This window comes from Solwaraspora sp. WMMB762, assembly GCF_049179115.1.
Classification (GTDB): Bacteria; Actinomycetota; Actinomycetes; order Mycobacteriales; family Micromonosporaceae; genus Micromonospora_E.
Genome location: NZ_JBMHMD010000001.1, coordinates 6490135 through 6604265, shown reverse-complemented (window position 1 = coordinate 6604265; position 114131 = coordinate 6490135). Strand labels below are relative to the sequence as shown.

The following is a 114131-nucleotide window of genomic DNA, read 5'->3' as shown; positions in this document are numbered from 1 at the left end:
GCAGTTGCGCGTCGGCGAGCAATTCGGTGGTCGGACCGTCCGCCACCACCCGGCCGCCGTCCAGGATCACCGACCGGTCGCACAGCTCCAACGCGTACGGCAGGTCGTGGGTGACCATCAGGATCGTCACCGGCAGCCGGTGCAGGATCTCGGCCAGCTCACGGCGGGCCGCCGGGTCGAGGTTCGACGACGGCTCGTCCAGCACCAGGATCTCCGGACGCATCGACAGCACCGTCGCCACCGCCACCCGCCGCCGCTGACCGAACGACAGGTGCTGCGGGGACCGGTCCCGGTGCTGCGCCATCCCGACGGCGTCGAGCGCCTCGTCGACCCGCGCCGCCAGCTCGGCGCCACGCAGCCCCAGGTTCGCCGGGCCGAACGCCACGTCCTCGGCGACCGTCGGCAGGAACAGCTGGTCGTCCGGATCCTGGAAGACGATGCCGACCCGGCGGCGCACCTCGGCGAGCGTCGACCGCCGCTGGTCCACCGGCAGCCCGCCGACCTCGACCTGGCCGGACCCGCCCCGCAGTACGCCGTTGAGGTGCAGCACCAGGGTGGTCTTGCCGGCGCCGTTGGGCCCCAGCAACGCCACCCGGGCCCCGGCCGGCACGGTCAGATCCACCCCGTGCAGCGCCGGATGCCCGTCCGGATAGCTGAACCGCAGGTCACGCACCCGCAGCGACGGCGGCACCGGACCGGCAGGCTGCACCGGACCGGCAGGCCGTGTCGAACCGGCGTCGATCGGACCGCTCACCGCGACAACACCGCCACGGCGGCGATGGTAGCCGCCGTCACCGGCACCGACGCGGCCAGCGTCCACTGGCCGACCGTGGCACCGCCGGTGGCCTGCCAGGCCACCGGCATCCGACCGGTGTAGCCGCGGGAGATCATCGCCAGGTACACCCGCTCGCCGCGCTCGAACGCCCGCAGGAACAACGCACCGACGCCGGCTGCGAAACCGCGTACCTGCCAGAGGAAACGCGGGTCGTCACCCCGGGAGATCCGGGCGATCCGCATCCGCCGGGCCTCGTCGACCAGCACGTCGACGTAGCGCAGCATGAACGTGGCGATCTGGGTGACGATCGACGGGCAGCGCAGCCGGTCCAGCCCGACCAGCAGGTCACGGCTGGTGGTGGTGGCCGCCAGCAGCAGCGACGCGAGCACCCCGAGGGTGGCCTTGGCCAGGATGTTCCAGCCGCCGTAGAGGCCTTCGACGGACAGGCTCAGACCGGCGACCGGGATCCGTTCACCGCCGGCCAGCAACGGCAACGCGAACGCGAAGGCCACGAACGGGACCTCGATCAGCGACCGCCGGGCCAGCCAGCCGGCCGGCACCCGGGCGACGACGGCGACCGCCACGACCAGCAGCAGATAGCCGCCGAAGGCCCACAACCGCTCGCGCGGGGTGGCCACCACCACCAGGGTGAACGCCAGCATCGCGGCGATCTTCGTCTCCGGCGGGAGCCGGTGCACCGGGCTGTCCCGCTCCAGGTGCAGCAGCTGTGTGTGCCCGGCTCCCACCGCTGGTCAGCTCTTCGGTCCGCCGGCCGGCGCCTCGATGGCCGCTGCCTCGGCGGCCGGTGTCCCGGCAGCCGGCCGGCGGCTGCGGGTCAGCCAGAACAGCCCACCGGCGACCGCGAAGGTGAGTAGCACCCCGACCGCGCCGGCGACCGCCGTACCGACGAAACCGTTGTCCACGGCGGTCAGGCCGTAGTCGGCGAACGGGCTGTCGGCCAGCTCGTGGTCCTGCGCGCCGGAGCCCATGCAGGCCCCGCCGACGATCTCCTCGCCGTCGAGTTCGCAGCCCCGGGTCGACGCCGAGTCCAGCCCGTCGGGCGAGCCGGAGGCGAAGTTGCTGACCACGCCGGCCAGCAGCAGCGAGACGAACAGGCCGGCCAGGACGAAACCGGTGTTGCGCTTCATACGGCACCTCCGGTGGACGCGGGCTGGGTGGTGGCGGGAGCGGCCGGTGTGCTCGGCGTGCTCGGGCGGCGCAGTCCGCGCAGGGCGTACACCAGGTCCGGACGCGTCCGGGCGACGGTCAGCACGGTGACCGCGGCGATCAACCCCTCACCCACGCCGATCAGGACGTGGGTGCCGGTCATCAGGGCCAGCACCTGACCGAGGCCGAACTCCTGCAGCTGCGTGGTGCCGCCGATGGCGTACTGCAGCACGAAGCTCAACGCGGCGGCGACCACACTGACCACCGACGCGACGAACGCGGTGACCGCCAGTCCGGTCGGGGTACGCGGCAGTAGCCGCAGCAGGACGAAGATCAGCCCGTACGCCGCGGCGGTGCCGACCAGCGCCATGTTGGTGACGTTCGGGCCGATCGCGGTGACCCCGCCATCGGCGAACAGCAGTGCCTGCACGATAAGCACGATCGACACGCAGAGCGCGCCGACCCACGGGCCGACCAGCAGCGCGGCCAACGCGCCGCCGAGCAGGTGGCCGCTGACCCCGGGCAGCACCGGGAAGTTGAGCATCTGGACGGCGAAGATGAATGCGGCGACCAGGCCGGCCATCGGGGCGAGCCGGTCGTCGAGGTCCCGGCGGCCGCGGACCATGCAGTACCCGAAGGCCACCGCGGCAAGCACGGCGTAGCTGATCGCTACGGGGCCGTTGAGCACCCCGTTCTGGATGTGGAGTGCGAGGGGGTCCACCTGGTTCCTCCCGGCTGGGCAATCCGTTGGTCGCGTAGCCAGCCTATTTCGCTGTCGCTGCTCTTGCATAGGGCATGCAACTAATCACGGTTGGCGGTCCGACCCGGCCAACGGCCTCGGAGTAGGCTCCGGCCATGACCTCAGCTGCCACCGGCGGGCCGGTCCGCCTCGCGCCGGGCGATTCCGCCCCGGAGTTCACCCTGCCGACCGACAGTGGCGACCAGTTGTCCCTCAAGGAGCTACGCGGGCGCAACGTGGTGCTGTACGCGTACCCCTCGGCGATGACCCCGGGCTGCACGAAGCAGGCGTGTGATTTCCGCGACTCGCTCGCCGGACTGCAGGCCGCCGGCTACGAAGTGGTCGGCATCTCTCCCGACAAACCGGAGAAACTCGCCAAGTTCCGCGAGCGCGACGGGCTCACCTTCCCGCTGGTGTCCGACCCGGACAAGACCGTGCTCACCGCGTACGGCGCCTACGGCGAGAAGCAGCTGTACGGCAGGACGGTCACCGGGGTGATCCGGTCGACCTTCGTGATCGACGCCGACGGGCGGATCACCAGGGCGCTGTACAACGTCAAGGCCACCGGCCACGTCGCCAAGCTCCGCCGCGACCTCGGCCTCGACTGACGCAACAGCCGCCGCCGGCCCCGGCTCCGGCTCCGGCCGACCGGGATTCGGCTAGCCTGTCCTCGGCACGTAACCTAGAAGCGCTCGGGGCCGTAGCCCAATTGGCAGAGGCATGCGACTTAGGATCGCACCAGTGTGGGTTCAAGTCCCGCCGGCCCTACCCAGCGCCTGGCACCCAGGCCCACCCGGAGTCGACACACCGCGATGATTCCCCCGCTCTCCGTACGGCTGGGTTTCGTTCTTGATCCGCCGCTCGTCGACGAGCTGCGCGAGCGGATCATCGCGCTCTGGGCGGACGCGACCAACGCCGGCGGCGCGGTCGGGTTCGTCGCCCCGGTGACCGTCGCCGACGTGCGTCCGACCGCCGAGGCGGCGTTCGCCGGGGTCGCCGCCGGCATCGACCGGCTGCTCGTCGGCCACGACGATGCCGGGCTGGCCGCGTTCGTCTTCGTCACCAGCAACCGGTTCGACCTCAAGGAGCACTGGCGGGTGCTCAAGCGGGTGGTGGTCGCACCGGACCGGCAGGGGCGCGGCTACGGGCTGGCCCTGATGGCCGAGGCGGAGCGGGTCGGCCGGTCGATGGGCCTGTCCGCGCTGCAGGTCACCATCCGCGACGGGCACGGGCTGCCGGCGTTCTACCAGCGGTGCGGCTACCGGGAGGTGGGCCGGCTGCCGGGCGCGCTGCGGGTGGCTGACGGCGACGACCGGGACGAGATCATCATGTGGCGGGAGCTGAGCGGCGCACCGGCGAACTGGCCAGCCACAGACTGGGTCGGTCAGCCGCAGACCGACGGTCGGTCAGCCGCAGACTGACGGCGGGTCGGTAGGAGCCGCAGCCGGCACCGTTGACGGGCTGGCGGCCGCGCCGAGACCCGCTGCACCGGCGGTTGGCGACGGACCCGGCGAGGCCGACCCGGTGGGCGTTGGATCTGGCGACGGTGGTTCGGCGGTCGACGTAGGCTGCGCCGCCGTGGACCGGTCACCGGACCGGTCGGCACCGGAGCCGCCGACGGCCGAGGACGACCCGGACGATCGGGAGCCGGAGCTGGAACCCGATCCGCTGCCGTACAGCCGCACGTCCGTCTGCTGGGTCCGCCCCGGGGCCAACTGGACCCCCGGCACGGTCGCCCGGTTGCCGTACACGTCGGTGACCCGCAGGGAGTACGGGCCGGGGCCGAGCCCGTCGTCGGCGAGCCAGTAGTTGTAGTCGTGCCGGACAAGTCCGCGCCACTCCGATCCGGTTCGGGCCTCGACGGTCGCGAGCGGGTTGCCGTGGTCGGTGACCCGCACCGCGAACCACCACTGCGACGAGCCCTCCTTGACCCGCACCGCGAGCGGCCCGGTCGGCGGGTCGACCACTGCCCGGTAGCTGATGTCGACGATGCCCCGCACCGGGTCGGCGATCCGGGCGAACGCCTCCCGGGACAGGTCGAGGTGACCGACGGCGCACTCCGGGCACTGGTCCATGACGACGACGCGGACGGTGCCGCGTGGACCGGTGACGTCGAGGTGCCCGCCGCACGCGGCGGCGTCGGCGTACTCGTCCGGGCCGAGCGCGACGTACATCCGGTCTGCCGGGGCGCTGTCGAACGAGCAGTTGCCGCCCTGCCCCTGCGCGTCGTAGAAGGTGGCCTTGCCCTGATGGGTGCCGCCGCCGACAGGTGGTGCCGCGCAGGCCGGGCTGGCTCCGACCTGGGCGGCCAGCAGCAGGCCGAGCAGGCCGGCCCCGGCCGCGGCCGCACCGCCGGCCAGCCAGCGGGTCCGGCCGGTCCAGGTTGACCGGCCGGCCAAGGTTGACTCACCGGCCCAGGTTGACCGGCCGGCCCGAGGCCGGCGGGCAGGGGAGGCGGGTCCGTCGTCGGTCACGTCCGGTGATGCTGCCGTACTGCGACGTACCCGGGCAACGGTCCTAAGTGAGACCTAAGAGTCGGGACCGGCCGCAACCACCACGTTGTCGCCGACGGTGATCCGTCCAGTGCCGTCCGGAATAATGTTCATCCCGAACAGGACGCCCTTCGGGCCACGGTGATGTCGGGCGAGGATCCGCAGCGGCTGTTGGCCGCGTTCGCCGGTGTCCTGGTCGGTCGTGGTGACGACGCAGCGGGAGCAGGCCTTGGCCACCCGGAAGGTGACGTCGCCGATCCGGATCCGACGCCCCAGCCACCCGTCCTCGGCCCAGGCCGGCGCTCCACTGATCACCACGTTGGGGCGGAACCGGTGCATCGGCAACGGCGCGGCCGGGTCGCCCGACTCGACGAGCCAGTCGTTGACCGCGTCGAGGGAGGCCGCGTTGGTCAGCAGCACCGGGTAGCCGTCGGCGAAGCTGACCGTGTCACCGGGACGGCTGTGGTCGGGGTTGACCGCCCGTACCGTCGGGTCGGCCAGCCAGGCCAGTCGGGCCGGTCGGCCGATGACCGCACTGATCCAGGCGTGTGCGGTGGCTTCGGCGAGCCGGGCCGGCACCGGGGCCTTGGCCCGGAAGACGCGGACCTGCACCGGCGGGCCGGCGACCGGTGCGCAAACGTCCAGTGTGGGCGCGACCGGTGGGGGGACGTCCGGTGTCGGCCGGCCGGCGGTGTGCAGGGTGAGTCCACCGGCGACGGGCTGGGGGCGGATGTGGACCAGGGCCGGGGCCTCCCGCTGGGTGATGCCGACTCCGTCCGGGTCGATGATCATCCAGCGTCGGTCCCCGGCCAGGCCCCAGGGCTCGACCCGGGCATCGTCGTGGTCGAGGCGGCGACACCCCTTGACCGGGTACGTGTGGAGGGCGGCGACTCGTACGCCGGTCACGACGGCGGCCGGGTACGGACCGGGTTGCGATGCGGCGGCAGGCGTTCCACGCGCTGGTTTTACCACAGCGACCGCCGGCGCCGTCGCGGCCACCGTTGCCGGCTGAATGAAATATTGCATACAGTGTCATGGTGAATGACAGCGAGGTCGTCCCGGCCGCTTCGGCCGAACGGGTGCTCGACCTGTTCACCGGTGTCCGCCTCACCCCCACCCAACGACGGATCGCACACAGCCTGGTGCAGCACGCCGGCTCCGCCGCGTTCCTGTCCGCCGCCGAGGTCGCCGAGCTGGCCCGGGTCAGCCAGCCGTCGGTCACCCGGTTCGCGATGGCGCTCGGCTACGACGGCTACCCGGCACTGCGCCGCCGGCTACGGGAGTTCGCCGTCAACCCGGCTGGCACCGGCCAGTCCGGCGGCGCGGCCGGCCTGCCGGCACCGCGCGGCGAGTCCCGGCGCGGCGGGCGGCGCGCCTACGCCGCCGACAACGAGATGCAGCGCGCGGTACGCGCCGAGGCCCGGCATCTGAACACACTCGCCGACCAGCTGGGTGATCGGGACCGGCTCACCGCCGCCGGCACCCTGCTGGCCGGCAGCACCCCGCTGCCGGTACTGGGGCTGCGGGCCGCCGCGCCACTGGCCACCTACTTCGGGTTCTTCGCCGCCAAGGTCCGCCCCGACGTACGGGTGCTCGACAGCGGCGGCAGCCTGCTTCCGGAGCGCCTGGAGCAGACTCGGGAGGCCGGCGCGACCGCATTGCTGGCCATCGTGCTGCCCCGCTACCCCCGGGAGGCCGTCGACGCGCTGGTCGAGGCGCGCGCCGTCGGCCTGGCCGTGGTGCTGATCACCGACTCCCTGCTGAGCCCGGCCGCTGAACACGCCGACCTGGTGCTGCCCGCCCCGGTCGGCGACCAGCTGGTGTTCGACCTGCACGCCGCGCCGATGGCGTTGGCGATGGTGCTGTTGCAGGCGATCTGCGACGCGGCACCGGGTGAGGCACAGCGCCGGCTGGAGCAGTTCGAGCGCTCCGCCGCCCAGCGCAACGTCTTCATCGGCTGACTACCCGGAAGGGACCGCGACATGGCTGAGCTGATCCGGGCGGCGCGCGGCGCCACCCGTACCGCCAAGGGGTGGCCGCAGGAGGCCGCGCTGCGGATGCTGATGAACAACCTCGACCCGGACGTCGCCGAACGCCCCGACGACCTGGTGGTGTACGGCGGCACCGGCCGGGCGGCCCGGGACTGGCCGTCCTACCACGCGCTGGTGGCGACGCTGACCGAGCTGGCCGACGACGAGACGATGCTGGTCCAGTCGGGCCGGCCGGTCGGCGTGCTGCGCACCCACGAGTGGGCGCCCCGGGTGCTGCTGGCCAACTCGAACCTGGTCGGCGACTGGGCGACCTGGCCGGAGTTCCGCCGGCTGGAACAGCTCGGCCTGACCATGTACGGGCAGATGACGGCCGGCTCGTGGATCTACATCGGCACCCAGGGCATCCTGCAGGGCACCTACGAGACGTTCGCGGCGGTCGCCGCCAAACTGGCGGCCGGCGCCAAACTGGCGGCCGGCGGCGCTCCCGCCGAGGTCACCGACCCGACCGCGCCGCCGGCCTGGATCGACCGGGTCGGCGCCGCGTCGCTGGCCGGCACGCTGACCCTGACCGCCGGCTGCGGCGGGATGGGCGGCGCGCAGCCGCTCGCGGTCACCATGAACGGCGGGGTGTGCCTGATCGTCGACGTCGACCCGCAGCGACTCGCCCGCCGGGTCGCCACCCGCTACCTGGACACCGTCGCCGATTCGCTCGACGAGGCAGTCGCCCTGACCCAGGCCGCTCGGCGGGACCGGCGGGCGCTGTCGGTCGGCGTGGTCGGCAACGCGGCGACCGTCTTCCCACAGCTGCTCGCCGACGGCGTCGAGATCGACATCGTCACCGACCAGACCAGCGCGCACGACCCGTTGAGCTACCTGCCGGAAGGGGTCGAGCTGGCCGACGCGGCGGCGTACGCCGGCCGGGCACCGCAGGAGTACACGCAGCGGGCCCGTGAGTCGATGGCCCGGCACGTCGCCGCGATGGTCGGCTTCGCCGACGCCGGCGCGGAGGTGTTCGACTACGGCAACTCGATCCGCGACGAGGCCCGGCTCGGTGGCTACGACCGGGCGTTCGACTTCCCCGGTTTCGTGCCGGCGTACATCCGGCCGTTGTTCTGCGCCGGCAAAGGCCCGTTCCGGTGGGCGGCGCTGTCCGGCGACCCGGCCGACATCGCCGCCACCGACCGGGCGATCCTCGACCTGTTCGGCGACAACGAGGCGCTGGCCCGCTGGATCCGGCTGGCCGGCGAACGGGTCGCGTTCCAGGGGCTGCCGGCCCGGATCTGCTGGCTCGGGTACGGCGAACGGGAACTCGCCGGGGTGCGGTTCAACGAGATGGTCGCCAGCGGCGAGCTGGCCGCCCCGGTGGTGATCGGCCGGGACCATCTGGACTGCGGTTCGGTCGCGTCGCCGTACCGGGAGACCGAGGCGATGGCCGACGGCTCCGACCCGATCGCCGACTGGCCGCTGCTCAACGCCCTGGTCAACACGGCCAGCGGCGCGTCCTGGGTGAGCATCCACCACGGCGGCGGGGTCGGCATCGGCCGGTCGATCCACGCCGGGCAGGTCTGCGTCGCCGACGGAACGGCGCTGGCCGGGCAGAAGATCGAACGGGTGCTGCGCAACGACCCGGCGACCGGGGTGCTGCGCCACGTCGACGCCGGATACCAGCTGGCCGGTCAGGTCGCCGCCGCGCACGACCTGCCGGTGCCGATGGGCCGCCGATGACCGGCCCGGCCCCGGTGACCACCGCTGATCCGCTGGTCGAGCGGTTCCGGGCGATGTGGGCGCAGCTGGCCGGGATCGGCCGTGACCCGGGCACCGGCGGCTACCTGCGCTACGCCTGGTCGGCGGCGGAGTTGACCTGCCGGGAGTGGTTCACCGCCGAGGCGGTCCGGCGCGGGCTGGCGGTGCGCCCCGACGGCAACGGCAACCTGTGGGCCGACTGGGTACCGTCCGGCGTCGATCCGGCCGCCCCGGCGGTGGTCACCGGCAGTCACTTCGACTCGGTGCCGCACGGCGGCGGCTACGACGGACCGCTCGGCATCGTGTCGGCGCTGCTTGCCGTCGACGAACTGCGGGACCGTGGGTTCACCCCGGCCCGGCCGGTGACCGTCGCCGCGTTCGTCGAGGAGGAGGGGGGCCGGTTCGGCCTGGCCTGCCTCGGATCGCGGCTGCTCACCGGCGGCGTGTCTGCGCAGTACGCGCTGGCGCTGACCGACTCCGACGGGGTGACGGTGGCCGAGGCGATGCGGGCGGCCGGCGCCGACCCGGCGGCGGCCGGACCGGACCCGGACCGATTGGCCCGGATCGGGGTCTTCGTCGAGCTGCACGTCGAGCAGGGCCGGGCGTTGGTCGACCTCGGCGCCCCGGTCGGGGTGGCCAGCATGATCTGGCCACACGGCCGGTGGCGGCTGGAGTTCACCGGGTCCGGCGACCACGCCGGCACCACCCGGATGGTCGACCGCCGGGACCCGATGCTGACCTGCGCGCACACCGTACTCGCCGCCGATGCGCAGGCCCGCCGGCTGGGCGCGCACGCCACCATCGGCCGGATCTCGGTGCGGCCCAACGCCACCAACGCGATCCCGGCCCAGGTGCACGCCTGGCTGGACGCGCGGGCCGCCGACACCACCGCACTGGCCACGCTGGTCGAGGCGGTCGGGGCCGACGCGGCGGCCCGGGCACAGGCGGACGGTACGTCGGTGGCGGTGGTCCGCGAGTCGGACAGCCCGCCGGTCGCCTTCGACCCGGACCTGACCGACCGGATTGCCACGGCGGTGGGTGCGCGGCGGACCGGCGCGGCGCCGGTGCTGCCGACCGGCGCGGTGCCGGTGCTGCCGACCGCCGCCGGGCACGACGCCGGCGTCCTGGCCGGACACGTGCCGACGGCGATGATCTTCGTACGGAATCCGACCGGGGTGTCGCACGCCCCGGACGAGCACGCCACCGACGACGACTGCGCCGCCGGGGTGCGGGCCCTCGCCGCCGCGCTGGCCGACCTGGCCGGCGAATGAGGCGGCCGACGGATCGGGCGGCCCGGTTGAAGGTGCCGGCAACCGGGGCGGCCCGGATGAGCTGGTACGCCGAACACGCCTGGCTGGGCGGGCCGGCCCCGGCGGCCGGGGTGCTGATCGAGGCCGAGGCGGGCCGGTTCACCGCGGTCACCGCCGGGGTGGCGGCACCGCCGGGCGTACCGAGGCTCGCCGGGGTGACCCTGCCCGGCCTGGCCGACGCCCACTCGCACGCCTTCCACCGGGCGCTGCGCGGGCGGACCCACGACGACCGGGGCAGCTTCTGGACCTGGCGGGACCGGATGTACGCGGTGGCCGGGCGCCTGGACCCGGACAGCTACCTGGCGCTGGCCCGCGCGGTGTACGCCGAGGCGGCGCTCGCCGGGGTGACCTGCGTCGGCGAGTTCCACTACCTGCACCACGATCCGCAGGGCCGGCGCTACGCCGAGCCGAACGTGATGTCCGACGCGCTCGCGCAGGCCGCCGCCGACGCCGGGGTGCGGCTCACCCTGCTGGACACCTGCTACCTGACCGCCGGGGTGGACGGGGCACCGCTGACCGGGGTGCAGCGCCGGTTCGGCGACGCCGACGCGGCCGACTGGGCGCAGCGGGCGCAGGCGTGGTCACCGGCCGGTGACCACGTCCAGGTCGGCGCGGCGGTCCACTCGGTACGGGCGGTACCGGCCGCCGAGCTGCCGGTCGTCGCCGGGGCGGCGGCGCAGCGGGGTGCCCCGCTGCACGTGCACCTGTCGGAGCAGCCGGCGGAGAACGCGGCCTGTCTGGCCCGGTACGGCCGGACCCCGACGGCGCTGCTGGCCGACGCCGGGGTGCTCGGCCCGGACACCACCGCGGTGCACGCCACTCACCTGACCGATACCGACGTGACGCTGCTGGCCGGAGCGCGGGCCGGGGTCTGCCTCTGCCCGACCACCGAGCGGGACCTGGCCGACGGGATCGGCCCGGCCGGCCCGCTGGCGGCCGCCGGGGTCACGCTCAGCGTGGGTAGTGACAGCCACGCGGTGGTCGACCTGTTCGAGGAGGCACGGGCGGCGGAGACACACGAGCGGCTGCGCACCGGCCGGCGCGGGCACTTCTCCCCCGGCGAGCTGATCTCGATGGCCGCCGGAGCCGGGCACGCCGCGCTGGGCTGGGCCGACGCCGGCCGGATCGCGGTCGGCGCCCGTGCCGACCTGGTCACCGTCCGGTGCGACAGTGTGCGCACCGCCGGGGTCGACCCGGCCGGGATGATCTTCGCGGCGACCGCCGCCGACGTCACCGACGTGGTGGTCGACGGCCGGCCGGTGGTCGCCGACGGCCGGCATCTGCACGTCGACGTACCGGCCGAACTGGCCGCCGCGATCCGGGCGGTGACCCGGTGACGGCGGCGGCGGGCGGCACGCTGCTGGTGACCGGCATCGGGGAGCTGGTCACCAACGATCCGGCGCACGACGGCGGCCCGCTGGGGCTGCTGACCGACGCGGCGGTGCTGGTCGACGGCGACCGGGTCGCCTGGGTGGGGCACGCGGCGCACGCGCCGGCCGCCGACCGGCGGATCGACGCGGGTGGCCGGGCCGGCCTGCCCGGTTTCGTGGACAGTCACGCGCATCTGGTCTTCGCCGGGGACCGGGCGGGCGAGTTCGCCGCCCGGATGGCCGGGGTCCGCTACGACGGCGGCGGCATCCGGACCACGGTGGCGGCGACCCGCGCCGCCAGCGACGACGAGCTGCGCGGCACCGTCGGGCGGCTGCGCCGTGAGGCGCTGCGGCAGGGCAGCACCACGATCGAGATCAAGAGTGGGTACGGGCTCAGCGTCACCGACGAGGCCAGGTCGGTGCGGGTGGCGGCGGAGTTCACCGACGAGACGACGTTCCTCGGCGCCCATGTGGTGCCGGCCGAGTACGCGGACCGCCCCGACGGCTACGTCGATCTGGTTACCGGCCCGATGCTGGCCGCCGCCGCGCCGTACGCCCGCTGGGTGGACGTGTTCTGCGAACGCGGCGCGTTCGACGCCGACCAGGCCCGCGCGGTGCTGGCCGCCGGGGCCGCGGCCGGCCTGGGGTTACGGGTGCACGCCAACCAGCTGGGTCCCGGCCCTGGGGTGGCGGTGGCGGTGGAGCTGGGGGCGGCCAGCGCCGACCACTGCACGCACCTGTCCGACGCGGACGTGGCGGCGCTGGCCGGGTCGGCGACCGTGGCGACGCTGCTGCCGGGCGCGGAGTTCTCCACCCGGTCGGCGTACCCGGATGCCCGCCGGCTACTCGACGCGGGGGCGACGGTGGCGTTGGCCACCGACTGCAACCCGGGCTCGTCGTACACCACGTCGATGCCGTTCTGTGTGGCGCTGGCGGTCCGGGAAATGGGGATGACCCCGGCGGAGGCGGTCTGGGCGGCAACCGCCGGTGGCGCGCGGGCGCTGCGCCGCGCCGACGTCGGCGTGCTGCGCCCGGGTGCCCGCGCCGACCTGCTGCTGCTCGACGCACCGTCCCATCTGCACCTGGCCTACCGGCCGGGTGTGCCGCTGATCCATCAGGTCCTGCACGACGGAGTACCGACATGTCCACTGTGACGATCGAACCGGACGGGATGACCGCCGCACAGGTGCGGGCGGTGGCCCGGGACGGGGCACGGGTCGAGCTGAGCCCCGGCGCGGTCGCGGCGATGGCCCGCAGCCGGGACATCGTCGAGTCGATCGAACGCGACGGCCGCCCGGTGTACGGCGTCTCCACCGGGTTCGGGGCGCTGGCCAGCAGTTTCGTCGCGCCGGACCGGCGTTCGGAGCTGCAGCACGCGCTGATCCGCTCGCACGCGGCCGGGATCGGCGCGCCGATGCCCGACGAGGTGGTCCGAGCCATGCTGGTGCTGCGGGTGCGGTCGCTGGCGCTGGGTCGTTCCGGGGTGCGTCCGCTGCTCGCCCAGGCGCTGCTGGACCTGCTCAACCATCGGATCACCCCGTGGGTGCCGGAGCACGGGTCGCTCGGCGCGTCCGGTGACCTGGCACCGTTGGCGCACTGCGCGCTGGTGCTGATGGGTGAGGGCTGGGCGCGGGACCCGGACACCGGGGACCGGGTCGACGGCGCGGTGGCGTTGCGTCGGGCCGGGCTGGCCCCGGTGGAGCTGGCCGCCAAGGAAGGGCTGGCGCTGATCAACGGCACCGACGGGATGCTCGGCATGCTGCTGCTGGCGGTCGAGGATGCCGGGCACCTGTTCGCCATGGCCGACGTCACCGCCGCGCTGGCGATCGAGGCGATGCTCGGCTCGGACCGGCCGTTCCAGGCCGACCTGCACACCATCCGGCCGCATCCCGGTCAGGGCGTGTCGGCGGGCAACATCCACCGGCTGCTGCAGGGCTCGGCGGTGATGGACTCGCACCGCGACGATCTGCTGCACGCGGTGCAGGACGCGTACTCGATGCGGTGCGCGCCGCAGGTGGCCGGGGCGGCCCGGGACACGCTGGCGTTCGCCGGCACGGTCGCCGGCCGGGAGCTGCGGTCGGTGGTGGACAACCCGGTGGTGCTGCCGGACGGACGGGTCGAGTCGACCGGCAACTTCCATGGCGCGCCACTCGGCTTCGCCGCAGACTTCCTGGCCATCGCGGCCGCCGAGGTCGGGTCGATCAGCGAACGCCGGGTGGACCGGCTGCTGGACGTGAACCGGTCCCGGGGCCTGCCGGCGTTCCTGTCCCCGGACGCCGGGGTCAACTCCGGGCTGATGATCGCCCAGTACACCGCCGCCGGCATCGTCGCGGAGAACCGCCGGCTGGCCGCACCGGCCTCGGTGGACTCGGTGCCGACCTCCGGGATGCAGGAGGATCACGTGTCGATGGGCTGGGCGGCGACCCGCAAGCTGCGTACCGTGCTGGACAACCTGACCAGCCTGCTGGCGGTGGAGCTGCTGGCGGCGGTACGCGGTCTGCAGCTGCGCGCCCCGTTACGGCCGTCGCCGGCCGGCCAGGCGGCGGTGAAGCTGGTCGGCGCATTGGCCGGTCAGCCGGGGCCGGACATCTTCCTGGCCCCGGCTTTGGAGGCGACGCGCGCGGTGGTGGCCGGCACCGAACTGCGGGCGGAGATCGAGGCCCGGATCGGCCCGCTGCGCTGACCCGATGCGCGTCGCCGTCACGCCGTGCCGGTCCGCTATCTGCTAGGCCGACACCGTGGGTGCTGGGCGGTGGATAAGCTGGCAGCCCTTCCATGATTCGCGGCTCTGTTGGCCGGGTCGGACCTGGCGGACATAGCCGAGGCGACGGTTTGGAGGTCAACGAGGTTATCCGCCGGTGGCAGCGGTGGGCCGATGGTTAGGCGCGGCTGGACGACGGTGGACGTCCGGCAGCGGACCTTGGTTGAGGTTGGGGCCATCGAGCATCGGCTCGGTCCGGGTTGATCTCGCGGGTCGCCCCACCGTCATCGTGTCTACGCCGGTCAGTCGTCCGGTGGTAGGACGACTCGGCGCCTAGGGCGTGTATCAAAGTCGGCCGTGGGCGGGTGACGACTTTCGGCGTGTCGCTGCCCGGTAAACAGCGAGGTCTCCGGTAGACGGCTTATCGACCAAGACGAACCATCAACACGGAGACCTCGTGACCAGCGTAGCGGTGACGAGGCGGCACGACCTGACGGACGCGCAGTGGGCAGTCCTGGAGCCTCTCCTGCCCACCGCACGCCGACCGGGCCGACCGCCCGCATCAACGAAACGGCAGCTCATCGACGCGATCCGGTGGCGGACCCGGGCCGGCGCCCCGTGGCGGGACATCCCCGACCACTACGGCTCCTGGGCTGCGGCGTACGCCCTGTTCCGCCGGTGGCAGCGCGACGGGACCTGGGCACGGATCCTGACCGCGTTGCAGGCCCTGGCCGACGCGGCGGGACGGATCGTCTGGGACGTGTCCGTGGACTCCACGATCAGCCGAGCGCACCAGCACGCCGCCGGAGCGCGTAAAAGGGGGATCTGCAGGCCGAACCACCCGGCGGTACCGGGTCGGAACCCGACGACCACGCGTTGGGGCGTTCCCGTGGCGGACGGACCACGAAACTGCACCTGGGCTGTGAACAGGGACAGAAACCGCTGTCGATCGTGCTGACCGGCGGGCAGCGTGGCGACAGCCCGCAGTTCACGACGGTCCTCGACCGAATCCGGGTGCCCCGGCTCGGGGCCGGTCGGCCCCGGACCCGTCCGGACCGGGTGCTGGCGGACAAGGCGTACACGTCGAAGGCGAACCGTGCCTACCTGCGTCGACGGGGTGTCGCCGCGACGATCCCGTCGAAGGCCGACCAGGACGCCAACCGGCGGAAGAAGGGGTCGAAGGGCGGCAGGCCGCCGGCCTTCGACCCCGAGATCTACAAGCAGCGCCACGCGGTCGAGTGCGGGATCAACCGGCTCAAGCGCAACCGTGCCGTCGCGACCCGCTACGACAAGCTCGCGGTCCGGTACGAGGCGACCGTGCAGGTCGCGGCGATCAACGAGTGGCTGTGACCGACTTTGATACACGCCCTAGGCGACCTGGGTACGGTGCGCGGTGGTCTCGGCGTCCCTCGTCGTACTCCGGGTACGCAGCCAAGCTGCGTACCGCGTCCACATCCACATCCGCCGCCGATTGCCGGCCCGCTCCGCTGCCCGCCGGGCCACGGATACGCCGCCGTCGACCTGGTCATCCGCCAGACGGAGACCGTTGCCAACAGGTGCGCTCCCAGAAGCAAGCCTCGTATCAGACCATCAGATCTGACGTGCGATCTCGAAGGCGCAGCCCCAGGAGACGGTCACGCCGGCTCCGCCGTGGCCGTAGTTGTGGATTACGCGGGTCTCGTAGAGCTGTTGCTCCTCAACACGGACGTACGGCCGGGTGGGTCGAAGGCCAACTCGGTGCTCGATGACCTGGGCGTTGCGGAGGCGTGGTTCGACATCGGCGCAGCGGGCGATGATCGCGGCTGCTGTGTCTGGATCTGGTTCTCGGCTCCAGGCGCCAGGTTGAGCGGTGCCGCCGAGGATGAGAGCCTCGCCCTGCGGGTAGAAGTGCAGCAGGTCCGGTGAGAGCACGGTGTCTTCAGAGAAAAACTCGGTGATGCCGGGGTTCTCGACGACGACGAGTTGGCCTCGGATCGAGGTGAGTTCTGGGTCCGGCACGAGGTCACGGGCGCTCACTCCGGAACAGTTGACGATCAGCGGAGCGACCTGAACGGCCTCGTCGAGGGAGCCGATCCGGCGGAGGGCGATCTCCCCACCCGCTGCCTCCAGCCGCTGTCGCAGGTAGCCGAGGTAGACCGGCATGTCGACCAACGGGACGGTGTACCGCCAGCCGGTGGCGAATCCGTCCGGTAGCTCGCTCGGCTTGCACATCCGGAACCCGTCGAGTTGGTTGCCCCACTCCGGCGGTTCGACGGGCTTGCGGGATGCCTCGATGCCGGAGACGAGCCGTACCCACCCTTGCCACCGCCCGCATGCCGGGCGGTGGCCGGGTCGGGCCCGTGGCACCCGAGGTCTTCCGAATCAGCGACGAGGTTCTCGGCACCGATTTCGGCGACCTCGCACCGCCATTCGACACACAGCCGACCACCTGTTTGCCGAGAACCCGGGCGGCGTAGGAGACGCGATCAGCTACATGCGGTCCGGGGTGGCGATGCCCAGTAGGTGCAGGCCCTGGCGCAGGACTCGGGCGGTCAGGTCGCACAGGGCGAGCCGGCTGTCGCGTACCTCGTCTTCGGCGCGCAGGACCGGGCAGTGTTCGTAGAAGCCGCTGAAGGTGGTGGCGAGGGTGTGCAGGTAGCCGGCGAGCCGGTGGAACTCTAGGGTCTGTTCGACGCCGGTGACGACGGCGCCGAAGTTGGCCAGTTCGAGGGCGAGGGCGTGTTCGGCCGGGTGCATGACCACGATCGGCGTACCGGTGGGCTCGATTCCGGCGCGGCGGAAGATGGACCGGATCCGGGCGTGGGCGTACTGCAGGTACGGGGCGGTGTTGCCGTCGAGGGACAGCATCCGTTGCCAGTCGAAGACGTAGTCCTTGATCCGGTCGGTGGACAGGTCGGCGTACTTGATGGCGCCGATGCCGACCGCGCGGGCGACCTCGGCGATAGCCGCGTCGGGCAGGTCGGGGTTCTTCTGCCGGGCGAGTTCGGCGGCCCGGGTCACGGCCTCGTCGAGCAGGCCGACGAGTTTGATCGAGCCACCGGCGCGGCTGCGCAGCATCTTGCCGTCCGGGCCGAGGATCGAGCCGAACCCGATGTGTTCGGCCACGGCCGGCGGGTGTAGCCAGCCGGCCTGGCGGGCGACCGCGAACACCATTTCGAAGTGTTGCCGTTGCGGTAGGCCCACGACGTAGAGCAGCCGGGTCGCGCCGAGGTCACGGGTCCGGTGGCGGATCGCCGCGAGGTCGGTGGCACCGTAGCCGTATCCGCCGTCGCGTTTACGCACGATGATCGGCAGCGGCTGTCCGTCGCGGCCGGTGAAGCCGTCGGGGAAGACGCAGGCGGCGTCGCCGCTGTCGCGTAGCAGCCCGAGCCGGTCCAGTTCGTCGGTCACCGGGGCGAGCATGTCGTTGTAGTAGCTCTCGCCGTAGAAGTCCTTGTCGGTGAGCAGGACGCCGAGCTGGTCGTAGACGGTGAGGAAGTACTTCTCCGACTCGGCGACGAGCATCCGCCACAGCCGCAGGGTCTGCTCGTCGCCGCTCTGCAGGGCGACCACCCGCAGCCGGGCCCGTTGCTTGAACGCGTCGTCGGCGTCGAACTTGACCCTGGCCGCCTTGTAGAACGAGTCCAGGTCACCGACGGACAGTTCGTGGGCGGCCTCCGATTCGCCCAGGTCCAGCAGATGCTCGATCAGCATCCCGAACGGGGTGCCCCAGTCGCCCAGGTGGTTGGCCTTGATCACCCGGTGGCCGAGCCATTCCAGCAGTCGTACGGCGGCGTCACCGATCACCGTCGACCGCAGATGCCCGACGTGCATCTCCTTGGCCACGTTCGGCGCCGAGTAGTCGACGACCACCGTTGCCGGGATGGCGCTGGGTGCGACGCCGAGCCGGGTGTCAGCGGCCATCGTCGACAGCAGTGAGCCGAGGGCCGGGTCGGCGACCGTCAGGTTGATAAACCCTGGTCCGGACACCTCGACAGCTGTGCACAGGTCCGCCAGCTCCGCCCGGCCGACCACCTCGATGGCGATGTCCCGTGGCGGGCGGCCGAGCCGACGCGCCAAGGGCAGGGCTGCGTCGGACTGGAAGTCGGCGTGTTGTGACCGCCGCACGACCGGATCGACCGGCCCGCAGGCCACCGCCGCGAACGCCTGCGCCAGCCGGTCGGCCAGCAGTTTCTCAAGACTCATCAGGTACGCCAATCATGCTCCGACCCGCCTCCGTCAGGGAGGCAGGTCATCCGGGAAAGACTCGGGGAGCGGATCGATCGACGACCAGGGGTGACCGGCGGGGTCGATCCGCCGGTCACAGAAGAGGGGTTCAGCTCAGGCGGTCGAGTGCGGCTCGCAGGCGAGCCAAGGTTCGCTCACGTCCGAGGATCTCGACCGACTCGAACAACGGCAGCCCGACCGTACGGCCGGTCACCGCGACCCGGACCGGTGCCTGCGCCTTGCCCAGCTTGAGTCCCCGCTGCGCGCCGATCTCTTCCAGCGTCGACTTGAGCACCTCGGCCCGCCACTCGCACGTCCCGTACGCCTCGACCACCGCGGCCAGCAGCGCCGGGGCATCGGCCTTCATCGCCTTCGCCCACGCGGCCTCATCGGCGACCGGCTCATCGAGGAACAGAAAGTCGACCATCGGCACGATCTCCGACAGCAGCGCGATCCGGGTCTGCGCCAATTCGGCGACAGCGGCGAACGCGGTGGCGTCGTACGCCTTCGGCCGCCACGGCACGATGTCGCCGCTCAACCACGGCTGGCACGCCTCGATGAACGCCTCCACCGACAACGCCCGGATGTAGTCCCCGTTGAAGGCCCGCAGCTTCTTCACATCGAAGAACGCCGGCGACGGATTGACATCCTCCAGCCGGAACTCCGCCACGATGTCATCCCACGGCAGGATCTCCCGATCACCCGACGGCGCCCAGCCGAGCAACATCAGATAGTTACGCATCGCCTCGGCCAGGTAACCCTCGGCACGGAAGTCCTCCAGAGCAACCCGGTCCCGGCGCTTGGACAACTTCTGCCGCTTCTCGTTGACCAGGATCGGCGCGTGCACCCACACCGGCGGCTCGGCGCCCAACGCCTCCCACAGCAACTGCTGTTTCGGCGCGTTCGGCAGGTGCTCCTCAGCCCGGATCACATGGGTGACGCCCATGACCATGTCATCGACCACGTTCGCCAACAGAAACACCGGCGACCCGTCGCCACGGGCGATCACGAAGTCCTCGATCAGCGCGTTGTCGAAGGTCGGCTTGCCTCGCACCAGGTCGACGATCACGGTCGAGCCGTCGTCCGGCGTACGGAACCGCAACGCGCGACCTTCCCCAGCAGGCAGACCACGGTCCCCGCAGAAGCCGTCGTAACCCTTGTGCTCGCTGCCCGTCCGGGCGATGACCTGATCCCGGGCGCAGTCGCAGTAGTACGCGCGCCCAGCGGCGAGCAGCCGGTCGATGGCCTCGCGGTGGTGCTGGGCATAGTCGGACTGGAACAGTGGGCCCTCGTACTCACTCGGACCGATGCCGAGCCACTCCATCGCGTCCAGGATGCCCTGGACCCACTCCGGACGGTTCCGCGCCGCGTCCGTGTCCTCGATCCGCAGCACCATCGTCCCGCCCGACTGTCGGGCCAGCACCCAGTTGAACAGGACAGACCGGGCATTACCGACGTGGAACATGCCCGTCGGGGAAGGCGCGAAGCGCACACGGATATCGGAACTGGCCACGGATAGCAGGCTACCGAACTACCTCCGCTTACCTTCACCGATATCCGCTCGGAGCGCCGGGAGGCACAGCTATGCCCCGCTCGTCTCAGCGGACCGCTGCGCGCCCAGGCCGTGTCGTCAGATTCCCCGGCCGCGCTTGTGCAGGGTACGGAGCACCAGGTCCGGCCGTACCGCCCGGCTGGCGACGGCGAGGGCGAGGTAGGCGCGCGGCTCGCGCGGGTTGCGGGCCAGGGTGTGCCGGGCCCAGCGGATCGCCCCGCGGCGGTGCCCGGCCGCGGCCTCGGCGAAGGCGATCTGTCCGGCGACCCGGGCCTCGCCGGCCGGCTCGGTGGCGAACTCCGGGTAGCGGTCCAGCAGCCACTGCAGGGCGGTGGCGATGGTGTCCCAGCGCTGCGCGAAATAGGACCGCTTGTGCCAGCGGACCAGCACGTACGGCGTACGTAGGTTGCGCAGCGGGGCGCTGCGGGCGGCCCGGAGCAGGAACTCGTAGTCCTCCGCGTAGCTGCCCGGGATCTCCTCGTCGACCAGCCCGAAGCCGTCGACCAGCGCAGCGCGCCGGATCAGGAACGTCGACGGGTGCAGCTCGGTCATCCGGTCGCGCAGCAGCGCGGCGAGTGACACGCTGTCGAGGTCGAGCACCCGGTCGTTGACGGTGCCGTCGTAGCTGACCTGGATGCCGCAGCTGACGAACTCGGCGTCCGGGTGGGCGAGCAGCTCGTCGACCTGGGCGGCGAGCTTGCCGGGCAGCCACCGGTCGTCGTCGTCACAGAACGCGACCAGCTCGCCGGTCGCGGCCAGGATGCCGCTGTTGCGGGCACCGGCCAGGCCGGCGGTCCGGCCGTTGCTGATCACCCGGACCGGCCGGTGTGGATCGTCGCTGGCCAGCGTGGTGTCCGGGGTGGACTGATCGTAGACCACGACCACGTCGACGACGGCCGGATAGTCCTGTTCGCGGATCGCGGCGATGGCCTCGCGCAGCAGCTCGGGCCGGTCCCGGGTGGGGACCACGACGCTGATCGTCGGGGTCCGGTCGGCGGTCACCGCGACCGCCGGCTGAGCACGCGGCGCGGGTTCGCCGACGAGATCAGCCCTTCGATGATCTCGCCGACCCGGGCGACGGCCGCGAGTCGGGCCGTGTCGGTGCCGGCGTCGGCGGTGATGCCGAAGCTCGCCGGGGCGCGCAGCCCGGCCTCCAGCGCCTCGAACAGCGCCGTACGCGACTGGCAGAGCCGGATCAGCCCGGCGTCGGCCAGCCGGCGGGCGAACAGCATCTGATGGTCGTCGACGTGCTCGTCCAGAGTGGGATCCCGGGGTACGACGATCGGCAGGTGGCGGTGCCGACGGGCTTCGAGGATGGTCGCCGGGCCGCCGTGGCACACCACCAGGGTGGCCCGCTGCATGGCCTGCTGCAGCGCGTCGTGGTCGAGAAAGTCGATCGCCCCGGCCAGCTCCGGTGCCCGGCTGTGCCCGTACTGCACGATCAGGTCGGCCCGGTCGGCGGCAGCGGCGTGCCAGTCCTCCAGCCAGCCGATCAGCCGGTCGAACCGGTGCCGGTCGGTCCCGACGGCGACCAGGATGGTGCCGGTACGCGGCCCACCGCGCTGCCGGGGGATTCGTGCGGCGACGCCGGTCGGCCCGGTGTTCGACAACGCGGATTCCACCACGATCAACTCCTTGACCTGGCCACTTCTACTCTTGTTACATTGACATGTCATCGTCGTTGATAAATGCGCACAGTTATAGCAGGTTGCCGACGACGGTCGCCTCCGGGTACTGGCGCCGCTGCTCCTCCCACTGCACGAGCATCGCCGACAGGAAAGGGCGACACAGCCGCGCGGTGAGCGTCGCCGTGTCGATGCGGTCATAGACCTCGATGTAGATCGCCGGCACCCCGCGCAACCAGGCGAGAAACACGAAGGGAAAGGCCACTCCGGCACCGGTGGTGATCACGGCGGCGACCTGCCGCCGCCGGAAGATCCGCGCGGCGAGCCGGGCGTTGCGGACCAGGTTCCGCAGGTTCCGGGTCGTCGGATGGTGCGCCCACATGACATCCTCGCCACGCAACAGCGAGGTGGCGTCCGGCGTGTCGAAGGTCACCCAGCACCGTGTTCGGTTGACGTACCACGGCTCGAGCGCAAGCAACTGCGCGAGGTGACCACCGCTCGAGCCGACGAGCAGGAGCGTGGGTGCACTGTCAACGTCAGGCACGTTGTTGGCCACAGACGCCCCCAGAGTTCACTAGCCGGCCAACCGCTGTTTGGATTAACAATATATGCGACCACGGCCGGAAAGAAAATTGGCGGAGGTCGCTTGACACCTTCCCGTCGATCCACTTGACCTGCGACAACATCCCGATCACCACAGTTCGCAACTACGCACCGAAACCGTCCGACAACTGAGTATTCCAACAAACAGTTACTATCCGTGCCCAAGAATGTGAGAGATTTTCTACCCGTTCGATAGGATTAGTAGGTGTGCAGACCCAGGCGCCACCGCCGACAAGCTGGCAATCGCATGATCGACAATCCTGACGTCGGGCACACGACAAGGATGTCTCAATATGTAAGACAATCCGGGGCGACTGTCAGTCGGCGCCCCGCTGCTCTATCACGTCCAGCAGCGCCGGGTGCAGCGCCGGATTCCAACCGGCGCCGCCAGCCGCCAGCCGCCAGGTCCGTAGCCACATCTCAATCAGGTAACTCTGGACGATCAGCCGCCGCCGCTCGGCGTCCACACCCAACGCTGGGGCCAGCCGGTGCAGTTGGGCGTCCACAGCAGCCGCCGCGCTCGCCGCCGGAGCCCCGTCGAGCACCAGTTTGCGCTGGAAGGCATCGTGCGCCAGGTCAAAGCCGACCGGTACCTCGGGACCACTGTGCTCCCAGTCCCAGGCGACCAGCCGGCCGGCGTACCGGCCGAGATTCCACGGCACCCAGTCCCCGTGCCAGTGACCGAACTCGACCCGCACCTGCTCGAACCGCTCGGCCAGCCGTTCCACCGCCGCTGCCAACCGGCGTCCGGCCAGCGGGTCGGCGGCGCCGGCGGCAGGCCCGTCAGCGCCCGCCGTACCGTCGGGGTCACTCGCGCCCTCCGTACCGTCGGGGTCACTCGCGGCCGCAGCGGCCGAGCGCCGCAGCCGGTCCAGGAAGGCCGAGCCGGCCAGCGGCTGCGGCGCGGCCGGCGCACCACCCCGCCGGGCGACCGCCAGCACCGCCGCGACCTGCGGCGGCTCGCCCAACCCGACCCCCCGCACGTCGGCGGGCAGCGGCTCGACGACGGTGACCGCCTGACCGGACCACTCGCCTGCGGCCAGCAACCTCGGCACCACCGGATGCTCGCCCACCCCCGCGACCGGCGCCACCGCCGCCAACGCGGCGGCCTCGGCACGGACCAGTTCCCGGGTGGCGTCGTTCCAACCGATCTTGGCGTAGCCGCGTGGCCGGCCGGCCGCGTCGAACAGCTGCACCGTCGGCTTGTGGTTCGGGTCCGGCGGACGGACCCCGATCGCCGCGTACCAGCGCGCCCCGCCGGAGTGCGCCGCCAGCTGGTCGACCAGCGTCAACTGCCCGGCCGGCCCCGGCCCGGCCGACACGGTCAGCACCGCCGGCCGGGTCACCTGCAGCACCCCGGTCCGGGCCGCCAGACCGAGCAACGCCCGGGGCAGCCGCACCCGCAACGGGCGCAGCGCGTTGTACGCCCAGACCGAGGCGGCGGTCACCCGACGCGGCCCCAACGGCAACAGGAACCGGGCCCGGGCCGGCGACGGCACCACCGCGTACCGGGCCAGCAGCCGGTCGGCTGGATCCAGCGCCGGCTGCGACGCCCCGGCCGGCAGCAGCGTCAGCCGCACCCGTTCGTCCGGGAAGACCGCCCGGGTCACCCAGCCGAGACCGTCGTCGCGGCGACGCGGGTCGGTGCCGGTCATCGCGGCACCCCGGCCCAGTCCAGCCGCAACCCCAGCCGCTGCGCCAGCGCCTCGTTGTGCGGCTGGTAGTAGGCGGTCAGCTCGGCACGCAACGCGTCGTCCATCGGCGCCGACCGGCGGTCGTTGTACACCTTGAACGTCGGCAGCTCATGCCCGGGCAGGCCGAGGAAATCGAGGGTACGCAGATAGGCCGACCGGGTGTCGCGGTAGAACTCCTCGCTGGTCAGGAAGAGGAACTGGGAGCGGTCGAACCGGTCCAGCCAGGGCTCGAGATGCTCCAGGTAGCGCCCACGCGCCCGGTAGGTGTACCAGTCGTACGGCTCGGAGAAGTAGTTCGGATCGGCAATCAGCCGGTCGCGCTCACCGGCGGTCCGCTCCGGCTCGCTCGCCAGCGCCTGCGGGAAGTCCAGCGGCTCCTTGCCCTCGGTCCGCCGCTCCTTCCAGTGCGAGTACGCCCGCTCGACCGGATCGCGCAGCAGCACGATCAGCCGTACCTGGGGCAGCAGTTGCTGGACCCGCTCGGCGGCGGTCGGGTGGAACATGTACAGCGGAGCGGCCTCGCCGGCGCGGACCGGGCCGCCGTACCGGGCGGTCAGCGCGGCGCGCTGACGCTCGGTGGGAAAGTGCGACCGGTACCACGCCTCCCCCCGCGACCAGTGCTCCTCGAAGTAGTGGGTGGCCTTGGTGTTCCAGGCCGGGAAGAGCCGCGGCACCAGCGGATGCTGGATCAGGTAGTTCCACAACGACGTGGTACCGCCGCGCTTCGTGCCGATGATCAGGAAGTCCGGCAGCGGGCGACGGTGACTGGTACGTACTCCGTAGTGCACCATCGACTCGCGTACCCGGTCGGTCACCTGGGTCGGTACCGCCTGCTTGATGCGGTCCCTGATGGACGCCATGGCCGTCTCACCCACCTCTCTGTCTGACGCTGCGCCACACCCGGCGCCGCACACCCGGCAGCGCCGACATTACGATCACGACCGCGCCGACCAGGGCCAACGCGGTACCGAGGCCGGCCACGTCCCGGCCGGCCGCGACGACCGCGACCACGCTGACCGCCCCGACGCCGGCCAACGTCGCCGCCGCCGCCGCCGACACCGGGCGGTCCACCAGTGGTTGCCCGACCACCAGCCGGGCGGCGGTCGCCGCGATCAGGTTCTCCAGCACGATCCCAGTGGCCCAGGCCACCGCCATGCCGAGCACCCCGTGCCGGGGCACCAGCCAGAACGCCAACGACACCGTCGCCGTCAGATTCACCAGCGTGGCCACCAGGTGCAGGCCGCTGTGGCCGCTCATCAGCAGCAACGTCTGCACGTTGCCGACCGCGACGTTCACCAGCATCGCGACCGCCAGCACCGTCATCGCCGTGGCGCCGGCGGCGAACTCCGGCCCGAAGATGCTCAGGAAACCCGGCGCGAAGACCGCCAGCAGCAGATAGACCGGCCAGGAGAGCACGATCGCCCAACTGGTGGTCTGCCGGTGCACCGCCGCCGCCTCGGCCGGCCGGTCCGCGCCGAGCAGCCGGGACAGCTGCGGCGCGACCGCGACCCGCAGCCCCTGCAGGGCGAGCTGCCCGGCCAGGATGTACCGACCGACCGCGCCGAAGATGCCCGCCTCGGCCTGCCCGGCCAGCGCGACAGCCAGCAGCACCCCGATCCACATGCTGCCCGCGTCGATGGCGGCCGAGCCGGCCCTCGGCAGCGCGAACCGCCAGAAACCACGCCAGTCCGCCGACCCGGCCCGCAGTCGGGCGCCCCGCCCCAGACCGAGCGGTCCGGCGACCAGACCGGCGCAGACCAGCAGGGCGGCCAGCGCCGGCACCAGCCAGCCGGCCAGCCCGAGCAGCACCGCGCCGCTGGCCAGCGCGGCGAGGCCGACCAGCACCGGCCGGCCGATCGGCAGCAGGAAGAACTGCACCGCCACGTAGCCGCCGATCGGTCGGACCCCGCGTACGGCCGCGAGCATCAGACCGGTGGCGACCAGCACCGGCAACCCGACCGCGCAGAGCTGGACCAGGCGTACGGTCTCCGTGCTCGCCCGATCGAACAGGCCGTCCGCGAGCTGCGGGGCGACCAGCAGCCCGACGACGGCCACCACGATGGCGAACACCAGCGGCGGCAGCAACGCCACCGGCAGCATCCGGGCGGCGTCCCCGGTGGCGCCGGTACGGCGCCGGGGCAACGCCCAGAGCAGCCCCGTCTCGGCCCCCAGGGTGCAGACCGCAGTGGCCACGGTGAGCAGTCCGACGGCGGCGAAGAACGCGCCCGCGCCGGTTGGCCCGTAGCCGCGGGTGATGACCACCGCCAGGACGAAGCCGAACAGCCCGCTGACCGCCGCGCCGGCCAGTCCGATGGCGCCGCTGCGGGCGCTACGCCGGGTCTCCCGCTGATCGGTGGCGGCGGTCACCGTACGGCCCCGGCCAGCGGCTGCGGGACCGGACGCTGACTGGGCGGGCGGCCCGGACGTTCCCGGTCGACGAGCACCAACGCCACCCCGGCGACGTAGAAGATCGCAGTCAGGTTCTGGTTGACCAGGCCGTAGAAGGGCAGTTGGACCAGGCCGATCAGTGGCACGACGGAGAGCCACTGCGCGGCCGCCGTGCGGGCCGGCCAGCAGCGGAACCCGACGATCACGAACCAGCCGATGAAGCAGACCAACGCCGGAATACCATGGCTGAACAGCACCGCCCACAGTTGGCCCTGGGTGCCGATCGGCGCGTCGGCGGTGACCGTGTCGACCTGCACCGGTGCACCGAAACCGAGCAGCGGCGACCGCTGGACCCAGCGCAGCACCTCCAGGTAGAGCGACAGCCGGTCGGTGTTGGTGTCGCTGACACTCACCCGGCGCTCGATCAGCTCGCCGATCGGAATGAACAGGGTGACCAGCCCGCCGACGGCCAGCATCCCGAGCATGGACGCCAACGCCTTGACGTTGCCCCGGGCCGCGGCCCGCAGGCCGAGCACGGTCAGCCCGACGCCGAGGCTGAGGAACATGCCCCGGTTGAGGGTCAGGAACGCCGGCGGCAGCGACAACGGCAGGGCGACCAGCAGAACCGTCCGGGCCGGCCCTCGGGCACCGAGCAGCAGGCAGGCCACCACCGCCGGCAGGGTGATGGCAAACGTGCTGCCGAACGTGTTGGTGTAGGCGAACGGGGCCGCCGGCCGGAAGATCGGATTGGTCGAGCGGGCGCTGTACTCGGTCGCCTGGGCGTGCACCATGTCCCGGATGAACGGGTTGCCGGACAGCCCACCCGGTAGCACCAGTTCGAACGGGGTGACCATGCCGAACCGGGGCATCAGCAGGCCGAGCCAGCCGAGCAACACCAGGGCGACGAAGAACGCGCACAGCGGGCCGAGCACCACCGTCAACGCGTCCCGCTCCCGCGCCATCGTGTACACGTAGCAGCAGACGACGATCGCGGTGACGTAGAACAACAACCGGAAGGTGAAGGTGAGCAGCGCGCCGACGTCGGCCAGTTGGGTGGCGCTGACCACCACGAGGGCCAGGAAGGCCAGCCAGAGTCCGGCGCCGGCGGGCAACGGGATCCGTCCCCGGACGAACATGACGATCAGCAGCAGCGCGCCGAACACCGGCCAGCCGAAGTAGAACAGCCCGCTGAGCCACCAGACCGGCACCAGGCCGAACATCAGCCACAGCGGCCAGATCGGCAGCGCCGGGGGGTGCCGGGCCTGGTCAACCACGGCCGCTGCCGGTGAGCACGAAGCCGAGCGGCTCCGCCCCGGCGGCGCGCAACCGGTCGGTCAACCGACGCAGGTCGGCCAGCCGGGTACGGTCCCGCTCGACCACGACGATCGCGGTGCCGGTCCGCGCCTCCCGCACGCCACGCTCGTCCGACTCGGCCGGTGGGGCGTTGAACAGCACGATCTCCCCGTCGCGCGGTGCCTGGGCGTACAGGCCGATCCGGACCATGCCGGCCCCAACGGTGAGCGCGTCCGCCGGCAGCGTACGGACCGGGATGGTGGCCACCACCGGGCCGCCGTCACCGGCCGGGCGATCGCCGGCCGCCGACCGGTCCCCGCCCGACGGCTGGGACTGCCCGGTACCCGGGGTCGGCCGGGGCGACGGTCGCCGTACGGGACCCGCCGGGGCGTCCGCCGTGTCGGTCACCCGGGGCAGGATCACCGTACGGTCCTGGTCGACGTTGGGCAGGGAGAAGATCAGGGTGCTCTCCGGGTCGCCGCTGTCGCCGGGGCGCTGCTCCGCAGCACCCGACTGGGTCGGTGCCGTACCACCCGGCTGGGGCAGTGCCGTACCACCCGGCTGGGCCGGCACGAACGGCCCGGACGGTACCCGGCGCCGGTCGGCGAGCAGCGCGTCGCGCAGTGCGGTCACCCGGTGGCTGTCGTCGCCGATGTAGACGTCCCGCCCGTCGGCGGCGAGTGCGACGGCGAGGCTCGCGGTCATCGGGGTGGTGTCCTCCCGGTTGCGCGACGAGATCACCACCACCGGGGTACGGACCGCCTGGCGGAGCTGTTCGGCGATGGCCATGCCGACGTACCGGACATCGGCGTCGACGGTACGCCCGTCGACCCGCATCCCGCGGCGGCGTACGGTGCCCAGCAGCGGCAGCCCGGCTACCTCGCTGGCCTCCGCCTCGCTGCGGATCCGCCGGTCCACCGACTCCCGCAGATAGGTCAGCAGCACCCCGAGCACCGCGCCGACCAGCAGACCGGCCAGCAGGTACAGGATCCCGGGCGGACCGTCGGTGGACAGCTGCTGCTGGGCACTCTGGGTGATCCAGCCGGGCGTGACGTCGATCGCGGCGATCTCGGTGCGGGCCGCGTTGAGCTCGGTCAACTGGTTGCTCAGCGAGCCGAACTCGGCCAGCGCCGCGTCGGCAGCCGGGGTGCTGTTCGCGTTGGCGACCCGACGCTGCGCCGCGTCCTGCTGCTCGGCCACCTTGACGATGCTCTCGTCGTAGGAGGCCAGCATGTCGGTGCGCTGCCGCTCGTACATCTCCTGGCGCACCTGCAGGTAGGTGGCGGCCGCCAGGTTCACGGTGTCGACGGCGTCGTCGACCGTGCCGGTCGAGTAGGTGAACCGCAGGATCTGGCCGCCGGTGGGGACCTCGATCTGCAACGCCCGGCGGACCTCGACCACGTCGGCCGACCGGGCGTCGGCGATCCGGGAGAGCACCTCGGTGCTGGCCGCGATGCCACTCTCGACGTTCATGTTGACCGAACGGTCGGCACCGGCCCCGGGATAGGTGAAGGCGTCGGTGACCACCGGCCGGACCGCGACGACCGCGGTGGCAGAGGCGGCAGGTGGGGCCACCACCAGGTAGCCGATCGCCAACAGCAGGCCGGTCGCGGCACCCGCGACGACCGTCATCCACCGCAGCCTCGGGATCCGCAGCAGGTCGGTGAGGGTCACGGTCCGAGCTGGCTGATCACTCATCGAACTTCTTCACAATCTGCTGCGGATTGCCGATCACGACGACCCGGTCGGGTACGTCGACGCGGACCACCGTGCCGGCACCGACGACGCTGTCGTGGCCGATCCGGACGCCCTTCATCACCAGGACGTGCGCCCCGATCCAGACGTTGTCACCGACGACGATCGGTGCCCGGGTCGCCGGGCCGGGTGGCGCGTGCCGCAGCTGCGGCGGGAGATTGTGAAAATCGTTGTCCATCAGTTCACAGTCGGACAGCAGACACCGGTCGCCGACCTCGACGCTGGTCCAGCTGCCGATCCAGGTGGCGTTGAGCAGGCAGTCCGCACCGACCGTGACCTCTCCCGTGCCGGCGAAGCGAACAAACTTGTTGAGCCGGGTCCGGTCGCCGATCGTCACCCGTACCCCTCGGCGCAGCCGGATCCGGCCCCGGATCTCGACGCCCCGGCCGAGCCGCAGCCGAGGATAGCGCAGCTGGTAGTAGGTCCGTTTGACGGCGAACAACACCCGCAGCAGCGTGCCGTACCGACGCGTGCTCGACCCCACCGGTCCGCCTCCCCTGTGCAACGATGCCTCACCCTACAAAATGGCCGGTGGGCCGGCAGCAGGGATGCTGACCGCCGGCCCACCTCGGTCACCGGGCGACGCTAAGCCGCCCGGTCACTCGGCCGCGAAGAACATCGACCGGTTGGTCCAGTCGAACGCCGGGTCGGGCTCGGCCAGCACGGTCACCGTGGTGCCGGTCACGGCGACGTCGGCGGTCGGATCGAACGGCACCGTCCGCAGTCGCCCGTCGGACGAGCCGAACACGATGCTGCCGGCCACCCAGGCCATGCCACGGACCGAACTCCAGGTGACGCCGTCGGTCGGCACGGTGAACTCGGTGGCGCCGAGGTAGTTGCCGTCGAGTTCGAAGTACCGGTAGAACAGCTGGTCGTTGCCGCTGCCGGAGCGGGTGTAGTAGAGCCGGCCGTCCAGGTAGAACGCCGCGTTGAGTGACAACGCGTCGAACCAGGAGTTGTAGCCCGAGCTCTCCCACGGCCCGCCGACGCTACTGCCGTTGAACATCGAGATGTCCAGCCGGCTGCCGGTGTCGGTGCCGGCGACCGGGCGGGCCCAGTAGATCCGGTCGTGCACCCGCCACACCACGCCGGCGTCGACCAGGTTCGGCTGGTTGGTGACGGTCGCCGCGCCGAGCGTTGCCCCGTCAAACGGCACCTTGGCCAGGTCGCCGTTCGCTGCCGGCAGGTAGAGGTAGCCGGTGCCGCCGGTCGGCGGGTTGCGCGGCACGACGGTCCGCCCACCCGCGTCCGGGAACATACCCAGCCGGCCGTGGTACTCGTTGCCCATGCCGTCGGAGTTGTGGCCGAAGTAGAGGCCGTCGGAGCCGAACCAGAGCACCGGCACCGCCGAACCCCAGCTACTCGCGCCGGGCGGCAGCGCCGATCCGCCGCTGCGCCGCGGGTTCCAGTTGACCGGCATCCCGGTCGCCACGGTCACCGCACCGATACCGAGCCGGTCGACCGCACCGTCGCCGGCGTTGTCGCTGCGGTTCGGGTTGTTCAGCCAGCGGAAGTGCCCACCGGTGTAGGCGATGCCGTCGCGGACCACCACCGAGGTGATGGTGTCGTTGCCGGTGAAGTTGAGCCAGGTGGCGTCGAGGCCGCTGCCCCGGGCGGCGGTCTCGTAGCGGGCCAGCGCGTCACAGTACGCGGTCGGCCAGCCCGAGCCACCGTTGGTGCCGACGACGAAGTAGCTGCTGTCGTCGCCGAAGCTGATGTCCTGCACGTAGTGGGTGAAGGTCCGCCAGGAGCAGTTCGGCGCGAACCGGTGGTTGCTGTCCCAGTCGACCAGGGTCGGGGTACCGGTCAGGTCGACCATCGCGATCTGCTCCCGGGTCAGGCCTTCGACCTCGCGGAAGTTGCCGCCGAAGACCAGCGTGTCGCCGTCGGGCGCGACGTCGAGCGTCCACACGTACGGCGGCACGTCGTGCCGGCCGACCGCGATGTCGACCGCGAAGGTCGGATCGATCGCGCCGGTGTCCACGTCCAGCCGGGCGAGCCCGGCGTGCTGGGTGCCGTTGACCCAGTTGAACGCGCCACCGATGTAGAGCCAGTCGCCGCTGACCTCCATGTCGCGGACCACTCCGCCGTCGGAGCGGCCCTCCCAGGATGACACCGTGGCACCGGTCGCCGGGTCGAGGGCGACCAGATTGCGGCGGGCCTCTCCGTTGACGTTGCGGAAGACCCCGCCGACGATCAGCTCACCGGCCGGAGTGACCTCGAGGGAGTTCACCGCACCGTCCAGGTCGGGCTGGAAGCCGGCGACCAGCGCGCCGGTGGACCGCTGGTAGCCGAACAGGTACGGCCGGGCCTGCCAGGTCGCCGAGCTGGTCGGCCGGATCTCGGTGAAGGTGCCACCGACGAAGATCACGCCACCGATCTCGGCGAACGCTCGGGCCTCGCCGTTGCGGGCATGTGGAGTGTGGTCCGCCGGGTTGGTCGAGACCAGAGTGGCCGGAGCCGGGGTGGGGACGACGGCGGCGCCCGCAGCCGTCGCGTCGATGATCAGTGTCAGCACTACAGCGGTCGCGACCAGGGACGATGCCCACACGCGACGGCCGCTGGACAGACGCCAGCCAGGCTGGGATTGGTTCACGCTTCCCTCCAGATGGGAAATTGTCTCAGACAGCGTGCGCCAACCCCAGCCGGGTCAGACATCCACCGATCGGACGGCGGCCGATCGGGTTTCTACCAGTTTTGCGGAACGTCCTACCAGGTCAACTCCGGCCCGGCAGCGGCTGCCGGAAGTAGGAGTCCTTGCCGGCCTTGGTAAATCCGGCCAGCGCCGACGGGTTGTGGTTCATCGTCATGTTGCAGGTGGCCGATGTGCTCGTCGATCCGGCGGAGTTGAAGTAGACCACCGCCTTGATCTTCGGATGCGCCTTGATCGCTGCCGGGAACTGCTCGAACCACCGCTGCTTCGCCGCCGGGTCGTCCGGGTGGAAGTTGCTGCCGAACTCGGCCAGCATCCGGGGTTTGCCCACGCCGATGCGGTGCTCGTCCAGCCACCGGTAGAACCCACCGACCGTGGTGTGCGGGTCCTTCCAGGTCTTGCCACCGTTGCAGGCGTAGAAGTTGTACGGATCGTAGCCGACCCAGTCCACATAGGCGTCACCGGGATAGAGACCGGCGTACCGGTCGTAATGGCCCGACCAGCCCATCATCACCCACACCCAGACCGCGTTGTCCGCGCCGGCCTTCGCGAAGCGCTGGTGCACATGCCGCCAGGCCCGCACGAAATCGGCATCGCTGCCCTTGGCCGGCTCGTCCTCCGGCTCGTGGTCGAAGCCCATGAACACCGGCACCCCGGTCGCCTTGATCCGGCCGGCCACGTCGTCGATCACCGAGTCGTACCGGCCGCTGTAGACGTCCCGCCAGCTCAACGTCGTGCCGGAGGAGAAGATCCGGGACTCCCAGGCGAAGAACATCAACCGGCCGCCGCGCATCTGCTCCTGCTCGAACTTGTCAGGGAACGCCCCGTTGCTGCCGGCGTTCGAGAAGTCGTGATAGCGGTGCACGATGTCGAACTTGCGCCCGACCTGCGCCTCCACCTCGGCGACCGCACCACCGTGGTTCCAGCCCTTCGCGGCGCTGGTCGGCGAGTACATCCCCCACCAGGCACCGCAGGCGGGCACCAGCAGGTCCGACACCGAGCCGCAGCCGGCGCCGGGGGCCGGCGGACTGGCCGACGCGCTGGGCGCGACGGTCGGCGAAGCGGACGCCGACGCGGACGCCGACGGGGCCGCGGTGGTCGGCACCGGCGCGCTCGGCGGCGCGGACGGAGTGGGCGCCGCCGCCGGTGGCGGAGTGCTGGGCGCGTCCGCCGCCGGTTCGTAGCTGATCACCAGCCGGGGCCGGATCGACTGGTCGCGGTATTCGACCGACGGCCAGTAGACACGCTGGTTCAGCCCGGTCTGGCGCAGCGCGAACGTGTAGGTGCCGTTGCCGCCGACCTGCGCGGACACGTCCCACTCGTTGTAGCCCTTACGGACCGTCGGCAGCGTCGCGAGTGCCCGGTCGACGGTCCGGGCGATCCCGTCCGCCCCGGCCAACGACGGCCGCGACTGACGGGCGTCCACTGCGGTCCGGTACGCGGTGACCTGCGCGTCCAGGTCCTGCCAGGAGTACAACTGCAGACGGACCCGCAGGTTGCGGACGGTCTTCGGCAGTTGGTCGACGGTGAACTCGACGATCGCGTCCCGGGCCCCCCGCGGGTTGCGTTCGCAGAGCGCGGGACAGGTGGCCAGGGTGGTCTTCGCCCCGTTGTCACCGTCCTGCGGCACGTCGGTGGCGGTGGTGTCCGCGGCGGCCGACACGGTGACCTCGTCGTCGGCGAGCAACGGCAGGGCGGTGACCACCATGCCGGCCAGCAGCGCGGCGCTCACGCCGCCGACGATGAGTCGGCGGCGGCCCGACCCGGTACGCCCGATGGCGTCGCTCAATCTGTGTCTACTCAAGAAAACAGCCCCCCTGTGGCATGAGCTTGCCGCGCGAGCCTAACGGGGGTGAGCTCAGATGTACGCCGCGTAACCAGAGATCTAAGCACTAATTAAATTTACCGGCGTCATCCGACGGTCTTCGCGACGACCTTCGCCATCAACCGGAATGCCTTGCCACGGTGGCTGATCGCGTCCTTCTCGGCCGGGCTGAGCTCGGCGTTGGTCCGTTCCTGGCCGTCACCGAGAAAGATCGGGTCGTAACCGAAGCCACCGTCGCCGCGACCCGCGCGCAACAGCCGGCCGGACTGGCGTCCTTCGACCAGGTGTTCCTTGCCGCCGGGCAGCACCAGGGCCGCCGCGCAGACGAACGACGCAGCCCGGTGCTCGTCCGGCACGTCGGCGAGCTGGGCCAGCACCAGATTCAGGTTGGCGAGGTCGTCGCCGTGCCGGCCGGACCACCGGGCACTGAACACTCCGGGCATCCCGCCCAGCGCGTCGACGGCCAGCCCGGAGTCGTCGGCGACCGTCGGCAGCCCGGTGTACCGGCAGCCTTCCCTGGCTTTGAGCAGTGCGTTCTCACCGAAGGTGAGGCCGGACTCGGGCACCTCCGGGTAGGGCTCCAGGTCGGCCAGCCCGACCAGTTCGACCCGGTGGGCACCGAGCGAGGTGTCCAGGATCCGCTGCAGCTCGGCCAGCTTCTTGCCGTTGCGGGTGGCGAGCAGCAGCCGGGTCCGCCCGGCCGGTGCCGCGCTCACCGGTCCAGCACCTTACGCTGCGCGGCGGTCAGCTCGGCGCAGCCGGCGACCGCCAGGTCGAGCATGGCGTCGAGCTGGTCCCGGCCGAACACCGCCGCCTCGCCGGTGCCCTGCACCTCGACGAAGTCCCCGTCGCCGGTGCAGACCACGTTCATGTCCACGTCGGCCGCGACGTCCTCCAGATAACACAGATCCAGCCGCGGTTCGCCGTCGATCACGCCGACGCTGACCGCCGCGATCGAGCGCCGCATCACCCGGTCCGGCTTGCCGCTGAGCGCCTTGCGGTCGGCCAGCCAGCTGACCGCGTCGTTCAGCGCGACGTAGCCGCCGGTGATCGCGGCGGTCCGGGTGCCGCCGTCGGCCTGCAGCACGTCGCAGTCCAGCACGATCGAGTTCTCCCCGAGCGCCTTCAGGTCGACGGCGGCGCGCAGGCTGCGCCCGATCAGCCGGGAGATCTCGTGGGTCCGGCCGCCCAGCCGGCCCTTGACGCTCTCCCGGTCCGACCGGGTGGTGGTCGCCCGCGGCAGCATGGCGTACTCGGCCGTCACCCAGCCCAGTCCGGACCCTTTCCGCCAGCGGGGCACCCCCTCGGTGACGCTCGCGGTGCAGAGCACCTTGGTCTGCCCGAACTCGACCAGCACCGACCCTTCCGGGTGCATGCTCCAGTTGCGGGTCAGGGTCACCGGTCGTAGCTGAGCGTGGGTGCGTCCGTCGGGTCGTGCCATGTGCAGAGCCTATGTGCCGCACCGCTGCGGGCCCCGTCCGGGTCACACCGGACCGGTCGGGCCCTCGCCCGCGCCCTGCGACACGAAACCGTCCGGGTCGCAGACCGGACCGGTCCGCTCAGGCGGCGACCGGCAGGCGGGCCACGACGCCGGGTACGTCCAGCACGGCGCGGTAGTGCTCGATCAGCTCGTCGCCGATCGCCGCCCAGGTGCGGCCGGCGACCGCGGCCCGCGCGGCCCGGCCGTACCGGGCCCGGCGGGCCGGGTCGGCGACCAGCCCGGCGACCGCCCCGGCGAGCGCCGTCGGGTCACCGGGTGGCACCAGCAGCCCGGTCACCCCGGGCGTGACCAGGTCCATCGGCCCACCGGCGGCCGGCGCCACCACTGGTACGCCGCTGGCCTGCGCCTCCTGCACGGTCTGACCGAACGTCTCGTGCGGCCCGGTGTGGGTGAACACGTCGAAGCTGGCGTACAGCCGGGCCAGGTCCCGGCCGTGCCGGGCACCGAGGAAGCGGACCGCCGGCAGGGCGCGTTCCAGCTCCTTGCGGGCCGGTCCGTCACCCACGACCACGACCCGGACGCCCGGCAGCCGGCTGGTCTCGGCGAGCAGGTCCACCCGCTTCTCGGCGGCGAGCCGGCCGACGTAGCCGACCAGCGTCTCACCACCGGGGGCCAGCTCGCGGCGGGTCTGTTCGCAGCGGTGGGCCGGGTCGAACCGGACCGGGTCGATGCCGCGGCCCCAGATGCGTACCTGGTCGATGCCGTTGGCGGTCAGGTCGGCCGCCGCGGCGGTCGAGGGCGCCAGGGTGCGGTCCGCCGCGTTGTGGATCTCGCGCAGCCAGCGCCAGACGGTCGCCACACTCCACCCCAGGTGGTACGCGCGGGCGTAGGCGGCCACGTCGGTCTGGTAGACCGCCAGGGTGGGTAGCCGCAACCGGCGGGCCACGGTCAGTCCTCGCGCGCCGAGCACGAACGGGCTGGCCAGGTGTACGACGTCCGGGGCGTACTCGGCCAGCACCTCGGTCAGCCGGCGGCTCGGCAGGCCGAGCCGGAAGCTGCGGTAGAGCGGCACCGGCAGGCTCGGCACCCGGACCACCGGGTACGGATGGGCGCCGGCCTCCGCCCGCTCGGCGGCGGCCGGTGCCGGCGCCGGCGCGACCACCAACGGCTCGTGGCCGCGGGCGACCAGGTGTTCGGCGACCCGCACCACGGAGTGCGCCACCCCGTTGAGGTCCGGCGGGAAGGACTCGGTGACGATCGCGACGCGCATGGGTGTCACGGTCTCGCCCGTGCGGGTGGCCGAGGCTACGCCGCGTTGACCAGCGGGCGAACTCTGCGGCAAGAGAGCGGTTGGCCGGTGTCGACCGGTCAGACCTCGTAACGGGCGCCGGCCCGGACGATCTCGACCGGCCCGTCGAAGCTCGACGCCGCCGCCTCGAACGTCGACGCCTCGCTGCCCCAGGCGGTGACCAGGTGGGTCAGCAGCAGCCGGCCGACCCCCGCCTTGGTCGCGGCCTCCCCGGCCTCCCGGCCGGTCAGGTGCAGGTCCGGCGGGTTGTCCACCCCGTCGAGGTAGCTCGCCTCGCAGAGGAAGACGTGCGCGTCCTGGGCCAGCCGCAGCAGCGCCTCACAGGGTGCCGTGTCCGACGAGTAGGTCAGCACCCGGTCGCCGTGCTCCACGCGTACCCCGTAGGTCTCCACCGGGTGGTTGACCCGGTCGACGGTGACCTGCAGCGGGCCGATCGGGAAGCTGCCGGGTTGCAGGCCGTAGAAGGTGTAGACGTCGTCGACCGGCTCGCCGCTGATGTTGTACGCGGTGGCGATCCGGTCGGGCGCGCCGGCCGGGGCGTAGACCGGCAGCGGCGGGTACGGGCCGTCCGGGGCGTAGCGCCGCACCACCACGTAGGTGCAGGCGTCGAGCATGTGGTCGCAGTGCAGGTGGGTGAGCAGGATCGCGTCGACCGCGTGCAGGCCGGCGTACCGCTGCAGGGCGGACAGCGAACCCGAGCCGAAGTCGACGAGCAGGCGGAACCCGTCCGCCTCGATCAGGTAGGCCGAACAGGCGGCCTCGGGCCCGGGGAAACTCCCGGCGCAGCCGAGTACGGTCAGACGCATCAACTGTTCCCACGGTCGCGGTGAGACACCGGCGATGCGCCGTTCATGCCATCGAAGATCTCCACCAGCGGCTCTGCCACGCTCGGCAGCCTACGCCGCAGCCAGCGGCGGAATGAAAGATCCGCTGCAACTTGTCGTCAACGTGACACCGAAGCGCGAACAACTGGAGCGACTTCGACAACCCGCCCCAGGATCGCCCATAGCGCAACCAATCATTTGCACCGGAGCAGCAGGCCACAGACCGCGCCGACCGGTGCGGCTCAGGCCCAGAGCTGACCTTCCAGCGCCTCCTCGGCGTCGGACAGCGTGCCGCCGTACGCACCGGTGGAGAGGTACTTCCAGCCGCCGTCGGCGACCAGGAACGCCACGTCGGCGCGGCGGCCGGCCTTGACCGCCTCGTGCGCGACGGCGAGCGCGGCGTGCAGTACGGCGCCGGTCGAGAAGCCGACGAAGAGCCCCTCCACCTCGACCAGCTGCCGGGTCCGCAGCACCGCGTCGCGGGTACCCACCGAGAACCGCCGGGTCAGCACGTTCGCGTCGTACAGCTCCGGCACGTAGCCCTCGTCGATGTTGCGTAACCCGTACACCAGCTCGCCGTAGCGGGGCTCGGCGGCGACCACCTCGATGCCGTCGACCTTCTCCCGCAGGTAGCGCCCGGTGCCCATCAGGGTGCCGGTGGTGCCGAGCCCGGCGACGAAGTGGGTGACCGTGGGTAGGTCGCGCAGCAGCTCCGGCCCGGTGGTCTCGTAGTGGGCCTGGGCGTTGCCGCTGTTGCCGTACTGGTAGAGCATCACCCAGTCGGGGTGCTCGGCGGCGATCTGCTTGGCGGTGGCCACCGCCTGGTTGGAGCCGCCGGCGGCCGGCGAGAAGATGATCTCGGCGCCGTACATCCGGAGCAGTTGGACCCGTTCGGCGGATACGTTCTCCGGCATCACGCAGACCAGCCGGTAGCCGCGCAGCTTCGCCACCATGGCGAGTGAGATGCCGGTGTTGCCGCTGGTGGGTTCGAGGATGGTGTCGCCGGGCCGGAGCCGTCCGGCCTCTTCGGCGGCGCGGACCATGAACATGGCCGCCCGGTCCTTGACACTGCCGGTCGGGTTGCGGTCCTCCAGCTTGGCCCACAGCCGTACCGGTGGTGCCCCGTCGGGCACCACCGGGGAGAGCCGGGGCAGGCCGACCAGCGGGGTGCCGCCACACGCGTCGAGCAGACTGTCGTAGCGCGTCATGGCGGGCCGCTCAGCCGCTGACGGCGCTGGTGGCGGCCGAGGCGACGTCGCCCGCACCGCCGGCCACCGCAGGCAGGATCGTCACGGTGTCCCCGTCGGCGACCTTGGCCTCGAGCGCGCCGAGGAACCGGACGTCCTCGTCGTTGACGTAAATGTTGACGAACCGGTGCAGGTTGCCCTCGTCGGTGACCAGCCGGCCGCGTAGGCCGGAGTGCTTGGCGTCGAGGTCGTCCAACAGGGCGGCGAGGGTGTCCCCGTTGCCTTCGACGACCTTGGCGCCGCCGGTGTAGCTGCGCAGGATGGTGGGGACGCGAACTTCGATAGACATTGACGTGCTCCTATTGCAACGGTAGGTCGGACCAGACTGCGGTGCGGTACGGCGCCAGGGGTCAGCGGCCGGACGAACACTCGTAGTCGACCGTGGTCGGGGTCTGCCCGAACAGGTACGACTGCACCGCGTGCGGGTCGACACCGGCGTCAATGAGATTGACCGGCTCCTCGGTCACCACGCCGTCCACGATGCGGAACGACCGGATCTCGGTGACCTCCGGGTCACGGGTGGAGACCAGCAGGTAGTGGGCCTCGGGCCAGCCGGCGATCGCCGCGTCGGTGCGGGACGGGTACGCCTCGGTCGCGGTGTGCGAGTGGTAGATCACCACCGGCTCCTCGTCCCGGTCGTCCATCTCCCGCCACAGATGCAACTGCTCCATCGAGTCGAACTCGTAGAACGTCATCGAGCGGGCCGCGTTCTGCATCGGGATGTGCCGGGTCGGCGTGTCCGAGCCGGCCGGTCCGGCGACGACGCCGCACGCCTCGTCGGGGTGATCCCGGCGGGCATGGGCGACGATCGCGTCGATGATCGACCGGTCGATGCTCAGCACCACCCCAGCCTACCGCCTTCTCCGCTTCTCCGGCCCGGCCGGCCCGTGGCGGTCGTCACGCTGGCCGACACTGTTCGACACCAGCCGACGTCAGTCGAGCAACGCGCCGAGCAGGGACTCCTGCAGATAGCCCAGGTAGGCGTAGACCGACAGCTGGAACAGCCGGCTCGACGACGGATCGTCCCGCTCGGCCGCCGCCAACTCGACGCCGAGATCGGTGTCGGCCCGCACCTGCAACCGGACGCCCATCGCCAGCCGGGCGTCGTTGATCGCGCGCAGCCACGCCTCGGCCGCCTCGCCGTCCAGGCGGACCTCCGCGCCCGTGTCGTCGGCGTCGGCCGGCAACGCGGCGAGCACCGCGCCCGCCTGGTCGATCTTTGCCGTCTTGAGGTCGCTCTCGGTGTACCGCCGCAGCTCCGCCGAGCTAGCCGGATCGTCCGGGTAGGTGTCCGGAAACAGCCGGTCGACCACCGGGTCGTCCCGTTCGAACCCGTCGGTGAGTAGGCCCACCACCTCACCGGCGACCTTGCGCAACACCCGTACCTCGTCGGGGGAGAAGACGGCGACGACGCGCCCGTTGCGGCGCCGGAACATGCTCATGCCCGGTCGACCGTCGCCCAGAGCCCGTAGGCGTGCAGCCGGGACGCGTCGAGCTCCATCCGCTCGCGGGCCCCGCTGGACACCACCGCCCGGCCTTTGTTGTGCACGTCGAGCATCAACTCCTCCGCCTTGGCCTGGCTGTACCCGAACAACTTCTGAAAGACCCAGGTCACGTACGTCATCAGGTTGACCGGATCGTCCCAGACGATGGTCACCCACAGGCGTTCGTCACCTGGCATCTCGACCGTGTCCGGCGTCTCGACCGGAGCAACCTGGGGAGCCGCCATTCCCCCATCGTGCCACCGGTGGGGCCGGGGCGGACAACGCCCACCGCGGTCAGCCCGGCGCGTCGCCGCTGTCGATCGCATCAGCCAACAGGTTGGCCAGGCCACGCCGTACTGCGGCGAACCGCAACGCGATCTCCTGGGACAGCGTGATCTCCACCGCCCGCAGCGCCTGCTGGATCCAGGACCGGGCCTGGTCCGGCGCCATCCCGGACGGTCCACCGCGCGGATGCCAGCAGTCGGCGGCGAGCGCGACGCCGATCGGCGGCACGGTGCACCGGGACCGCTGCACCGGGTACGCGGCGAAGACATCCACCACCACGGTGGACGGCCCGGCGACGGTGGATGGCACCGGCTCGCACCGGCCCGCGGCGGTCGTCAGGAGTCCTTCCGCGACCGCCGTGGGCGGATCCCCGAGCAGCCGGCCGCGGAGCTGCTCGCGCAGCAGCGGTCCGAGCCGCTCTGCCGGGTCGGACCCGAACACCTGCTCGACCGCCTCGTCCACCGCGTCGTCCACGCCCACGGCACAGGCCGCGCTGGCGTGCAACGACAGGGTCAGCAGCTCGCGGTCCAGGAAGCCGGGTATCCCGGCCGGTCCACCGCCGAACAACAGCTCGCGGACGGCAGCCAGGTGCAGGTTGGCCAACTCGATCGCCAGGGTGTGCCGCACCCGCTGGCCGATCCGTCGCACCACCCGGTCCAGCCGCTCGGACCAGTCGACTGCCGGCCCGCCGGACGGCAGTGTCGGTGGCTCGTCGAACGCCAGCTGATCGGCCAGACCGGCGCCGGCCCGGTGCAGCGCCTCCCGGGCTGCCCAGTCGGTCACCTCCCGGCGGAGAAACACCGCATCGCCGGTTGCCGCGTCGACCGAATGCCAGGGTGCCTGTTCCAGCTCCGGAACAGCGGCGAGCAGCTCCGCCCGCTGGAACGACTCGCCCGCGCTCTGTACGCCGGCCGCGGTGATAGCGACGAACACCGCGACACCGGCACCCAGCGCCCGGCGCAGCAGTTCGTGTTCGATCTGCCCGGGCGGCGGCCCGGCACCAACCACGAAGACCAGCGCGCCGCCGCGTACCGCCGCGTCGAGCAGCACCGTCGCGCCGGCCGACCGGAGCGTCTCCAGGTCGGGCGAATCGACCAGGCTGAGCCGGCGCAGCGAGGCATCCGGCCGGATCACCTCGACCCGGCGCGGTGGACGGGGCAGGGCCAGGCCGGCACCGGACCGCGCCGACCGCGCTGATCGCGCCGGTACGATCCATGGCTGCGACCAGCCGGGCAGATATGCCGCGATCCGCTCGACCGTGCCGTGCCGGACGACCAGGAAACTCTCGGGCGGACGCAGGTCGGGCAGCGATTCACCGTCGAGAAACGCGGTCAGTACGGCCGAGCGGCTACTGGCGGCGGCTCCGACCACGACGGCCGCGACCGGTTCGTCGGCCGGTGGGGGCGGCGGCACCGGGGCGGCCATCGGCAAATCCACAGCCAGGTCACCCGGGCGGCGCGGCCGCCTGCGCTGCCGGGGAACGCGGGCGGCGGCGCGGGTGGCCGGGCGAATCGACGGTGCTGTCACGGACTCCACAAGATGAGCTCCTTCGGGCGTCATCGCCACGAAATACCAGTACACCGACGCTACGTGCACAATCACTTACGCAGCGACGACTATCGCTACTCAACTGATCGAACACTTCATACTCAACTGCGATCCGTGACCGGCCCTTCCCCCTTGGCAACCGTTCTATATGCTCCCCTGCCATGGGCCTGTGGAGCTTCGTGGGACGGTCCGAAGAGCTCGACCGGCTGTTCGCCGCCGCCACCGACGGCGGTCGCGGCCTGATCCTCAGTGGCTCCGCCGGGATCGGCAAGAGCAGGTTGTTACGCGAAGTCGTAGGTAAACTGCCGACCGAGACCTACGCGGTCTGGTTCGCCTCGGGCAGCGTCAGCGCCGCCGGCCTGCCGTTCGCTGGCCTCGCCCAGGTGCTCCCGGCGGACCAGCCACCCGGGTTGTCCCCCTCGGCGCTACTGCGGTGGGCCGTCGAGTCGCTGCGACAACGTGCCGCGGGCCGGCCGATCGTGCTCGCCATCGACGACGCGCATCTGCTCGACCCCTCCTCGGCTGCGGTGACGAACCTGATCGCCCGCTCCGGTCAGGCCACTGTGCTGGGTACGCTGCTTCGCGGCGAGCCGGTGCCGCTGCCGATCCGGGCACTGTGGGCCGACGATCTGGTGGTACACGACGAGCTGGCGCCGCTGGACGTCGTCGACAGCACTGGCCTGCTGATGGAACTGCTCGGTGGGCCGCTGGACCCGGCCTCGGCCGAACGGCTGTGGCGGCTGTCCGAGGGAAACCCGCTGCTGCTGCGGGAGCTCGTCATCGCCGCCCAGTCCGGGCAGGAGCTGACCCAGACGTACGGGGTGTGGCGGTGGACCGGCCGGTTGGAGCTGGCACCGAGCCTGACCGACCTGATCGACACCCGGATCGGCCAGCTCAGCCCGCCGGTCCGTGGTGTCGTCGAGCTGGTGGCGTTCGGCCAGCCGATCGGGCTGCGGCTGCTGCTGCGGACCAGCCGGCACGCCGACGTGGAGGCCGCCGAGGAACGCGGACTGATCCGGGTCGACGTCGCCGACCGCCGGCAGGACGTGCACATGGCCCATCCGCTGTACGGCGAGGTGGTACGCCGCCGGTGCCCGGTCACCCGGGCGCAGCGGCTGCAGGCGCAGCTCGCTTCGCTCGTGGACGGAGTAGGAGCACGCCGCCGGGAGGATCTGCTGCGGGTGGCCGTCTGGCGGCTCGAGTCGAACACCGCCGACGACCCGGCGATGCTGCTCAGCGCGGCCGGCCGGGCGTTCGCCGGGTACGACGTCCCACTGGCGGACCGGCTGGCCGCCCGAGCGTTCGACGCCGGCGGCGGGTTCGACGCCGCCGAGCTGTGGGCGACCATCCTGATGTTCCGCGACGAGCCGGAGCGGGCCCTGGCCACCATCGAGGCGGTCCGCGACGAGGTCAGCACCGACGAACGACGCAGCCGCTGGTTGATGGTGCTGGGACTGGTCGCCTACTGGGGGCTCGGCAACGAGTCGACGCTGGAGGACCTGGCGGCCGGTGCCCGCGAACTGACCGACCCGGCCGAGCGGGTCCGGGTCGACTCGTTCGAGGCGATCATGCGGCTGCACCGGCTGGAGTGTGACGCCGCGCTGCGGCTGGCCCGCGCCGTACTCGACCGGCCGGCGGCCAGTCACGCCGCCCACGGGCTGGCCCAGTGCACCATCGCCCACCTGCAGGCCGCGCAGGGCGACCTGACCGGCAGCGGCCGGGCCATCGCCCGGGTCGAGGCCGACGCCCCGCACTGGCGTACCGAACTTCCCTACCTGCAGCTGGCGCTGGAACTCGCCCGCGGCACCCGGCTGGTGCTCGCCGGCGACCTGGCCGGGATCGAGGCGATCGTCGCCGAGGAGTTCGCCGACCTGGCCGACGCCGGTGACTTCCGGCTCGGGTCCGGATACCTGTCGGTGATCCGGGCGCAGGCCGCCCGGCTGCGCGGCCGGCTCGACGACGCGCTGCGACACAGCCTGCAGGCGTGCGCCACGCTGGCCACCGGCCGGGTGTACGCCGGGCTGGCCCACGCCGAACGCGCACACGCGGCCGCCCTGCGTGGCGAGGCGGCCCAGGCCGCCGCGGCGATGGCCGACTCGGACCGGGCGCAGACACCCGGAATGGCCATCCTGTACCCATGGCGGGAGCAGGCGCGCTGCTGGGTGGCGGTCGCCGAGGGGGACGTCACCGGCGCGGTCGGCATGCTGCGGGAGCTGGCGGCCCGGCTGCGTACCGACGGTTTCGCCGGCCACGAGGTGATGGTGCTGCACGACCTGGTCCGGCTGGACCGGGCCGACCTGGTGGTCGACCGGCTGACCGAGCTCGCCAAGGTGGTCGAAGGCCCACTGCCGCCGCTGGTCCTGCGCCAGGCACAGGGCGCCGCCGACGGACCGTACGGTGCCCTGCTGCGCGCCGCCAGCGGCTTCGCCGGTCTCGGGCTGCACCTGTTCGCCGCCGAGTCCGCCGCGATGGCGGTACGGCGGCAGCGGCTGGCCCGGTCGCCGGTCACCGGGCAGACCAACGTGCTGCTCGGCCGGTCGCTCGGCCAGTGCGTCGACGTGCGTACCCCGGCGTTGCTGGCCGGCCAGCCCAACCTGACCGACCGGGAGCACCAGGTGGCGAAGCTGGCGGCGGCCGGCGTCGCCAGCCGGGAGATCGCCCAGCGGTTGTTCCTGTCGCCCCGCACCGTGGAGAACCATCTGCAACGGGCGTACGGCAAGCTCGGCGTGACCGGGCGTGCCGAGCTGGCCGAGGCGGTGCGCGCCCTGCCCGACGAGCCGGGGCCACCGGGCCAGGCCGGGCCGCACCGGCCGGGCGGCCGTACAGTAGCCAGGTGACCAGCTCCAGCCCTGCTCTGCTGACCGACCACTACGAGCTGACCATGCTCGCCGCCGCGTTGGCTGACGGCAGCGCGCACCGGCACTGCGTGTTCGAGGTCTTCGCCCGGCGGCTGCCGACCGGCCGCCGGTACGGTGTGGTGGCCGGCACCGGTCGGCTGGTCGACCTGATCCGGGACTTCCGCTTCGACGCGGAGACCGTCGGTCACCTGCGGGACCGCGCGGTGGTCGACGCCGGTACCGCACAGTGGCTGACCGACTACCGGTTCACCGGGGACATCGACGGGTACGCCGAGGGAGAGTTGTTCTTCCCGAACTCGCCGATCCTCACCGTCTCCGGCACGTTCGCCGAGTGCGTCCTGCTGGAGACCCTGGTGCTGTCGGTGCTGAACCACGACTGCGCGATCGCGGCGGCGGCGGCGCGGGCAGTGACCGCCGCCCGTGGCCGGCCGGTGATCGAGATGGGTTCGCGGCGCACCCACGAGGAGGCGGCGGTGGCGGCGGCCCGGGCCGCGTACCTGGCCGGTTTCGCGGCCACGTCCAACCTGGCGGCGGGTGCCCGGTACGGCATCCCGACGGCGGGCACCTCGGCGCACGCGTTCACCCTGCTGCACGACGACGAACGGGCGGCGTTCGCGTCGCAGGTGGCCACGCTCGGGCGGGACACCACACTGCTGGTCGACACCTACAGCATCAGCCAGGGCATCCGTAACGCGATCGAGGTCGCCGGGCCGGACCTGCGGGCGATCCGGATCGACTCCGGTGACCTGTCGGTCCTGGCGCAACAGTCCCGGGAGCTGCTCGACTCGCTCGGCGCCACCGAGACCAAGATCATAGTCTCCGGTGATCTCGACGAGTACGCGATCGCCTCGCTCGCCGCCGAGCCGGTCGACATGTACGGTGCCGGCACCGCCGTGGTGACCGGGTCCGGCGCGCCGACCGCCCGGCTGGTCTACAAGCTGGTCGAGGTCGACGGCCGGCCGGTGGTCAAGCGCTCCGAGAACAAGGCCACCGTCGGGGGCCGGAAGGTGGCGGTACGCCGGCACAAACCGACCGGCACCGCCACCGAGGAGATCGTCGTCTCGCAGGGGGTGCCGGACCGGGCCAACGGTGACCGGGTGCTGCAACGGTCCTTTGTCGCCGCTGGCGAGGCGCTGACCCGGCCGACCCTCGACGAGTCCCGCGAGCACCTGCGCCGCTGCCTGATCTCGATACCGTGGGAAGGGCTGAAGCTGTCCGCCGGAGATCCGGCCATCCCGGTGACCGTCGTGCCCGCCGACCAGTGACCGCCGGGCCGCGACCGGCGCGACCGGGTCCGGCAGGCGACCGACCGTTCAGAAGTCAGCAGCAGGAGGACGACGAGCATGCACCGGGCACTGATCATCGTTGACGTACAGAACGACTTCTGTGAAGGTGGCTCACTCGCGGTGGGCGGCGGCACCGACGTGGCGGCGGCGATCTCCCGGACCGTCGCCGAGGCACCGCAGCAGCGGTGGCGGCATGTGGTGGCGACCAAGGACTACCACGTCGACCCCGGCGCGCACTTCGGCGACCCGCCGGACTTCGTCGACACCTGGCCGGCGCACTGCGTGGTGGGCACCGGCGGGGACGAGTTCCATCCCGGGCTGGCCACCGATCGGATCGAGGCAGTCTTCCGTAAGGGCCAGTACGCGGCGGCCTACTCGGGCTTCGAGGGCCACAGCGACGACGGCACCGGCCTGGCCGACTGGCTGCGGGAACGCGGTATCACCGGGGTCGACGTGGTCGGAATCGCCACCGACCACTGCGTACGGGCGACCGCGCTGGACGCCGCCCGGGCCGGCTTCGACACCACCGTGCTGCTCGACCTGACCGCCGGGGTGGCCCGGGACACCACCGAGGTGGCGATGGACGCGATGCGGGCCGCCGGGGTGACGTTGACCGGCTCCCCGGTGCTGCGTCCGGCCTGACCCGCCGGACAGGCCGGCCCGGATATCGGCTGGCCGGCGTCGTACCCGGCAGGCATGATGCCGGCCGGAGGTAACACCGCCGATGAATCTGACTCCTTACCGGCAGGCGCTCGCGCTGCCCGGGGTGGCCCGGCTGCTCGCCCTGTCGGTGCTGGCCCGGATGCCGAACACCGCCGCCGGTGTGGCGCTGACCCTGTACGTCGTGCTGGGCCTGGGCCGAGGGTACGCCGCCGCCGGTCTGGCCGGTACCGCGTTGACCATCGGGGCCGCGATCGGCGCACCGCTGCTGGGTCGGCTGGTCGACCGACGCGGGTTACGTCCGGCGCTGGCCGTCTCGGTCGCCACCCAGGGCGTCTTCTGGACCGTGGCGCAGGCGCTGCCGTACCCCGCGTTGCTGGTCGCCGCGGTCGTCGCCGGCCTGCTCAGCCTGCCGGTGTTCTCGGTGATCCGGCAGTCGCTGGCCGCGCTGGTCCCGGCGGAGCAGCGCCGTCCGGCGTACGCCCTGGATTCGATGTCGGTCGAGCTTTCCTTCATGGTCGGCCCGGCCCTGGCGGTGCTGCTCGCCACTGCGGTCTCCCCCCGGATCGCGATGGTCGCGGTCGGCGCTGGCCTGGTCGCCGCCGGGCTGGCGCTGTTTGTCGTCGACCCGCCGATCCGGGCCCGGCACGAGGAAGCCGACCGGGCTGGCGCCCGGATCGCCCGCCGGGACTGGCTGACCCCGCAGTTACTCGGGGTGCTCGCGGTCGGCACGGCGTCGACGTTGGTGCTCGGCGGCACCGACGTGGCGTTGATCGCCGCGCTGCGGGAGAGCGACCAGTTGGCCTGGACCAGCGTCGTGCTCGCCGGCTGGGGGGCGTACTCACTGGTCGGCGGGTTCGCCTACGGCGCGACCCGGCGTGCGGTGCCGCCGGTCTGGTTGATGGTCGCGCTGGCCGCCGCCACGGTCCCGGTCGGGCTCGGGGCCGGGCACTGGTGGACGCTGGGGCTGGCCCTGGCCCCGGCCGGGCTGCTCTGCGCGCCGACGATCGCCGCCACGTCCGACGCGGTCGCCCGGCTGGCCCCGGCGGCGGTGCGCGGCGAGGCGATGGGGCTGCACGGTTCGGCGTTGACCGTGGGCATGGCCGTCGGGGCACCGCTGACCGGTGCGGTGATCGACGCCAGTACGCCGACGTGGGGGTTCGTGGCGATCGGCGCGGCGGGGCTGCTGCTGGCGCTGCCGATGGTCGCGATGCGGTCGCGCCGCCGGTCGGCACCGGACCGGGTGCCGGCACCGCGGTGACGGGCTGCCCGAAAACCCGACGCGGCCCCGGACGATGTCGTCCGGGGCCGCGTCGTAGACCGGTCGTTGGTCAGCGCCGGCCGCTCGTCAGTGCCGGCCAGTGGGTCAGTGCCGGTCGACGTTGCTGGCGGTGTCCTCCTGGTACGTGGCGCCGCCGTCCGACTCGCTGGTCAACGGCTTGGCACCGCCCTCCGGTGGCCCGGCGACCGAGTGGTGTCCGGCGGCCAGCTCCGGGAACTTCAGGTCGAACGCCGGCCGCTCGGAGCGGATCCGGGGCATCCGGTCGAAGTTGCGCAGCGGCGGCGGGCAACTGGTCGCCCACTCCAACGAGTTCCCGTGGCCCCACGGGTCGTCGACCTCGACCAGCGGTCCGGCCTTGTACGACTTCCACACGTTGTACAGGAAGGGCAGGGTGGAGATGCCGGTGACGAACGAGCCGACCGTGGAGATCATGTTCAGCGTGGTCCAGCCGTCGATCGCCTGGTAGTCGGCGTACCGGCGGGGGAAGCCCTCGGCACCGAGCCAGTGCTGCACCAGGAAGGTGGTGTGGAAGCCGACGAAGGTCAGCCAGAAGTGCACCCGACCCAGCCGCTCGTCGAGCATCCGTCCGGTGAACTTCGGGAACCAGAAGTAGATGCCGGCGAACACCGCGAACACGATCGTGCCGAACAGCACGTAGTGGAAGTGTGCGACGACGAAGTACGAGTCCGAGACGTGGAAGTCGATCGGCGGGCTGGCCAGCAGCACACCCGACAGACCGCCGAAGAGGAAGGTGACCAGGAAGCCGATCGACCAGAGCATCGGCGTCTCGAAGCTGATCTGCCCCCGCCACAGGGTGCCGATCCAGTTGAAGAACTTCATGCCGGTCGGCACGGCGATCAGGAAGCTCAGGAAGCTGAAGAAGGGCAGCAGCACCGCGCCGGTGGCGAACATGTGGTGCGCCCAGACGCTCATCGACAGCGCGGCGATCGCGATCGTCGCGGCCACCAGGCCCTTGTAGCCGAAGATCGGCTTGCGGGAGAAGACCGGGATGATCTCGCTGATGATGCCGAAGAACGGCAGCGCGACGATGTACACCTCGGGGTGGCCGAAGAACCAGAAGAGGTGCTGCCACAGCAGCGGCCCGCCGGTCTCCGGCGCGTACACGTGGGCACCGAGCATCCGGTCGGCGGCGAGCGCGAACAGCGCGGCGGCCAGCAGCGGGAAGACCATGATCACCAGGAGGCTGGTGACCAGGATGTTCCAGGTGAAGATCGGCATCCGGAACATGGTCATGCCCGGTGCGCGCAGGGTCAGGATCGTGGTGATCATGTTGACCGCGCCGAGGATGGTGCCCAGACCGGAGATCGCCAGTCCGACGATCCACATGTTGGCGCCGACGCCCGGGGAGTGCTCGACGCTGCTCAGCGGGGTGTACGCGAACCAGCCGAAGTCGGCGGCGCCGCCGGGGGTAAGGAAGCCACCCATCGCCAAGGTGCCACCGAACAGGTACAGCCAGTAGGCGAAGCTGTTCAGCCGGGGGAAGGAAACGTCCGGCGCACCGATCTGGATCGGCGTAACGTAGTTGGCGAAGGCGAACACGATCGGCGTCGCGAAGAACAGCAGCATGATCGTGCCGTGCATGGTGAACAACTGGTTGTACTGCTCCGGGGAGAGGAACTGCATCCCCGGCTGGGCCAGCTCCGCACGCATGATCAGGGCCATCAGGCCACCGATCATGAAGAACGCGAAGGCGGTGATCATGTACATGATCCCGATCTGCTTCGCGTCGGTCGTGCGCAGCAGCCGCGCCATGGCCGAGCCGCGGACCGGCCTGCGGACCGGGAAGGGCCGGCTGGCGATCGGCTTCGGTGCGACGGTGGTCACGAATGGCCTCCGGTTCTCGTCAATCCCACGGCGCCCGGGTTGATGATCCGCTGGCCGTGCCTCGCAGGCAGGATAGTCCCCGTTCACCGCCGGTCCGCACGCCGGGTGCCTGCACCGCTGCGGGCTGCCGGACGGCTCACACCGGGTCGACGAGCAACCGGTAGTGCTCCTGGAAGATCGTGCCGCCCTTGGCGCGCAGCACCGGGTCGCGCAGGACCGGGGCGACGTCGCGGGTCCGGTCCCGGTCCCGGGTCCGGTCCAGGACCCACTGGGTACGCGGCCGACGCCGGCTCTCGTACCTGGCGAGCGCCTCGACGACCGTCGGCGCGGCACGTAGCTCCTCGGCCAGGACCAGCGCGTCCTCGAACGCCATCGCCGCCCCCTGGGACAGCGTCGGTGCGGTGGCATGGGCGGCGTCCCCGACGAGCACCACGTTGCCCCGGGACCAGCCGCCCAGCTCCACCTCGTCGGTGACGGCCACCTGTACCTTCTCCACCGCGTCGAGGACCGCTGGCACCGGCCCGCCGTAGTCGCCGAGGAGCTGGCGGAGCCGGACCAACGGGTCGGCGGGCGGGGCGGAGCCGGCCGGCAGCGGCTCGTCGGCGTAGAGGTAGACCCGGCCGTAGCCCATCGGGGCGAGCGCGATGCCGGACCGTTGCCCGAGCAGTGCGGTCCACTCGGTGATCTCCGGACCGCCGCTGACCACGCTGCGGTAGGCGATCTGGCCGACCGGGTGCGGCGCGCCACCGATCTCGGCCAGTCGACGGACCGCCGACCGACGCCCGTCCGCACCGACGACCAGGTCGTACTCGGCGTGGGAGCCGTCGCCAAAGGCGACCTTGGTGGTCTCGTCGCCAACCTCCACGTCACACACCTCGGTGTGGTACCGCACCTCCCCGCCGGCGCCGGTGAGCAGCACCTGGTGCAGGTCCGCGCGGGGCAGCACCCGGCACTGCCCCACGCCCTGCCACAGCTGTTCCAGATCTACCGAGCACAGCTCGGCGCCGGTGGCGTCGAGGAACCGCTGCCGCCGGATCACCGCGCCGAGCGGGCGCAACGGATTGTCCAGCCCGAGCTCACGCAGGGCGCGGATGGCATTGCCGGGCAGGAAGATCCCGGCACCGGCGACGACGGTCGGGGCCAGCTTCTCCACCAGATCGGGCCGGATACCGGCCAGCCGCAGCGCCCGGGCGACGGCCAGCCCTGCGACGCTGGCACCGACGATGAGCACGCGCACGGGTGGTTGAGCCATGGTCCGCGCCGCCTCCGGGGGAATAGACACTCATTGAAGCCAAGAGACTACTGCCAGCAACACCGCCCGCGGTAGGCCCATCCCGCCCTGTTTGCTCCACGCGAATGCCACCCGCCACGGCGCCGGTCAACATCCACTGGTGGAAATCTTACCGGCTCAGCGGTGCCGGCGTGGCCCTCAGCGCTGCACCCTCGCCCCACCGCCACCGGCGAGCGCCGCCACCTCCTTGAGGCTGGCCGTCGAGGTGTCCCCTGGGGTGGTCATCGCCAGCGCTCCGTGTGCGGCGCCGTACTCCACCGCGACGGCCAGGTCGCCCAGCTCCAACAGGCCGTAGACCAGGCCGGACGCGAAGCTGTCACCGCCGCCGACCCGGTCCAGGATCTCCAGGCCCGACCGGTGGGTGGCGGACACGAAACCGGTCGGTGCCGACCAGGCGACCGCACCCCAGTCGTTCACCGTCGCGGAACGCACCGTACGCAGCGTCGTCGCCACCACCTTGAAGTTCGGGTACGCCCCGGTCACCTCGGTGATCATTCGCTGGAAGTTGGCAACCTCCAGGTCGGTGAGGCTCTCGTCGGTGTCCGGTACGGCGAACCCGAGACTCGCGGTGAAGTCCTCCTCATTGCCGATCATGACGTCGACGTAGCCGGCCAGCCGCCGGTTGACCTCCTGCGCCCGGGGCTGTCCACCCACCGCTTTCCACAGGCTGGGCCGGTAGTTCAGGTCGTAGGAGATGATCGTGCCGTGCCGGCGGGCGGCCGTCATCGCCGCCTCGATCGTGTCCGGCGTGGTCGGCGACAGGGCCGCGTAGATGCCGCCGGTGTGCAGCCAACGCACACCGAGCGTGCCGAACAGGTGGTCCCAGTCGACGTCCTCGGGGCGCAGCTGGCTGGCCGCGCTGTTGCCCCGGTCGGAGGTGCCGACCGCGCCGCGCACCCCGAAGCCGCGCTCGGTGAAGTTGAGCCCGTTGCGGACGGTTCGGCCGATCCCGTCGTACGGCAGCCAGCGCACGTAGGCGGTGTCGACGCCGCCCTGCAGCACCAGATCCTCCAGCAGGCGACCGACCTCGTTGTCGGCGAACGCGGTGACGACCGCGGTACGCAGGCCGAAGCAGCGGCGCAGGCCCCGCGCGACGTTGTACTCGCCGCCGCCCTCCCAGGCCCGGAAGCTGCGGGCGGTGCGCACCCGTCCCTCCCCCGGGTCCAGCCGCAGCATGACCTCGCCGAGCGAGACCAGGTCGTAGCGGCAGTCGGCGGCCGGCCGGGGGTGCAGCGGGGCGCGGTCGGCAGGGTGCTGTTCGGCCATCTCACGACTCCTCAGTCAAAGGTCGGACCGGTCCTGGTCGCGGTCGAACCGGTCCTTGTCGAGATCGGTTCCATGCCGGGTCGGCCCGGTCAGTCGGCGGCGCGGGCGGCGGCGACCGCGGCCGCGGTCAGCCGGGTCACCTCGGCCCAGTCGCCGGCATCGAGCAGGCGGGGGGCGACCATCCAGGTGCCGCCGACGGCAAGGACCGCCGGGTGGGCCAGGTAGTCCGCGACGTTGGCGGGGCTCACCCCGCCGGTCGGGATGAACCGCACCGACCGGAACGGCGCGGCGAGCGCGGACACCATGCCCACCCCGCCGAGCTGCTCGGCCGGAAAGAACTTGACCGTGTCCAGCCCGGCGTCGAGGGCCATCTGGATCTCGGTGGCGCTGGACACCCCGGGGAAGACCGGCAGGTCGAGCTCCTGGCAGCGGCGCACGACGGCCGGTCCGAAACCAGGGCTGACCACGAACCGGGCGCCGGCGTCGACCGCCCGGTCGACCTGTTCGACGGTGAGCACGGTGCCGGCACCGACCAGCATGCCGGGGTGCCCGGCCATCGCCGCGATGGCATCCGCCGCCGCCGGGGTGCGGAAGGTCACTTCGGCGGTACGCAGCCCGCCGGCGAGCAGCGCCTCGGCCAGTGGCGCGGCACCGGCCGGATCGGCCAGGACGACCACCGGAAGGATCCGCCCCGCACCGATCACCGAGACGACGTCGCCGCCGTCGTGCGCGCCCCCGTCGGCCTCGCGGCCGGTTGACTCACGTTCAGCATCATGAACATCGGTCACGTACGTGACCATACTCGGTGGCACATCGCTGTCAACCGGTGCGGCGCTGGTTAGAGTGACCGCCATGGCGGCGCAGGAGGGTTTCCAGCCGGTGAAGTCCGCCGGCCGGACGTTGGAGGTACTGGAGGCGCTGGCCGCCACTCCCGACCGCCGGTCCCTCGGCGAACTGGCGCGGGTCCTGCAGATCCCGAAGAGCAGCCTGCACGGGATCCTGCGCACGATGATGCATCGCGGCTGGGTGGAGACCGATCCCACCGGCACCCGGTTCGGCCTGGGCGTACGGGCACTGCAGGTGGGCGCGGCGTACCTGGCCGCCGACAACGCCGTCAGCCTGCTGGACGGCGTGCTCGACGCGCTGGCCGGGCAGTTCGGTGAGACCGTCCATCTCGGCCGGCTGGACGGCCCGCACGTGGTCTACCTGGCCAAGCGCGAGTCGGTGCACCCGCTGCGGCTGTACAGCGCGATCGGCCGGCACCTGCCGGCGCACGCCACCGCGCTCGGCAAGGCGCTGCTCGCCGAACATCCGGACGACACCGTCGACCAGTTGCTGAGCTGGCCGTTGCGCCGGATGACCCGGCGTACCATCACCGATCCGGCCGCCCTGCACGCCGCGCTGGCCGAGGTCCGCGCCCAGGGCTGGGCCGTGGACCGGGAGGAGAACACCGAGGGGATCGTCTGCCTGGCGATGGCGATGCCGCTGCGCCGGCCGGCCGGCGACGCGATCAGCCTGTCCGTCCCGGCGAACCGGATCGACGCCGCCGGCGAAGCCCGGATGGTCGAGGCGCTGCGGGCCGCCGCCGACCAGGTGGCCGCCGCCCGCGGGCTGATCTCCCACTGACTCTTTTCATGTATGTCGATGTGATCTACCGTGATGGGAGCGCTCCCGCGACGTTGGTTCCTACCCGCCGTCTCCACGGTCTAAGGAGAACCATGAGACGTCCGATCCGCGCCGCCGCCGCAGCCGTACTGCTGCTCACCGGCGGCCTCGTCACCGTGGTCGCCGCCACGCCAGCCCAGGCCGACACGCGAATCTGCGAACAGTACGGCAGCACCACCATTCAGGGCCGTTACGTGGTGCAGAACAACCGCTGGGGCACCACCGCCGAACAGTGCATCAACGTGACCGACACCGGCTTCTCGGTGACCTCGCAGCAGGGCAGCTCACCGACCAACGGCGCACCGGTGTCGTACCCGTCGATCTTCTACGGCTGCCACTACACCAACTGCTCCCCCGGCACCAACCTGCCGATCCAGGTGAGCCGGATCAGCAACGCACCGACCAGCATCAACTACCAGTACGTCGGCAACGGGACGTACAACGCCTCGTACGACATCTGGCTCGATCCGACACCGCGCACCGACGGTGTCAGCCAGATGGAGATCATGATCTGGTTCCACCGGCAGGGCTCCATCCAGCCGATCGGCTCGCCGGTCGGCAACGCCACCGTCGCCGGCCGCAACTGGCAGGTCTGGACCGGCAGCAACGGGTCCAACAACGTGGTGTCCTACCTGGCCCCGTCGTCGATCACCAGCTGGAGCTTCAACGTGCTCGACTTCATCGCCGACGTCCGGGCCCGGGGGCAGATCACCAACTCCTGGTACCTGACCAGCGTCCAGGCCGGCTTCGAGCCGTGGAGCGGCGGCGTCGGCCTCGGGGTGAACTCCTTCTCCGGTTCGGTCTCCACCGGCGGAGCGCCGCCGACCACCGCCCCGCCGACCAGTCAGCCGCCGGGCGGCGGCGGGTGCCGGGTCAGTTACACGGCGAACACCTGGAACAACGGCTACACCGCCGACGTACGCGTCACCAACACCGGTGGCGGCACCATCAACGGCTGGACGTTGGCCTACCAACTGCCGGGCGGGCAGACGGTCGGCAACTCATGGAACGCCACCGTCACCCAGAGCGGATCGTCGGTGACCGCTCGGAACGTGGGCTGGAACGGCACACTGGCCCCTGGGGGGACCGCCTCGTTCGGTTACCAGGCCAGCTACAGCGGTAGCTACTCCTCACCGAGCAGCTTCACCCTCAACGGCACCGCCTGCGCCACCGGCTGAGCCACGAACGCCGGGCCCGACCCGGTGGAGGTGAGGCCTCCACCGGGTCGGGCCCGCACCGCCCGGGGCGTCGTGGCCTCAGTCGCGCAGGGCGTCGACTGCGGCCATCTCGTCGGCGGACAGGGTGAAGCCGAAGACGTCGGCGTTGCTACGGATCCGCTCCGGCGTGACGGACTTCGGAATCACCACGATGCCGTGCTGGATGTGCCAGCGCAGCACCACCTGGGCGGCGCTCACCCGGTGGGCGGCGGCGACCCGTGTCAGCACCGGGTCGGCGAGGTCGGTGTTCTTGAACGGGCTGTACCCCTCCAGTACCACCCCGCGGTCGCGGTGCTCGGCCACCGTCCGCGGATCATGCATCGCCGGTGCCCACGGCACCTGGTTGACCGCCGGCACCACCCCGGTCCGCTCGGTCAGTTCGTCGATCTGGTCGAGGCCGTAGTTGGAGACACCGATCGCCCGGACCGCACCGGTGTCCCGGTGGGCGACGAACTCGCGCCAGGTCGGCACGCCGGCGCCACCGGCCGGTGGCCAGTGGATCAGCCACAGGTCGACGTACTCGGTGCCCAGCGCGGCCAGGCTCGCGGCCAGCGTCTCCGCCTCCTGCCCGACCCGCTCGGGCGGTAGCTTGGTGGTGACGAAGATCTCGTCCCGGGCGATTCCGCTGTCCTTGATCGCCCGGCCGACCTCGGCCTCGTTGCCGTACATCGTGGCGGTGTCGACGTGCCGGTAGCCGGCGTCCAACGCCGCCCGGACCGCCCGGTAACCGGCGTCGCCCGACGCCTGCCAGGTGCCGAACCCGAGCAGCGGCATCCCGGCCCCGGACGGCAGAGTTGCCACAGCTTGCTCACCATGCGTTGCCATCCTCCCCGCCTACCCCCTTCGACCTGCCCGTATTCCTTGACCGGACGACTCATCGTCCGGTAGCCGACAGACCCTACCGCCGTCTGCGACAAGGGCACATGCTGTTCACCGCGCGTACATTCGTCGTTACCACCCCACCGCTGGCGGTGGTTCCTGCCTGGCCGACGGCCCGGCCGGAGATTGACCAGGACGGAAGAATGAGCAGTATCAGCACCGCCCACACGGCCATGGCGAGCCTCCCGGTCGCGGACCGGCCGCCGGTCGGACAACTCACCGAACGCACGCCCGCCGACCTGTGGCACATGGCCAGAGCCGTACTCGACGCCAACTGGTCGCGCAACCACACCGTGCCGTCGCGCACCCTCTACCCGCACCAATGGAGCTGGGACGCGGCGTTCATCGCGATCGGCCTGGCCCGGATCGACCCCGATCGGGCCTGGCACGACCTGCGCAGCCTGTTCCTGGCGCAGTGGCCGGACGGACGGGTCCCGCACATTGTCTTCGATCCCGACGTCGCCGAACGCGACTACTTTCCCGGACCGGGTTTCTGGCAGGTGCCACTGCGCCGTCCCGGACACCCGGACGGCACCGGCATCGTCCAGCCACCCGCCCACGCCCTCGCGGTCTGGGAGATCTACCAACGGGCGCCGGGGCCGCAGGCAGAAGCTGAGCTGCGCTGGTTCTACCCACGGCTGGTCGCCGCCCAGGACTATCTGTCAAGCTGTCGCGACGCCAGCGGGGACGGGTTGGCCAGCATCGTGCACCCCTGGGAGTCCGGCCTGGACAACAGCCCGGCCTGGGATGCGGCGCTGGCCGCCGTACCGGCCGACCTCGGCGTGCTCGTCGGGCGGCAGCGGCACGACAACCGGGTGGCCGCGGCGGCCCACCGGCCGACCGATGAGGACTACGCCCGGTTCGTCGCGCTGGCCCTGGCGTACCGCGACGGCGGCTACCGGGACGACGAGCTCGCCGCCCGCCACGACTTCGTGGTCGAGTGTCCGACCTTCAACGCGTTGCTGGCCGCCGCCGAACACGCGCTCGCCCGGATCGCCGCCGTAATCGGCGCCGATCCGGCGGTCCACCTGGACCGAGCCGCGCGGATCACCCGGGCGGTCGACGACCAACTGTGGAACCCGCAGACCGGCATGTACCACGCCCGGGATGTCCGGACCGGACGGCTCAGTCCGGCACGCTGCGTGAGCGGACTGGTCCCGCTGATCCTGCCCGACCTACCGCCCGACCGAGTCGCGGCGTTGGTGGCGACGGCCGAGTCGCACCGGTTCGGGCTGTCCGCGTCGATGCCGGTGGCCAGCTACGACCGCTCCGCTGCCGACTTCGACCCGGTGCGCTACTGGCGCGGACCGGTGTGGATCAACATCAACTGGCTGCTCCGCCGGGGACTTCGGGAGCATGGCCATCTGGATCAGGCCGAAACGCTGCGTGACGCAATGCTGGAACTGGTCCGCCGGTCCGGCTACTACGAGTATTTCCACCCGGAGACCGGCGACGGGGTCGGCTCAGCGGCTTTCAGCTGGACTGCGGCGCTGGTGCTCGATCTGCTTGGCGAAGTGACGGTTCCGCCGGTGAGCGGTCCGGTCGATTAGCCGTTACCCGGTAGTAGGGTGAGCCGTGTCGACCAGCGCCGATCCGACAGTCTGCCCGACACCAATACCCATTCGGCTGACCACCCGCAGATACCGTTGATTCTGACATAAGCCCCAAATCAGACAGAAAACGGTTGCTGAACGACGGATTGTCACTGCTCGTAGCTGTCTTCGCACATTGCGGTCGAGTCGACCGTACGGTGCGCGACTGGCGGCCTCACGGATGGTTCCGGCCCGCCGGGAGGGCATCTATCTTTCCCTGCCGGCGGGCCGCACGAATGACGCGATCCTGCGCGCTCGACGCTGTCCGCCGTAATTCGCTGCTACCGCCAGGGGGGTGGGCGATGCAACCTGCACACAATGCCGTACGGCGACCCGCACAGGACGCCGTACGCCGGAAGCGATGGCTCGACGGGGCGCTGCTCCGATCAGCCATCACCGTATTGATGCTCGTACCCGTCTGCGTGCTGTTCACGCAGTTGTGGCGCGGCACCTCGGCGGACATCGCGTTCGCCGAACGCGAACGCGAGGGCGTGGCGTATCTCGGCGCGCTCAACGAGTTGACCGTGGCCCTGGTCGACGCGCAGTCAGCGGCCGTCGCCGGTCAGCCGGTCAACGACGAGGCGCTGCTTCGGGCCCTCGACGCGGTCACCGAGGTCGACCAGCGGATCGGCGCGTCACTACGGGCCCAGCAACGGTGGGCGACGCTCCGCTCCACCGTGGAATCCCTGTCGGACCGGCAGTTCAGTCGGCCGGCCGAAGCCTTCGACGCCTACCGCCAGGCCACCGAACTGCTGTTGGCCCAGTACGACCGGGTGCGGGAGAGCTCGAACCTGGTCCGAGATCCGGAAGGCGACGCCTACCACCTGCAGGACGGTGCGGCCGAGGAGTTGCCGGAGGCGATCGTCGCCACCGGACGCTTCGCGGACCTCGCCGTGCTGCTGCCGACCCGGCCGGCGCAGGACCGGCCCTTGGCGCTGGTCGAGCTGATCAGCGCGGCAAGCGACGTGCTCTCCCCCGCCGGCGACCTGGCCGACAACGTCCAGGCCGCGGTGGAGAGCACCGACAGCCGGACGATGAGCAGCAACCTGCTCACCCAGGTCGACCGGTTCCGGCGCAGCATGGACACCCTCGCCGCGGCCGCCGCCGCGGTGAACACCGCGGACGTCGTGTCCGGGGGCGGGGCCGACACACCGGGCGGCGGGGCCGCGCTGCCCGACCTCGATCCGCTCATCGGGCTCCGCGGCGACGCCCAGGTGGCGGCGGCCGAACTCGCCGGCACGATGCTCGCCGAGCTGGACGGTCTGATCGCCGACCGGATCAGCGCCCTGCAACGCGGCCAGTGGGCCTCGGTCGGCGCCCTCGTCGTGGCCTTCGCCCTGGCCGTAGCCCCGATGGTCATGGCCTACCTCGGCCAGCCCGCGTCAACCGCCGGCCAGCCCGGCACCGGTGCGGCCGACCACGCCGGGACCGGCCACCCGCCGGGACCGGCCGAGCCCCGTCCGGACGCGGCGGACCAGCCGACCCGCTGGCCGGAACTCGACCCGACGGCGCACGGCGGCTCGCCCGCCGGCACCGCCGCCCCGGGCACCGGACGATGGGGGCCGACCGTTGCTGCTCGATAGGCTCCGGATCCGGGGAAAACTGGCCCTGCTGGTCATGATCCCGCTGATCGCGGTCGCTGCCCTGGCGGTGCCGATCGTGATCGACCGCGCCGCGTTGGCCGGCCGGGCCGCCGACACGGTCCGTACCGTGCAGGCCGGTGGCCAGATCGGCTCGCTCGCCCAGGACCTGCAGCAGGAACGTCTGCTGGCGATCGGCTACCTGCTGGACAGCGTGGACCGGTCCCGGCTGGTGCTGCAGGAGGCGGCCGTCACCGACCGGATCGCCGACATCCGGGCCGAGCTGGGTGGCCAGCTCGACGCCGAGCTGGCCGCGGCGGTCGACGCGGTGGACGGCCTCGCCGAGGTCCGGGCCGCGGTACGCGACCGCACCGCCGACAGCGATCAGGTGATGACCGCGTACGGCGATCTCATCGAGCGGCTGCTCGACGGGTTGAAGTTGGTCGACTCGGCCGACATCGCCACCCCCGAGGGACGCCAGATCGTGGCGCTGGACGCCGCGCTGCGGCTGGACGCCGCGATCAGCGCCGGGGCGGCCCACATGCTGCTGGTGGTCGGGTCCCGCGACCCGCAGGCCGCCACCCGGTACGCGCTGAGCCTGGTCACCACTCAGGAGCACGCCGCCCGGTTCAGCCGGTTCGCCACCGCCGACCAGGTGGCCCTCTACAGCCTGGTCGAGGAGGCGCTCGACCAGCGGCTCGGCAGCGGATTCAGCGACGCGTCACAGGCCGGCACGCAGAACGGCTCCCCGGTCGACCCGGCGCAGGTGCTGGCCGGTCTGTCCGCAGCCACGTTGTTCCCGTCGTTGGAGTCACTGATCGCCCTCGGCCGGTTCGTCGAGCGCAAGATCGTCATCGACGTCACGGTCGACGTGACCCGACGGCAGGAACAGGTTCTGCTCACCGCGTACGGCGTGGTGGCCGGGGCGCTGCTGGTCCTGCTGGTGGTCGTCGCGCTCAGCCTGTACGTGGCCCGATCGGTCGCCCAGCCGCTGGCCAGGCTCACTTTCTCGGCCGACCGGGTCGCCCGGATCGCCGAGGCGGAGCTGGTACGGGTGGCCGACGACGAGTCGGAACGCCCCGACCCGGTACGTCTCGACCCGGTCGAGGTGACCGCCACCGACGAGATCGGCGACCTGGCCCGCGCCTTCGAACGGGTCCAGCAGACCGCCGCCCGGCTCGTCGAGCGGCAGGTGTCGAGCCGACGCAACGTGGCACAGATGTTCGGCCACGTCGGACGGCGGACGCAGAACCTGGTGGGCCGCCAGTTGGCGATCATCGACCGGCTGGAGCGAGAGGAGACCGACCCGCGTCGGCTGCAGCATCTCTACCGGCTCGACCACGTCTCCAGCCGGCTACGGCGCAACGCCGGCAGCCTGGTGGTGCTCTCCGGTGCGACCGGCGCCGAGGAGCACATGGCCCCGCTGCCGGTCTCCGACGTCATCCGGCTCGCGCTCGGTGAGATCGAGGACTACACCCGGGTCGACGTGCAGGCACCCGCCGGGTACGCCCTGCAGCCGTCGGTCATCGCCGACCTGGTGCTGCTACTTGCCGAGCTGATGGAGAACGGCACCGTCTTCTCGCCACCGCACACCCGGGTGACCGTGACCGCCGGGCCGCTCGACGACGGTCTGCGGGTCAGCGTCATCGACCGGGGGCTCGGGCTGTCCCCGGAGCGACTGGCCGAGGAGAATGCCCGGCTGACCCGACGGGAACGGCTCGACCTGGTACCGACCGAGGTCCTCGGACTGTTCGTGGTCGGCCGACTCGCCCGCCGGCATGCGATGGAGGTCGAACTGACCGCCACGCCGGGCGGCGGGGTCACGGTCACGGTCGACCTGGGACCCGATCTGATCGTGCCGGCCACCGGCGCCCCTGGACCGGCCATGGCCACCGGTTCCACCAGCCGGTCGCCAGCGGTCGCGCCCACCATCGCGCCGCTGCCCGGCACGGTCCCGGCCGACGCGGTGCTGATCGGCTCCGGCGCCGGCTTCAACTCGTCGGCGGTGCAGCGGGCCACCCGGTCACTCGGCACCGGCACCCCGTGGAACGCGTTCGGCACAGCGGTCGAACCGGCCGGGGCACCGGACCAGCCAACGGCGGCGCCGGCCGCCGAGCCGGTCGGACGTGGGCCGCTGCGGCAACGCGTTCCCGGTGCCCAGCATCCGGTCGGCAGCGGACCAGCGGCGCTCAGCGACGCACCGGCCGACCCGGTCGCCGCACGAGCGCTGCTGGAGGAGTTCGAGGCCGGGGTACGGCGGGCACAGCGGGAGGTGGCGCAGGACCCGACGGTCGCCGGGTCGGACCGCCTCACCCAGCGGGTGCCCGGCGCGAGCCTGCCCGACCCGCCGCCGGCCAGCGCATCCCCCGGCAACCGCCAGCCCTGGCCACCAGACCCACAGCAGGCAAAGGAGTCCCTGGACGAATTCGAGACGGGCGTTCAGCGCGCGCTCACCGAGATCACCACCACCTTCCAGCACGGCAGCAAAGGAACCAACGGATGAACAGTCCCTACACGCCGGACACCGCAGAACGCCCGACGGCCCCGGCCGGCAACGGCTCGCTGAGCGCCGAAGCGCAGACCTTCAACTGGCTGCTGGACTCGTTCACATCCAGCACAGCCGGGGTCCGCGAAGCCATCGCGGTCTCCTCCGACGGACTGCTGATGGCCATGTCCGCGATCAAGGACCGGGCCAACGCCGAGCGGCTGGCGGCGGTGGTGTCCGGCATGACCAGCCTGGCCGGTGGTGCGGCGAACTGGTACTCGCTCGGCACGCTGAACCGGGTGGTGGTGGACATGGCCGACGGCTACCTGCTGGTCAGTTCGATCAGCTCCGGGTCGGTGCTGGGGGTGATCGCCGACCGCTCGGCCAGCCTTGGCACCGTCGCCTACGAGATGACCCTGTTCGCCGGGCGCGCCGGCGGCCCGCTCACTCCCCGGCTGATCGCCGAGTTGAAGAACTCCGTCCAGTCGTGACCCGACCGCCGTACGGGGCGGACGAGCCGGTCGATCCGCAGCCGCGGATCCGCCCCTACCTGCGTACCCCGCCGTCGGGTGACACCCCGGCGGCGGGCGGGGGTCTGCCCGGCGTCGGCGAGTCCGACGGCGGCGGGCCGGACCGGTCGGACGGCGACGCCGCGCCGACGACGCTGCGGCCGTTCGTGCTGACCGCCGGCCGGGTCACCGGGGCGGACCCGGACATCAACCTGGAGACGCAGGTGACCGCCCGGGTACCAGACCTGTTCGACCCCGGCCCTTCGGTGTCCGGCCTGGCCCCTGAACTGCGGGCGATCATCGCGCTCGCCGCCGACCCGATCTCCGTCGCGGAACTGTCCGCCCGGCTGGGGCTGCACCTGGGGGTGACCCGGGTGCTCGTCGGCGACCTCCGCGCCTCCGCCCATCTCGACGTCCACGTACCCGACGTCGACGCCCCTGCCGATGCCGACACCATCCTGCGAGTGATCCGTGGACTACGTGCCATCTCCTGATCGTCCGACAGCCGGACCGCCCCCGACAGCCCGGCACCGCGCCGCACCCCGGACCGCGCCGATCCCGGTCAAGATCGTCGTGGCGGGTGGCTTCGGGGTCGGCAAGACCACCACCGTCGGAGCCATCTCCGAGATCGTCCCGCTGACCACCGAGGCGGAGATGACCGCCGTCTCCGTCGGGGTCGACGATCCCGGCCCAGAGTCCGGCAAGACCACCACGACCGTCGCGATGGACTTCGGCTGTGTCACGATCGACCGGAGTCTGAAGCTGTACCTGTTCGGCACCCCGGGTCAGACCCGTTTCGGGTTCATGTGGGACGACCTGGCCCGAGGGGCGTTGGGCGCACTGGTCGTGGTGGACAGCTCACGCCTGGACGACTGCTATCCCGCCGTCGACTACTTCGAGCGGGCCGGGCTGCCGTTCGTGGTGGGAGTAAATACCTTCAACGGCCGCCTTGGTCATAGCATTGACGAGGTCAGGTGGGCGTTGGCGACCGGCCCGGCCGTTCCGGTCGTCGCGTACGACGCCCGCGACCGACTGTCGGTCCGGGACGCCCTGCTGGTGGTCCTGGACCGGGCGCTGGACCGAGCGGTACGGAGTCAGCCATCCTGAGGTGATAGCAGAGGAGGACAGATGCGCGGTGACCTGGACGACGCGCTCGCCCGGCTCGCCCGACGCGACCAGCTGCAGAAGCGGGTCAGCCAGGGCAACGACCGGACGGCGTCGGCGGCGCACGAGATCGCTGCGGCGGTCCGGCAGGTGGTGGAGCGCCACCCTGGGTTGACCGCCACGGTCCACCTCACCGACGGCGGTCAGGCCGTGCAGCTCACCGTCGGCAACCGGGACGGCCGGGTGCAGGTGACAGTCGACGGCGGTACGCCTGCGGTGGGGCCGAACCCGCCGTCCGGCGACCCGGCGGCGCCCGGGGTGCCGACCGCCGGGCGCCCACCGGAGTGGCCGCCGCGCGGACAGCCCGCCCAGGACGGTCCGGCGGCCCGCCTGGCAGAGCTGATCCGACGCGATCCGTCACTGCTCAACGGGGCGACGGAGGGCTGAACCGGCCCCGCCGGCGGGTGGCCGAGGTCCCGGCGGAGGCCGCCGTCACGACGACGGGGGCCTCCGTCACGACTTGGGCGGCTCGTCCTGGCCGGACTCCTCCGCCGCGTCGGCCTCCTCCTTGGTGTGGTGCACCGCACCGTCGGCGTGCTCCGGCGGACCGTAGACGGTGTAGAGCACCAGTGGGTTGGGGCCGGTGTTGACGAAGTTGTGCTTGGTGCCGGCTGGCACGGCGACCAGATCACCGGCGGCGACGACCTGCCGCTCGCCGGCCACCAGCGCTTCGCCGACACCGCTGACGAAGGTGAGGATCTGGTCGATGTCCTCGTGGACCTCCTCGCCGATCTCGCCGCCCGGCGGAATGGTCATGATCACAAGCTGGGAATGCTCACCGGTCCAGAGCACCCGGCGGAAATCGGGGCTCTGCTCAGCGACGGTGGCGATCGTGAAGTGCTGCATACCAGTCAACGTACCCACGACCGGCCGTCGGTACGCGTGTTGCCGTGCTCTAGGCCGACATCGACGGGTGCCGGGTCAGCCGGCCAGTTCGACGATCGCCTCGACCAGCAGCCAGCAGCCGAACGCGAAGAACAGCGCGGCCGCCCCGTACGCGATCACCCGCTCGGGAAGCCGCCGGCCGAGCAACCGGCCCACCACGATGGCCAGCGCGTCGGCCGCGACCATGCCGAGCGTGGAGCCGAGCCAGGTGCCGAACCAGCCGTGCCGGGTGGCCAACGTGATCGTCGCCAGCATCGTCTTGTCCCCCAGCTCGGCCAGGAAGAAGGCAGTGAACACGGCGATCACCGCTGTCCTGGTGGTCCGCTGCGCCCGGCGGGACTCCTCGTCGGTGAGGGTGTCGCCGCGCAGCGTCCAGAAGCCGAACCCGATGAACGCCAGCGCGGCGGTCAGCGCGATCCAGCCGGTGGGCAGGGCCACGCCGAGGCCGTACCCGAGGGCGACCGACACCAGGTGCACGACGGCGGTGGCCGCGGTGATGCCGATCAGCACCGGCCAGGTCCTGAATCGGGTGGCGAAGGTCAACGCCATCAGCTGTGACTTGTCGCCCAGCTCGGCGACGAAGATCACGCCGAAGCTGATCGCGGTCGCGGCAAGGAAGCCGTCCATGGTGCCTCTCATCCGGTCGGGGCCGGATCGTGGCACGCGGACCTCGACCCGGCTGCTGCAGCCTGGGTCGAAGGTCTCGCCCACCCGACGTACCGCCGGGTCGCCGCGGCCGGGTGCGCAGCACCAGTGTGTCGACCGCGATGTTGGGAGCTACTCCCCTTCGCAGTCGCCGAGTCTAGCGGTTCCAGCAGCGACGATCGCGGTTGGTGACCGAACACACGGGGGCGGGTCCACCAACGCGACCAGTTTCCGTTACGTTCACCCCTGTCCGTGGCGTACCGCGCACATCGCCCAGGGTGGACGTGACGGCGGCACTCACGGACACTGTCCCGGAACTTTCAGGACGATCAATCGCCGAACTGCTGTGGTGAGGGCGGGAACATGACCGAGCCGATCCTGGTGGTCGATGTCGGCACCTCGGGCACCCGGGTGGCGCTGGTCGTCGCGGACCAGACGACCCTGGTCAAGGAACCGGCCAGCGGAGCGACCAGCTGGCCGTCGTCGGTGTGCCTGGCGGACGAGGGATTCCTGGTCGGCACCCCGTCCGAGGTACGTAAGCGGGCCATGCCGCGGCGGTACATCGACGGGCCACGCCGGGCCGTCGACGCCCAGGCGGCCATGTGGCTGGAACACCGGGAGGTCACCGGTGCCGAGGCGCTCACCGCGTACCTCACCGTGGTCGCCAACGAGGTTCGCCAACTGTACGGCGGTCAGATCGACCGGCTGACCCTGTCCGTGCCGGCGGACTACCTGCCCGGCGATCCCCGTCGGGACACGATGCTCGCCGTCGGTGCGGCCGCCGGGTTCCGCGACGTGGAGCTGATCGACAGCGCGGTGGCGGCGGCGCTGGACCCGACGACCGGCGACAACCTGCCGGCCGGCGCGCTGGTGCTGGTCTGTGACCTCGGCGCGACCTGGACCGTCGCGCTGGTGCAGGTGTACGGCAGCCACACCGTCCAGCTCGCTCAGCAGACCAGCCCGGCCGGGCAGGAGCTCGACGCGCTGCTCATCAACGACCTGCGTACCGAGGGGCGGGCCTGGCTGGAGCCGATGCTCGCCGCACCCGGTGACGCCGGGCTGCGCGCCTACCACGAGGCGATCGACTTCGCCCGCCGGCTCAAACACCAGCTGGTCGACGCCGACGAGGTGGTCGATCACCTCACCCCGCTCACCCCGCCGTACCGGCTGACCCGGGCCTGGCTGGACGCGTTCGCCGAACCGGCGCTGCGCTGGCTGGTGGAGGGTGCCGCAGGTGTGCTGGGCGCGGTCGGCGCCGCACCGGCCGACCTGGCCGCGGTGGTCGTCGCCGGCGGCAACGCCTACCTGCCGGCGGTGCACACCACGCTGCGGTCCGGCCTCGGCATCATCGACGCCGGGGCGCCGGGGCCGCTGCGCTGCGGCCCGGACCCGGAGCTGGCGGTGCTGCGCGGCGCGGCCCGGTTCGCGGCCGGTGCCAGCGGTCGCACCGTCACCGCCGAGCCTCAGCGGTGGCGCACCGAGCCAACCTCGTGGGAGATCCCGGGCGGTCGGGCCCGGCTGCTGCGCTGGTGCGTGCCGCCGGGCGAGCCCTACCCGGCCGGGGCGGTGCTCGCCCACATCCGTACCCCCGACGAGCGGGTCTTCGAGCTCACCGCCGCCCAGCACGGCCGGCAGTTGGGCCAGCAGGCGTACCCGGGCGACCTGGTCGGCCCGGTTTTGGTGGTGGCCACCGCGAAGGACGCGGTGGCCCTGCAGCGCCAGCCGCCGCCCCGGCGGCGGCACCTGGAGTCCACCGGTAGCTGGCTGCTCACCCCGGACCGCGAGCATCTGGTGGAGTGCGACCCGGCGGCCCGGCTGGTCCGGCTCCGGGCGATCGCCGACGACACGGTCCGCGCCGAGTTCCGCCCGGAGCACACCGCCGGCGCACAGCCGACCGGCCGGGTGTTCGTCGACCCGGACGGCCGGCTGGCGGTGGTGGCCTGGGCCACGGACGGGTTCATCTCGGTGTGGGACATCGAGACCGGCAAGCTCAGCGCCCGGTTCCGCGATCCGGGCGAGCCGCACCGGGTGCTGATCGACGAGACCGGGTGGCGGGCGGCGGCCGAGGGCCGGGCGAAGGCGGTAGGCCGGTACCGGCGCACCGTGACGTCCCTGTGGGACCTGCGTACCGGCAGCCAGATCGACCGGATCACCGACGACCGGTGGGAGCAGCGGATGCCGGAGTTCGCCGAGCACAGCCGGCGGGAAGGGTTCGGTACGGCTGCGGTCAGCGCCGACGGGCAACTACGGGCCGCGGTCGCCGACGCGCTCGACGGCATCGCCGCGGTGGTCCTGCAGGACACGTCGACCGGGCAGGAGCTGTTCCGGGTGCTGGGTGGCACCGGGCAGCGGGTCCGGGTCGGGTTCAGCGCCGACAGCCGGCACCTGCTGGCCAACTGGGAGTCCAACGAGCGGAGCCTGATCGATGTCTGGGATGTCTGACCAGCCCGTCCTGGTGGTCGACTTCGGCACCTCCTCCTCCGCCGCGATGGTGGTCACCGGTGAGACCGGCGAGCTGGTACCAGACCCGGTCACCGGCGCGCCGACCTGGCCGTCGGCGGTGCACTGGGACGGCCAGAGCATGATCGTCGGCGCGTTGGCGGAGCGGCGGAAGCGGTCCGAGCCGACCGCGTACGCCGCCGAGTTCAAACGCGGCATGGCCGCCGATGTGCCGATGACGCTCGGCGACCGCCGGTTCCGGCCGATCGAGCAGGTCGCGGCGGTGCTGACCGCGCTGCGGGCGGAGGCCGAGCGGCGGTACGGCGCCCCGGTGCACCGGACGGTGGTGACGGTTCCGGCGTCGTACGGCCCGGACGACCCGCGCCGCGCGCAGATGATCGCCGCGGCCGAAGCGGCCGGTCTCGGCCCGGTCGAGCTGCTGCCCGAGCCGGTCGCGGCCGCGTTCGCCCCGGTCGCCGGCCCACCGCCGGTCCCCGGCGAGCTTGTGCTGGTCTACGACCTGGGCGGAGGCACCTTCGACACGGCACTGGTGCGCATCGACGAACGCTGGCACGAGGTGCTCGGACACGCGGCGATCGACGACTGCGGCGGCCGGGACATCGACGCGCTGCTGGCCGGACGGATCCACGCCGACGGCCAGCAGTGGCTGGCGCCGCTGCTGGCCAGTGCCGCAGCCAGCCAGTCCGCCCCGGCCACGTTGCGGCTCGGCATGGCGGTCACCGACTTCGCGAACCGGATCAAGCACCAGCTCAGTGACACCCCGGCGGTGGAGGACTTCCTGCTGCCGGACACCCCGGCGTACCGGCTGACCCGAGCGGATCTGGCGCAGCTGGTGGCCCCGCTGCTGGACCGCACGATCGCCTGCTGCCGGCAGATGCTGGCCGCCGTCGGGGTGCCACCGGCAAGCATCGGATCGGTGCTGCTGGTCGGCGGCGGGGCCCGGATGCCTGCCGTGGCGCAGGCGGTACACGACGCCTTCCAGCGCCCGCTGCGTCAGGTGGAGGAGCCGGAGCTGGCGACCGTGCACGGCGCCGCCCGGTGGCTGCCGCGCAGTGGCCCCCGGACAATCCGCGCGTCGACGGAGACCACCGCAATGGTTCCGCTGTCGTTCGGCATCCCGGGCGGGTCCGCGCGGCTGCATCGCTGGCTGGTGGTGCCGGGCCAGCCGTATCCGGCGGGCACCCCGCTGGCCCGGGTCCGGCTGCCCGGCGGCGCGCTGTGGGATCTGGTGGCCGCGACGCCGGGCACACTCGACCGGCTGCTGGTGCCGCCCAGCGCCGAGGTCACCAGCCACCAGTGGCTGGCGCTGGCCACCGGCTGAGGCGACGGGTCAGCGGGCAGTGATCAGCCGGAACAGGGTCAACCACTGCTCCGGCCAGATCTCGCCGGCCAGGGCGTCGACCGGGATCCGGGTGGCCCGCAGCGCCGCGTCGACGCGCCGGGCGGGAAAGCCACGCCGCAGCGACGCTGCCACCGAGCCGCCGACGCCGCTGAAGCCGAGCTCGACCAGCTCCTGGTACGCCGCGATCGCGGCCGGTGGCACCAGCGGCGCTGGTCGGCGGGCCAGCCGCAGGATCGCGCCGTCCACCCGGGGCACCGGCCGGAACGCGGTGCGCGGCAGCCGACCGGCCAGCCGCCAGTCGAACTCCGGCCAGGTACGGACGGTGAGCAGACTCCATCGACCGTAGTCGCCGGTGCGTTTGCGGGCGTACTCCAACTGGGTCACCAGGGTGGCGGCGCGCAGCCGGGGCGCGTGCAGGCACCACCGCACGATCGGCGCGGTGGCGGCGTACGGGATGTTGCCGACCACCGCGAACGGCTCGGCCGGCGGCTCGGCGGCCAGGAAGTCGCCGGGTGCCGGCGTCACGTTCGGCAGATCGGCGCACCGGCGGGCCAGGCGCGCGCTGAGATCCGGATCGACCTCGTACGCCAGGAGACGGCCGTCGACCCGGGCGAGCGCCCGGGCGAGCAGCCGGGTCAGCTGCCCGGTGCCGGCACCGACCTCGATGGTCAGTTCACCGGGCGTGGGCCGTACGGCCCGGACCACCCGGTCGATGGCCGACCGGTCGTGCAGGAAGGTCTGCGAGTAGACCCGACGGGTACGGTCGGCGCCGGTGGCGGCACCGCCCCGGGTCGAGTAAAGGTTTCTGGTCGGGTCGAAGTTGCCCGTCGGGTCAGGTTTGCGGTGGTGGCGAGGCACGGCCAGGTCCAGTCTGCCGGCCGGCAGGGTCCGGCTCGGCGGTTCACGGACCGGCCGCCGGTCCGGCGGCCGGTCCAGAAAGGTCAGGACTCGGACCGCCCTGGCCGGGGCGGGGGGCTCCGCGCGCGACTGGTACCCGTCGGTGGACCGACGGGGGATCGGGATCGGCAGCGCTGGTGTCCGGCGGAGTGCCGGTCAGCTGCCGGTCAGCTGCCGGGCGCGAACTGGCCGCAGGCCAGGACGGGACGCCGGGCACGCGGGCGGGCAGTCAGCAACTGGCACCACCCGGCCGGCGTACCGCCGGTCAGGATCAGCGCCTGGAAGGTGGTCGACACGCCTGGCAGGTTAACCGGCGGGCATCGCTCAGGCGACCGGTTTTCCAGCCGGGACGTCGACGGTGCGCTGCTCGGCCCGGGCGGTGTCGGCGGCGGCCAAGACGGCCACCACCTGCCGGCCGAACCGTACGTCGCAGGGATGTCCCGGCGCCCCGGCGGTGACCTGCCCGAGCAGCGCGTCGATGGCCGCGTGGAACGCCTGCCCGGTGGTCACGTCCCGGTGCGGCACCGGCACGATCCCGGGCTCACCGAAGAACGTGACATCGAAGGTCTTCGCCGCCACCGGGCCGTCCAGGTTGAGCGACAGCGTGCTGGTGGCCCCGCTGGCGTGCCGCAGCAGCAGGTGCACCCCGCCGGCCGGGCCGGGCATCGCGGCGACCCGGCAGACCGGGCCGAGCACCGGCAGCAGCACCGACAGCACGTGCGGGCCGATGTCCCACAGCCCGCCGTAGCTGCGCCGCCAGGGCGAGGCACCGTACGGATTGCCGGGCTCGGAGATGGCTGCGAACAGCACTCCCCGGGCACCGTGCCAGGCACCGTCGGCCGGCCGGGCCAGAAAGTCGATCATGGCTGGGTTGAACCGGCTGGTGAAGAAGACCACCGAGGCGACGTCCCGCCGGTCGACCGCTGCGACGACCCGGTCGGCGTCCGGCAGGGTCAGCGCCAGCGGCTTGTCCAGCAGCAGGTGCCGGCCGGCGTCGGCGGCGCGGACCGCGATCCCGGCCTGTACGTCGGGCGGCAGGGCGACGGCGACCGCGTCGACGTCGGCGAGCAGCGCGTCCACGTCCTGGTACGGCGCGACGCCGTACCGCTGCGCCAGCGCCGTGGCCTTCGCCCGGTCCCGTCCCCAGACCCCGACCAGCTCCGCGCCGGGGTGTGTGGCGATCCCGGCCGCGTGGGTCTCGGCCGCCCAGTGCCCGGTGCCGAACAGACCGAACCGCAATGCCATCGCCGCGTTTCCCTTCGTCGACCGGAGTTCAGTGTGACCGCTCGGCCCGGTCCGCGACGTAGCGGGCCTCCTCGGCGTCGGCTGCGGCGGCGGCCGCCTCCTCGGCCAGCGCGGCGGCGCTCAGCTCGGCGATGTAGGCCGCTTCCACGGCCCGACGCGCGGCGGCGGCGACCACGTCGTACTCCCGGCGGGCCGCCTGGTCGCGGACGCGGTGCCGGTCGACGGCCCGGTCGGCCCGGTCGGCCGCCGTCGGATCCGGCGGTGCGCCACCGGCCCGCCGCCACACGGTACGCAGTTGCTGCACCGAGATGTCGCCCCGACGGTACGCGGTGAGCGCGGCCCGGCTGACGTCGCGCCCATGCTCGGCGGGCAGCGGCGCACCGGTGACGACGGCCGCCGGCCGGTCCTCCTGGTCGGCGAGCAACGCCTGCTGATAGGCCCGGCCGGCGGTTTCCTGCCGTTGCCAGGCGTCGTCGCGGGCCAGCTCGGCGGCGGCCGCCCGGTCGCGCAGCTGGTCGGCGGCGGTCCGCGCGTTGTCGGCCGCGACGGCGATGGTCTGCGCCTCGGCGGCGAGTTCGTCGGCTTCGGCCCGCAGCGCCCGCCGGTCGGCCGGGTGCTCCGCCGTGCGGGCGGCCAACGCGGCCAGCGCGAGCAGGGCGAGCAAGACGAGACAGCTGGCGATCAGGAGGCCCCAGATGCCGACGCCAACCACCACGCCCTCCCCAGGGTGGATCGGACCGTCCGGGACTGACTATAGACTCCGACTGATACCGAGAGCCACCGTCCGGACACGGCGGATCGGATCGCCCGGTAACGCCTTGCGGCCCGCCGGGACGCACCTCGACGGGGCGCTGTAGCTGGTGAGTAGGGTGTTCGGCGTGACTGTGGCAGCTGAGCCGGTGGCGCGGCGGTGAACGGGCCGATCGCCGCCGTGGTCATCGTCGGGGCGCTGGCCGTCGCCGGCTGGGCGCTGCTCTGCGCGGCGTTGGACCGGCCGCCGGGTCTGATCCAGTACGGCGGGCTGGCGGTGGTCGAGGTCGCCCTGCTCGCGCTGACCGTGGCCGCCGTGGTGGCGCTGGTCGGTGGGGAGCGCCCCGGTGAACCACCGGTCTTCGCCGGCTACCTGATCACCACGCTCAGCCTGCCGCCGATGGCAGGGGTGCTGGGCCGGATGGAGCCGACCCGGTGGGGTTCGTTGACCATCGGTGTCTTCGCCCTGGTGATCCCGGTGCTGGTGGTCCGGCTGCAGCAGACCTGGACGGCGGTCGGCGGTGGCTGACCCGACGTCGACGGCCGGCCGGCCGGCGCGGACCGGGCGAACGGCGCGCACCCGCAGCGGGCCGGGCCGGGTGCTGATCGGCGTCTACCTTCTGTTCGCGATCGCCGCCTCGTCCCGGGCCGGCGTACAGATCGCCACCCGGTTCGGCGAGGCGCCGGTGGCATACCTGCTCTCCGCCTTCGCCGCGGTGGTGTACCTGGTGGCGGCCGCCGGGCTGATCATCGACGGCCCGGTCGGCCGCCGGATCGCGTACGGCTGCTGCACGGTGGAGCTGGTCGGCGTACTCGGCATCGGCGCGGTGAGTCTCGCGGTGCCGGCGGCGTTTCCGGACGAGACGGTCTGGTCGGGCTTTGGCAGCGGGTACGGCTACATCCCGCTGGTGCTGCCGGTGATCGGGCTGCTGTGGCTGCGTCGCAGCCGAACCTCGGCAGCTCCGGGCACCGCCCGACCGGGTAGTTCGGCCACCGACGCGGCAGCGTAGTTCGGCCACGGACGCGGCAGCGTAGTTCGGCCACCGGCTGGCCGGCGTCCGGTGTGGAGCCCGCCACGGGTGTCGGTATCCCGACAGTGGACGGTCATTGCATCGCAGCTCAGCGCCGGACTGTATGCATTACGTCCTGGATGTCCGAACTGGTGGACCATCGCGCTCCGTACCCGGTCTGTAATCATCGTCCCGGGTCCGTGACCGGCACCCCCGGGTCGGGAGCAAGTGAAGAGGGCGATGAACGATGGCGACCATCTATGACGTTGCGCGGAAAGCGGAGGTCTCCCCAGCTACCGTCTCCCGGGTCGTCAACGGCCACACCAACGTGGATCCCGCGCTGGCGGACCGGGTCCGGCGGGCGATGCGCGAGCTGGACTACCGGCCCAACGCGGTGGCCCGCAACCTGCGCCGCAGCCGGACCACGTTGTGGGCGGTGGTGATCAGCGACATCGGCAACCCGTTCTTCACCGCCCTGGTCCGCGGCGTCGAGGACCTCGCCCAGCAGGCCGGCTACTCGGTCGTGCTGTGCAACACCGACGAGGATCCGGCCAAGGAAACCCGCTACCTGAACGCCGTCCTCGCCGAACAGGTCGCCGGGGTGATCATCGCCCCGTCCGGGCCGGCCGCCGATCTGGGGCAGCTCACCGCCGCCCGGGTGCCGGTGGTGGTGGTCGACCGGCAGCTGCACGGCAGCCGGATCGACACCGTACTGGTGGACAACGAGCACGGCGCCCGGCTGGCCACCACGCACCTGCTCGACTCCGGCTACCGGCGGATCGCCTGCATCACCGGGCGACGTGGCGTCTGGACCGCCTGCCGACGGCTGGGCGGCTACCAGCGGGCACTGGCCGATGCCGGGCAGCCGTACCAGGAGGAGCTGGTCCGCCACGCCGATTTCCGCTCCGACGGTGGCTACCGGGCGATGACGGAGCTGCTGCGGCTACGACCGCGACCGGATGCGCTGTTCGCGGCGAACAACCTGATGACCGTCGGTGCGGTGGAGTGCCTGGTCGACCAGGGCATCCCGGTGCCGGCGGAGATGGGTGTGGTCGGCTTCGACGACCTGCCGTGGGCACATCTGGTACGGCCCGCGTTGACCACCGTGACCCAGCCGACGTACCAGTTGGGAGAGACCGCCGCCCAGTTGCTCATCGAGCGGATCGCCGACCCCGACCGGGCCGCGACCACCGTCACCCTGCCCACCAAGCTGCAGGTGCGGGAGAGTTCGGTACGTCGACGCCCGTCGGCGGTGGTTGACCCGGATGAGGCGTAGCCGGTCGTTGAGCAGGTGTAGCGCTGCCGGCCGCCGGGTACCCGATGGGCTTACCTCGACGCAGGGAGCGCCATGGCCGTCACCGTCGACACCCCACCGGACCAGATCGGCGGGCTGACCGGCTGGGTGGCCGATGTCATCGCCCGGCTGGGTGAGCTCGGGGTCGGCCTGCTGGTGGCGCTGGAGAGCGTCGTCCCGCCGATCCCCAGCGAGGTGGTGCTGGCGATGGCCGGCTACCTGGCCAGTCAGGACCGGGTGCACCTGGTCGGGGTCTGGGTCGGGGCGACGCTCGGCTCACTGGCCGGCGCGTTGCTGCTCTACTGGCTGGGCGCGGCGATCGGCGAGGCACGGCTGCGACGCTGGCTGGACAAGGTGCCGCTGGTTGATCTGGAGGACCTGGACAAGGCCGACCGGTGGTTCGACCGGTACGGGCGGTGGGCGGTGCTGTTCGGCCGGATGGTGCCGGTCGTGCGGAGCCTGGTCTCGGTGCCGGCCGGTGCCGACCGGATGCCGTTGACCCAGTTCAGCGCCTTCACCACGCTGGGCAGCGGGGTGTGGAACGCGCTGTTCGTCGGCGCCGGGTTCGCGCTCGGCTCACAGTGGCAGCAGGTCGAGCGGTACAGCCGCTGGTTCGACGTGGCGGTCTTCGTACTGCTCGGCGGACTGGTCGTCTACTGGGTGGTCGGCCAGGTTCGGCGCCGCCGCCGCCGGGCCGCGGCAGGCCGCCGCCCATCGCCTTGAACGCCAGGGGCGGTTCGGCCGACGAGCTGTCGGCGGTGACGGTAAGCCCGGCCAGTTGACTCAGCGTGACCCCATCAGGACGAGGTAGACGTCCAGGAGACACCTTGGGTTCCCCGGAGCCACGCGAGGGGACGAGTCTGCGTCGGATGACCACGAGCATCGAGGGAACCTACATGGTTGTCTCCGGGCCGATTTGACGACAATGAGGGTTCCCTCGACTGGGTGGATCAACGTACATCGTCGCGGCGTCCGTGTCGGCCGACGCGTAACCACCGCCGGGCCTCCCGTCCAACCCGCTGTGGCACAGGCCGACCACTAGGTTCATGAAACCCCTTGCAGATATACCCCTAGGGGGTATTGTGGCGGCGTGGAAACGGATGGAACCCGACACGACGAGCACACCGGCCACGACAAGCACGGTGGCCATAGCGGCCACGGTGGCCATGGTGGCCACGACAAGCACGCGGGGCACGACCCGGAGATGTTCCGCCGCAAGTTCTGGCTGAGTCTCGCGCTGACCGTGCCGGTCGTGGTCACCAGTCACATGGTGATGGACTGGTTCGGCTACTCGCTGGACTTTCCCGGTATGTCCCTGGTCGGCCCGGTGCTCGGCTCGGTGGTGTTCTTCTACGGCGGCTGGCCGTTCCTGGTCGGCGGGGTACACGAGGTCCGCGACCGCGCGCCCGGCATGATGCTGCTGATCTCGATGGCCATCACCGTCGCCTACCTGGCCTCGCTGGCCACCAGCTTCGGCGCCTTCGACCTGGACTTCTGGTGGGAGCTGGCGGCGCTGGTGACGATCATGCTGCTCGGCCACTGGCAGGAGATGAAGGCGATCGGCCAGGCGCAGGGGGCGCTGTCCGCGCTGGCCGCGCTGCTGCCCGACGACGCGGAACGGGTCGCCGACGACGGGCAGGTCCAGCAGGTCACGGTGGCCGACCTGCGGGCCGGGGATCTGGTGCTGGTGCGCTCCGGTGCCCGGGTGCCCGCCGACGGGCGGATCACCGACGGCGAAGCGGAGATGGACGAGTCGATGATCACCGGAGAGTCCCGGCCGGTGCACCGACGCGTCGGTGACCCGGTGGTGGCCGGCACCGTCGCGACCGACTCGGCTGTCCGGGTACGGGTCGAGGCCGTCGGCGAGGACACCGCCCTGGCCGGCATCCAACGCCTCGTCGCACAGGCCCAGGCCTCGAGCGGCCGGGCCCAGATGCTCGCCGACCGGTTCGCCGCCCTGCTGTTCTACGTAGCGATGGCCGCCGCCGTGCTGACCTTCGCCGCCTGGTGGGCGTTCGGCAGCCTCGACGACTCCGTGGTACGGACGGTCACCGTACTGGTGATCGCCTGCCCGCACGCCCTGGGCCTGGCGATCCCCCTGGTGATCGCGTTGTCGACGGCCGTGGCGGCCAAGGCCGGGATCCTGGTCAAGAACCGGCTGGCCCTGGAACGGATGCGGACCGTGGACGCGGTGCTGTTCGACAAGACCGGCACCCTGACCCGGGGCGCGCACACCGTCACCGGGGTCGCGGCGGCACCCGGGCACACCGAGGACGACGTACTGCGGCTGGCCGCTGCGGTGGAAGCTGACAGCGAGCATCCACTGGCCCGGGCCATCGTGGCCGCCGCCACCGGACGCGGTCCGACGAGCGCCGCGACCGACTTCCGGTCGTTGACCGGCCGGGGCGTGCAGGCAAACGTGGATGGCACCCACTATGCCGTCGGCGGCCCGGCGCTGCTGGGCGAACTCGACGCCTCAGTCCCGCCGGAGCTGACCGCCACCAGCGAAGGCTGGTCGGAGCGTGGTGCCGCCGTACTGCATCTGCTGCGGCTCGACGGCGGCCGCGCCGAGGTGCTCGGTGCGATCGGGCTGGCCGACGAGGTCCGGCCCGAGGCCCGGCAGGCGATCGCCGAACTGCGCCGACAAGGCATCGACAAGATCATGATGATCACCGGTGACGCCCGGCCGGTCGCCGAGGCGGTCGCTGCCGATCTCGGCTTCCGGTCCGGCGTGGACGAGGTCTTCGCCGAGGTGCTGCCCGCCGACAAGGACAAGACGGTGGCGGATCTGCAGGCCCGGGGGCTGACCGTGGCGATGGTCGGCGACGGCGTCAACGACGCCCCGGCGCTGGCCCGGGCCGACGTCGGCATCGCGATCGGGGCCGGCACCGACGTCGCGATCGAGTCCGCCGGAGTCGTTCTCGCCTCGTCCGACCCGCGCGGGGTCACCGGGGTGATCCGGCTGTCGAAGGCCTCCTACCGCAAGATGCTGCAGAACCTGGGCTGGGCCGCCGGCTACAACGTCGTCGCTATTCCGCTCGCCGCCGGCGTGCTGGCCTGGGCCGGGCTGACGTTGAGCCCGGCGGTCGGCGCGATCCTGATGTCCGCGTCCACCATCGTGGTCGCCCTCAACGCGCAGTTGCTGCGCCGGGTGCAGCTCGCCCCGGACGAGGGGTAGCGGCGGGTGGCCGGGCCGGGTCGTCCGGTCCGGCCACCCGCGCGGGTGGCCGGGCCGCTGGTCAGGGCAGCGTCGCCAGATGCGGCTTGACGGTACGGGCGAACCCGTTGCCGTTGGTCACGTCCCAGTTGATCGACCAGGTCATCGCACCCCGGATGCCGGGGTAGGTGCGCGGCGGCCGGAAACTGCCGCAGCTGGTGCCCCGGGCCAGGCAGTCGAGTGCCTGGTTGACCATCGTCGGGGCGACGATCCCGCCGCCGGCCGCTCCCGGGCCGGCGGGCAGGCCGAGGGCCACCTGGTCAGGGCGCAGGCCCGCTTCCAGTTGCAGGCAGGCCAGTGCGGTCATGAAGTTGATTGTGCCCTGGCTGTAGGCGAACGCCTGGTCGCAGCCGAGCATCGACCCCGAGTTGTAGAACTGGGTGTGCACCACGGTCAGGATGTCGCGGATGTCCAGCGCCAGTTTGAAGTACGACACCGACGGTGACTGCATGTCGATAGTCTGCGGTGCCATCGTGATGATCAGCCCCGGCCCGGTCCGGCTGCGCAGCGCGCGCATGGCCTGCGCCATGTAGGTCGGGTTGAGCCCGTTCTCCAGGTCGATGTCGACACCGTCGAAGCCGTACTCCTGGATCAGCCGGTGCAGGCTGTCGGCGAGCGCCGTGGCGGACGCGGGATCGTTGACCGCGACCCGGCCGGTCTCCCCGCCGATCGAGATGATCACCTTCTTGCCGCGCTGGTGCAGGGTGGCTACGTCGGCCTTGAACTGTGCGTCGGTGTAGCCGCCGAGTGCGGCCGACAGACCCGGGTCGATGCCGAAGCTGACCGCGCCGGGGGTGCTGGTGGCCTCGGCGAAGGCGACCGCGATCAGGTCGTACTCGGCCGGCACGTCGCGTAGCCGCAGCTCGACGGCCGGGTTGTCGAAGTTGTGCCAGTACCCGGTGAGAAAGTGCTCCGGCAGCCCGTCGTCGGTCGGCGGCGCCGTGGTGGGGGGTGGGGTCGTGGGCGGGGGCGCGGTGGTGGGCGGAGCCGTCGTCGGGGGCGCCGTGGTGGGCGGGGCGGTGGTCGGCGGCGGCTGCTGGCCGCCGCAGGGCGCACCGTTGAGGGTGCAGTTGGTCGGGCTGCCCGGTCCGCTGCCGAGGAACCCGAACGAGACCGACGCGCCCGGCGCGAGGTGACCGTTCCAGCTGCGGTTGGTGAAGGTGAACCGCTGCCCGGAGACGTTGAGCAGGGCGTCCCAGTAGGTGCCGACCGTGGTACCGGCCGGCAGGTCGAAGGCGACGGTCCAGGCGGTGATGGCGGTGGCGCCACCGTTGGCGATGGTGACCTTGGCCTCCCAACCACTGCCCCAGTCGGAGGTCTTCACGAAGGTCGCGGTAGGACCGGCGGCCAGGGCCGGGCCGGCCGCCCAGATCACCCCTGCGGCGGCGAGGACCGCAGCCAGCACCGGGGCGACTATCCGTACGGGTTTCATCGACATCCCTCCCTCGAAGCACCAGTGCGGCAATTATTAAGACTCTTAACAGTTTTGTAAACACCCTGGCAAGGGATGGAGGGCGGAGGCCGGTGGGCGCGTACTACTCGTCGGCGAGCTGCTCGCGGAGGATGTCCGCGTGCCCACAGTGCTGGGCGAGCTCGCGCAGCACGTGCAGGTACACCCAGCGCAGCGGAAGCGGACCTCGCCGGTTGCCGTGCAGAATGTCATCCAACTCCAGGGACGACGCCGCCCGGCGGGACGCTTCGCAGGCTTCGCGGTGGGCGCGTTGGACACTGGCGATCGTGTCGTCGGCATTGAGGACGAACGACTCGTCCGCCGTCGCGGGCAGCCCGAGCTCCGTACGCGGCCGGCACGTCACGGCCTCGTCGAACCAGACCTTCTCGACGAAGGTCGCGTGCTTCACCAGACCCAGCAGCGTGGTCCGGGAGGCGACCAACGATCGGCGGGCCTGCTCCTCGGTCAACCCGTCCAGACAGCGGTTGAGTGCGCCGCGGTGCTCGTCGAGGAACGCCTCGAACTGAGCGCGCAGCGGTTGGGTGACGACCTGGTCGGCGAACGTCGGCGGGTAGGAAGGCATGCCCTAAGCATCCCAGCCGATCGGGCGTACGGGGCGCGAGGCCGGCCCCGTGGCAGCGGGTGCCACGGGGCCGGCGGGGTTGGGTCAGCGGGCGGTGCCGCGGTAACGCAGTTCGATGGGTGTGCCCGGGTACTCGACGGTGCCGGCGAAGTCGCGGTCCGCCCGGAAGGTAATGTTGGCGTCACCCTGCGGGCCGGTCCAGGCCAGGGTCGTGTCGGCCGGGATGGTCCGGTCGTCGACGATGACCCGGCGGTTGCTGATCATCGCGGTCAGGTCGGTGTCCGCGGTCCACGGCAGTGGGGAGAGCCGGTACTCGGTCGCGAAGACCGCTGCGTCGTCGCAGATCATCGGGGTGGACGCCGCGAGGGTGCCCCGGTAGCCGACCCCACCCTCACCCGGGAACCGGGCACTGCCGGTGAACATTCCGTTCTCGCCGAAGGTGATGTCGGCATTGCCATTCGGGCCGGCCCAGGTCAGCCGCGTACCCACAGGGACGGTCTCGCCGTCGATGATGGTTTTCCGGTTGTCCAGCAACAGGTGCAGATCGGCGTCGCCGTGCCACGGATTGGAACTGCTACCCCAGTGGATCTCGGTGTCGAACACCGCCACGTCACAGACCGCCTTGCGGCTGCCTCGGTAGCCCACTCCGCCTTCACCCGGGAACCGGGCACTGCCGGTGAACATTCCGTTCTCGCCGAAGGTGATGTCGGCATTGCCGTTCGGGCCGGTCCAGGTCAACTGCGTGCCTGCGGAAGCCGACTCGGCGTCCACGATGGTCCGCCGGTTCTTCACCATGATCGTCGTCTCGGCGTCGCCGTGCCACGGGTTGGAACTGCTGCCCCAGTGAATCTCAGCGGCGTAGGTCGCCGGCTCGTCGCAGGCCACCGGGGTGGACGCCGCGAGGGTGCCCCGGTAGCCGACCCCACCCTCACCCGGGAACCGGGCACTGCCGGTGAACGTGCCGTCCGCACCGAAGGTGATGTCGGCATTGCCGTCCGGGCCGGCCCAGGTCAGCCGCGTACCCGCAGGGACGGTCTCGCCGTCGATGATGGTTTTCCGGTTGTCCAGCAACAGGTGCAGATCGGCGTCGCCGTGCCACGGATTGGAACTGCTACCCCAGTGGATCTCGGTGTCGAACACTGCCGCCATGCCGCAGCCGGGCAGCGGTGCGGCGTGCGCGGCGCCGGCGCCGAGGCCGGCGCCGAGCAGGCAGCCGGCGAACGACGCGGCCAGCAGCGCGGTGGCACGGCTCCGACGGTGGACGGCGCCTGCGGCCGAACGTCCGATGGCAGTCTTGGTCATGATTCTGTTCTCCTCGAAGATTGATGGTCTCTTCCGTCGTGGAATTAGATCCAGCATGGATGCCTATTTGCGGCGGCACTCCGCGAAACCATGATGAATTTCTGAGGGAACCCTGAGCAAAAGATACGCGAAATTGGTGGCACCCAGCCAGGAGAAAATATCTGTCAATTCGACGACTCCGTCGATGTCGCACTTACGACCCCGAGCGTCGGGCTGTTGACAGTTGGCGTGTCACGCCTATTTCGGTTGCGCCGACCTGTTTCTAGTCGAGACCGCCGGCAGGCGCGTAGACGCCGGCGCGGGCGGCTGCCGCTGCCGCTTCGGCGGCCCGGTCTGCCGTGGCCTCGTCGACCGGGTCTCCGCTGACGAGCAGGCGGTAGTACAGCGGCGCCGAGACGGCGCGGATGACCTCGGCGGCGTCCGTGCCCTGAGGCAGTTCCGCCCGCCGTACGGCCTGCTCGACGCAGGGTGCCCACTCGGCGATGCGGACGGCGTAGAAGCGGTGTAGCGCCTCGGCGGCGCGGGGGTCGCAGGTCGCGGCGACGATGACCGCCCGGAAGAGGGCACCCTGCCGCGGATCGACCAGGGTGCGCTGCACGAGCCGGGCGTTGGCCCGCAGGTCCTCGATCAGCGAACCGGTGTCGGCCCGCGGCAGCGACTGCTCCGCCATGTCGGTCAGCAGGTCGGCGACGAGGCCGGTGACCGTGCCCCAGCGGCGGTAGACCGTGGTCTTGCCCACCTCGGCGCGGCGCGCCACGTCGGCGAGGTCGAGACGGTCGAAGCCGTGCTCGACGAGCGCGTCACCGGCGGCGCGGAGCACGGCGGCGCGGACCCGGGCGGTCCGTCCGCCGGGTCGGATCGCACCGACGGTCATAACGGGTCTCCAGTTTCCTTAGCTGCGGCTGGTTGCTAATCTAGCGGACACTAACGGCACTGCAGTTCCTTTAATGGAGGTCAACAGCGTGGAGTACCGACGACTCGGAGCATCCGGGCTCACCGTGCCCGCCCTCAGCTTCGGAGCCGGCACCTTCGGCGGCTCCGGACCGCTCTTCGGTGCCTGGGGCAACACGGACGCCCGCGAGGCACGACGCCTCGTGGACATCTGCCTCGACGCCGGAGTGACCATGTTCGACACCGCGGACGTGTACTCCGACGGCGCGTCCGAACAGGTGCTGGGGCAAGCGATCAAGGGCCGACGCGACACAGTCCTGCTCTCGACCAAGAGTGGACTGCCGACCGGCGACGGACCGAACGACGCCGGAACCTCACACACGCGGCTGATCCGGTCGGTCGACGCGGCGCTGCGCCGACTCGGCACCGACCACATCGATCTGTTCCAGCTGCACGCCTTCGACGCCGCGACACCCGTCGAAGAGGTCGTCGCGACCCTCGACGACCTGGTACGCGACGGGAAGATCCGCTATCTCGGCGTCTCCAACTTCGCCGGCTGGCAGCTGATGAAGTCCCTCGCCGCAGCCGACCGGGACCACCGCCGCCGGTACGTGGCACACCAGGTCTACTACTCACTCGTCGGTCGGGACTACGAGTGGGAACTCCTGCCCCTGGGCCTCGACCAGGGCGTCGGAGCCGTCGTGTGGAGCCCGCTCGGCTGGGGACGGCTCACCGGTCGGATCCGCCGCGACACACCACCACCGCCCACCAGCCGGCTGCACGCGACCGCCACCTACGGTCCACCGGTCGACGACGAGTACCTGTTCCGCGTCGTGGACGTGCTCGAGGAGCTGTCCCGCGAGACCGGCCGGGCGGTGCCGCAGATCGCGGTCAACTGGCTGCTGCAACGACCCACCGTGGCCACCGTCATCATCGGCGCCCGCAACGAGGAGCAGCTCCGGCAGAACATCGGCGCTGTCGGCTGGTCGCTCACCCCCGAACAGACGGCCCGGCTCGACCACGCCAGCAGCCGTACCGCCCCTTACCCGTACTTTCCTTACCAGCGGCAGGAAGGCTTCGCCAGGCTGAACCCTTCGCCGCTCGCGCGCATCGCGGGCCAGGGGAGCCCGGCTCGCCCCACCGAAGCGGGTCGACCGGCCGGGCTCCCCGTCGGGGTCAGCGGCGGAAGTGGAACCAGTTGACGTTGACGAAGTCGTTCGGCTGGCCGCTGCTGAAGGTCAGGTAGACCGTCTGCCGGCCGGTCACCCCGGAGACGTTGCCGGGCACCGTACGCCAGGACTGCCAGCCGCCGGTGTCACCGACGGCGAAGCTGCCGATCGGCGCGGCGGTGGGACTGCCGATGCGGACCTGGACCAGGCCGCTGACCCCGGCGCCGGCGCCGGAGGCGACCCTGGCGACGAAGTCACGCGGCGGCGTCGATCCGAAGTCGACGTTGTCGTAGCGAGCCCAGTCTCCGTTGGACAGCCAGCCGATGTTCTGACCGCCCTCACTGCACGCCTCGGTCCCGACCCCGTTCTGTGCGTTGAACGCCTCGGCCTGGATCGCGGCGTACGCGTTCACCCCACCGCCGGGCGGCGGCGTGGTCGGCGGCGGTGGCGTGGTGGGCGGCGGGTTCGACCCGCCGCGGGTGTAGACCGCGACGTAGTCGACCAGCATCGGTACGCCGGAGACGGTGTTCGCGGTCGGCGTGGTGGAGCCGGCGACCCCGTTCGGGAAGGCACCGCCCATCGCGACGTTGAGCAGGATGAAGTAGCCGGCGTGGGTGGTCATGTTGGACCAGTGCGGCTCGGGAATCTGCCCCTGGGTGACCGTGTGGTAGTGCTGCCCGTCGACGTACCAGCGCAGTTGCTGCGGGCTGGCGCTGGCGTCCCACTCGAAGCGGTAGGTGTGGAACGCCGACTGGCAGGAGGCGCCGGGGCAGGCCCGGGATCCGCCGATGCCGTTGAACTCGTCGCACGGTCCGCCCGGGGCGACGCCGCAGTGCAGTACGCCCCACACGTTGTTCAGTCCGTTGACGTTCTCCATCACGTCGAACTCGCCGATCGCCGGCCAGTTCTGGTAGTTGCCCCGGTACGGCGAGCCGAGCGCCCAGAACGCCGGCCAGTAGCCGGAGGCGGCGGCCCCGGTCACGTTCGGCACCTGGATCCGGCCTTCGATCGCCATCACGCCACCGGACGGCGGCTTGAAGTTGCTGCGTACCGTCTCGATCCGGGCCGAGGTCCAGTTGCCGGCGCCGTCGCGGATCGGGGTGATCCGCAGGTTGCCGTTGCCGTCGTGCCGGACGTTGGCGGTGCTGTTGGTGTAGGTCTGGATCTCGCCGGTGCCCCACTGCGGCGGGCCGCCGGGGTAGCTGGTGCCGGTGTCGATGATCCAGTTGGCCGACGAGGGCAGGGTGTTTGCGGCGCCGGTGAAGTCGTCGCTCCAGACCAGGTCCCAGCCGCTGGGGGTGGGCGGGATCGCGGCGTTGGCGTGCGCGGTGACCGAGGTGACGACGGCGGTCGCGGTGAGCGCGGCTGCGGCGGCGACGATCCGGGTACGGATGCGGCGACGAGGGCGTCGCGGGGGTGAGTTCATCACTGGCCTCTCTGCTGGGGGTGTGGGCCGGTCACGGCCTGCTGCTGGGGGGTGGCCGGTCGCCGATTCTTGGTCCGGGTCAGGGCAGATGCCGTCGGCCGGCTGAGAGCGTTCTCTCCGGTGCGGTTGCCGATCTTCGGTCTTGGGACATCAGGACTGATGGGGACGGTTGGGGATCGCTCGACTCAACTGGGAGAGCGCTCTCAGGAGTTGTACGTCTCCAGGCCGAACTTGTCAACCGATGTCGATGTCACAGCCGGAGTGGAGACTGGCTCTGAACCCATCCGGCAGCCTCGGCGCGGGCGGCGACCGGACCACCGGCACCCTTGGAGACACCGTCCGGCCAGGCCGGACAGCTCGTAAAGTCAGGTAAATCCCTGCATAGCAGTGGATAAGGAGACAGGGTGCGCGTGTCGCATGGAGGAGTCCGGTGAACGGCTGGTTCGAGCAGACCATCGTCTCGACCGGCCGGCTGCCGCTGTTCTGTTTCTTCGTCGGCGTCGTCCTCGGCTTCGCGTTCATCCGCTTCTCGGTCCGGATGATCCGGGCCCAGGTGCGCTGGTGGCCCGGCAACGTCACCCGGGGCGACCTGCACATCCACCACGTCGTCTTCGGGGTGGTCTTCATGCTGGTCGCCGGGGTCGCCGGGCTGGCGATCCCGGTGGAGACGACCTTGTGGCGAGCGGTGGCAGCCGCGCTGTTCGGCGTTGGCGCGGCACTGGTGCTCGACGAGTTCGCGCTGCTGCTGCATCTGAGCGACGTCTACTGGTCGGAACGCGGCCGCACCTCGATCGACGCGGTTTTCGTGGCGGTCGCCGTCTCCGGGCTGCTGCTGCTCGGCCTGCGACCGCTGGGGGCCAACGAATTCCTCACCGGCGAGACCGACCCGGCACAGTTCGCCGGCGCCGCGCTCATCGTGATCAACCTGGTGCTGGCAGCGATCACCCTGCTCAAGGGCAAGATCTGGACCGGGCTGCTGGGACTGTTCCTGCCGGTCCTGCTGATCGTCGGCGCGCTACGGCTGGCCCGGCCGCACGCGCCCTGGGCACGCTGGTTCTACCGGGGCGAGAGCCGCTGGGCCGAGTGGCGGCGAGCCAGGTCCGCCGACCGCGAGCGCCGCTACCGGCAACCGATCATCCTGGCCAAGATCCGGGTCCAGGAGTTGATCGCCGGTCGGCACGACCTGCCGCTGCCCCGGCCACCCCGGCGCGAACGCTGAGCCGACCGCCCACCCGCGAACCCTGAGCCGACCGCCCACCCGCGAACGCTGAACCGACCGCCCACCCGCGAACCCTGAGCCGACCGGCGCGGCCGGCGGCACCGCAAAGCCGTACCGCCGGGTCGTCCGAAGGCGCAGGATGGCCCGATGACCAGCAGTACTGTCGCCGCCGCGCCGGCCCGGCACCGGCCCGACGCGCTGACCGTCGGTGTGGAGGAGGAGTTCCTGCTCGTCGACCGCCGGTCGGGTGCCGCCGCACCGGCGGTCGCGGCGGTGCTCGCCGAGATCCCGCCGGAGCTGCGCGGGCAGGTGCAGCGGGAGTTCCAGACCAGCCAGATCGAAATCGGCAGTCCACCCGGCCTGGACCTACGGGCGCTGCGGCGTACTCTCGGGACGCTGCGCGCCGGGGTCGCCGACGCCGCCGAGCGGGCCGGTGTCCGGCTGATCGCCGTCGGCACCGCACCGGTCGCCGGACCGCAGCCCGACGTGGTCGACGACCCACGCTTCCACCGGATCGTCGAACGGTACGGGATGCTGCTGCCCGGCCCGGGCACCAACGGGCTGCACGTGCACGTCGCGGTCCCGGACCAGCAGGTCGGCGTACAGGTGCTCAACCACCTCCGCCCGTGGCTGCCGGTGCTGCAGGCGGCGACCGCCAACTCGCCGTTCTTCCACGGCGTCGACACCGGGTACGCCAGTTGGCGGTCGGTGATGTGGCAGCGTTGGCCGGCGGTTGCCCCGGCCCCACGGTTACGCTCGTACGAGCACTACCGGTCGCTGGTCGACGACTTGACCACCGCCGGTCTCATCCTGGACGAAGGGATGCTCCACTGGTACGCCCGACTGTCGGCGCACTACCCCACCGTCGAGGTCCGCATCGGCGACGTCTGCCCGAGCCTGGACGACACGATCCTGCTCGCCGCGCTGGTCCGCGGTCTGGTCGGCACCGCGCTCACCGCGGTGGAACAGGACCGGCCACCGGTCGACGTGGAGCATCATGTACTGGTCGCCGCCCATTGGCGGGCCGCGCACGACGGGCTGGAGGGGCAGGCCGTGGACCTGACCACCGGGGCACCCACGTTGCGTCCCGGCTGGCATCTGCTGCGCCGGCTGGTCGACACCGTCCGCCCCGAGCTCGACCGGCACGGCGACGTCGCGCTGGTGAACTCGCTGCTGGGCCGGCTGCGGGCACGGGGCACCGGGGCGGCCCGGCAGCGGGCCGTACACGCCGGCAGCGGCGACCTGGGCGCCGTGGTGGACTACCTGGCCACGCAGACCCGCAGCCGGTCGATCATCCCGGCACCGCCGCACGTGACCGATCCCCCGCCGGCCGCCGATCCCCCTGCCGGGCCGGCCGCCGATCCCCCCGCCGGACCGACCGCCGGACCGCTGACCTGGTCCGACCGGACCCGACTGGAGAAGATGTGAAATGGCGCAACGGATGGTGGTGATCGGTGGTGACGCGGCCGGCATGTCGGCCGCGTCCCAGGCCCGGCAGCTGCGTGGCCCCGACGAGCTGAGCATCGTCGCGTTCGAGCGGGGCCGGTTCACCTCGTACTCGGCCTGCGGAATCCCGTACTGGATCTCCGGCCTGGTCGACGACCCGCAGGAGCTGATCGTCCGCGACCCGGAGACGTTCCGCCGCGACCACCACATCGACGTCCGCATCCGGCACGAGGTCACCCGGATCGACCTGGCCGCGCGGGAGGTGGTGGCCACGTCGTTCGGCGACGGCGGGCGGGAGGTCCGCGAGCCGTTCGACACCCTGGTGTACGCCACCGGAGCGGCGCCGGCGCAGCCGCCGTGGGCGGGCAACGCCGCCGCCGGCGTGTTCGGGGTGCAGACCCTCGACGACGGCGCGGCGCTGCGGGACTGGCTCGACCAGGAACCGGCGCCGCGCCGGGCGGTGGTGGTCGGCGGCGGGTACATCGGGGTGGAGATGGCCGAGGCGTTGATCCGGCGCGGGCTGGCGGTGACCCTGGTGGAGCGCAGCCCGCAACCGATGTCCACCGTCGACCCGGACATGGGAGCGCTGGTCCGCTCGGCGCTGGTCGCGCTCGGCATCGACGTACGTACCGGCGTGTCAGTCACCGGCCTGCACGAACGCGACGGGCGGGTCTGCGAGGTGCTCACCGACGACGGCGCGGTGCCGGCCGACGTCGTGGTGCTGGGTCTGGGCGTACGGCCGAACACCGGGCTCGCCGAGCAGGCCGGCCTGCCGATCGGCGTCACCGGCGGCGTCCGTACCGATCTGCAGATGCGGGTGGTCGGGGTGCCCGACGTGTGGGCGGCCGGCGACTGCGTCGAGACCTTCCACCGGGTAAGCGGCCAGCCGGTGCACATCCCGCTGGGCACCCACGCCAACAAGCAGGGCCGGGTGGCCGGGATCAACATCGGCGGCAGCTACGCCACCTTCCCCGGGGTGATCGGCACCGCGATCACCAAGGTCTGTGACCTGGAGGTGGCCCGCACCGGGCTGCTCGAACGCGAGGCGGCGAAAGCCGGGTACGCCTATGTGAGCGCAACCGTGGAGTCGAACAACCGGGCCGGCTACTTCCCCGGCGCCGCCCCGATGACGATAAAACTGATCGCCGAGCAGCACACCGGGCAGTTGCTGGGTGGGCAGATCGTCGGCACCTCGGAGGCGGCGAAGCGGATCGACGTGCTGTCCGTCGCGGTGTGGAACCGGATGTCGGTGGCCGAGATGACCGCCCTCGACCTGGGCTACGCCCCGCCGTACTCGCCGGTCTGGGATCCGGTGCTGGTCGCCGCCCGGCGGGCCAACGACGCCGTCGCCGAGACCCCGTGAGCCGGCGCCGGCCCGGACCGGGCGGGTGGCCGTTGCCGTTGGGCGTGGCCGTTAGGCTTGGCGGGTGGACCCGGCGACCCATCCCAGCGGCGATCACCTGCGCGTCTCCGACGCCGAGCGGGAGCAGGTGGTGGAGCTGCTCGGCCAGGCGACCGCGGAAGGCCGGCTGACCCTCGACGAGTACGCCGACCGGGCCACCGAGGCGCACCAGGCCAAGACCCGGGGTGAGCTGGCCCGGCTCACCGCCGACCTGCCCACCGAGTCGTCGGGTGGGTTGCCGGCCGCCGCCGGGCCGGGAGCGCTGGCGGCGCGCGGTCCGGCTTTTCCGGCGGTGCCGGGCGGCGGCGCGACGCCGCCCGCCCCGGTGGAGCGGATGGTGGCGATCTTCGGTGACGAGGTGCGCAAGGGACACTGGCTGGTGCCGGACCGGGTGGAGGCGCGGGCGGTCTTCGGCGACTGCAAGATCGAGTTGCAGGACGCCCAGATCCAGCATCAGGTGACCACTATCGAGGCGACTGCCATCTTCGGCTCGGTCACCGTGTACGTGCCGGAGGGGGTCGACGTCCGGTTGACCGGCACGGCGGTGTTCGGCGACAAGAAGTCGAAGCTGACCGCGCCGCCCCGGCCCGGCGCCCCGATCATCCAGGTGGGCTGCAACGTGATCTTCGGTTCGGTCGTGGTGCGGCCGCCGAAGCGCAAGTGGTGGTGACGGCGGCGGGTCAGCCCTGTTGGCAGGTCGGGCACCAGTAGCTGTTCCGGGCGGCCAGCACACCGGCGGCCACGGTGGCGCCGCAGCACAGGCAGGGTTGGCCGGCGCGCCGGTAGACGTACACCTCGCCACCGTGCCGGTCGTTGCGCGGCGCCCGGCCCATCGCCTCCGGCAGGTGCTCGTCGCGTACGGTGTCGATCCGGCCCCGGCGCACCCCGATCCGCATCAGGGTGACCAGGTCGGCCCAGATCCGCTGCCACTGGTCGGCGGTCAGCCGCCGGCCCGGCGTGGTCGGCGCGATCCCGGCCCGGAACAGCACCTCGGTGGCGTAGACCAGGCCGACCCCGGCGACGATCGTCTGGTCGAGCAGCAACGCACCGAGTGGCCGGGCGCTGCGCCGGATCCGTCCGCCGGCGGTGTCCGGGTCGGCGTCGTCGCGCAGCGGGTCGGCGCCGAGCCGGTCGCGCAGGGCGTCGGCCTCCGCCTCGGTGAGCAGTTCGCAGGCGGCCGGTCCGCGCAGGTCCAGCCAGTGCCGGCGGTCCGTTGCGTCGGCTGTCGCGGTCGGCCCGTCGGCGGGCGATCCGTCGGCTGTCGCTGCCGGCCTGCCGACCAGCCGCAGCCGGATCTGCCCGACCGGTGCGGGCGGCTGTCCCGGCCCGTCGGCGACGGTGCCGTAGAGGCCCAGGTGCACGTGCAGGATGCCGCCGCCCGGACCGCCCTGGTAGTGGTGCAGCAGGTGTTTGCCGTACGCCTCGGTTGCGGCGAGGGTGGCGCCGGTGAGCCGGGCGGCGCCGGCGGTGAACCGACCCTGCGGGCTGGTCGCGACGACCTGTGCTCCGCCGAGTACGGCGCGGTGGTGGGCGGCCAGCCGGTGGATGGTGTGGCCTTCGGGCATGGCAGCAGAGCCTATCGGCCGCAGCCGGGTTGACCATGATCGGATCGGCTGATTGTATGTTGGCCAACTGTTGATGTGCTGATGATTGTCTACTCATTCGTTCGGAGGTCCCGTGCCCCCCACCACCGTGCTGCCGATCCCCGTCACCGGCAAGCGGAGCGTGAACGCCTATCTCCTGCTCGGCCGCCGACCGGTGGTCGTCGACGCCGGAATGCCCGGCAGCGCGGGAAAGATCCACACCGGTCTGATCCGCCACGGGGTGGACCCCTCCGAGGTAGCGCTGATCGTGCTCACCCACGGGCACACCGACCACTTCGGCTCCGCCGCCCGACTGCACCAGCTGACCGGGGCACCGGTCGCCGGGCACGTCGCCGACCTGGCCCAGTACCGGGCCGGCGCGAGCCGGCGGCCGTATCTGCCGACCGGACCGACCGGGCGGCTGATCATGCGTACCGGGGTGCTCGACCGACCGGTCCGGCCGGTCGAGCCCGACCTGTTGATCGACGGCGAACTGCGGCTCGACGACTACGGCGTGGCCGGCCGGATAGTGCCCACCCCGGGCCACACCGCCGGTTCGATCTCAGTGCTGACCGACGACGGCGACCTCGTCGCCGGAGACCTGGTCGCCAGCTCGATGCTGGGCCTGCTCGGCAGCCGGCCGGCCAACCCGCCGTTCCACGATGACCCGGTCGGCAACCTCGCCAGCCTGCGGCGGATGCTGGCCCTCGGCCCGGCGACGCTGCACGTCGGGCACGGCGGCCCGCTCGACCCGCGCCGGGTCGCCCGCTGGGCGGCAAGGGAGGAGAAGCGGCTCAGCCGGTTGGCCGGGCGCGGCCGACTAACCCGTCGTCGGGCCGGCGTCGGCACCGATCAGTAGCTTGCCGATCAGGCCGACCAACTGGTTCCGCTCGTCGGCGGTGAGGCGCTCGAAGAACCGGGTCTCGAGGGTCGCCGCGTCGGCCGAGATCGTCGCGAGGGCCGCCCGACCGGCCGGGCTGATGGTGACGATGTACGCCCGTCGATTGGTCGGGTTGCGCTGCCGGGTGACCAGACCGGCGCGTTCCAACGCGTCGACCGTGCCGACCATCGTAGTCCGGTCGGTCCGTAGCCCGTCGCTGAGCTCCTGCTGGGAACGGGGACCGGTGGCGTCGAGCATGCCCAGCACCAGGAACTGGGTGAGGTTACGGCCGGTACGCGCGGCGGCGGCCTCACCGATGCGGGTCGCCGCAGCCCCGGCGCGGCAGAGACCGACGATGTGCCGTTGCCACAGCAGCTGACGGAAGTAGTCCGTGAGCTCCGGCGGATCGTCGGGACCGCGCGTTCCATGATCCGCTTCCGGTCCTGCTGGCCTCACCGTCACCGCTACACCCGCCCATGATCGGAACCTGACGGTCCGAGGGTATCGCCACCCGCTTGACCGAGACTGGTGTGGCGGACCGGACATCCGGGTACTGCAAGCCGACAACCGCCGGAGCCCCGTCCAGTCGCGGGGCCGCCCGGCGTACCGATAAGGAGGTCTGTCATGGTCAGGATTCCCTCGCTGTCCCGGCGCACGGAGCCGACGAGGCCGGCGGACGAGCCGTCACCGACCGGCGGTACCACCGCGACCGCGACCGGCACGGCCGACGCCGCAGAGGCCGACAGGACGCGTGCCGACAGGACGCGTGCCGACACGACGCGTGCCGACACGACCCGGGCCGACACGACCCGGGCCGGCACGCGGGCCGGGGTCACCGACCCGGCCACCCGGCCGACGCCGCCGGGACCGCGCCCCGAGCCGCCCACCCGGGAGGGCAGCGACCCCCGGCCGGCTCCCCCGCCGGCACCGGCCGGTCCCCGGCCCCGGGCCAGCCTGCTGGCCACGGTCAGCCTGATCACCGGGGTCACCGGCGCGCTGTTCGTGCTGTCCGGACCGCTGGCACCGTACGGCATCGCGATCGGGGTGATCGCCCTCGCCACCGGCCTCGGCGGGATCTCGGCGACGGCCCGCCGGCACATCGCCGGCCGGACCGAGGCGCTGATGGGCATCGTCCTCGCCCTCGGGACGATGATCATCGGAAGCTTGGCGCTGACCGGCGCGCTGAGCTGGTTGACCACCGAGACCGACATGGTGCAGCAGGTACGGCAGTGGCTTGATTCACAGTTTGTCGGAATCTTCTGACGGGCAATGGTGACGTCGGGACGGTGGTTCACCGCCCGCAGGGCCCTGGCAGCGGTGGTTCACCGCAAGAGGGCCGACCGGACCGGTGGTTCACCGGGCACCGCATCTTCGGGGGGCGACGGCGTGGTCGCCCCCCGAAAGCATGTGTACGCAAGAAAACGCACGTCGCACCCGGCGATGACGCAACGATTCGCCGCCACAAGCAACTCCTGACAATGGTTTCTGCGGGTCCCAGCCCTTAGCGTGGAGAACAAGCGCCAGCCCACGGCCACCGCCGAGGCGCGCCTTCGACCCCAGGAGCCAGTCGCATGACGATGCACGCCACCCACCGGCAGTACCTGATGTGCCGGCCGACGTACTTCGCCGTGGAATACGCGATCAACCCGTGGATGGACCCGGCCCGCCCCGTCGACCGGGAGCTGGCGATCGCGCAATGGGACCAGCTACGCCGGACGTACCTGGAACTGGGCCACACGGTCGACGAGATCGAGCCGCTGCCCGGCCTGCCCGACATGGTGTTCGCCGCCAACGGCGCCACCGTCATCGACGGTCGGGCGCTGGCCGTGCAGTTCCGCGAGCCGCAACGGGCCGACGAGGCACCCGCCTACCGCGACTGGCTGGAGCAGGCCGGCTTCCCGGTGCACGAGGCCAAACACGTCAACGAAGGCGAAGGCGACTTCCTGGTGGTCGGCGACTACCTGCTGGCCGGCACCGGGTTCCGCACCTCGCACGCCGCGCACGCCCACGCCCAGGAGGTGTTCGGCCGTCCGGTGGTCACCCTGCAACTGGTCGACCCGTGCTTCTACCACCTGGACACGGCACTCGCCGTGATCGACGAGCGGACCATCGCGTACCTGCCGGAGGCGTTCTCCCCCGGCAGCCAGGCGGTGCTGCGCCGGCTGTTCCCGGACGCCGTCACGGCCAGCCTGGCCGACGCCGCCGCGTTCGGTCTCAACGCGGTCAGCGACGGCCGGCACGTGGTGCTGCCGGTACAGGCCGACGGGCTGGCGGCGGCGCTGCGCGAACGCGGCTACCACCCGATCGGGGTCGACCTGTCCGAGCTGCGCAAGGCCGGCGGCGGCCCGAAATGCTGCACCCTGGAGCTGAGGGGGTCGAGCCGATGATCGTCGACGGGATGCTGCGGACACCGAGGGCGGTACGGGACGCGGAACGTTGGACCGCGCACAACTACCACCCGCTACCGGTGGTGATCAGCGAGGCCGCCGGTGCCTGGGTCACCGACGTCGACGGCCGGCGCTATCTCGACTGCCTGGCCGGCTACTCGGCGCTCAACTTCGGCCACCGGCATCCGACCCTGACCGCCGCCGCGCACGCTCAGCTGGACCGGCTCACCCTGACCAGCCGGGCGTTCGGCCACGACCGGTTCGCCGACTTCTGCCGGGAGCTGGCCGAGCTGTGCGGCAAGGACATGGTGCTGCCGATGAACACCGGCGCCGAGGCGGTGGAGACCGCGATCAAGGTGGCCCGCAAGTGGGGCTACCAGGTCAAGGGCGTACCGGACGGTCGGGCCACCATCGTCGTGGCCGACGGCAACTTCCACGGCCGGACCACGACCATCGTCAGCTTCTCCACCGACGCCGAGGCCCGCGCCGACTTCGGGCCGTACACCCCGGGGTTCACCATCGTGCCGTACGGCGACCTCGCCGCGCTGGCCGACGCGATCGACGAGACCTGCGTCGCGGTGCTGCTGGAGCCGATCCAGGGCGAGCAGGGCGTGGTGGTGCCGCCGGACGGCTACCTGACCGGGGTACGGGACCTGTGCACCCGCAACGACGTGCTGCTGCTAGCCGACGAGATCCAGTCCGGGCTGGGCCGCACCGGGGCGACGTTCGCCTGCGACCACGAGGGCGTGGTGCCGGACATGTACATCCTGGGCAAGGCGCTCGGCGGCGGCATCGTGCCGGTGTCCGCGGTGGTCGCCGACCGGCCGGTGCTCGGGGTGCTGCGCCCCGGCGAGCACGGCTCGACGTTCGGCGGCAACGCCCTCGCCTGCGCGGTCGCCATCGAGGTGGTCCGGCTGCTGGCCACCGGCGAGTACCAGCGGCGCTCGGCCCAGCTGGGGGCCCGACTGCACGCCGGGCTCGACGCGCTGCGCGCCGACGGCCGACTGCTCGCCGTCCGCGGTCGCGGGCTGTGGGCCGGGCTGGACCTGGACCCACGGCGGATGACCGGTCGGCAGGCCTGCGAACGGCTCGCCGAACGGGGCGTACTGGCCAAGGACACCCACGGTGCGACGATCCGGCTGGCCCCGCCGCTGGTCGTCGACGACACCGACGTGGACTTCGCCATCGAACAGCTTTCCCACGTGCTGCGCTGAGCACACCGGCCGGCCGGGGGGCGATGCGCCGCCCGGCCGGAAGCCGGTCGTCCAGCGGCACGGTCAGGGTCGGGTCAAATTCCGGGTCAGTCAGTGGAACACGATGGCCCGGCCGCAGGAGATGCTCGCCCGGCACGCCTCGTGCAGGGTGAGCCACGCCTGCGTCTCGGCGGAAAAGTCGGTGCCGTCGGGCACCGCGAACAGCCGGGCCGCCTCGGTGTCCGGCAGCTCCCCGGCCGGGTCCAGCCGGACGCCGATCGCCGGGGCGCAGCGCCGCAACTCGGCGAGCAGACCCTGACCCGACCCGACGATGCCGCCGCCGGCCACCCCGGCCTCGGCCGGCAGGAACACCGGGTCGCCGAAATCGGCCGGCACGTAGTAGCCGGCGGTGTCGGAGTGGCACAGCAGGTGCGACTCCAGCATCGACGCCTGATCGTCGATCAGCTCCCGGTCCGCGATCAGCCCACTCGCGTCGGTGATCGGGGTGACCGGCCGGTCCAGATCCACCAGGGCCAGCACCCGGCGCAGCTGGTGCAGCCAGCTGGTCGGCAGGCTACGCAGGTGCGGCCGGGTCGACGGCACCGCCGCGACGTACTGCTCCTGCCAGCTGACGCCCTCGGCGGCCAGCGCGGCGCTCAACTGGTCGAGGGCGGCGCGGCTACGCGCCGCCCCCTCGTCGTCAATGCCGGACAGTGCCGTGGTGATCCCGACCGTTACCGCAAGACTCATGCGGGGCAGGGTAGCCGGGTTGCCCGACAGGTCGGTCAGGCCAGCGGGTGGCCAGTACGCCGCCGGGTCAGCAGGTGGCCAGCATGCCGGACAGGGCGGACTTCTCCGCGTTGTCCACTGTCATGTCGTAGTACCACTTCACCTGGATCCAGGCCCGGGCGTAGGTGCAACGGAACGAGGCGAGTGGCGGCTGCCAGTCGGCCGGGTCCTTGTCGCCCTTGGCCTGGTTGACGTTGTCGGTGACCGCCCACAGCTCCGGCCCGCCGAGGTCGTTGGCGTACGTCTGACGCCGGGCGGTGGACCAGGCCCAGGCACCGGAACGCCACGCCTCGGCGAGCGGCACCATGTGGTCGATGTCGACGTCCGACGCCTGCGTCCAGGTGGCTCCGTCGAACGGGCTGTACCAGGACCCGGAGGTCGGGTAGCAGCTGCTGTTGACCACGACGTTGCTGCCGTCGCGCTTGAGCACCTGCTCCCGGGTGTTGCAGCTGCCGGTGATGGTGATCCAGTGCGGAAACAGCGACCGGTTGTAGCTGGACTGGTGCGACTCGGCGGCCACGGTGAGCGAGTTCAGCCGGCTGAGCGCGGTGCTGTACGACGGGATGTTGGGTGGGGTGGCCTGGGCGGGGACGGCGGTCAGGGTGAGGGTGACGATGACGGCGATCGTCGCGGCCACGGCGGCGCTGACGGCGCGGCGGACACCGATGGTGGGGCGGGCACTGACTGTGGGTCGGGCACTGACGGTACGGCGGGCCATGAGGGCTCCTGGAGTCGCTGCCCACCGCGGCCGGGTCGGGTGCTCCGGCCTAGGGGTACGGCGGGCAGGTCGACACCGCGAATCTAAGCTCCTCAATTACCTTGATCAAGACAGGTCGATGAATACGGCGTTAAGTCCAGCGCTCCAACCGGGTGGCTCTATCGTTGTCGCCGTGCCGAACACCGACACCGCCTCCCCGTCGCCGACCAGACCCCGGCTGCACGTTGGCTGTGCGATGTGGACGCACAAGTCCTGGCAGGGGCGGCTGATCGCGCACCCGTTACCGCCGGCCGAACGGCTGCGCCACTACGCCGCCTGGTGCACCGCCGTCGAAGGCAACACCACCTTCTACGCCACCCCGACCCGGGAGACCGCCGCCACCTGGGCGGCGCAGACCGACCCCGACTTCCGCTTCGTGCTCAAACTGCCGAAGACCGTCACCCACGAACACCGGCTCACCGACGCCGACGAGCCACTGAACGCCTTCCTCGACGCGATCGCACCCCTCGGACCGCGTACCCATGCGATCTGGGCCCAACTGCCGGGGTCGTTCGGCCCCGACGACGTGCCCGCCCTGGCCCGCTTCCTGCGCCGACTCCCCCGCGACCACCGGTACGCCGTCGAGGTCCGCCACCCGGCGTTCTTCACCGATCCGGCCGCGACCCGGCTACTCGAAGGGGTACTGAGCGACGTCGACGCCGAGTGGGTTCCGTTCGACACCACGACGTTCTTCGCCGCCGAGCCGACCAGCGACGCCGAACGCGACGCCTGGGTCAAGAAGCCCCGCGCCCCGCTGCGCACCCGGGCACTGACCGACCGGCCGATCGTGCGCTACCTCGGCCGCGACGACGTCGAGCAGACCGTCGCCGGCTGGCGGCACTGGGTCGAGGCATCGGTGTCCTGGCTGCGGCAGGGCCGCTCGCCGACGGTGTTCATCCACACCCCGGACAACGCCGACGCGCCGACCCTGGCCCGCCGCTTCCACGACGAGGTACGGGCCGCACTGCCGCAACTCGACCCGTTGCCCGAGCCGATCCCGGCACAGCCGCTGACCCTGTTCTGACCGGCACGGGTCGGACTGCCGGCCACCACCTTGCCTGACCGGGCTGCCGGCCGCCACGGTCGGGCCCGGCTCACGCCTCGTCGGCCAGAATCCGGGCCAGGGTCCGGCGACCCATCCGGCTCATCGCAGGAAAGCTGTCCACGTAGTACCAAACCGCGCCCATCGACTGCTCGAACGCCCACGCCTTGCCGCGCTGCCAGTCCAGCTCGGTGCAGATCAGTCGCTCACGCAGCACCGAGCGTGGCCGGTCGTCGAGCAGATGCCAGGCGGCCACCAGCTCCAGCGCCGGATCGGCGGGCCGCAGACCACCTACGTCCAGCACCCCGGCCAGCCGACCGGCGCGGACCAGGACGTTGCCGGGGATCAGGTCGCCGTGCACCATCGCGTCCGGTGTCTCGCGCGGCAGCTCCCGCAACCGTCCCCACAGCCGGCGCAGCGCCGGCACGTCCAGCAGATGTTCGCTGCGGTCGAAGCAGGTCCGCATCCAGGCGTCATGCCGGCACAGGTCACCGCCCCGGCCGCCGCCGCCTCGTCGGCCAGGTGCCGCCGTACCGTGTCGGGCTCGTCGGGGCGCAGCGGGAACCGGGCGGCCAGCCGGTCCCCGATCCGGAAGATCGCATGCACCGTGCCCTGCCCGGCCGCTGCTCGCACCGGCAGGTCCCGCCACTGTGGGAACTGCTCGTCGATGAGCGCGCGGACGGTCGTCACCGGCACGGCCAACTGGTCGTCGTGTATCCGCACCGCTGCAGCGTGCCGGTTGTGGACGCGGTGGTGCCACCGGGTTTCCCTGACCGCCGGCAACGGCACCGCGACCCGACCTGGCCCGCCGGTGGCGGATGATGGGCCGATGCCTGTGGTCGAAGCAGCGGTAACCGTCCCCGTACCGCCGGATCTCGCCTTCGCGGTGTCCCAGACCACCACGCCGGTCCGGCACCGTTGGGACCCGTTCATCCGGGTACAGCACTTCGTCGACGGGGCCACCCGCCCCGGCAAGGGCGTCCGTACCTTCACCCGGTCCCGGCACGGCCTGACGATGATCAGCGAGTACGTCTCGTACGCTCCGCCGACCAACGTCGGCATGAAGATGGTGCGTGGTCCCTGGTTCTTCGAAATGTTCGCCGGCGGCTGGCGGTTCGCCCCGGCGTCCGAGCCCGGTCACACGGTGGCGACCTGGCGGTACAGCTTCCGCTGCCGGCCGGCACCGCTGCGCCCGATCGCCGACCGGATCGGGGTGTGGCTGCTGGGCCGCGACATCCGTCGCCGCATCGCCGGCTACGCGGCCGGTTGCGCCGACCCCGAGGTCGTCGCCGCCGCCCGCCGGTCACTGTCCGACTGATCCCGGTCGGTTTCCCAGCGGCTCGGGACCCGACGCAGCGCGAGGGCCGGACCCCGTACCCGGGGTCCGGCCCTCGCGCTGAGCTTGGGGTGTTTCTGGTCAGCTGTTCCAGTGCTGGACGACCAGCTCGGCGGCCTGGGTCTCCCACTGCGCGTAGTGGTCCGGGTACGCCGACACCTGGACGGTCTGCGCGGCCTCGGTCAGCGGCATGTCCTGCCAGCCGTCGACGGCCTTGAGCCCGTTCAGGAACGCGGTGGTCGAGTACTCCACGTCGGTGATCTGCTCCACCGTGCCCCAACCCGACGACGGACGCTGCTGGAACAGGCCCTGCGAGTCGTGGTCGTTACGGTCACCGAGGTGACCCAGGTTCTCCAGCTTCGACTCCTGCAGGGCGGTGGCGATGGCGACCACGGCGGCCCGCTCGTCCATGCCGGCCTTCTTCGTCGCGGCGATGATGCCCTTGACGTTGTCGGTCTGCTCACCGGACAGGTCGATCCGGGACTGCTCGCCCTGCACACCGTGCGGGGTCAGCTTGCCGGCGTCCACGCCACTGCTGGCGGCGGCGGACACGGGTGCGGCCAGGGCGGTGGGGGCGTGCTCGGCGGCCAGGGCGGGGGCGGCGATCGCGCCGCCGGCCAGGGTCAGCCCGGCGATGCCGAGGGCGGTGTTACGCAGGCTGGTACGCAGGGTACGGGTGATGATCGTGGTCATGGGGGGTCCACCTTCCGTTTGCCGAGGGGGCACACCCGTCACGGACGGGCGGGTGCGCGGTAAACGGTCATCCGGGTGGTACGGGGGTCAGACGCGGTGGCGCGGGGGCGCTGCTGCGCGCCGTGACCATCTACAACCACGCCGGCCCGCCGACGATTCCCGACCGGGCCCACCCGCCGGGCCGCCCGGCAGGTGCCTGACGGCTACGGGCCTGAGCCCGGCGGCCAGCGGCCTGAGCCTGGCGGCCGCGGGCCGGATTGCGTGGCGCGACCATGCACAACGACGCCGCCCGCCGGATCATTCCGCCCCGGCCTGAGCCTCAGGAACCGCGCACCGTTCGGCGCGCAGCGTCACCTTCGGCATCCCGGGGCAGCCTGAACGCTCATCGAGGTGACGCTGACGCACGCTAACTCCGCGTCTTAGCGTGTGTCAGCGTCACCTCGATGAGCCCACTGGCGACGTGGCGGGAGAGACCGGGTCGCACCAGAGCCGTCGGGCAGCCGGCTGAGGGCTGGTGTTGGCCTAGGCTCTGGTTGGCCTGCGCGGGTCTGATGCCACAGGTGCATCTTGATGCACCTGTGGCATCAGACCAGTGCACACATCATGGGTCAAGCCCACGGGTCGAAGGGGATACCTGCCGGTTTCGACCGTTTCAGCAGGTTACGAAACCGGTCGTCCTGATCGGTGATCTTGATGCTGGCGGAGCCGAAGTCGGCGGTCATCAACCGGTCCCGCAGCGCCGTGCTGGGCCAGCCGTTCCAGTCGACGACCGGCGGAAACCGCCAGGTGCCGTAGTGGTTCTCCGGTGGGTCGTCGTTGCTGTTCGCCAGCCGGAAGTTGTGCGAGCCGAAGGCGCCTTCCTTGTGGTAGACGACCTTTGGATGCGTGCCGTCGAACCGCACCGAGGACCGCGGATAGGTCTGCCCCTCGCCGTGCACCGTGCGGGACACGTAGTCGACCCGGTCCGACGCCTGGTTCACCCAGGAGACGACGTGCTCCCAGTCGTGCCGGTGACCGCAGCAGCCCGGCGGACTGGGGCAGGTTGGGCAGGTTCGCGGCCCGCGCGGCCGTGGCCGGAGCGACGACCAGCACAGTGGACAGGGCTGCGGCTGCGATCCAGTTGACTACCGGTGGCCGTACGGTGCACAGCCGAGCGGCGGATCAGAGCCCGTGCGGCAGGGCCCGGTCGGTGTGGCCGAGGCTGAGATCGGGCGCGATGCGGTCCCGTACCAGTCTTTTCAGCTCGGGGATCCCCGGGAAGCCGCTCTCCCCCCGCGACCAGATCGTCTCGCCGTCCAGCCGGACCTCGAAGACGCCGCCGGTGCCCGGCACCAGCGCCACCTCACCGAGCCGCAGCGCGAATGTGGTGAGCAGCTCCTGAGCTGTCCACGCGGCGCGCAGCATCCAGCGACACTGCGTGCAGTACTCGATCTCCAACCGTGGCTGTTTGGTGGTGGTCACCAACCGAGTATGCCTGCGCCGGGCACCGGGTCGACAAGCTCGGTGCCGGGTCGACAAGGTCGGTGCCGGGCATGTCCGGCAGGGCACCGTCGGGCGGGCCACCGTACCGGCAAATGCTCTTGCCAGTCTGGCAAGCTGGGTGGCATGGACGACGACCTCGACCATGCTCTCGACTCGGTCGGCCCCCGGCTGCGGGCGCTGCGCAAACAGCGCGAGACGACCCTCGCCGAGCTGTCGGCCGCCACCGGCATCTCGGTGAGCACCCTGTCCCGGCTGGAATCCGGCGCCCGCCGGCCCACTCTGGAGCTGCTGCTGCCCCTTGCCCGCGCCCACGGCGTCAGCCTGGACGAGCTGGTCGACGCGCCACCGACCGGCGACCCGCGCATCCACCTGCGGCCGGTCACCCGCTTCGGGATGACCATGCTGCCGTTGAGCCGGCGGGCCGGCGGCATCCAGGCGTACAAGTTGATCATCCCGGCACGCAGCCCGCGCCGGGAGCCGGAGCTGAAGACCCACGAGGGCTACGAATGGCTGTACGTCCTCGACGGGCGGCTGCGTGTCCTGCTCGGTGAGCACGATCTGATCCTCTCCCCCGGCGAGGCGGCGGAGTTCGACACCCGGGTGCCACACTGGTTCGGCGCGGTCGGCGACGAGCCGGTCGAGTTCCTCAGCCTCTTCGGCCAACAGGGCGAACGCGCCCACCTGCGGGCCCGCCCCCGGGAGCGAGCGCCGGAGCGGGAGCGGACCGGGGAGCGGGCCAGGGAGGGTGGCAGGCCCTGAACCGCGTACGCACCTGGGCCGCGCTCGGTTTCGCCTGCGTAGCCGTCGGTCTGTCGACCGCGATGGCCTCGCCGTACCTGACCCTGTTCCTCGACGACGCGGTCCGGGCCAGCGCCGGGCAGATCGCGCTGTGTCTGGTCGCCGCCCCGGTCTCGGCGGTGGTGATCGCCACCGTGGCCGGACGGCTGTCCGACCGGCTGCCGAGCCGCCGGTGGCTGCTGGTCGCCGCCGCGTCGGCCGGGTGCCTGTCCAGCGCGCTCACCTCGGTCGTACGGGACTTCCCGGTCTTTCTGCTCATCACGGTCACATTGACCGCGTCGGCGCAGGTGATGGTCCCGCAGATGTTCGCCTACGCCCGGGAGGCGCTGGCCGGGTCCGCGCGAATCGCGATGGCGATGAGCACCTTCCGTACGCTGTTCTCCGTCGCCTGGGTCGCCGGCCCGCCGCTGGCGTCGCTGCTGCTCACCACCGGCGGGTTCCGGCTCACCTACGCCGCGTCCGCCGTGGTGTACGCCGTCGCCGCCGGCGTCGTCCTGCTCGCCTTCCGGCACCGTCGTCGCCCGGACGTCGGTGAGGTGCGGGACACCCAGCGGTACGGGGCGGACGCCTCCCGCCGGACCATCTGGTTGAGCGTCGCCGCGTTCGTGCTGACCTGGTCCGCCAGCAACCTCGCCATCCAGGCCCTGCCGCTGCACGTCACCCGGGAGCTGGGGTCCGGTGTCGGGACCGCGGGTCTGCTGCTGGGCCTTTGTGCCGGGCTGGAGATCCCGCTGATTCTCGGCTTCGGCTGGCTGTCCACCCGGCTCCCGGTGCACCGGCTGCTGCTCGTCGGCGCCGGCTGCGGGGCGGCGTACATGACGGTGGTCGCGGTCTCGGACCAGGTGTGGCCGCTGCTGGTCGGGCAACTGCTCAACGCGGCGTCGATCGCCGCACTCGGCGGCCTCGGCATCACCTACATGCAGGACATGCTGCCCCGGCACCAGGGGCGAGCTTCCACCCTCTACTCGAACGCCATCCCCACCGGCGCGCTGCTCGCCGGCCCGGTTCTCGGCGCCGCCCAGCACGCCGGCTACCGCATGCCGTACGCGGTCGGCGCCCTGCTTTACGTGGGAACGCTCGGCCTGCTACTACTCGCCCGCCGCCGGCCCGACCCGGTGGTACCCGTCACCCAGTGAGACGTCAGCTCGGGTACGACGCCAGCTCAGGTACGACGTCAGCTCGGCCACGACGTCAGTTCGCGTACGCGCTGAGCAGTTGCAGCCGTTCAGCGTCGGCGCTGCCCGGCGCGGCGGTGTAGACGATCAGGATCGGGCCGGTGCGCCCCGGCGGGGTGTAGGCGTCCCAGTCCAGCCGCAGCTCGCCGACCTGTGGATGCGGGAACGTCTTGCTGCCGCTGACCGATTCGCGTACGTCGTGGCGGGCCCAGAGCCGGCGGAACTCCTCGCTGCGGATGCTGAGCGTGCCGACGATCTCCCGGGCGCGCGGGTGCTCCGGGTCGGCGGCGACCGCCGCCCGCAGGAAGCCCAGGTAGTCCAGCACCGTCTCCTCCCAGCCGGGACAGCGGCCGTGCGCCTGCGCATGGTCGAACATGTCGATCAGCGCGTTGGTCGGCCCGATACCGGGGTATAGGGCGGCAGCCATGGCATTCCAGGCCAGCAGATCCAGGTGGCGGCTCACCACCACGGCCGGGGTGTGCAGGCTGTGCAGCAGCCGGCGGGTGCTCTCCGGGACGGTCTCCCTGGTACGCCGTCGTGGTTTCGGCGGCTGCTGCGCCCGGCGGGCCAGGGCCCGCAGGTGGCGGGTCTCCTCGGCGTTGAGCGCGAGGGCGCGGGCGATGCCGGTCAGCACGTCGTCGGACGGGCGAACGTCGCGGCCCTGCTCCAGCCGCTGGTAGTAGTCGGTGCTCACCCCGGCGAGCAGCGCCAGCTCCTCGCGGCGCAGCCCGGCGACCCGCCGACGCGGGCCGGGTGCCAGGCCGATCTCCTCCGGCCGCAGCCGGGACCGCCGCTGACGCAGGAAGTCGGCCAGCTCGCGGGCGTAGACGGTGCTCGTCACACCATCGAGTGTGCCGGTCGACGCGCCCCGCAGGGTAGGTCCCGTGGTCCCAGGTTGGCCAGGTCTGCCCGGCGACCTGCCCGGCTGCCTAGCGTCGGCGGTCATGCAGGACATACGGAACTGGACTCAAGAGCAGATCCCCGACCAGCACGGCCGTCGCGCGGTGGTGACCGGCGCGAACTCCGGCGTGGGGCGGGTCACCGCGCTGGAGCTGGCCCGGCACGGGGCCGCCGTGGTGCTGGCGGTACGTAACGTGGCGGCCGGTGAGGAGGCGGCCGCTGCGATCCGGCGCGAGGTGCCGGGCGCCGACGTCGAGGTACGCCGACTGGATCTGGCGTCACTCGCGTCGATCCGGGCCTTCGCCGCCGACTTCACCGGCAACCTCGACCTGCTGGTCAACAACGCCGGGCTGGTGTTGACCGGTCCGCGACCGCCGCTGACCGTGGACGGGTTCGACCTGCAGGTGGGCACCAACGCGCTCGGGCCGTACGCGCTGACCGGGCTGCTGCTGGACCGGCTGGCCGCCGGGAAGGAGCCCCGGGTGGTCACCGTGTCGTCGATCGTCCACAAATGGCGCAATCTCGACCTGGACGATCTGATGTCCGAGCGGTCCTACAACGGAAACCGGGCGTACGCGATGTCGAAGCTGGTCGGCACGATCCTCGGCCTGGAGCTGGACCGCCGGCTGCGGGCGGCCGGGTCGCCGGTGGTCAGCGTGCTGGCCCACCCCGGCATGACCCGTACCAACCTGACCCCGCGCGCGATGGCCGACCGGGGCCGGCTGATGCGCGCCGCAAGCCGGCTCATGTCACTCGTCGTCAGCGGGGTCGAGTCCGGGGCCCGACCCCAGCTGTACGCGGCGACCGCCCCCGGCTTACGGGGTGGGCAGTTCTTCGGACCACGCGGCTTCCAGGAGATCCGTGGCCCGGTCACCGAGGTGCGGGCCAGCGATCAGGCCCGGGATCCGGGCAACGGCCGACGGATGTGGGCGGCGGCGGCCCGGCTCACCGGTGTCACGTACCTCTGACCGCCGCTCTCTGACCGCCGCGAAGATCACCATTGGACCATTCCATCGACGGGCGTAAGGTCGACCTCGGCTGGCCGTAGGACTCGACACGTGCGAGGTGTGCGTTGACGCTAGTTGCCGGGGTCGACTCGTCGACCCAGTCGACGAAGGTCGTGGTGTGCGACGCGGACACCGGTGAGGTGCTGCGCGAGGGCCGCGCCCCGCACCCGGACGGCACCGAGGTCGACCCGCGCGTGTGGTGGGCCGCCTGGGAGCAGGCCAGCGCCGGACTGCTGGACGGGGTCGCCGCGATCGGCGTCGGCGGACAGCAGCAGGGCATGATCTGCCTCGACGACGCCGGCGAGGTGGTCCGGGACGCCTTGCTGTGGAACGACACCCGGTCGGCGCAGGCCGCGATCGACCTCACCGACGAGTTCGGCGGCCCGAAAGCGTGGGCCGACGCGGTCGGCCTGGTGCCGGTGGCCAGCTTCACGGTGACCAAGCTGCGCTGGTTCGCCCGCGCCGAGCCGCAGCTCGCCGCCCGGACGCAGACGGTGCTGCTGCCGCACGACTGGCTCACCCACCGGCTACGCGCCGACGGCGGAGCGCCGACGACCGACCGGGGTGAGGCCTCCGGCACCGGCTACTGGTCGGCGGCGGCCGGGGACTACCGGCGGGACCTGGTACGGCTCGCGTTCGGGCGGGACGTGGCGCTGCCCCGGGTCGCCGGGCCGGCCGAGGTGGTCGGCGAGACCGCGTCCGGCGCGCTGCTCGCGGCCGGCACCGGCGACACCATGGGTACGGCGTTCGGCGTCGGCCTGCGCCCCGGTGAGGTGGTGGTGTCGCTGGGCACCTCGGGCTGTGTGTCCGGGGTGAGTGAGATGCCGACCGCCGACCCGAGCGGGCTGGTGGCCGGCTACGCCGACGCGACCGGCCGGTTCCTGCCGCTGGTGTGCACGCTCAACGCGGCCCGGGTGCTGGTCACGGTCGCCGACCTGCTGGGCCGGTCGCTGGCCGAGTTGGACGAGTTGGCGCTGTCGGCGCCGCCGGGCGCGGGCGGGTTGACCCTGCTGCCGTACCTGGACGGGGAACGCACCCCGAATCTGCCGGACGCCCGTGGTCTGCTGGCCGGGATCACCCGGGCGAACGCGTCGGCGGCGAACCTGGCCCGGGCGGCGGTGGAGGGCATGCTCGGCGGCATCGCCGACGCCCTCGACGCGCTGCGCGCCCAGGACGTGCCGATCGACCGGGTGCTGCTGGTCGGCGGTGCGGCCCAGTCCCGGGCGGTACGGGCGATCGCGCCGGCGCTGTTCGGCGCGCCGGTGAGCGTGCCCCGCCCGGCCGAGTACGTGGCGCTCGGCGCGGCCCGGCAGGCGGCCTGGGCGCTGTCCGGTGCCGCCGAGCCGCCACAGTGGCCGGTCGAGGCCGAGGAGGTCACCGCCGCCGCCACCCCGCAGGTGCACGAACGCTACGTCGACGTCCGCGACCGGGCACTGCCGCTGCTCACCTGAGGCCGGTCGCCGCGCACGCCGACCCGATCCGGTCCCCGGTGCCAGATCGGCTCAGTCAAGGTCGAGCAGGTCCCTGATGTCGGCGGCGGACAGCTGCGCGGAGGCGAACTCGCCCCCGTCGAGCACACTGCTGAACAGCTCGGCCTTGCGCTGCTTCAACGCCATGACCTTCTCCTCGATGGTGTCCTTGGCGACCATCCGGTAGACCATGACGTTCGATTTCTGACCGATCCGGTGGACGCGGTCGACGGCCTGGGCCTCGGTCGCCGGGTTCCACCACGGGTCGAGCAGGATGCAGTAGTCGGCCTCGGTCAGGTTGAGACCGAAGCCGCCCGCTTTGAGGCTGATCAGGAACACGTCGGCGTCGCCGCGTTTGAACTCGGCGATTACGGCAGCCCGGTTGGTCGTCGACCCGTCGAGGTAGCCGCACCGGACGCCGGCGGCGACGAGCCGGTCACGCGCCGCGCCGAGGAACCGGGTGAACTGACTGAACACCAGCGTACGGTGGCCTTCGGCGACCAGGTTGGTGATCTGGTCGGCCAGCACGTCCAGTTTGGTCGACGGAACACCCTCGTGTCTCGGGTCGACCAGGGCGACGTCGAGACTGGCCTGGCGCAGCAACGTCAACGACCGGAAGATCTCGAACCGGTTCTTCTCCAGGTCCCCGAGCAGGCCGAGGACCTTCTGCCGTTCCCGTTGCAGATAGGCCTGGTAGATCCGGCGGTGTTTGCGGTCGAGGTCGAGCTCCAGCACCTGTTCCTGCTTCTCCGGCAGGTCGGCGGCGACGTCGGCCTTGCGGCGACGCAACATCAGCGGCCGGATGCGGCGGCGCAGCTGGGCGAGCCGGTCACCGTCGCGGTCCTTCTCGATCGGCGTACGGTAATAGTCGGTGAACCGGTCCAGCCGGGGGAACAACCCGGGGGCGGTGATCGAGCAGAGCGCCCAGAGTTCGAGCAGGTTGTTCTCCATCGGCGTACCGGTGATGGCCAGCTTGAACGGCGCGGTGAGCTGCTTGGCGCAGCGGTGGCTCTGCGACTGGTGGTTCTTGACGAACTGTGCCTCGTCGAGGATCAGGCCGGCCCAGTCGAGCGCCTGGTAGTCGTCGAACTCCAGCCGCAGCAGCGTGTACGAAGTGACGACGATGTCCGCCCCGGCGGCCGCCTCGGCGAGTTCCATGCCACGCCGTGCCGAGGTCTGGGTGACCGCCCGTACGGTCAGGTCCGGGGTGAACCGCGCGGCCTCGGCGACCCAGTTGTGGATGACGCTGGCGGGGGCGACGACGAGGAACGGTACGTCGGCACGGGCGTGCCGGATCAGGGCCAGCGCCTGCAGGGTCTTACCGAGACCCATGTCATCGGCGAGGATGCCGCCGAGCTGGTGCTCCCGCAGGGCGGCGAGCCAGCGAAACCCGTCGAGCTGGTACGGGCGCAGCTCCGCCCGTACCAGCGGGGGCACCTGGTGGTCGACGGCGGCGCCGGCGGTGGCCAGCTCGCGGACCGCGCGCTGCCAGGCGGCGGCCTGGCCGGTGATCTCCCCCAGCTCGGCCAGTTCGGCCCAGAGGCCGGCCTGGAACCGGCCGACCCGCAGCACGCCCGGCGGCCGGTCCTCCAGTGCCCGCGATTCGTCGATCAGCTCGCGGAGCTGGGCGAACTCGGGGCGGTCGAGGCTGAAGTACGTGCCGCTGGGCAGGATGAGGTACTGCCGGTCCTGCGCCAGCGCGGTGAACAGCTGATCGAAGACGACCTGTTCGCCGCCGACGCTGACCTGCACGGACAGGTCGAACCAGTCGTGTTCGCCGGGATGGTCGGTGCCGGCGAACCGAATGACCGGCGCCTCGTCGGATTCCCGGTAGTCCGGTACGGGCTCCGCTGCCGATTCGACCACCTCGACGCCGTCGATGTCGGCGAGCCGGGGCACGACCTCGCTGAGGAACCGGATCATGGCGTCGCCGCGGAGCGTGGTCAGCGCGGCGAGTCGTGCGCCGTTCGGGGTCGACTCGATCGCCTCCGGGACCGCTTTGGCCGTCACCTCGGTGACCTGGTCGACGACGGCGTCACGGGGGTCGGCCTGCCCACGTGAGTCGGCGTGCCCGCGCGGACCGGTGGCCCACAGCGGCTCGGTCTGCCGGTGCGCGCCGATCGCGCGGACCCACTGCCAGTGGATCGACAGCGCCTGTTCCGGCATCGGGGTCACGGCGAGGGTGAGCGTGGGTGGCAGCACCGGCGGCAGGTGCACCGCCGGGCCGGCGGCGACGACCTCGACCTGTTTGAGCAGCTCCGGGTAGAACCGTTCGAAGAACCGCGTCTCGTCGGCGGCGGGGACGCGGATCGCGGGACCGGCCAGGGCCTTCGCCGCCGCCGGGGAGACCGCGCCGGACAGCGGTGCCAGCCGCAGCACCCGGTCCCGAGGCTGCGGCTCGACGCCGCCGCGCTCGGCCCACCAGGTGATCCCGTGCGCCGGTCGACCAACGAAGGCGGAAAACTCAGCGGGGACGGGTACGCCGTCGGCCAGCAGCACCGGCTGCACGATCAGGTCGTCGTCGGCGCGGTCGACCTGCACCGACAGCCGGGCCGGCTGCCGGCCGACGACCACCGGCCGGGCGTACTTGCCGGGCTGGACCAGCGGCAGCCCGGCGTCGTCGGCCTCGGCCAGCAGGTCCCAGATCCGCCGGCTGGCGAACGCGTCCAGGAAGATCGTCGTCGGGGCGCCGTAGTAGCCGTACCCGTCGACGTCCACTGTCGACAGCTTCAGGATCTCGCCGAGCAGCTGGCGGTGCCGTTTGGATTCCGGCGATCTGCCGTGGCCGGCGTAGCTCACCGTCGACCAGCTGATGCCGGAGCGAACCCAGCCGTTCTGGCCGGGTAGGACCGGACGCAGTGCGATGCGTCCGCCGTGCCGGCCGCCACCGGCCGCGCCCGGTTTGACCAGCTCGAACTGCAGGCCGACGGTGGCCTGGGCCGGCGCGGCGGTGACGACCGGGGCGACGTCGGAGACCAGCGCCGACAGGCTCTTCTCCCAGTCGGCCGTCGGCGCGTCCGATGCCCGCCGCTGCTTCGGGACCGTCGGCGCGGCACCGACGACGGCCCGCAGCACCAGCGCGTACGGGTGGCCGCAGGCCCTCTCGCCGCAGGAGCAGGCCCCGTCGACGGTGGCGACGAGCCCGTCGGGGTCGGTGGTGACCGCCGCCGTCACGGTGCCGCCGCGCCTAGGGTCCAGTCGGCCCTGGGCGTGCCCGGTCATCGCATCCCACCGGGCGTCGGTCAACTCGCCGTTCGCGAGTTGGGCACGGGCGCGCAGGAACGCCCGTACGCCGACGATCTCACACAACGCCGCCTCTTCGACGGTAAGTTCCAGCTTCGCCACTGTTCGTCGTCTCCCGATCAGGCCGCGTCGCGACGTAGGTTAGCCGGGTGTCAGCGCAACGATCGAACGCCCGTCCCAGTGACGCATCGTCGACCCGTACCGATTCGGCAGCCCGGGTGATGTCCGCCCCGGTCGAGCGCGTCTACGCAGCTCTGGTCGACCCGGACGCGCTCGCCGCGTGGCTGCCGCCGCAGGGGATGACCGGCCGGTTCGAGCGGTTCGACGCCCGACCCGGCGGCGGGTACCGGCTGGTCCTGACCTACGCCGACGCGTCGACCGCGCCGGGCAAGGCCACCGCCGACTCCGACATCGTCGAGGCCCGCTTCGTCGACCTCGTCCCGGGCGTACGGGTCATGCAGGCCGTCGACTTCGTCGCCGACGATCCGGCGTACGCCGGCACGATGACCATGACCTGGGAGGTGTCGGCGGTCGACGGCGGCACCCGGGTGGACATCCGCGCCGACGACGTACCGGCCGGCATCAGCGCGGCGGACCACGCCGCCGGCCTCGCCTCCTCGCTGGCGAACCTCGCCACGTACGTCGAGCGGTAGCCTGCGCCGGCTCCGCTGCGGCTGTTCCGTACTGCACTGAGCGACGCACAGGTCGACCAAGCCGGTTGCTGGCCGCCGGGTGGCCCTGTTGGGCGTCTGGTAGCCCGAGGGTCCTAACGGCCGCGCTGCCCGCATGTCCTTCGAGTGCCACGCCTAGCCCAACTGGTCGCCGATCGTAATAGCTATGACCGAAAGATGACATATAAGATAATAACTTTCACATATCAACACTCATCAGTATATTTGACTACCTGAGCACTTCAGGGACGCCTTAGGCGTACACGCACAGCCGGGCCCCTTGCGCTGCATAGCCGCGATCATCGGGGAGGCGGGGCTGGAGATGGCACACGACGCAGATGAGGTGGAGTTCGAGCGACTTGTCCGTTTGATACGACATTGGCTACGAAAGGAGGCTTACGACATCTGCGGCGACTGGCACGAAGCGGAGGACCTTGTCCAGATAGCGCTGTTCAAGATGTATCAACACTGGAACCGGTTGGACCGGCGGACAGCGCTCGGCGCCTACGCTCGCCGTATCGTGGTCCGCAACTTCCTCACAGAACGCCGTCGGCCGCGCTGGCGACACGAGAGCGCAACGACGTCGATCACGACAACGGATATCGCGCTAGCACCCCACACCGCACACCGCCGTCGACGACCGCGTATACCTGTCACCCGCGCTGCGACGACTGGGGCCGCGTCAACGCGCAGTCCTGGCGCTGCGTTTCTTCCACGACCTCAGCGTCACACAGACGGCACACGCGCTCGGGTGCGCGACGGGAACGGTGACCAGCCAGACGGTGCGGGCCCTCGCGGCGTTGCGGAGAGATCTCCAAACCTGACCGCAACCCATGCAGCATCCGTCGGGCACCGGTACGTGTACGCATCGACACCCATCGAGAGTTGCACGGGAAGGAATCAGTCGATGAGGTTACGTCGCACACTTGCAATCGTCACCGCAAGCCTGCTGGCCGGTGCCGCGCTCACCGCGAACACGTCCGCCCCGGCCAACGCCACCCCGACGGGAACGGCTCTGTCTTCCTGGAACCCCGCACTGATCTCGTCAGAGATGATTTACGACGGTTCCGTCGTCCGGCAACGATTCGAGGACGGCATAACCGTCGTCGCGCCGGCCGGATCCCGGGTAATTTTCAAAGGCCAGGTGCCCACCGGGGAAGCCGGCGTGACTGGCGAGGCACGCGTGATCAACCAGGAGGTCCGGGTCATCCTGCCAGAATCCGGTGAACCGACGATGGCCGACGCGCAGAAATACGCCGAAGCCGGACGCAGCGTCTACGCGGACGCCGTCGCGGCGGGCTTCAGTGCCGCCGAGGCTCAGCAGATCTCCAACAAGCTACGTGCGCGAATGCTCGAAAACCCGCCGATCTGGTCGTCGGGGTGCGTCTACAGCGACGACGTCGACCCGGACCCCGACTACAACTGGGACGGCTGCTTCTCGCGGTACGTCACGGAGGACTCCGACCCCAACAACTTCTACTCGACGGAATCCACCCTGGCCAGCGGATGGGGCACCGGCGTACTCGGTGGCGGCAAGGAGCTGAGTTCGGGCTACACGCGGAGCTTCTACAACCTCTTTGAAGGCGAGCTCGTCGAGTGGTCCCCGCCGGGCAGCCTGACCGGCAACAACTGCAACACCTTCACAATCAGCCTGACTCAGATCGTCGGGCTGGAGTTCGGCGTCCCTCTGTGTGATGACAGGTGGGCGGTGACGAAGAACCAGTGGAGCCATACCTCCGACTGGCAGGGCGGCAGCGCCGGCGGCTCCAGTGACACGCGGTACGCGGCCAACGCCACCACCCTGCGCGTGCCGAACGGCCTCAGTGGCGTCTACGTATACCAGATCGGCTGGTCATACCGCTGCTTCTGCTGACCGACGAGAGCGAGGGGGTGGGGCCGCCATTTGCCCCACCCCCTCTGGTCGTCCCTGCGTCGGGACATGCGAGTAGCCGTCGAAGATGGGAGAATGCCGACATGACGCGGCTACACACGCTATCGCCGAGCCGACAGTTCAGCGCCCGAGCCGCCGTTGCTGCGCTGACCGTCGCAGCCACCATCGGTTTGGCATCATGCGCGCAGCGGCACTCCGACCCGGTTGCACCAGCCAACGCCGCCAGCGTCCAAGAGGAGTGGCTACGTAAGTACCCACCAGTTACTGAGAAGCCGGCCCAGCTCGACCAGCAGGGCCGAGAGTGGACGACCCTCGCCTGGCTGTCCACCAACGACTCGCTATGTGTAGCCAGCATCAGAACCAGCCGGCCGACCGGCGACCTTGTCTCTTGCATGCCGGCGCCCGCTGCCCTTCTCGTCCCAGGGCCGCCGACACTGCCGTCCAAACCCCTGCCCCACCTAGGCCCGGTCAATCCCGACGATCCGAAACTACGACTTTTTGTCGGAACGGTCAGAGGACCTGCCGCGACTGTCGATGTCACTGTGTTTGGTACGACCGCAACCGCACCGGTTGTCGCCTTCTCGACAGCTGACCAGCGTCACGTCGGCGTGTACGCAGTCTGGCTACCAACCCCCGGTCAGGGCGGTTTCCATTGGCCCGATATCACTTCCGTCATCGCCCGTAGCGCGACAGGAGACATCACCGCCCGGCTAAGCTGAACGGCCGCGCTGACTCGACCGGCAATCGGCGGCAGCCCTCACACCCCTACCAGCTGCTCAGAACGTCGATCCCCGTGCGGACGATCACGCCGATCATTTCGACGCTGGTGTCCGCGATCACTCCGACCGCGAGGTTCGCCATCCATCCTCACCGTCGGCCTCCCTGCAGCACTGCTCATACTGTAGCTTCGAGCGTACGGGGTGATCGACCATGATCGAACATCACCCGGTCGTTGGTGACGTGTCGAAGCTGAGGCAGATATCCGCAGGTGCGCCCGGCACCGACGCCACCTCGGATTGGCGCCAGCTCGGTCCGACCGCGTCGGTCGCCACCCGCTGCCAGAACGGCTGCGCTCCGGGGTTGTACGCCTGGAAGGCGATCCGCCACCGGCCCGACCACCCGGCGATGACCTGGCCAGCCGCCGCACGTCCCACGCCGGTCCGCCGCAACGGCCGGACCACGAAGAAATCGTTGATCGAGGCGACCTGATCCACCCGGCCCGCCATGACGAATCCGCCAAGCTCTCCCGCCACTGTGATCAGCCACGCCCGGGTGTCCGGATCCGCGCCGGCCAGGAAGCGGTCGAGACGGCGATTGTGGTAGGTACCGTCCGCGTTCGGCAGGTGACGGTACGCTTCGGCAAGGTCGTACCGGTACAGCTGCCCCAAATTGCCGAGCACCGCACGGTGCGACCGGTCGACCGGCGTCAGGTCGACCGGCGTCGACGGAAGCTCCGGCGGGCGCATGCCGGCCCCGGTGGTCAGCGTACGGCTGGCGGGGTGTGGGCGACGAAGGCGGACCAGGCGGCCGGCGCGAAGGCCAACGTGCCACCGGCCCGGTCCTTCGAATCGCGCACCAGCACCCGGCCCGGCAGGTTGTCGGCGACCTCCACACAGTTGCCGCCGTTCGGGCTGCTGCGGCTCGACTTGCGCCAGATCGGCTCACTCGTGTTCATCGAACATCCTCACGATCAGATCGCGGCCCGGTTCCGGGCCGGGTGTGAACGAGTGCCTGGTGTTTGGACTCCCACAGCCACCGTACCTGCGGAGGAATGACCAGGGTGGGCCAGAGCCGGACGAGCGTCGAGCCGTCGAGCCATCGAACGAGATCGTCTGCCGTCGTCGCTTCGCGGAGCACTGTCTCGTACATGCTGGCCAGCCGACGAGGGTTGGCAAGGTCGTACTGCGCTCGCCCCGACCACTCCAGGCTCCTGCTCAGCGTGACCTGGCCACTGACCGGCCCGCGCAGGTCGTCGAGGTGGTCGCTGACCACGTACGGGCGCTGGTCGGCGTAGCGCGATCCGGGCGGCGCGGCTCGCGCGGCCGGCCTCGCCCCGGCTGGTGGGACGGGGGCGAGGCCGGTCGGCTGAGTGCACATGCCCAGAGGGCTGGGTGGGGCGGCGTTGGGGGTGGGTCAGCGTACGGCTGACGGGGTGTGTGCGACGAAGGCGGACCAGGCGGCCGGCGCGAAGGCCAACGTGCCACCAGCCCGGTCCTTCGAATCCCGCACCAGCACCCGGCCCGGCAGATTGTCGGCGACCTCCACGCAGTCGCCGCCGTTGGAGCTGCTGCGGCTGGACTTGCGCCAGATCGGCTCACTCGCGTTCATCGATCATCCTTAGCATCAGGTCGCGGCTCTGGCTGACGGTGAGTGCCAGTCCCGACACAGCATCCCACGTCTGTTCCAGGTCGACCACGTCCTGAGCCTCGGTGACGATCCGACCGCTCAGCTGGTCGTCGAGGTAGCCGATCCGCCGGTCGTTGGGGAGGCAGGCGATGACGAACGCGCCCGCGATCCCGGGGTGCATGCCGACGTCGGCGGGGAGCACCCGGATCTGCACATCCGGGCGGTGACCGATGTCGACCAGGTGCTCCAGCTGGTCC

General features: G+C 71.7%; 108 protein-coding genes, 1 tRNA gene and 2 pseudogenes (2 of these 111 only partly in view). 50 read left to right on the top strand and 61 right to left on the bottom strand.

The window, feature by feature from the left end; all coding sequences use genetic code 11:
- The 4 genes and pseudogenes from ACN27J_RS29695 to ACN27J_RS29680 form a co-directional block, all read right to left on the bottom strand.
- Window positions 1–709, bottom strand: a pseudogene (locus ACN27J_RS29695) (energy-coupling factor ABC transporter ATP-binding protein) (its annotated part extends 41 nt beyond the left edge of the window); the annotation flags it as partial.
- A gap of 41 nt (window positions 710–750) precedes the next feature.
- Complete coding sequence (gene cbiQ / locus ACN27J_RS29690) at window positions 751–1521, bottom strand: cobalt ECF transporter T component CbiQ (RefSeq protein ID WP_421371287.1); 771 nt, start codon at window positions 1519–1521, stop codon at window positions 751–753.
- 6 nt (window positions 1522–1527) lie between these two features.
- Window positions 1528–1923 (bottom strand): PDGLE domain-containing protein, encoded by a 396-nt coding sequence (locus ACN27J_RS29685; RefSeq protein WP_421371285.1) that lies wholly within the window; start codon window positions 1921–1923, stop codon window positions 1528–1530.
- Window positions 1920–2663, bottom strand: coding sequence for an energy-coupling factor ABC transporter permease (locus ACN27J_RS29680; RefSeq protein WP_421371283.1), 744 nt, complete (start codon window positions 2661–2663; stop codon window positions 1920–1922). The genes ACN27J_RS29685 and ACN27J_RS29680 overlap by 4 nt, the downstream gene beginning before the upstream one ends.
- 134 nt (window positions 2664–2797) lie before the next feature.
- On the opposite strand from ACN27J_RS29680, the gene bcp reads away from it, so the two are divergent.
- The 3 genes from bcp to ACN27J_RS29665 all read left to right on the top strand — a co-directional run bounded on the left by bcp (window position 2798) and on the right by ACN27J_RS29665 (window position 4102).
- Entirely contained in the window at window positions 2798–3289 is a 492-nt protein-coding gene (bcp, locus tag ACN27J_RS29675; RefSeq protein WP_278167469.1) for a thioredoxin-dependent thiol peroxidase, read from the top strand.
- Between the two features lie 86 nt (window positions 3290–3375).
- A tRNA-Leu gene (locus tag ACN27J_RS29670) sits at window positions 3376–3449 on the top strand.
- A 44-nt stretch (window positions 3450–3493) separates the two neighbouring features.
- Window positions 3494–4102, top strand: a complete 609-nt coding sequence (locus ACN27J_RS29665; protein ID WP_421371281.1) for a GNAT family N-acetyltransferase — start codon at window positions 3494–3496, stop codon at window positions 4100–4102.
- Here the strand turns inward: ACN27J_RS29665 and ACN27J_RS29660 are convergent.
- Both ACN27J_RS29660 and ACN27J_RS29655 read right to left on the bottom strand, forming a co-directional pair.
- The gene (locus ACN27J_RS29660; protein ID WP_421371280.1) at window positions 4088–5080 is read right to left on the bottom strand and encodes an expansin EXLX1 family cellulose-binding protein; all 993 of its coding nucleotides are present in this window, start codon (window positions 5078–5080) and stop codon (window positions 4088–4090) included. The genes ACN27J_RS29665 and ACN27J_RS29660 overlap by 15 nt on opposite strands.
- A gap of 129 nt (window positions 5081–5209) precedes the next feature.
- Window positions 5210–6079, bottom strand: coding sequence for an MOSC domain-containing protein (locus tag ACN27J_RS29655; protein WP_421371278.1), 870 nt, complete (start codon window positions 6077–6079; stop codon window positions 5210–5212).
- 131 nt (window positions 6080–6210) lie between these two features.
- Between ACN27J_RS29655 and ACN27J_RS29650 the strand changes: the two genes are divergently transcribed.
- The 7 genes from ACN27J_RS29650 (at window position 6211) to ACN27J_RS29620 (ending at window position 15638) form a co-directional block, all read left to right on the top strand.
- On the top strand, window positions 6211–7134 hold the full coding sequence (locus ACN27J_RS29650) for a MurR/RpiR family transcriptional regulator (protein ID WP_421371277.1): 924 nt from the start codon (window positions 6211–6213) through the stop codon (window positions 7132–7134).
- Window positions 7135–7155: 21 nt separating this feature from the next.
- Window positions 7156–8889 (top strand): urocanate hydratase, encoded by a 1734-nt coding sequence (locus ACN27J_RS29645; protein WP_421371276.1) that lies wholly within the window; start codon window positions 7156–7158, stop codon window positions 8887–8889.
- Window positions 8886–10178 carry an allantoate amidohydrolase gene (locus tag ACN27J_RS29640; protein ID WP_421371274.1) on the top strand — a complete coding sequence of 431 codons (1293 nt, stop codon included), beginning with the start codon at window positions 8886–8888 and terminating at the stop codon, window positions 10176–10178. The genes ACN27J_RS29645 and ACN27J_RS29640 overlap by 4 nt, the downstream gene beginning before the upstream one ends.
- 56 nt (window positions 10179–10234) lie before the next feature.
- Window positions 10235–11554: a formimidoylglutamate deiminase gene (locus tag ACN27J_RS29635; RefSeq protein WP_421372590.1), complete on the top strand. Its 1320-nt coding sequence runs from the start codon at window positions 10235–10237 to the stop codon at window positions 11552–11554.
- A complete protein-coding gene (hutI, locus tag ACN27J_RS29630; RefSeq protein ID WP_421371273.1) occupies window positions 11551–12741 on the top strand; it encodes an imidazolonepropionase in 1191 nt (396 codons plus the stop codon). Before ACN27J_RS29635 ends, hutI begins: the two co-directional genes overlap by 4 nt.
- Window positions 12729–14270: a histidine ammonia-lyase gene (hutH, locus tag ACN27J_RS29625; RefSeq protein WP_421371271.1), complete on the top strand. Its 1542-nt coding sequence runs from the start codon at window positions 12729–12731 to the stop codon at window positions 14268–14270. Before hutI ends, hutH begins: the two co-directional genes overlap by 13 nt.
- 490 nt (window positions 14271–14760) lie before the next feature.
- Window positions 14761–15638 (top strand): IS5 family transposase gene (locus tag ACN27J_RS29620; RefSeq protein WP_421372099.1). Its coding sequence is split into 2 segments (ribosomal slippage): window positions 14761–15150 and window positions 15153–15638, totalling 876 coding nucleotides; the frame shifts between segments, so codons are not numbered across the junction.
- Between the two features lie 240 nt (window positions 15639–15878).
- Here ACN27J_RS29620 and ACN27J_RS29615 read toward each other — a convergent pair.
- The 24 genes from ACN27J_RS29615 to ACN27J_RS29500 all read right to left on the bottom strand — a co-directional run bounded on the left by ACN27J_RS29615 (window position 15879) and on the right by ACN27J_RS29500 (window position 42008).
- A complete protein-coding gene (locus tag ACN27J_RS29615) occupies window positions 15879–16634 on the bottom strand; it encodes an FAD-dependent oxidoreductase (protein ID WP_421371270.1) in 756 nt (251 codons plus the stop codon).
- A gap of 123 nt (window positions 16635–16757) precedes the next feature.
- Window positions 16758–18473: an arginine--tRNA ligase gene (argS, locus tag ACN27J_RS29610; protein WP_421371269.1), complete on the bottom strand. Its 1716-nt coding sequence runs from the start codon at window positions 18471–18473 to the stop codon at window positions 16758–16760.
- A gap of 130 nt (window positions 18474–18603) precedes the next feature.
- The gene (gene gltX, locus ACN27J_RS29605; protein ID WP_289212320.1) at window positions 18604–20007 is read right to left on the bottom strand and encodes a glutamate--tRNA ligase; all 1404 of its coding nucleotides are present in this window, start codon (window positions 20005–20007) and stop codon (window positions 18604–18606) included.
- A 117-nt stretch (window positions 20008–20124) separates the two neighbouring features.
- Window positions 20125–21048 carry a glycosyltransferase family 2 protein gene (locus ACN27J_RS29600; RefSeq protein ID WP_421371268.1) on the bottom strand — a complete coding sequence of 308 codons (924 nt, stop codon included), beginning with the start codon at window positions 21046–21048 and terminating at the stop codon, window positions 20125–20127.
- A complete protein-coding gene (locus ACN27J_RS29595) occupies window positions 21045–21671 on the bottom strand; it encodes a glycosyltransferase (protein ID WP_421371266.1) in 627 nt (208 codons plus the stop codon). The genes ACN27J_RS29600 and ACN27J_RS29595 overlap by 4 nt, the downstream gene beginning before the upstream one ends.
- Before the next feature lie 73 nt (window positions 21672–21744).
- A complete protein-coding gene (locus tag ACN27J_RS29590; RefSeq protein ID WP_421371264.1) occupies window positions 21745–22227 on the bottom strand; it encodes a UDP-N-acetylglucosamine--LPS N-acetylglucosamine transferase in 483 nt (160 codons plus the stop codon).
- A gap of 364 nt (window positions 22228–22591) precedes the next feature.
- On the bottom strand, window positions 22592–23929 hold the full coding sequence (locus ACN27J_RS29585) for a hypothetical protein (protein ID WP_421371262.1): 1338 nt from the start codon (window positions 23927–23929) through the stop codon (window positions 22592–22594).
- Window positions 23926–24828, bottom strand: a complete 903-nt coding sequence (locus ACN27J_RS29580; protein ID WP_421371260.1) for a sulfotransferase domain-containing protein — start codon at window positions 24826–24828, stop codon at window positions 23926–23928. The genes ACN27J_RS29585 and ACN27J_RS29580 overlap by 4 nt, the downstream gene beginning before the upstream one ends.
- A gap of 7 nt (window positions 24829–24835) precedes the next feature.
- Complete coding sequence (locus ACN27J_RS29575; protein WP_421371258.1) at window positions 24836–26335, bottom strand: lipopolysaccharide biosynthesis protein; 1500 nt, start codon at window positions 26333–26335, stop codon at window positions 24836–24838.
- The gene (locus ACN27J_RS29570) at window positions 26332–27576 is read right to left on the bottom strand and encodes an O-antigen ligase family protein (protein ID WP_421372588.1); all 1245 of its coding nucleotides are present in this window, start codon (window positions 27574–27576) and stop codon (window positions 26332–26334) included. Before ACN27J_RS29570 ends, ACN27J_RS29575 begins: the two co-directional genes overlap by 4 nt.
- Before the next feature lie 46 nt (window positions 27577–27622).
- Window positions 27623–29347 (bottom strand): lipopolysaccharide biosynthesis protein, encoded by a 1725-nt coding sequence (locus ACN27J_RS29565; RefSeq protein ID WP_421371256.1) that lies wholly within the window; start codon window positions 29345–29347, stop codon window positions 27623–27625.
- Entirely contained in the window at window positions 29340–29888 is a 549-nt protein-coding gene (locus tag ACN27J_RS29560; RefSeq protein ID WP_421371254.1) for an acyltransferase, read from the bottom strand. Before ACN27J_RS29560 ends, ACN27J_RS29565 begins: the two co-directional genes overlap by 8 nt.
- Window positions 29889–30002: 114 nt before the next feature.
- Window positions 30003–31940, bottom strand: a complete 1938-nt coding sequence (locus tag ACN27J_RS29555; RefSeq protein ID WP_421372586.1) for a hypothetical protein — start codon at window positions 31938–31940, stop codon at window positions 30003–30005.
- Between the two features lie 181 nt (window positions 31941–32121).
- Window positions 32122–33846 (bottom strand): glycoside hydrolase family 26 protein, encoded by a 1725-nt coding sequence (locus ACN27J_RS29550; RefSeq protein ID WP_421371252.1) that lies wholly within the window; start codon window positions 33844–33846, stop codon window positions 32122–32124.
- A gap of 122 nt (window positions 33847–33968) precedes the next feature.
- Window positions 33969–34598 carry an RdgB/HAM1 family non-canonical purine NTP pyrophosphatase gene (gene rdgB / locus ACN27J_RS29545; RefSeq protein ID WP_421371250.1) on the bottom strand — a complete coding sequence of 210 codons (630 nt, stop codon included), beginning with the start codon at window positions 34596–34598 and terminating at the stop codon, window positions 33969–33971.
- Window positions 34595–35323 carry a ribonuclease PH gene (gene rph, locus ACN27J_RS29540; RefSeq protein WP_278167449.1) on the bottom strand — a complete coding sequence of 243 codons (729 nt, stop codon included), beginning with the start codon at window positions 35321–35323 and terminating at the stop codon, window positions 34595–34597. Before rph ends, rdgB begins: the two co-directional genes overlap by 4 nt.
- Window positions 35324–35441: 118 nt before the next feature.
- Entirely contained in the window at window positions 35442–36593 is a 1152-nt protein-coding gene (locus ACN27J_RS29535; protein WP_421371247.1) for a glycosyltransferase family 4 protein, read from the bottom strand.
- A 98-nt stretch (window positions 36594–36691) separates the two neighbouring features.
- On the bottom strand, window positions 36692–37438 hold the full coding sequence (locus tag ACN27J_RS29530; protein ID WP_278167447.1) for an MBL fold metallo-hydrolase: 747 nt from the start codon (window positions 37436–37438) through the stop codon (window positions 36692–36694).
- A gap of 260 nt (window positions 37439–37698) precedes the next feature.
- Window positions 37699–38664 carry a PLP-dependent cysteine synthase family protein gene (locus ACN27J_RS29525; RefSeq protein WP_278167446.1) on the bottom strand — a complete coding sequence of 322 codons (966 nt, stop codon included), beginning with the start codon at window positions 38662–38664 and terminating at the stop codon, window positions 37699–37701.
- Window positions 38665–38674: 10 nt separating this feature from the next.
- Window positions 38675–38992 (bottom strand): MoaD/ThiS family protein, encoded by a 318-nt coding sequence (locus ACN27J_RS29520; RefSeq protein WP_421371245.1) that lies wholly within the window; start codon window positions 38990–38992, stop codon window positions 38675–38677.
- 61 nt (window positions 38993–39053) lie between these two features.
- The gene (locus ACN27J_RS29515; protein ID WP_421371243.1) at window positions 39054–39545 is read right to left on the bottom strand and encodes a Mov34/MPN/PAD-1 family protein; all 492 of its coding nucleotides are present in this window, start codon (window positions 39543–39545) and stop codon (window positions 39054–39056) included.
- Window positions 39546–39635: 90 nt separating this feature from the next.
- Window positions 39636–40145 (bottom strand): DUF2017 domain-containing protein, encoded by a 510-nt coding sequence (locus tag ACN27J_RS29510; protein ID WP_421371242.1) that lies wholly within the window; start codon window positions 40143–40145, stop codon window positions 39636–39638.
- Window positions 40142–40432, bottom strand: a complete 291-nt coding sequence (gene clpS / locus ACN27J_RS29505) for an ATP-dependent Clp protease adapter ClpS (protein WP_278167442.1) — start codon at window positions 40430–40432, stop codon at window positions 40142–40144. The genes ACN27J_RS29510 and clpS overlap by 4 nt, the downstream gene beginning before the upstream one ends.
- Before the next feature lie 49 nt (window positions 40433–40481).
- On the bottom strand, window positions 40482–42008 hold the full coding sequence (locus ACN27J_RS29500) for a hypothetical protein (protein WP_421371241.1): 1527 nt from the start codon (window positions 42006–42008) through the stop codon (window positions 40482–40484).
- A 173-nt stretch (window positions 42009–42181) separates the two neighbouring features.
- Here ACN27J_RS29500 and ACN27J_RS29495 point away from each other — a divergent pair, with 173 nt between their 5' ends.
- The 4 genes from ACN27J_RS29495 (at window position 42182) to ACN27J_RS29480 (ending at window position 48085) form a co-directional block, all read left to right on the top strand.
- Complete coding sequence (locus ACN27J_RS29495) at window positions 42182–44857, top strand: LuxR C-terminal-related transcriptional regulator (protein ID WP_421371240.1); 2676 nt, start codon at window positions 42182–42184, stop codon at window positions 44855–44857.
- Window positions 44854–46143, top strand: coding sequence for a nicotinate phosphoribosyltransferase (locus ACN27J_RS29490; protein WP_421371239.1), 1290 nt, complete (start codon window positions 44854–44856; stop codon window positions 46141–46143). The genes ACN27J_RS29495 and ACN27J_RS29490 overlap by 4 nt, the downstream gene beginning before the upstream one ends.
- Before the next feature lie 78 nt (window positions 46144–46221).
- Window positions 46222–46806, top strand: a complete 585-nt coding sequence (locus ACN27J_RS29485; RefSeq protein ID WP_421371237.1) for a nicotinamidase — start codon at window positions 46222–46224, stop codon at window positions 46804–46806.
- Window positions 46807–46888: 82 nt separating this feature from the next.
- Window positions 46889–48085, top strand: a complete 1197-nt coding sequence (locus ACN27J_RS29480) for an MFS transporter (protein WP_421371236.1) — start codon at window positions 46889–46891, stop codon at window positions 48083–48085.
- Between the two features lie 105 nt (window positions 48086–48190).
- On the opposite strand, the gene ctaD is transcribed toward ACN27J_RS29480, so the two are convergent.
- The 4 genes from ctaD to eda form a co-directional block, all read right to left on the bottom strand.
- Entirely contained in the window at window positions 48191–49951 is a 1761-nt protein-coding gene (ctaD, locus tag ACN27J_RS29475; protein ID WP_421371235.1) for a cytochrome c oxidase subunit I, read from the bottom strand.
- 136 nt (window positions 49952–50087) lie between these two features.
- Window positions 50088–51203 (bottom strand): FAD-dependent monooxygenase, encoded by a 1116-nt coding sequence (locus ACN27J_RS29470; RefSeq protein ID WP_421371233.1) that lies wholly within the window; start codon window positions 51201–51203, stop codon window positions 50088–50090.
- Between the two features lie 177 nt (window positions 51204–51380).
- A complete protein-coding gene (locus ACN27J_RS29465) occupies window positions 51381–52508 on the bottom strand; it encodes a sugar kinase (RefSeq protein ID WP_421371232.1) in 1128 nt (375 codons plus the stop codon).
- A gap of 89 nt (window positions 52509–52597) precedes the next feature.
- A complete protein-coding gene (gene eda, locus ACN27J_RS29460; RefSeq protein WP_421371230.1) occupies window positions 52598–53296 on the bottom strand; it encodes a bifunctional 4-hydroxy-2-oxoglutarate aldolase/2-dehydro-3-deoxy-phosphogluconate aldolase in 699 nt (232 codons plus the stop codon).
- A 64-nt stretch (window positions 53297–53360) separates the two neighbouring features.
- Between eda and ACN27J_RS29455 the strand changes: the two genes are divergently transcribed.
- Both ACN27J_RS29455 and ACN27J_RS29450 read left to right on the top strand, forming a co-directional pair.
- Window positions 53361–54134 carry an IclR family transcriptional regulator gene (locus tag ACN27J_RS29455; protein WP_421371228.1) on the top strand — a complete coding sequence of 258 codons (774 nt, stop codon included), beginning with the start codon at window positions 53361–53363 and terminating at the stop codon, window positions 54132–54134.
- A gap of 92 nt (window positions 54135–54226) precedes the next feature.
- Entirely contained in the window at window positions 54227–55351 is a 1125-nt protein-coding gene (locus ACN27J_RS29450; RefSeq protein WP_421371227.1) for a GH12 family glycosyl hydrolase domain-containing protein, read from the top strand.
- Between the two features lie 78 nt (window positions 55352–55429).
- On the opposite strand, the gene ACN27J_RS29445 is transcribed toward ACN27J_RS29450, so the two are convergent.
- Window positions 55430–56164, bottom strand: coding sequence for an aldo/keto reductase (locus tag ACN27J_RS29445; protein ID WP_421372584.1), 735 nt, complete (start codon window positions 56162–56164; stop codon window positions 55430–55432).
- A gap of 248 nt (window positions 56165–56412) precedes the next feature.
- On the opposite strand from ACN27J_RS29445, the gene ACN27J_RS29440 reads away from it, so the two are divergent.
- The 7 genes from ACN27J_RS29440 to ACN27J_RS29410 all read left to right on the top strand — a co-directional run bounded on the left by ACN27J_RS29440 (window position 56413) and on the right by ACN27J_RS29410 (window position 63986).
- A complete protein-coding gene (locus ACN27J_RS29440) occupies window positions 56413–57819 on the top strand; it encodes an MGH1-like glycoside hydrolase domain-containing protein (RefSeq protein ID WP_421371226.1) in 1407 nt (468 codons plus the stop codon).
- Window positions 57820–58265: 446 nt separating this feature from the next.
- On the top strand, window positions 58266–59444 hold the full coding sequence (locus ACN27J_RS29435) for a hypothetical protein (RefSeq protein ID WP_421371225.1): 1179 nt from the start codon (window positions 58266–58268) through the stop codon (window positions 59442–59444).
- Entirely contained in the window at window positions 59431–61944 is a 2514-nt protein-coding gene (locus ACN27J_RS29430) for a nitrate- and nitrite sensing domain-containing protein (protein ID WP_421371224.1), read from the top strand. The genes ACN27J_RS29435 and ACN27J_RS29430 overlap by 14 nt, the downstream gene beginning before the upstream one ends.
- A complete protein-coding gene (locus ACN27J_RS29425; protein WP_278167426.1) occupies window positions 61941–62417 on the top strand; it encodes a roadblock/LC7 domain-containing protein in 477 nt (158 codons plus the stop codon). The genes ACN27J_RS29430 and ACN27J_RS29425 overlap by 4 nt, the downstream gene beginning before the upstream one ends.
- On the top strand, window positions 62414–62929 hold the full coding sequence (locus ACN27J_RS29420) for a DUF742 domain-containing protein (RefSeq protein ID WP_421371222.1): 516 nt from the start codon (window positions 62414–62416) through the stop codon (window positions 62927–62929). The genes ACN27J_RS29425 and ACN27J_RS29420 overlap by 4 nt, the downstream gene beginning before the upstream one ends.
- On the top strand, window positions 62907–63542 hold the full coding sequence (locus tag ACN27J_RS29415; protein WP_370461400.1) for a GTP-binding protein: 636 nt from the start codon (window positions 62907–62909) through the stop codon (window positions 63540–63542). The genes ACN27J_RS29420 and ACN27J_RS29415 overlap by 23 nt, the downstream gene beginning before the upstream one ends.
- Window positions 63543–63563: 21 nt before the next feature.
- Window positions 63564–63986 carry a hypothetical protein gene (locus ACN27J_RS29410; RefSeq protein WP_278167423.1) on the top strand — a complete coding sequence of 141 codons (423 nt, stop codon included), beginning with the start codon at window positions 63564–63566 and terminating at the stop codon, window positions 63984–63986.
- 66 nt (window positions 63987–64052) lie between these two features.
- Here the strand turns inward: ACN27J_RS29410 and ACN27J_RS29405 are convergent, their stop codons facing one another.
- On the bottom strand, window positions 64053–64445 hold the full coding sequence (locus ACN27J_RS29405; RefSeq protein WP_421371220.1) for a cupin domain-containing protein: 393 nt from the start codon (window positions 64443–64445) through the stop codon (window positions 64053–64055).
- 75 nt (window positions 64446–64520) lie between these two features.
- Window positions 64521–65111: a TMEM165/GDT1 family protein gene (locus ACN27J_RS29400; RefSeq protein ID WP_421372582.1), complete on the bottom strand. Its 591-nt coding sequence runs from the start codon at window positions 65109–65111 to the stop codon at window positions 64521–64523.
- Between the two features lie 381 nt (window positions 65112–65492).
- Here ACN27J_RS29400 and ACN27J_RS29395 point away from each other — a divergent pair, with 381 nt between their 5' ends.
- Entirely contained in the window at window positions 65493–67571 is a 2079-nt protein-coding gene (locus tag ACN27J_RS29395) for an Hsp70 family protein (protein ID WP_421371219.1), read from the top strand.
- On the top strand, window positions 67564–68910 hold the full coding sequence (locus ACN27J_RS29390; RefSeq protein WP_421371218.1) for an Hsp70 family protein: 1347 nt from the start codon (window positions 67564–67566) through the stop codon (window positions 68908–68910). Before ACN27J_RS29395 ends, ACN27J_RS29390 begins: the two co-directional genes overlap by 8 nt.
- Window positions 68911–68919: 9 nt before the next feature.
- Here the strand turns inward: ACN27J_RS29390 and erm are convergent, their stop codons facing one another.
- From erm to ACN27J_RS29370, 4 genes are all read right to left on the bottom strand, one after another.
- Complete coding sequence (erm, locus tag ACN27J_RS29385; protein ID WP_421371216.1) at window positions 68920–69789, bottom strand: ErmE/ErmH/ErmO/ErmR family 23S rRNA (adenine(2058)-N(6))-methyltransferase; 870 nt, start codon at window positions 69787–69789, stop codon at window positions 68920–68922.
- 206 nt (window positions 69790–69995) lie between these two features.
- Window positions 69996–70124 carry a hypothetical protein gene (locus ACN27J_RS29380; RefSeq protein ID WP_278167414.1) on the bottom strand — a complete coding sequence of 43 codons (129 nt, stop codon included), beginning with the start codon at window positions 70122–70124 and terminating at the stop codon, window positions 69996–69998.
- A 28-nt stretch (window positions 70125–70152) separates the two neighbouring features.
- Complete coding sequence (locus tag ACN27J_RS29375) at window positions 70153–71073, bottom strand: Gfo/Idh/MocA family protein (protein WP_421371214.1); 921 nt, start codon at window positions 71071–71073, stop codon at window positions 70153–70155.
- A gap of 28 nt (window positions 71074–71101) precedes the next feature.
- The gene (locus tag ACN27J_RS29370) at window positions 71102–71785 is read right to left on the bottom strand and encodes a hypothetical protein (RefSeq protein ID WP_421371212.1); all 684 of its coding nucleotides are present in this window, start codon (window positions 71783–71785) and stop codon (window positions 71102–71104) included.
- A 198-nt stretch (window positions 71786–71983) separates the two neighbouring features.
- Between ACN27J_RS29370 and ACN27J_RS29365 the strand changes: the two genes are divergently transcribed.
- The 5 genes from ACN27J_RS29365 (at window position 71984) to ACN27J_RS29345 (ending at window position 77305) form a co-directional block, all read left to right on the top strand.
- Window positions 71984–72352, top strand: a complete 369-nt coding sequence (locus ACN27J_RS29365) for a hypothetical protein (protein WP_421371209.1) — start codon at window positions 71984–71986, stop codon at window positions 72350–72352.
- A complete protein-coding gene (locus tag ACN27J_RS29360; RefSeq protein WP_421371207.1) occupies window positions 72345–72833 on the top strand; it encodes a hypothetical protein in 489 nt (162 codons plus the stop codon). The genes ACN27J_RS29365 and ACN27J_RS29360 overlap by 8 nt, the downstream gene beginning before the upstream one ends.
- A 247-nt stretch (window positions 72834–73080) precedes the next feature.
- Entirely contained in the window at window positions 73081–74109 is a 1029-nt protein-coding gene (locus ACN27J_RS29355) for a LacI family DNA-binding transcriptional regulator (RefSeq protein WP_421371205.1), read from the top strand.
- Between the two features lie 72 nt (window positions 74110–74181).
- A complete protein-coding gene (locus ACN27J_RS29350) occupies window positions 74182–74850 on the top strand; it encodes a DedA family protein (protein ID WP_421371203.1) in 669 nt (222 codons plus the stop codon).
- Between the two features lie 481 nt (window positions 74851–75331).
- A complete protein-coding gene (locus ACN27J_RS29345) occupies window positions 75332–77305 on the top strand; it encodes a heavy metal translocating P-type ATPase (RefSeq protein ID WP_421372579.1) in 1974 nt (657 codons plus the stop codon).
- Window positions 77306–77366: 61 nt separating this feature from the next.
- Here ACN27J_RS29345 and ACN27J_RS29340 read toward each other — a convergent pair whose 3' ends face one another.
- The 4 genes from ACN27J_RS29340 to ACN27J_RS29325 all read right to left on the bottom strand — a co-directional run bounded on the left by ACN27J_RS29340 (window position 77367) and on the right by ACN27J_RS29325 (window position 81553).
- Window positions 77367–78776: a chitinase gene (locus ACN27J_RS29340; protein ID WP_421371201.1), complete on the bottom strand. Its 1410-nt coding sequence runs from the start codon at window positions 78774–78776 to the stop codon at window positions 77367–77369.
- Window positions 78777–78879: 103 nt separating this feature from the next.
- Window positions 78880–79377, bottom strand: coding sequence for a DinB family protein (locus ACN27J_RS29335; RefSeq protein WP_421371199.1), 498 nt, complete (start codon window positions 79375–79377; stop codon window positions 78880–78882).
- Window positions 79378–79461: 84 nt separating this feature from the next.
- Window positions 79462–80679 carry a hypothetical protein gene (locus ACN27J_RS29330; protein WP_421371197.1) on the bottom strand — a complete coding sequence of 406 codons (1218 nt, stop codon included), beginning with the start codon at window positions 80677–80679 and terminating at the stop codon, window positions 79462–79464.
- A gap of 262 nt (window positions 80680–80941) precedes the next feature.
- Window positions 80942–81553 (bottom strand): TetR/AcrR family transcriptional regulator, encoded by a 612-nt coding sequence (locus tag ACN27J_RS29325; RefSeq protein ID WP_421371196.1) that lies wholly within the window; start codon window positions 81551–81553, stop codon window positions 80942–80944.
- An 88-nt stretch (window positions 81554–81641) separates the two neighbouring features.
- Here ACN27J_RS29325 and ACN27J_RS29320 point away from each other — a divergent pair, with 88 nt between their 5' ends.
- Window positions 81642–82772 (top strand): aldo/keto reductase, encoded by a 1131-nt coding sequence (locus ACN27J_RS29320; RefSeq protein ID WP_421371195.1) that lies wholly within the window; start codon window positions 81642–81644, stop codon window positions 82770–82772.
- Here the strand turns inward: ACN27J_RS29320 and ACN27J_RS29315 are convergent.
- A complete protein-coding gene (locus tag ACN27J_RS29315; RefSeq protein WP_421371193.1) occupies window positions 82747–84165 on the bottom strand; it encodes a carbohydrate-binding protein in 1419 nt (472 codons plus the stop codon). The genes ACN27J_RS29320 and ACN27J_RS29315 overlap by 26 nt on opposite strands.
- A 430-nt stretch (window positions 84166–84595) precedes the next feature.
- On the opposite strand from ACN27J_RS29315, the gene ACN27J_RS29310 reads away from it, so the two are divergent.
- The 4 genes from ACN27J_RS29310 (at window position 84596) to ACN27J_RS29295 (ending at window position 88902) form a co-directional block, all read left to right on the top strand.
- A complete protein-coding gene (locus ACN27J_RS29310; protein WP_421371192.1) occupies window positions 84596–85384 on the top strand; it encodes a hypothetical protein in 789 nt (262 codons plus the stop codon).
- Between the two features lie 147 nt (window positions 85385–85531).
- Complete coding sequence (locus ACN27J_RS29305; RefSeq protein ID WP_421371190.1) at window positions 85532–86812, top strand: carboxylate-amine ligase; 1281 nt, start codon at window positions 85532–85534, stop codon at window positions 86810–86812.
- Between the two features lies 1 nt (window position 86813).
- Window positions 86814–88193, top strand: coding sequence for an FAD-dependent oxidoreductase (locus tag ACN27J_RS29300; protein WP_278167394.1), 1380 nt, complete (start codon window positions 86814–86816; stop codon window positions 88191–88193).
- A gap of 64 nt (window positions 88194–88257) precedes the next feature.
- Complete coding sequence (locus tag ACN27J_RS29295; RefSeq protein WP_421371189.1) at window positions 88258–88902, top strand: DUF1707 SHOCT-like domain-containing protein; 645 nt, start codon at window positions 88258–88260, stop codon at window positions 88900–88902.
- Window positions 88903–88912: 10 nt separating this feature from the next.
- Here the strand turns inward: ACN27J_RS29295 and ACN27J_RS29290 are convergent, their stop codons facing one another.
- On the bottom strand, window positions 88913–89797 hold the full coding sequence (locus ACN27J_RS29290; RefSeq protein ID WP_421371187.1) for an Fpg/Nei family DNA glycosylase: 885 nt from the start codon (window positions 89795–89797) through the stop codon (window positions 88913–88915).
- A 112-nt stretch (window positions 89798–89909) separates the two neighbouring features.
- Here ACN27J_RS29290 and ACN27J_RS29285 point away from each other — a divergent pair, with 112 nt between their 5' ends.
- Window positions 89910–90674, top strand: coding sequence for an MBL fold metallo-hydrolase (locus tag ACN27J_RS29285; protein ID WP_421371185.1), 765 nt, complete (start codon window positions 89910–89912; stop codon window positions 90672–90674).
- On the opposite strand, the gene ACN27J_RS29280 is transcribed toward ACN27J_RS29285, so the two are convergent.
- Window positions 90636–91151: a MarR family winged helix-turn-helix transcriptional regulator gene (locus tag ACN27J_RS29280; RefSeq protein WP_421371184.1), complete on the bottom strand. Its 516-nt coding sequence runs from the start codon at window positions 91149–91151 to the stop codon at window positions 90636–90638. The genes ACN27J_RS29285 and ACN27J_RS29280 overlap by 39 nt on opposite strands.
- A 168-nt stretch (window positions 91152–91319) precedes the next feature.
- On the opposite strand from ACN27J_RS29280, the gene ACN27J_RS29275 reads away from it, so the two are divergent.
- The 3 genes from ACN27J_RS29275 to rocD all read left to right on the top strand — a co-directional run bounded on the left by ACN27J_RS29275 (window position 91320) and on the right by rocD (window position 94296).
- Window positions 91320–91958 (top strand): hypothetical protein, encoded by a 639-nt coding sequence (locus tag ACN27J_RS29275; protein ID WP_421371182.1) that lies wholly within the window; start codon window positions 91320–91322, stop codon window positions 91956–91958.
- A gap of 314 nt (window positions 91959–92272) precedes the next feature.
- Entirely contained in the window at window positions 92273–93082 is an 810-nt protein-coding gene (gene ddaH / locus ACN27J_RS29270) for a dimethylargininase (protein WP_278174382.1), read from the top strand.
- Entirely contained in the window at window positions 93079–94296 is a 1218-nt protein-coding gene (rocD, locus tag ACN27J_RS29265; protein WP_421372576.1) for an ornithine--oxo-acid transaminase, read from the top strand. The genes ddaH and rocD overlap by 4 nt, the downstream gene beginning before the upstream one ends.
- 90 nt (window positions 94297–94386) lie before the next feature.
- On the opposite strand, the gene ACN27J_RS29260 is transcribed toward rocD, so the two are convergent.
- Both ACN27J_RS29260 and ACN27J_RS29255 read right to left on the bottom strand, forming a co-directional pair.
- Window positions 94387–95025: a hypothetical protein gene (locus tag ACN27J_RS29260; protein WP_421371180.1), complete on the bottom strand. Its 639-nt coding sequence runs from the start codon at window positions 95023–95025 to the stop codon at window positions 94387–94389.
- Between the two features lie 67 nt (window positions 95026–95092).
- Entirely contained in the window at window positions 95093–95782 is a 690-nt protein-coding gene (locus tag ACN27J_RS29255) for an HNH endonuclease family protein (RefSeq protein WP_421371178.1), read from the bottom strand.
- 235 nt (window positions 95783–96017) lie between these two features.
- On the opposite strand from ACN27J_RS29255, the gene ACN27J_RS29250 reads away from it, so the two are divergent.
- The gene (locus ACN27J_RS29250) at window positions 96018–96845 is read left to right on the top strand and encodes a DUF72 domain-containing protein (protein WP_421372574.1); all 828 of its coding nucleotides are present in this window, start codon (window positions 96018–96020) and stop codon (window positions 96843–96845) included.
- 70 nt (window positions 96846–96915) lie between these two features.
- On the opposite strand, the gene ACN27J_RS29245 is transcribed toward ACN27J_RS29250, so the two are convergent.
- On the bottom strand, window positions 96916–97329 hold the full coding sequence (locus ACN27J_RS29245; RefSeq protein WP_421371175.1) for a phosphotransferase: 414 nt from the start codon (window positions 97327–97329) through the stop codon (window positions 96916–96918).
- A gap of 56 nt (window positions 97330–97385) precedes the next feature.
- Here ACN27J_RS29245 and ACN27J_RS29240 point away from each other — a divergent pair, with 56 nt between their 5' ends.
- Together ACN27J_RS29240 and ACN27J_RS29235 are read left to right on the top strand one after the other, a co-directional pair.
- The gene (locus ACN27J_RS29240) at window positions 97386–97685 is read left to right on the top strand and encodes a hypothetical protein (protein ID WP_421371173.1); all 300 of its coding nucleotides are present in this window, start codon (window positions 97386–97388) and stop codon (window positions 97683–97685) included.
- A 7-nt stretch (window positions 97686–97692) separates the two neighbouring features.
- A complete protein-coding gene (locus tag ACN27J_RS29235; RefSeq protein ID WP_421371171.1) occupies window positions 97693–98181 on the top strand; it encodes an SRPBCC family protein in 489 nt (162 codons plus the stop codon).
- 99 nt (window positions 98182–98280) lie between these two features.
- Here ACN27J_RS29235 and ACN27J_RS29230 read toward each other — a convergent pair whose 3' ends face one another.
- The 3 genes from ACN27J_RS29230 to ACN27J_RS29220 all read right to left on the bottom strand — a co-directional run bounded on the left by ACN27J_RS29230 (window position 98281) and on the right by ACN27J_RS29220 (window position 100353).
- Window positions 98281–98868 (bottom strand): hypothetical protein, encoded by a 588-nt coding sequence (locus tag ACN27J_RS29230; protein ID WP_421372572.1) that lies wholly within the window; start codon window positions 98866–98868, stop codon window positions 98281–98283.
- A gap of 632 nt (window positions 98869–99500) precedes the next feature.
- Complete coding sequence (locus ACN27J_RS29225; protein ID WP_421372570.1) at window positions 99501–99986, bottom strand: NPP1 family protein; 486 nt, start codon at window positions 99984–99986, stop codon at window positions 99501–99503.
- Between the two features lie 67 nt (window positions 99987–100053).
- Window positions 100054–100353 (bottom strand): SelT/SelW/SelH family protein, encoded by a 300-nt coding sequence (locus ACN27J_RS29220; protein ID WP_233605653.1) that lies wholly within the window; start codon window positions 100351–100353, stop codon window positions 100054–100056.
- Window positions 100354–100497: 144 nt separating this feature from the next.
- Between ACN27J_RS29220 and ACN27J_RS29215 the strand changes: the two genes are divergently transcribed.
- Window positions 100498–101133, top strand: coding sequence for a helix-turn-helix domain-containing protein (locus ACN27J_RS29215; protein WP_421371169.1), 636 nt, complete (start codon window positions 100498–100500; stop codon window positions 101131–101133).
- Window positions 101130–102308, top strand: coding sequence for an MFS transporter (locus ACN27J_RS29210; RefSeq protein WP_421372568.1), 1179 nt, complete (start codon window positions 101130–101132; stop codon window positions 102306–102308). The genes ACN27J_RS29215 and ACN27J_RS29210 overlap by 4 nt, the downstream gene beginning before the upstream one ends.
- Window positions 102309–102363: 55 nt before the next feature.
- On the opposite strand, the gene ACN27J_RS29205 is transcribed toward ACN27J_RS29210, so the two are convergent.
- Window positions 102364–103188 (bottom strand): helix-turn-helix domain-containing protein, encoded by an 825-nt coding sequence (locus ACN27J_RS29205; RefSeq protein ID WP_421371167.1) that lies wholly within the window; start codon window positions 103186–103188, stop codon window positions 102364–102366.
- Window positions 103189–103291: 103 nt separating this feature from the next.
- Between ACN27J_RS29205 and ACN27J_RS29200 the strand changes: the two genes are divergently transcribed.
- Together ACN27J_RS29200 and xylB are read left to right on the top strand one after the other, a co-directional pair.
- Window positions 103292–104215 (top strand): oxidoreductase, encoded by a 924-nt coding sequence (locus ACN27J_RS29200; RefSeq protein WP_421371164.1) that lies wholly within the window; start codon window positions 103292–103294, stop codon window positions 104213–104215.
- 104 nt (window positions 104216–104319) lie between these two features.
- Complete coding sequence (gene xylB / locus ACN27J_RS29195; protein ID WP_421371163.1) at window positions 104320–105705, top strand: xylulokinase; 1386 nt, start codon at window positions 104320–104322, stop codon at window positions 105703–105705.
- A gap of 51 nt (window positions 105706–105756) precedes the next feature.
- Here xylB and ACN27J_RS29190 read toward each other — a convergent pair whose 3' ends face one another.
- The gene (locus ACN27J_RS29190) at window positions 105757–109068 is read right to left on the bottom strand and encodes an SNF2-related protein (protein ID WP_421371161.1); all 3312 of its coding nucleotides are present in this window, start codon (window positions 109066–109068) and stop codon (window positions 105757–105759) included.
- A 47-nt stretch (window positions 109069–109115) separates the two neighbouring features.
- Here ACN27J_RS29190 and ACN27J_RS29185 point away from each other — a divergent pair, with 47 nt between their 5' ends.
- The 4 genes and pseudogenes from ACN27J_RS29185 (at window position 109116) to ACN27J_RS29170 (ending at window position 111510) form a co-directional block, all read left to right on the top strand.
- Window positions 109116–109619, top strand: a complete 504-nt coding sequence (locus tag ACN27J_RS29185; protein WP_421371158.1) for an SRPBCC family protein — start codon at window positions 109116–109118, stop codon at window positions 109617–109619.
- 340 nt (window positions 109620–109959) lie between these two features.
- Window positions 109960–110142, top strand: a pseudogene (locus ACN27J_RS29180) (RNA polymerase sigma factor); the annotation flags it as partial.
- A 145-nt stretch (window positions 110143–110287) separates the two neighbouring features.
- Window positions 110288–110461, top strand: a complete 174-nt coding sequence (locus ACN27J_RS29175; protein ID WP_421372566.1) for a sigma factor-like helix-turn-helix DNA-binding protein — start codon at window positions 110288–110290, stop codon at window positions 110459–110461.
- Window positions 110462–110544: 83 nt separating this feature from the next.
- Window positions 110545–111510 carry a hypothetical protein gene (locus ACN27J_RS29170; RefSeq protein ID WP_421372689.1) on the top strand — a complete coding sequence of 322 codons (966 nt, stop codon included), beginning with the start codon at window positions 110545–110547 and terminating at the stop codon, window positions 111508–111510.
- 959 nt (window positions 111511–112469) lie between these two features.
- On the opposite strand, the gene ACN27J_RS29165 is transcribed toward ACN27J_RS29170, so the two are convergent.
- The 5 genes in view from ACN27J_RS29165 to ACN27J_RS29145 are tightly spaced (at most 36 nt apart) and all read right to left on the bottom strand, a layout consistent with a single transcriptional unit that may run on beyond the window.
- Entirely contained in the window at window positions 112470–112994 is a 525-nt protein-coding gene (locus tag ACN27J_RS29165; protein ID WP_421371156.1) for a GNAT family N-acetyltransferase, read from the bottom strand.
- Window positions 112995–113008: 14 nt separating this feature from the next.
- Window positions 113009–113203: a DUF397 domain-containing protein gene (locus ACN27J_RS29160; RefSeq protein WP_421371154.1), complete on the bottom strand. Its 195-nt coding sequence runs from the start codon at window positions 113201–113203 to the stop codon at window positions 113009–113011.
- A complete protein-coding gene (locus ACN27J_RS29155; protein ID WP_421371151.1) occupies window positions 113200–113625 on the bottom strand; it encodes a hypothetical protein in 426 nt (141 codons plus the stop codon). The genes ACN27J_RS29160 and ACN27J_RS29155 overlap by 4 nt, the downstream gene beginning before the upstream one ends.
- 36 nt (window positions 113626–113661) lie before the next feature.
- On the bottom strand, window positions 113662–113856 hold the full coding sequence (locus tag ACN27J_RS29150) for a DUF397 domain-containing protein (RefSeq protein WP_421371149.1): 195 nt from the start codon (window positions 113854–113856) through the stop codon (window positions 113662–113664).
- Window positions 113843–114131, bottom strand: the 3' portion of a protein-coding gene (locus tag ACN27J_RS29145) for a helix-turn-helix domain-containing protein (RefSeq protein WP_421371147.1). The gene runs 485 nt beyond the window's last position; the window shows 289 of its 774 coding nt (coding positions 486–774); the start codon falls outside the window, past its right edge; its stop codon occupies window positions 113843–113845. Before ACN27J_RS29145 ends, ACN27J_RS29150 begins: the two co-directional genes overlap by 14 nt.

What these genes read in the sequence shown, in the direction of transcription:
- ACN27J_RS29330 (WP_421371197.1), bottom strand. Translation starts at nt 80,679, where the DNA reads ATGACCAAGACTGCCATCGGACGTTCGGCCGCAGGCGCCGTCCACCGT.
- rocD (WP_421372576.1), top strand. Translation starts at nt 93,079, where the DNA reads ATGATCGTCGACGGGATGCTGCGGACACCGAGGGCGGTACGGGACGCG.
- ACN27J_RS29485 (WP_421371237.1), top strand. Translation starts at nt 46,222, where the DNA reads ATGCACCGGGCACTGATCATCGTTGACGTACAGAACGACTTCTGTGAA.
- ACN27J_RS29255 (WP_421371178.1), bottom strand. Translation starts at nt 95,782, where the DNA reads ATGGCCCGCCGTACCGTCAGTGCCCGACCCACAGTCAGTGCCCGCCCC.
- rph (WP_278167449.1), bottom strand. Translation starts at nt 35,323, where the DNA reads ATGGCACGACCCGACGGACGCACCCACGCTCAGCTACGACCGGTGACC.
- ACN27J_RS29300 (WP_278167394.1), top strand. Translation starts at nt 86,814, where the DNA reads ATGGCGCAACGGATGGTGGTGATCGGTGGTGACGCGGCCGGCATGTCG.
- ACN27J_RS29665 (WP_421371281.1), top strand. Translation starts at nt 3,494, where the DNA reads ATGATTCCCCCGCTCTCCGTACGGCTGGGTTTCGTTCTTGATCCGCCG.
- ACN27J_RS29470 (WP_421371233.1), bottom strand. Translation starts at nt 51,203, where the DNA reads ATGGCTCAACCACCCGTGCGCGTGCTCATCGTCGGTGCCAGCGTCGCA.
- ACN27J_RS29520 (WP_421371245.1), bottom strand. Translation starts at nt 38,992, where the DNA reads ATGTCTATCGAAGTTCGCGTCCCCACCATCCTGCGCAGCTACACCGGC.
- ACN27J_RS29250 (WP_421372574.1), top strand. Translation starts at nt 96,018, where the DNA reads ATGTGGACGCACAAGTCCTGGCAGGGGCGGCTGATCGCGCACCCGTTA.
- ACN27J_RS29410 (WP_278167423.1), top strand. Translation starts at nt 63,564, where the DNA reads ATGCGCGGTGACCTGGACGACGCGCTCGCCCGGCTCGCCCGACGCGAC.
- ACN27J_RS29350 (WP_421371203.1), top strand. Translation starts at nt 74,182, where the DNA reads ATGGCCGTCACCGTCGACACCCCACCGGACCAGATCGGCGGGCTGACC.
- ACN27J_RS29390 (WP_421371218.1), top strand. Translation starts at nt 67,564, where the DNA reads ATGTCTGACCAGCCCGTCCTGGTGGTCGACTTCGGCACCTCCTCCTCC.
- ACN27J_RS29260 (WP_421371180.1), bottom strand. Translation starts at nt 95,025, where the DNA reads ATGAGTCTTGCGGTAACGGTCGGGATCACCACGGCACTGTCCGGCATT.
- ACN27J_RS29570 (WP_421372588.1), bottom strand. Translation starts at nt 27,576, where the DNA reads ATGTTCGGCCTGGTGCCGGTCTGGTGGCTCAGCGGGCTGTTCTACTTC.
- ACN27J_RS29465 (WP_421371232.1), bottom strand. Translation starts at nt 52,508, where the DNA reads ATGGCCGAACAGCACCCTGCCGACCGCGCCCCGCTGCACCCCCGGCCG.
- ACN27J_RS29450 (WP_421371227.1), top strand. Translation starts at nt 54,227, where the DNA reads ATGAGACGTCCGATCCGCGCCGCCGCCGCAGCCGTACTGCTGCTCACC.
- ACN27J_RS29400 (WP_421372582.1), bottom strand. Translation starts at nt 65,111, where the DNA reads ATGGACGGCTTCCTTGCCGCGACCGCGATCAGCTTCGGCGTGATCTTC.
- ddaH (WP_278174382.1), top strand. Translation starts at nt 92,273, where the DNA reads ATGCACGCCACCCACCGGCAGTACCTGATGTGCCGGCCGACGTACTTC.
- hutH (WP_421371271.1), top strand. Translation starts at nt 12,729, where the DNA reads ATGTCCACTGTGACGATCGAACCGGACGGGATGACCGCCGCACAGGTG.
- ACN27J_RS29245 (WP_421371175.1), bottom strand. Translation starts at nt 97,329, where the DNA reads ATGCGGACCTGCTTCGACCGCAGCGAACATCTGCTGGACGTGCCGGCG.
- ACN27J_RS29150 (WP_421371149.1), bottom strand. Translation starts at nt 113,856, where the DNA reads ATGAACGCGAGTGAGCCGATCTGGCGCAAGTCCAGCCGCAGCAGCTCC.
- ACN27J_RS29445 (WP_421372584.1), bottom strand. Translation starts at nt 56,164, where the DNA reads ATGCCGCTGCTCGGGTTCGGCACCTGGCAGGCGTCGGGCGACGCCGGT.
- ACN27J_RS29480 (WP_421371236.1), top strand. Translation starts at nt 46,889, where the DNA reads ATGAATCTGACTCCTTACCGGCAGGCGCTCGCGCTGCCCGGGGTGGCC.
- ACN27J_RS29345 (WP_421372579.1), top strand. Translation starts at nt 75,332, where the DNA reads ATGTTCCGCCGCAAGTTCTGGCTGAGTCTCGCGCTGACCGTGCCGGTC.
- ACN27J_RS29215 (WP_421371169.1), top strand. Translation starts at nt 100,498, where the DNA reads ATGGACGACGACCTCGACCATGCTCTCGACTCGGTCGGCCCCCGGCTG.
- bcp (WP_278167469.1), top strand. Translation starts at nt 2,798, where the DNA reads ATGACCTCAGCTGCCACCGGCGGGCCGGTCCGCCTCGCGCCGGGCGAT.
- ACN27J_RS29535 (WP_421371247.1), bottom strand. Translation starts at nt 36,593, where the DNA reads ATGCGCGTCGCGATCGTCACCGAGTCCTTCCCGCCGGACCTCAACGGG.
- ACN27J_RS29170 (WP_421372689.1), top strand. Translation starts at nt 110,545, where the DNA reads ATGAGGTTACGTCGCACACTTGCAATCGTCACCGCAAGCCTGCTGGCC.
- ACN27J_RS29640 (WP_421371274.1), top strand. Translation starts at nt 8,886, where the DNA reads ATGACCGGCCCGGCCCCGGTGACCACCGCTGATCCGCTGGTCGAGCGG.
- ACN27J_RS29530 (WP_278167447.1), bottom strand. Translation starts at nt 37,438, where the DNA reads ATGCGTCTGACCGTACTCGGCTGCGCCGGGAGTTTCCCCGGGCCCGAG.
- ACN27J_RS29200 (WP_421371164.1), top strand. Translation starts at nt 103,292, where the DNA reads ATGCAGGACATACGGAACTGGACTCAAGAGCAGATCCCCGACCAGCAC.
- ACN27J_RS29435 (WP_421371225.1), top strand. Translation starts at nt 58,266, where the DNA reads ATGCTCGTACCCGTCTGCGTGCTGTTCACGCAGTTGTGGCGCGGCACC.
- ACN27J_RS29440 (WP_421371226.1), top strand. Translation starts at nt 56,413, where the DNA reads ATGAGCAGTATCAGCACCGCCCACACGGCCATGGCGAGCCTCCCGGTC.
- ACN27J_RS29685 (WP_421371285.1), bottom strand. Translation starts at nt 1,923, where the DNA reads ATGAAGCGCAACACCGGTTTCGTCCTGGCCGGCCTGTTCGTCTCGCTG.
- ACN27J_RS29510 (WP_421371242.1), bottom strand. Translation starts at nt 40,145, where the DNA reads ATGAGCATGTTCCGGCGCCGCAACGGGCGCGTCGTCGCCGTCTTCTCC.
- ACN27J_RS29235 (WP_421371171.1), top strand. Translation starts at nt 97,693, where the DNA reads ATGCCTGTGGTCGAAGCAGCGGTAACCGTCCCCGTACCGCCGGATCTC.
- ACN27J_RS29305 (WP_421371190.1), top strand. Translation starts at nt 85,532, where the DNA reads ATGACCAGCAGTACTGTCGCCGCCGCGCCGGCCCGGCACCGGCCCGAC.
- ACN27J_RS29290 (WP_421371187.1), bottom strand. Translation starts at nt 89,797, where the DNA reads ATGCCCGAAGGCCACACCATCCACCGGCTGGCCGCCCACCACCGCGCC.
- ACN27J_RS29275 (WP_421371182.1), top strand. Translation starts at nt 91,320, where the DNA reads ATGGTCAGGATTCCCTCGCTGTCCCGGCGCACGGAGCCGACGAGGCCG.
- ACN27J_RS29395 (WP_421371219.1), top strand. Translation starts at nt 65,493, where the DNA reads ATGACCGAGCCGATCCTGGTGGTCGATGTCGGCACCTCGGGCACCCGG.
- ACN27J_RS29160 (WP_421371154.1), bottom strand. Translation starts at nt 113,203, where the DNA reads ATGAACACGAGTGAGCCGATCTGGCGCAAGTCGAGCCGCAGCAGCCCG.
- ACN27J_RS29425 (WP_278167426.1), top strand. Translation starts at nt 61,941, where the DNA reads ATGAACAGTCCCTACACGCCGGACACCGCAGAACGCCCGACGGCCCCG.
- ACN27J_RS29635 (WP_421372590.1), top strand. Translation starts at nt 10,235, where the DNA reads ATGAGCTGGTACGCCGAACACGCCTGGCTGGGCGGGCCGGCCCCGGCG.
- ACN27J_RS29155 (WP_421371151.1), bottom strand. Translation starts at nt 113,625, where the DNA reads ATGTGCACTCAGCCGACCGGCCTCGCCCCCGTCCCACCAGCCGGGGCG.
- ACN27J_RS29340 (WP_421371201.1), bottom strand. Translation starts at nt 78,776, where the DNA reads ATGAAACCCGTACGGATAGTCGCCCCGGTGCTGGCTGCGGTCCTCGCC.
- ACN27J_RS29495 (WP_421371240.1), top strand. Translation starts at nt 42,182, where the DNA reads ATGGGCCTGTGGAGCTTCGTGGGACGGTCCGAAGAGCTCGACCGGCTG.
- argS (WP_421371269.1), bottom strand. Translation starts at nt 18,473, where the DNA reads ATGAGTCTTGAGAAACTGCTGGCCGACCGGCTGGCGCAGGCGTTCGCG.
- ACN27J_RS29580 (WP_421371260.1), bottom strand. Translation starts at nt 24,828, where the DNA reads ATGGCGTCCATCAGGGACCGCATCAAGCAGGCGGTACCGACCCAGGTG.
- ACN27J_RS29325 (WP_421371196.1), bottom strand. Translation starts at nt 81,553, where the DNA reads ATGACCGTCGGTGCGATCCGACCCGGCGGACGGACCGCCCGGGTCCGC.
- ACN27J_RS29405 (WP_421371220.1), bottom strand. Translation starts at nt 64,445, where the DNA reads ATGCAGCACTTCACGATCGCCACCGTCGCTGAGCAGAGCCCCGATTTC.
- ACN27J_RS29645 (WP_421371276.1), top strand. Translation starts at nt 7,156, where the DNA reads ATGGCTGAGCTGATCCGGGCGGCGCGCGGCGCCACCCGTACCGCCAAG.
- ACN27J_RS29165 (WP_421371156.1), bottom strand. Translation starts at nt 112,994, where the DNA reads ATGCGCCCGCCGGAGCTTCCGTCGACGCCGGTCGACCTGACGCCGGTC.
- ACN27J_RS29355 (WP_421371205.1), top strand. Translation starts at nt 73,081, where the DNA reads ATGGCGACCATCTATGACGTTGCGCGGAAAGCGGAGGTCTCCCCAGCT.
- ACN27J_RS29335 (WP_421371199.1), bottom strand. Translation starts at nt 79,377, where the DNA reads ATGCCTTCCTACCCGCCGACGTTCGCCGACCAGGTCGTCACCCAACCG.
- clpS (WP_278167442.1), bottom strand. Translation starts at nt 40,432, where the DNA reads ATGGCGGCTCCCCAGGTTGCTCCGGTCGAGACGCCGGACACGGTCGAG.
- ACN27J_RS29585 (WP_421371262.1), bottom strand. Translation starts at nt 23,929, where the DNA reads ATGACCGGCACCGACCCGCGTCGCCGCGACGACGGTCTCGGCTGGGTG.
- ACN27J_RS29525 (WP_278167446.1), bottom strand. Translation starts at nt 38,664, where the DNA reads ATGACGCGCTACGACAGTCTGCTCGACGCGTGTGGCGGCACCCCGCTG.
- ACN27J_RS29455 (WP_421371228.1), top strand. Translation starts at nt 53,361, where the DNA reads ATGGCGGCGCAGGAGGGTTTCCAGCCGGTGAAGTCCGCCGGCCGGACG.
- ACN27J_RS29565 (WP_421371256.1), bottom strand. Translation starts at nt 29,347, where the DNA reads ATGAGTGATCAGCCAGCTCGGACCGTGACCCTCACCGACCTGCTGCGG.
- ACN27J_RS29315 (WP_421371193.1), bottom strand. Translation starts at nt 84,165, where the DNA reads ATGAACTCACCCCCGCGACGCCCTCGTCGCCGCATCCGTACCCGGATC.
- ACN27J_RS29375 (WP_421371214.1), bottom strand. Translation starts at nt 71,073, where the DNA reads ATGGCATTGCGGTTCGGTCTGTTCGGCACCGGGCACTGGGCGGCCGAG.